The organism is Agromyces capsici, assembly GCF_058349965.1.
Genome location: NZ_JBYRET010000002.1, coordinates 854,195 through 969,537, shown reverse-complemented (window position 1 = coordinate 969,537; position 115,343 = coordinate 854,195). Strand labels below are relative to the sequence as shown.

The following is a 115,343-nucleotide window of genomic DNA, read 5'->3' as shown; positions in this document are numbered from 1 at the left end:
GCGCGTGCTGGAGCGGCTCGCGGTGCGCGCCACCGAGACGCGCCACTCCGAGCGGGTCCGCACCGCCCTCGAGGGTCCGCAGTCGGCCGTCGTGCTCGTCGACGACCTCGAGCAGGCCGCCGACTTCGCCAACGCGTTCGGCGCCGAGCACCTCGAGATCCAGGTGCGCGACGCCGACGCGACACTGGCGCGCATCGAGAACGCCGGCGCGATCTTCATCGGCCCGTACTCGCCCGTGAGCCTCGGCGACTACGCTGCCGGCTCCAACCACGTGCTCCCGACGGGCGGCCAGTCGCGGCACGCGGCGGGGCTCTCGGCGGCGACGTTCCTCCGCCCGCAGCAGGTCGTGCGGTACGACGAGGCGGCGCTGCGCGAGGTCGCGCCCGTGATCGCGACGCTCTCGGCCGAGGAGGACCTCCCCGCGCACGGCGAGGCCGTGACCGCGCGGTTCGGCGAGTGACGCCGCACCCGCCGGTACGCTGAGAGCACCATGTACTGCCCCTTCTGCCGTCACCCCGATTCGCGCGTCATCGACTCCCGCACGAGCGACGACGGGCTGTCGATCCGCCGTCGGCGCCAGTGCCCGGAGTGCGGGCGCCGGTTCTCGACCACCGAGACGGCGAGCCTGGCGGTGATCAAGCGGTCGGGCGTCATCGAGCCGTTCAGCCGCGAGAAGGTCGTGCTCGGCGTCAAGAAGGCGTGCCAGGGGCGCCCGGTCACCGACTCCGACCTCGCCGTGCTCGCGCAGAAGGTCGAGGAGACGATCCGTTCGACGGGCGCGTCGCAGATCGAGGCGAACGACATCGGCCTGGCGATCCTGCCGCCGCTCCGCGAGCTCGACGAGGTCGCCTACCTGCGCTTCGCGAGCGTCTACCAGGCGTTCGAGTCGCTCGACGACTTCGAGGCCGCGATCGAGGCGCTCCGCGAGGAGCACGGGCGCCTGCCGGCGCGCCCCGTCGAGTAGCCTGATCGACGGCATGTATCGACTCCTCTTCTCCCTGGTCTTCTCCCGCATGGAGCCGGAGCGCGCGCACCACTTCGCGTTCGGCTTCATCCGCGCCCTGCCCACCCTCGGGCTCGGCCGCCTCGTCGAGCGCACGACCGCACCGTCGCCCGAACTCGCGGTCGAGGCGCTCGGCCTGCGCTTCCCGTCGCCGTTCGGCCTCGCCGCCGGGTTCGACAAGGACGCCCTCGCGGTCGTCGGGCTCGGCAACCTCGGCTTCGGCCACGTCGAGGTCGGCACGATCACGGCGCTGCCGCAGCCGGGCAACGAGCGGCCCCGCCTGTTCCGGCTCGTCGCCGACCGCGCGCTCGTCAATCGCATGGGCTTCAACAACGGCGGGGCGGATGCCGCGGCCGGCCGCATCTCGCGGCTGTCTCGTCGCACGCACCGTCCGGTCCTCGGCGTGAACATCGGCAAGAGCCGGGTCACGCCCGTCGAGCAGGCCACCGACGACTACGTGCGGAGTGCGAAGGTGCTCGCACCGCACGCCGACTACCTCGTGGTCAACGTCAGCTCGCCGAACACGCCGGGGCTTCGCGGCCTGCAGGAGCTCGATGCGCTCGCGCCGTTGCTCGAGGCAGTGCGGCAGGCCGCCGGATCGACGCCGCTGCTCGTGAAGATCGCCCCCGACCTCGAGGACGCCGAGGTCGTGCGGATCTGCGAGCTCGTGACCCGGCTCGGCCTCGACGGCATCATCGCGACCAACACGACGATCTCGCGCGCGGGCCTCGTGACGTCGTCGGCGGAGGTCGAGGCGATCGGTGCGGGCGGGCTCTCCGGTGCACCGCTCGCCGCGCGGTCGCTCGCCGTGCTTCGGCTCATCCGCGAGCACGTGCCGGCCTCGCTGTGCGTGATCTCGGTCGGCGGCGTCGAGACGGCCGACGACGTCCAGGAGCGGCTCGACTCCGGCGCCACCCTCGTGCAGGGCTACACCGCGTTCGTCTACCGCGGGCCGCTGTGGGCGAGGCAGGTCAACCGGGGGCTCGACCGCATCCGGCGCGGGCGGCTCGCCGCGGCATCCGTCGCCTGAGGACCAGTTCCGCCCGCCGAGGCGGGCGACAGGTCGTCATGCGTCAGAGCATGCCGACGTCGCCGAGCCGGTCGGCCAGCGTCGCCCCGTCGCTCGCCGACACCCACGGGACGTCGGCGCCGTGCTGCTCGGCCTTGGCGCGGCCGCCGGCGAGGACCGCCTCGCCGACGGAGAGCTCGCGGATGGCGATCGCGGCGACCTGGCCGGGATGCTGCTTCGCGAAGTCGGCGTAGAGCTCCTCATCGTGCTGCCCGTCGTCGCCGATGAGCAACCAGCGCATGTGCGGGAACTCCTCGGCCAGCCGGTGGAGGTTCTCGGTCTTGTGCGCCCTGCCGCTGCGGAACCAGCGGTCGTGCGTGGGACCCCAGTCGGTGAGTAGGATGGGGCCCGCGGGGTAGAGGTTGCGCGAGAGGAACCGCGTGAGGGTCGGCGCCACGTTCCACGCGCCGGTCGAGAGGTAGATGACGGGCGAGCCGGGGTGCGCCCGCACGAGCCGCTCGTAGAGGACGGCCATGCCCGGAGTGGGGCTGCGTGCGTGCTCGTCGAGCACGAAGGTGTTCCAGAACGCGACGAACGGGCGGGGGAGCGCCGTGACCATCACGGTGTCGTCGATGTCGGAGACGATGCCGAAGTCGACGTCGGGGCCGACCACCCAGACGGGCGCCTCGACGTCCTCCGAGCCCTCCACGCGCAGCACGGCCCGGTTCCAGCCGGACTCGAGGCGAACGGGGATCTTCGTGTCGACGACGCCGCCGCGATCGGCGAGCACCTCGATGCGTTCGCCGCCGACCTCGATCACCACGGGAACGTCGCCCACCGGCACGCTCGTGAAGCTGCGCCATCCGCGGATGCCCTGCTCACGGCGACGGCGACGCCGCTTGGAGGTGTCGTCGGCGCGGACGGGCTTGGACAGCAGCACGCGGCAGAACACGCGGACCCACTCCGTCGAGCCGTAGCCGGTGTAGGGCACGACGGTCGGAACATGACCGCGGCGGCGGGCCCAGCGTTCGCGCACATCGTGGATCCAGTCCTCGACACGCGCGGCACCGTGCCGGACCGGCCGTTGCCGGGGACCGGCCGGGATGGGGGAACTCACCGGCATCCACTCAGTCTGTCATGCACCCCCGCCGGGATGCGAAACCCCGCCGTCATGGTCGGCACCGTTCCGAGGCCCGGGTAGAGTGGACCGGCAAGTGAGGAGATTTCCGTGCCAAACATCGACCTGATCCTCGGGACCGATCACGGACGGAGGCGCTCGGTACGCACCGAGCCGACGCAGCGTCGCAGCACCCAGCGGCTCGACGCCCTGCTGGATGCCGCCGCCGAGATCGTCGACGAGCTCGGATTCGAGCGGCTGACGACCCAGATGGTCGCCGAGCGCGCCGGAGCCTCGATCGGCACGGTCTACCGCTACTTCCCCGATCGTGTCGCGGTGCTGCACGCGCTCCGCGAGCGGAGCGTGCGCCGGTATCGCGAGCGTCTCGCCGAGACCATGGAGCGCGCCGAGCTCGCCCAGTGGTGGGACGTCGTCGGCCACGCCCTCGACGTGTGCGCCGACCTCTACCGCGAGGAGCCGGGGTTCAGCGTGATCCACGCGGCGCCGCGCGAGGCGTCCGAGCACGACGGCGAGCCCGAGCTCGCGCACCGCGTGGCCCGCCTCATGGAGCACGAGTTCGGCATCGCCGACGAGCAGGAGGTCCGCTTCCGACTCGGCGTGTCGCTCGAGATCGGCGGGGCGCTCATCCACCGTGCGTTCGAGCGCGATCCCGCGGGCGACCAGCGCTACCTCGACGAGGCGCGCCGCGTCGTGCGCGAGTACCTCGACGAGCATCTCGCGGCCCGCGCATCCGCCACGTCGGCCGCCTGAGAACCTGCCGGGCGCGCGGCGAACCGCCGCGCCATCCGTTGCCCCCGGCGCCCCCGAGGTGTTTGGCTTGACCGTGCGCCGCACGGCGTCCCGCACCGGGGGAGAGGCAGCATGATCGAGTTCCGCGGCGTCACCAAGGAGTTCCCCGACGGCACGGTCGCCGTGCACGACGTCGACATCGTGATCCCGCCGCACAAGACCACGGTCTTCGTGGGGTCGTCGGGTTCGGGCAAGACGACGCTGCTGCGGATGATCAACCGCATGGTCGACCCGACCGCGGGCCAGGTGCTCATCGACGGCACGGATGTCGCGACGCGCGATCCCGTGAAGCTGCGGCGCGGCATCGGCTACGTGATGCAGAACTCGGGCCTGCTCCCGCACCGCAAGGTGATCGACAACGTCGCGACCGTGCCGATGCTGCGCGGCGAGCCCAAGCGCGAGGCGCGCCGCCGCGCCCTCGAGCTGCTCGACACCGTCGGGCTCGACCGTTCGCTCGCCGACCGGTATCCGAGCCAGCTCTCCGGGGGCCAGCAGCAGCGCGTCGGCGTGGCGCGCGGACTCGCGGTCGACCCGAACATCCTGCTGATGGACGAGCCGTTCGGCGCGGTCGATCCCATCGTGCGCGCCGAGCTGCAGCAGGAACTGCTGCGGCTGCAGGGGGAGCTCGGCAAGACCGTGGTGTTCGTCACCCACGACATCGACGAGGCCTTCCTGCTCGGCGACCAGGTCGTGATCATGCAGCAGGGCGGCAAGATCTCGCAGGCGGCCTCGCCCGCCGAGATCCTGGCCCACCCGGCCGACGAGTTCGTCGCGGACTTCGTCGGCGCCGATCGCGGCAAGCGCGCGCTCCACCTCGCCGAGGTGGACGGGCGGAGCATCGTGGTCGACGGCGACGGCCGGCCTGCGGGGGTCCTGGTCTCGTGAACTGGCTCTGGTCGAACCTCGACCGGGTCGGCGAGCTCGTGCTCGTGCACCTCGCACTGTCGGTGCCCGCGATCATACTGAGTTTCGTGGTGTCGGTCCCGATCGGATGGCTCGCTCACCGTTACCGGTGGTCGCGCGGCGTGCTGCTCTCCCTCTGCGCGCTGCTCTACGCCGTCCCGTCGCTCGCCCTGTTCATCGCGCTGCCCGCGATCACCGGGCTCAGCCTGAGGTCGCCGCTGAACCTCGTGATCGCGCTCACCCTCTACGGCATCGCGGTGATCGTGCGCACGGCCGCCGACGCGTTCGACGCGGTGGAGCGCGACGTGCTGCAGTCGGCGACCGCGGTGGGCTACTCCGAGGCCGGCCGCTTCTGGGGCGTCGAGCTGCCGCTCGCCGGCCCGGTGCTGCTGTCCGGCCTGCGGGTCGTCATCGTCAGCACCGTGAGCCTCGCCACGGTGGGCGCGGTGATCGGCGTGCAGAGCCTCGGCAGCCTCTTCACCGACGGGTTCCAGCGCGGCATCCAGGTCGAGATCGTGACAGGCATCGTGGCGACCATCGCGCTCGCGCTCCTCCTCGACTGGCTGGCGGTGCTCGCCGGACGCCTGCTCATGCCGTGGACCAGGGTGCGCGCGTCGCGCGTCGGGTCGGCGCGGCGCGCCCCGGCTCCGGCGGAGGCATCGTGAACCTCCTCGCCGACGCGCTCGCCTGGCTCACCGATCCCGCGAACTGGAGCGGGGTGGGCAGCATCCCCCAGCGGCTGCTCGAGCACCTCTGGATCTCGGCGGTCGTGCTCGCCATCTCGGCGCTGGTCGCGCTGCCGCTCGGCGGGCTCGTCGGGCACACCGGTCGCGGCCGGGAACCCGCGGTCATGGTCTCCGGCGGGCTCCGCGCCCTCCCCACCCTCGGCGTGCTCACGCTGTTCGCGCTCTGGCTCGGCATCGGGCTCCAGGCCCCGATCATCGCCCTCGTGATCCTCGCGATCCCGCCGCTGCTCGCCGGGGCGTACGCCGGGTTCGAGTCCGTCGATCGCCGCACCATCGACGCCGCACGGGCGATGGGCATGCGCGAGACCCAGATCGTGGGCAAGGTTGAGCTGCCGCTCAGCATGCCGATCGTCGTCGGCGGCATCCGCTCGGCGACGCTGCAGATCATCGCGACCGCGACCCTCGCCGCCTATGTCGCCGACTTCGGCCTCGGCCGGTTCATCTTCGCCGGCCTCAAGACCCGCGACTACGGCGAGATGCTCGGCGGATCGATCCTCGTCATCGTCCTCGCGCTCGTCGTCGACGGAGCCTTCGCACTCACCCAGCGCCTCGTCGTGCCCGCCGGCGTGCGGGCCGCGCGCACCGCAGAGCCTCGCCCGGAGCCGACCCGGTCCCGGGCGATCGTGGGGCAACCCATCACCGAAGGGAATCAGGAATGACCACAGCAGGAAAAGGCCGGCTCGTTGCACTGGCAGCGGTCGCGGTCGGGGCGACAGTGGCCCTGGCAGGGTGCGCGTCGGGTGATCCGCTCGACAGCGGATCGGATGGCGGCGACGGCGCGTCCGAGACGATCGTCGTCGGCTCGCAGGACTACTACTCGAACGAGATCATCGCCGAGCTCTACGCGCAGGCCCTCGAGGCGAACGGCTTCACGGTCGACCGGCAGTTCCGGATCGGCCAGCGCGAGGTGTACATCCCCGAGATCGAGAGCGGCGCGATCGACGTCTTCCCCGAGTACACGGGCAATCTTCTCCAGTACTACGTGCCCGACACGACCGCGACGACGAGCGACGACGTCTACGCCGAGCTCGAGGGCGCGCTGCCCGACGGGCTGCGTGTGCTCGACCAGTCGCCCGCGACCGACCAGGACTCGTACAACGTGACCAAGGCGTTCTCCGAGGAGAACGGCGTCACGAGCCTCGCCGACCTCGCGGACGTCACGACGCCGATCACGCTCGGCGGCAACTCCGAGCTGGCGACGCGCCCCTACGGGCCGGAGGGCCTGAAGTCCGTCTACGGCGTCGACGTCGCGTTCACTCCGATCGAGGACAGCGGCGGACCGCTGACGCTGAAGGCGCTCGTCGACGACCAGGTGCAGATGGTGAACATCTACAGCGCCGACCCGAACATCGCCGCGAACGACCTCGTCACGCTCGAAGACCCTGAAGGGCTCTTCCTCGCCTCGAACGTTGTCCCGGTCGTGAGCGAGAAGGTCACCGACGAGATGGCCGAGGTCATCAACACGGTGAGCGCGGCGCTCTCCGCGGCCGACCTCGTCGAGCTCAACTCGCTGAGCGTCAACGACCAGGAGTCCGCCGATCAGATCGCCGCGGACTGGCTCGCCGAGCAGGACCTGTTCTAGCCCGACGCGTCCCGTTCGGAGGGGTCGGTCGCTTCGGCGGCCGGCCCCTCGTGCGTCGTCGTGCGGCCGCGGTGCGGGCGCGCCGAGTCCTCGGCCATGTGCCGCGCCTCGAGCTTGAAGAGCACCTTCTTGCCGGCCCACACGAGCAGGAGGAAGACCACGATGGCGCCGACGAAGAGGTAGCCGGCCCAGTGCAGTTCATCGCTCAGCTCGCGGTAGCCGCCGGCCGCCGCGGAGCCCACGCTCACGTAGCCGAACGACCAGATCACGCATGCGGGCGCGGTCCAGGCGAGGAACCGGCGATAGCTCATGTCGCTCATCCCGACCGTCAGCGGCACGAGCGAATGCAGCACCGGCAGGAATCGGGAGATGAACACCGCCGGGCCGCCGCGGCGTGCGAGGTAGCGCTGCGCGCGATGCCAGTTGTGCTCGCCGATGCGCCGGCCGAGGCGCGAGTGCTGGATGTGCGGCCCGAACCAGCGGCCGAGTGCGAAGCCGATGCTCTCGCCGATCAGCGCACCGACGATCACGGCGAGGGCGAGCGCGAAGTACTCGACGGTGCCGTCGACCGCCGTGGCGGCGACGAGGACGATGGTGTCGCCGGGGACGATCAGGCCGACGAGCACCGAGGTCTCCAGCATGATGCCGAGTGCGGCGAGGAGCGTGCGCAGCACCGGGTCGACCGCGGCCACGGTCTCGAGGATGCCGTCGAGCAGCTCGTTCACGGTTCGAGCCTAGGGTGTCCGCCTTCGCGCCCGCCGTGCGCGCCCTGCCTCAGTATGCGATCGCGGCGAGCACCCCGACGGGGACCGCGACGATCCCCGCGGTCGCGGCCCAGCACGCGGCGCGCGCTCCCGGGTCGAGCGGATGGCGCGGCGCCTCGAGGCGTTCGAGGCGCTGTTCGAGCATGCCCGCGTCGGGGTTCACGCCCCCGGTGTCGGCGTACGGTCCGGGTTCGCCGGAGGCGCCGACGCGCACCAGCGCGTCCCGGAGCGGGTCGGCGCCGACCTCGGTGCGCGCCCGGTCGTCGGCGAGCATCTCGGTGAGCAGCGCCACCGCTCGTTCGGCGCGGTTCGCGATGGGGAACCACGGGAGTGCGCCGTGCCAGGCGCGGAACGCCAGGAGCACGAGGTGATGGAGCTGGTCGAGGTGCGCGCGTTCGTGCGCGATGACGGCGCGGAGTTCGTCGGCGTCGAGCAGGTCGACGAGTCCTGCCGTGATGACCGTGGCGGTGCGGATTCCCGGGACGCAGTAGGCGAGGGGGATCGGGTGGGACAGCACCCGCGCGCCCGACGACTCGTCGGCGGGATCGGCGAGCAGGTCGACCATGCGATGCAGGCGACGGCGGGCGCGCTCGGCTCGCACCGCGGTGGTGGCGACGTTGAGCGCGAGGTGCACGGCGAGCCCGACGGCGAGCGTGAGGGCGGCGATGTGCACGATGCCGAAGGGCGGGGGGATCGGACCGGTGAAGAGCGCCGGCAACAGGAGCTGGACGGCGGCCGTGAGGGAACCGGCCGGTGAGGCGCCGAAGGCGAGCAGCGAGCCGATCATCGCGAGCGCGCCCCCGAGCGCGATGCCCTGCCAGAGCGCCAGCGCCGCCGCCGGCGAGCGGCTGGGCCATCGGGCGGTGGAGAGCGCCATCGGCACGGGCCACGCGAGCGCGAGCGCGAGCACGCCGAGCAGCACGGCGGCGGCGATCACGTCAGTGTCGCACGAGCTCGTCGAGCAGTTTGCGCAGCGTGTTCGCCTCGCCGGCGCTGACCGTGCCGACGAACCGGGCGAGTGCGGCGTCGCGATCGGACGACGACGAGAGCACCTCGTGCATGAGCTCGGCCGTGTGCTCGGCACGCGTCAGGAGCGCGTGGTAGCGGTGCGGGCGGGTCTCGCGGGCTCGGGCGACGAATCCCTTGCGCTCGAGGCGGGAGAGCACCGTCAGCACGGTGGTGGTCGCGGGGCCCCGCGACGGTGCGCCGGACTCGGCCAGGCGGTCGCGGATCTCGTTCGCGGTGAGCGGCGCGTCGCTCATCCAGAGCTGCTCCATGATCGAGCGCTCCAGCTCTCCGAGACCTGCCATATCTCGAGGATAGCGCGCAAGGGCCCAATGGTTCTACATGGCGTAGAAAAAGTGCTCTACGCTGTGTAGAAGTATCGCGTCGCCAGTTCACTCCCATGAAAGGGGCCCTCCAGTGAACGACCTCCTCGATCCGCTCCTGCTCGCGCGGTGGCAGTTCGGCCTGACCACGGTCTACCACTTCCTCTTCGTCCCCATCACGATCGGCCTGGCGACCACCACGGCCGTCTTCCAGACCGCGTGGGTGCGGACGGGCAAGGTCGAGTACCTGCGGATCACCCGGTTCTTCGGCACGATCTTCCTCATCAACTTCGCCATGGGCGTCGTCACGGGCATCGTGCAGGAGTTCCAGTTCGGCATGAACTGGTCGGAGTACTCGCGCTTCGTCGGCGACGTGTTCGGCGCTCCGCTCGCACTCGAGGGCCTCCTGGCGTTCTTCCTCGAGGCGACCTTCATCGGACTGTGGATCTTCGGCTGGAACCGCCTGCCGCAGAAGGTGCACCTCGCCACGATCTGGGCGACGGCGATCGGCACCATCCTCTCGGCGTACTTCATCATCGCGGCGAACGCGTTCATGCAGAACCCGGTCGGCTACGAGATGAACGCCGAGCGGGGCCGCGCCGAGCTCGTCGACATCTGGGCGCTCCTGACCAACCCCGTTGCCCTCGCGGCGTTCCCGCACACGATCGCCGCGTCGTTCATGGTGAGCTCCGGGCTGATCATCAGCGCCGCCGCCTGGCACCTCGCACGCAACCAGCACCTCGACACCATGCGCCCGGCCCTGAAGTTCGGGCTCTGGACGATGGTCGGCGCCGGCGCCCTCACGACGTTCTTCGGCGACCAGCTGAGCCTCGCGATGGTCGCGACGCAGCCCATGAAGATGGCGGCGGCCGAGGCCACGTACGACACCGTCTGCGGTGCGGATGCCTCGTTCTCGCTGTTCACGCTCGGCACGCCCGACGGCAGCACCGAGCTGTTCTCCATCCGAGTGCCCTACCTGCTCTCGCTGCTCTCGACCCACACGCTCGACGGGTGCGTCGAGGGCATCAACGACCTCCAGGCGCTGTACACCGACCTGTACGGGCCCGGCGACTACGCCCCGATCATCTGGGTGACCTACTGGTCGTTCCGCTGGATGATCGGGCTCGGGCTGCTCCACGTGCTCATCGCGGTCGTCGGCCTCTGGCTCACCCGCAAGGGCCGCATGCCCCGGCAGCGCTGGGTGTGGGCGATCGCCATCTGGAGCTTCCCGCTCTCGCTCGGCGCGATGATCGTCGGCTGGATCTTCACCGAGATGGGCCGCCAGCCCTGGATCGTGTTCAGCCTGCTGCCCACCGAGTCGGCCGTGTCGCCGAACGTCACCGGGCTCGACGTGCTCATCTCGCTCGTGGTGTTCACCCTCGTCTACGGCGCGCTCGCGGTCGTCGAGGTCAAGCTCATCCTCCGTGCCATCCGGAAGGGCCCGCCCGAGATCGCCCCGCCCGACCCGGAGACGGGCAAGGTCGAACACGCCGCAACGGTCTACTAGGAGGACAACGACATGGATCTCGCAGTGCTCTGGTTCTGGATCGTCGCCTTCCTCTTCGTCGGCTACTTCGTGCTCGACGGGTTCGACTTCGGCGTCGGGATGTCGCTGCCCTTCCTCGCGAAGGACGACACCGACCGTCGCGTGCTGATCAACACCATCGGCCCGGTCTGGGACCTCAACGAGACCTGGGTGATCGTCGCGGGCGCCTCCCTGTTCGCGGCGTTCCCCGAGTGGTACGCCACGCTGTTCTCGGGCTTCTACCTCGCCCTGCTGCTCATCCTCGTCGCGCTCATCGCGCGCGGCGTCTCGTTCGAGTACCGCCACCAGCGGCCCGAAGCCGAGTGGAAGCGGCGCTTCGACTGGATGATCATCATCGGCTCGGCCGTGCCTTCGCTGCTCTGGGGCGTCGCGTTCGCGAACATCGTGCAGGGCGTGCCGCTCGACGCGGACCACAACTACACCGGCACGCTGTTCGACCTGCTGAACCCGTACGCGCTGCTCGGCGGGCTGACGACCCTGCTGCTGTTCTTCACGCACGGCGTCGTGTTCGCCGCGCTGAAGACCGACGGCGAGATCCGCGAGCGCGCCCGGAAGCTCGCGGCGCGTGCGGGCGTCATCACGATCGTGGTCGCGGCGTCGTTCCTCGTGTGGACGGGGTTCGCGCACGGCACGGCGTGGTTCTGGGGGCTCGCCGCGGTCGCGGCGCTCGCGCTCATCGGCGGGTGGCTCGCCAACGGTCGCGGCGCCGAGCGGACCGCGTTCGCGCTCATGGCCGTCACGATCGGCGCAGCGGTGTTCGCGCTGTTCGCGGCGCTCTTCCCCGACGTCATGCCCGCCTCGAACGACCCGGCCAACAGCCTGACCATCGCGAACGCGTCGAGCACGCCCTACACCCTCACGGTCATGAGCTGGACGGCGCTGATCTTCCTGCCGCTGATCCTCGCCTACCAGGGCTGGACGTACTGGGTGTTCCGCAAGCGGGTCACGCGGCAGACGATCGACGCCGCCGCCGTGCACTGACGTGCGTCCGCTCGATCCGAGGCTGCTCCGCCGGTCACGCGCCGCGCGGGGCTTCCTCGTCGCCGGGGGAGCGCTCGCACTCCTGCAGGCGGGCGCGACGGTCGCGTTCGCATGGGCGCTCGCTTCGCTCGTCGTCGGCCTGATCGAGGGCGGCGAGCCCGGCGGCGTCGGCGTGCAGCCGGTCGTGGCTGTGCTCCTCGTCGCGGCATCCGTCCGCGCCCTCGCGGGCTGGTCGTGGGAGTCGCTCGGCTCGGCCGGCGCCATGCGGGTCAAGTCCGAGCTCCGCGACGAGCTGCTCGCGAGCCTCGAGAACCGCCCGGGCGCGCGCGACGTGACGACCGCGCGTGCCGCGACGCTGCTCGGCCCCGGCCTGGACGCGCTCGACGACTACTTCGGCCGCTACCTGCCGCAGCTCGTGCTCACGGCGGTCGCGACGCCCGTGCTCATCGTCGCCGCGTGGGCGGCCGACTGGGTCTCAGGGCTCATCCTCGTGATCGTGCTCCCGCTCATCCCCGTGTTCATGGCCCTCATCGGCATGGCCACCGAAGCCGTGCAGCGACGGCAGTGGCAGCGGCTGCAGTCACTCTCGCGCGGGTTCCTCGAGGTCGTGGGCGGGCTCTCGACGCTCATGGTGTTCGGCCGAGCCGAGCGACAGGTCGGCCGCATCCGCGCGGTGACCGACGAGTACCGGTCGAGCACCATGAAGGTGCTGCGCGTGACGTTCCTCTCCGGCTTCACGCTGGAGCTCGCGGCGAGCCTGTCGGTCGCGCTCGTCGCCGTCGCGATCGGACTGCGGCTCGTGGCGGGCGACATGTCGTTCGCGCCCGGGTTGTTCGTGCTGATCCTCGCTCCCGAGGTGTTCCTCCCGATCCGCAACGTCGGCGCCGCGTTCCACGCGTCGACGGCCGGGCTCGAGGCGTCGCGCGACGCGCTGGACCTGCTCGACGGCGGGGTCGACGAGCGGGCGGGAGCCGTGGCATCCGCTCGGCCCTCGACGGGTCGTGCTGAGACGGGCGAGCCGGCGACGGATGCCGCGGGGCTGCGCGCCCGCGGCCTGACCGTGCTCCGCGACGGCCGCCCCGTGGTGGAGGGACTCGACCTCGACGTCGCGCCGGGCGAGGTCGTCGCGATCACGGGTGCGAGCGGATCGGGGAAGTCGTCGATCGTCGCCGCCGTGCTCGGGTTCGCGGACTGGACCGGCGACCTGCGGCTCGACGGCGCCGACGCCGGCGCGGCGACCCGCGCCGGCGTAGCGTGGGCCGGTCAGGCGCCGCAGCTGCTCGAGGGCACCGTCGCCGAGAACGTCCGGCTCGGGTGCGCCGACGCGCCGCTCGCCGCGCTCGACCGCGCGCTCGCGATCGCCGCGGTCGACGTGCCGCCGGATCTCCCGCTCGGCCCGGGCGGCACCGGGCTCTCGGGCGGCCAGGCCCAGCGCGTCGCGATCGCTCGCGCGGTGCACCGCGCGCTCGCGACCGGCGCGCGGTTGCTCGTGCTCGACGAGCCCACGTCGGCGCTCGACGCCGGACGCGAGGCGGAGCTCGGCGCGGCGCTGCGCGAGTTCGCCCGCGAGGGACGCGCCGTGCTCGTGACCACGCATCGCGACGCGCTCTCGCAGGCCGCGGACCGCGTCGTGAGGATCCCGGAGGGCGCCCGTGTCTGACCGCTCCCGTTCCGTGCTCCGCCAGGCCGTGCCGCCCGTGCGACGGCTGCTGCCCTCGGTGCTCCTCGGCATCCTCGCAGGGCTCTCGAGCGTGGCGCTGCTCGCCGCGAGCGCGTGGCTCATCGCGCGCGCCGCCGAGCAGCCGCCCGTGCTCTACCTCTCGCTCGGCGTGGTCGGCGTCCGGGCGTTCGCGCTCGGCCGCGCGGTCTTCCGCTACCTCGAACGGCTCGCGGGTCACGACGCCGCCTTCCGGCAGCTCGCGGAGATCCGCGCGGGGGTCTTCGCGCGGATGCTGCCGCTCGCGCCCGACGGACTGGCGGCGTCGCGGCGTGGTGACCTCCTGGCCCGCTTCGTCGGCGACGTCGACGACCTGCAGAACGTGTCGCTGCGCATCGTGCAGCCCGTCGCGAGCGCCGCGGTGGTGCTCGTGGCCGCGATCGCCGGCGTCGCGTGGCTCGCCCCGGCGGCCGCGGCGGCGGTGGCGACCTGTCTCGTCGTCGGCATCGGGGTCGCCGTGCTCGCGCAGGCCGTGCTGGCCGCGCGCGCCGACGACCGGCTCGGGCCGCTCCGCGGCGAGCTGCAGGGCGCGATCGTCGAGCACGTGCAGGCGCTCGACGTGCTCGTCGCGTTCGACGCGGCCGAGGCGGGCCGGGCTCGGATCCGGCGGCTCGGTGCGCGGCTCGAGCGCGCGACGCGCGCGCGGGCCTCGGCCGTCGGGCTCGCGGCGGCGGCCATGAGCGCGGTGGGCGTGTTCGCCGCGGCCGCGAGCCTCGGTGCGTCGCAACCGCTGCTCGCCGACGGCCGCATCGACGGGCCGACCTTCGCGGTGCTCTGCCTCGTGCCGCTTGCGATCGCCGAGGTCGCGGCCGCGCTGCCGATCGCGATCGGCTCGCTGCGCGTCGTCCGTGCCAGCGCCCGGCGCGTCGCCGAGGCGGTGCCCGAGCGTGTTCCGCCGGAGCTGCCCGTCCAGGTCGCCGGCCACGCCGACTCGGCGGAGATCGAGGACGGTGCGCTCGTTCCTGCCATTCGCCTGCGCGGCGTGCGGGCCGACTGGCCCGGCGGCCGCGACGCCGCGACATCCGGGGCCCCCGCGCTCGACGGCATCGACCTCGATCTCGAACCAGGGGAGCGGCTGCTCGTCGAAGGGCCGTCGGGTTCGGGCAAGACGACCCTGGCCCACGTGCTCGTGCGGTTCCTCGAGTACGGCGGCTCGTACCGGCTCGGCGAGACGGAGGCGCGCGACCTGGATCCGCGCGCGGTGCGCCGGATCGTCGGGCTCGTCGAACAGCGTCCCTGGCTCTTCGACGAGGACGTACGGCAGAACCTCCTGTTCGCGCGCGACACGGCGTCGGACGACGAGCTCCTCGCGGTGCTCGACCGGGTCGGCCTGCGCGAGTGGGTCGAGGAGCGCGGCGGGCTCGACGCCCCCGTCGGCGAACGCGGAGCCCTCGTCTCCGGCGGGCAGGCGCAGCGGATCGCGCTCGCGCGCGCGATGCTCGCCGACTTCCCGGTGCTCGTGCTCGACGAGCCGACCGCGAGCGTCGACCCCGAGCGCGCGGACGCGCTCCTGCGCGACCTGCTCGAGGCGGCCGGGCGCGACCGGTCGGTCGTGCTCATCTCGCACACGGGGGCGCCGAACGGCCTCGTGGAGCGGCGGGTGCGGCTGGGCTAGGCACACGCCCGATCGACCTGACCGGGGAGGACTCCCGCCGCTTCGCGCACGATTCCGCCGTTGCGCGCAACTCGCTTGCGCGTTCCGGAGACGATCTTCCGAATGAACCGGTTCGTGGGCTAGGTTCGCGCCAACGGTGTCCGATCCGCTCGCGACGCCGTGAGATCACACCATCTCCACGAAGGAGCATTCGTGAACCATCGAACCAAGTCCCGACTCCAGATCGGCGCCATCGCGGCCTCCACCGCCGTCGCCGGGTCGTTGATCCTCGCGGGCACGGCCCAGGCCGCGCCGAGGATCGACACCTCGGCCCTGAGAGGAGCCGTCACCGTCGAGGGCGTGATGGCGCATCTCGACGCGCTGCAGGCGATCGCGGATGCCAACGGCGGCACCCGCGCGGCCGGCACGCCGGGCCACGAGGCGTCGGTCGCGTACATGGCGGGGCTGCTCGACGACGCGGGCTACGAGATCTCGCTCCAGGAGTTCTCGTACGAGAACGTCACGATCCTGGGCTCGTCGCTCGAGCAGACCGCGCCCACACCGACCGCGTACGTCGAGAACGTCGACTACGTCCCGATGGAGTTCACGGGCGCAGGGGACGTCACGGCGGCCGTCACGGCGGTCGACATCAATCTCGTCGGCGACCGCGCCTCGACGAGCGGGTGCGAGGACGCGGACTTCGCCGGCTTCCCGGACGGGAACATCGCCCTCATCCAGCGCGGCACCTGCACGTTCGGCGAGAAGGCCGACAACGCCGCGGAGGCGGGGGCCTCCGGCGCGATCATCTTCAACCAGGGCAACGGCGGGCCGGACCGCACCGACCTGTTCGGCGGCACGCTCGGCGATTTCGCTCGCGACATCCCTGTCGTGAGCGTGTCGTTCCCGCAGGGCGAGGTATGGGCGAACACCGCGGGCCTCACGCTGCACCTCGCGATCCAGACCGAGGTCGATGAGATCACCACCAACAACCTGCTCGCCGACACGAAGACCGGCCGCACAGACCGCACCGTCGTCGTCGGTGGACACCTCGACTCGGTCGAGGAAGGGCCCGGCATCAACGACAACGGCTCGGGCACCGCCACGATCCTCGAGGTCGCGTTGCAGATGCACGAGCTCGGCATCGAGCCCGAGAACCGGGTGCGCTTCGCATTCTGGAGCGGTGAGGAGGATGGCCTGATCGGCTCGAGCTACTACGTCTCGCAACTGTCGCCGCGTGAGATCAAGCAGCACGCGCTGAACCTCAACTTCGACATGATCGGCTCGCCGAACTACGCCAACTTCGTCTACGACGGCGACGGCGGCGCGTTCGGCACCGCGGGTCCGAACGGCTCGGACATCATCGAAGGGGTCTTCACCGAGTTCTTCGCGTCGGAGGGCGAGTACACCGAACCCACCGAGTTCGACGGCCGGAGCGACTACTTCGGGTTCATCGAGGCAGGCATCCCCGCGGGCGGTCTCTTCACGGGCGCCGAAGGCATCAAGACGGTGGAGGAGGCCGCGCGGTACGGCGGCACCGCCGGGCAAGCGTACGACCCGTGCTACCACCAGGCGTGCGACGACATCGACAACCTGAACGAGGACGCGCTCGACGTCATGTCGGACGCCGTCGCGCACGCGACGCTCACGTTCGCCGAGACCGAATCGGCCGTGAACGGCACGGCGAAGGGCAACGCGAAGGGCCAGCTGGAGCTCGAGTTCAAGGGCAGCCACGCCATCCGCTGATCGTCTGATCGAGCGAACCGGACCTCCGCACAAGCGGAGGTCCGGTTCCGTTTCGGCGCCGATTCCGAGCGTTGCGCGCAGGCTCGTTGCGTCGTACCGCGATACCCCTATCCCTACTGGGCCGGCTGGTGGTTGAATCCCCCCGTCGAAGACGCACTGCCCTTCCAGTAGAGGAGCTCTCATGAGGAGACGAGCAGTATTCGCAGGCACCGCGTTCATCGCCGCCGGAGCACTGGTGCTCAGCGGCGGGCCGGTGCTCGCCCACGACGACGTCGACTGGGTCGACGACGGCGTGCTGGATTCCGGAAAGGAGACGCATTACCACCATTCGCACGACCAGCAGCACGGTGAGGGGGAGGGCCACCTCCCGCCGACGAGCGCGAACGTCGACGTGATCGGCCAGCTCGACCTCTTCGAGGGCGACGAGGAGCCGGGCCGGATCGCCGACGTGTCGGCGTTCGGGGACTACGCGTACCTCACCGCCTTCTGGGAACCCGAGTGCGACCGCGGCGGCGTGTACATCGTCGACATCTCCGACCCGACGGAGCCGGAGGTGGTGAGCCTGATCCCGAGCCATCGCGGCACGTTCAGCGGTGAGGGATCGCAGGTGATGACCCTCGATACGCCGTTCTTCTCGGGACAGGTGCTCGCCTACCAGAACGAGATCTGCCCGGGTGAGACGCACGGGGTCGGCGGCATCACGCTCGTCGACGTGACGAACCCGCACAATCCGAAGAAGCTCGTCGAGGGCGCGGGCGACTTCACGCTCCCGGGCACGGCGCAGGGCAAGGCGCAGACCAAGGCGAACGAGACGCACTCGGTGCGGATGTGGACGGACGACGAGACCGGCAAGGCGTACGCGGTGCTCGTGGACGACCTCGAGGAGACCGACATCGACATCCTCGACATCACGAACCCGTCCAAGCCCAAGCTGATCTCGGAGACCTCGCTCGACGACGACACCGAGCAGCCGCTCGGCGACGTGCACGGCGACGCGGTGTTCCTCCACGACATGGTGGTCGAGGAGATCGGCGGCCGGCAGATCATGCTGGTCTCCTACTGGGACGGCGGCTACGCGAAGCTCGACGTGACCGACCCGGCGAACCCGGTGTTCCTGGCCGACACCGACTTCGCGGCGGTCGACCCGGTCCGGGCGCAGTTCGGCCAGAGCATCACGCCCGAGGGCAACGCGCACCAGGCGGAGTTCACGCGGGACCGCGGGATGTTCATCGCCACCGACGAGGACTTCAACCCGTATCGCGTCGTCGCCACGATGGAGGACGGCACGGAGTTCACCGCGATCCAGGGCTCCGACGTGCCGCAGGTCGAACCGGGCACCGACCTGTCCGGCGACACCAGGTACGTGGGGCTCGCGTGCGATGCGGCGCTGCCGGCACCCGACGGGGCCACCATCGCGGTGATCGAACGCGGCGTGTGCGACTTCACCGTCAAGGTGCAGAACGCCGAGAACGCCGGCTACAAGGGCGCCATCGTGTTCAACCGCACCGGCGTGGACGGCTGCGAGACCCTCGTGTCGATGCTCGTCGAGGCGGGGATCCCAGCGGTGTTCGTCTCCCGGACGGACGGCTTCCGCATCCTCACCGGCGGCGTGCCCGCCGGCTACACCTGCGAGGACTCGGGCGTCGGCACCGCCGTGCCGACCGCGATCGGCGACACGGGCCAGTCCGTCGACATCGCCGCCGTGTTCGACGGTTGGGGCTACGTGCACCTGTACGACGCGAACTCCATGCAGGAGCTCGACCAGTACTGGGTCCCCGAGAGCCAGGATCCGGATTTCGCATCCGGCTACGGCGACCTGTCGGTGCACGAGGTCGCGACCGACCCCGACCAGGACCTCGCCTACATCTCGTACTACGCCGCGGGCTTCCGCGTGCTGAGCTACGCGGGCGGGCAGCTCCAGGAGGTCGGCCGCTTCATCGACGATGGCGGGAACAACTTCTGGGGCGTCGAGGTGCACAAGCACCCCAACGGCCAGAAGTACGTGCTCGCCTCCGACCGCGACAGCGGGCTGTACATCTTCCAGTACGCCCCGTGAGCCGGTGAGCCGCTGACGGGCGGGCGGGCGCCTCGAGCGCCCGCCCGCCTGCCGTGTCCGGCGGTCGTAGGCTGAGGGGATGCCGCGACGCATCCGGAGCCTCACGCTGCCCGAGTGGCGCGACCCCGAGCTCGTGTTCCTCGCCGTCGCGGCCGACGCGGCACGGGTCGCCTGGCTCGACGGCGGTCGCGACGCGACTGACGGCCGCAGTGTGATCGCCGTGGCGCGCGGGGGAGCGCCCTCGGTGCTCGCCGCGGACGACGCGGATCCCGACGAGGTCTACGACGCGCTCGGGGCGCACCTGGGCGCGGCGGTGCACGGTGATGACCTCGACCCGGTCCGCCGCGCGGCCGTCGGATGGCACGGCTGGTTCGGCTACGAGTTCGGCGCCCGCACGCTCGGGGTGCCGGCAGCGGCCTCCGACGCGCCCGGTGTCGCGTTCTTCTTCGCCGACCGGGTGATCGTCTTCGAGCACGCGGCGCGCGCGGTGCGGCTCGAGTGGATCGAGGACGACGCGGCCGACGCGACCTCCGCCCGCCGCTGGGTCGACGAGACGGCGACCGCGATCGAGCGGGTGACGACGGATGGCGCGGACCCCGCGGCGCGTCACGAGCGATCCACGGGGCCCGCGACATCCGGCACCGCACCGGCCCCCACGCACTGGCGACACGACGCCGACGCGTACCGGCGCATGATCGCGGAGTGCCGGGCGGCCATCGTGCGCGGCGACGCCTACCAGCTCTGCCTCACCAACCGCGTCGACGTCGATGCCGCGCCCGACCCGGTCGCCGCCTACCTGCGCCTGCGTCGCAGCAGCCCGAGCCATCACGGCGGATTCCTGCGCTTCGGCGACGTCGCGCTGCTCAGTGCCTCGCCCGAGCAGTTCCTGCTCGTCGAGCGCGACGGGACGGTGGCGACCAAGCCCATGAAGGGCACCCGGCCGCGCTCGGACGATCCGGCGACGGATGTCGCGCTGCGCGCCGAGCTCAGCACGAGCGAGAAGGAACGCGCCGAGAACCTCATGATCGTCGACCTCATGCGCAACGACCTCGGCCGGATCGCCGAGCTCGGCAGCCTCCGGGTGCCGAGCCTGCTCGAGGTCGAGGAGTACCCCCACGTGCACCAGCTCGTCTCGACGGTCACGGCGCGGCTGCGCCATCCGCTCACCGCACTCGACGCGGTGCGCTCGGCCTTTCCCGCGGGTTCGATGACCGGGGCGCCGAAGCTGTCGGCCATGACGATCCTGCACGGGCTCGAGCGGGGTCCGCGGGGCGTGTACTCGGGGGCGTTCGGATGCCTCGGGGCCGACGGCACCGCCGACCTCGCCATGGTCATCCGCTCGATCGTGCTCACGCCGTCGGGCGCATCGATCGGCACGGGCGGCGGGATCACCGCACTGTCCGACCCCGACGACGAGGTCGAGGAGACGCGCGTCAAGGCGCGCGCGCTCATCGCGGTGCTCGGCGGCGACGTGCCGGCGCCGCCCCGTGCGCCCGATGCGAACGGCCCGCGGCCGGCGCACGCGATCGAATAGGCTTGACCCTCGGGCGCCGCCTCGGCGTGCCCGCTTCCGGGCATGCGCCCAGCCCCTCCCGCGCTTCACGATTGAGAGTCACGTGGCACACGAGCAGGACACCCCGCAGGCCGCCGACGCCGGCACCTACGACTTCGCCGCCATCCAGGCGAAGTGGCTTCCGGTGTGGGAGGAGCTCGCGCCGTTCCGCGCGGCGCAGCCCGGTGACACGCGGCCGCGCAAGTACATCCTCGACATGTTCCCGTACCCGTCGGGCGACCTGCACATGGGCCACGCCGAGGCGTTCGGCTTCGGCGACGCGGCCGCGCGTTACTGGCGCCACCAGGGCTTCGACGTGCTCCACCCCATCGGCTGGGACTCGTTCGGCCTGCCCGCCGAGAACGCCGCCATCAAGCGCGGCGCCGACCCGCGCGCGTGGACCTACGCCAACATCGACCAGCAGAAGCGCTCGTTCAAGCAGTACGCGCCGTCGTTCGACTGGTCGCGCGAGCTCCACACGAGCGACCCCGAGTACTACAAGTGGAACCAGTGGCTGTTCCTCAAGCTGTACGAGAAGGGCATCGCGTACCGCAAGGCCGGCCTCGTGAACTGGTGCCCCGTCGACCAGACCGTGCTCGCCAACGAGCAGGTCATCGACGGGCACTGCGAGCGCTGCGGCGCCGTCGTGACGAAGAAGGCGCTGACGCAGTGGTACTTCCGCGTCACCGACTATGCCGACCGCCTGCTCGACGACCTGAACCAGCTCGAGGGCAAGTGGCCCTCGAAGGTGCTCACGATGCAGCGCAACTGGATCGGCCGTTCCGCTGGCGCCGACGTCGACTTCGCGATCGAGGGACGCGACGAGCCGGTCTCGGTCTTCACGACCCGCCCCGACACGCTCTACGGCGCGACCTTCATGGTCGTGGCGCCCGATTCCGAGCTTGCCGCCGAGCTGGCCGCCGGCGCATCGGAGGACGTGCAGGCGCGCTTCGGGCAGTACCTCGAGTCCGTCCGCGCCGAGAGCGACATCGACCGCCTCGCGACCGACCGGCCCAAGACCGGCGTGTTCCTCGAGCGGTACGCGACCAACCCGCTGAACGGCGAGCGCCTGCCGATCTGGGCCGCCGACTACGTGCTCGCCGACTACGGCCACGGTGCGATCATGGCGGTGCCGGCGCACGACCAGCGCGACCTCGACTTCGCGCGGGCGTTCGAGCTCCCGGTGCGCGTGGTCGTCGACACCAATGCGCCGATCACGGGCGTCATCCCGGTGATCCCCGTCGACGAGCACGGCGTTCCGCTGCCGCTCGAGGAGCTGCCCGAGCTGGACCCGGCGAACACGGGCGTCGCGCTCGCGGGCGATGGCCGGCTCATGAACTCCGGGCCGCTCAACGGCCTCAGCAAGTCCAACGCCATCCGACGCGCGATCGAACTGCTCGACGAGAAGGGGGTCGGCCGCGCCGCGAAGAACTACCGCCTGCGCGACTGGCTGATCTCGCGCCAGCGGTACTGGGGCACGCCCATCCCGATCATCCACTGCGACGAGTGCGGCGAGGTGCCCGTGCCCGAGGCCGACCTGCCGGTTCGGCTGCCGGATGCCGCGGGGCTCGACCTCAGCCCGAAGGGCGCGAGCCCGCTCGGCGCGGCTGAAGAGTGGTCGCGGGTCGCGTGCCCGGACTGCGGCGGCGAGGCGCGCCGCGACTCCGACACGATGGACACCTTCGTCGACAGCTCGTGGTACTTCCTGCGCTACCTCGACCCGAACGACGACTCGCGCGCGTTCGACCCGGCCGAGGCCGAGAAGTGGCTGCCCGTCGACCAGTACGTCGGGGGCGTCGAGCACGCCATCCTGCACCTGCTCTACGCGCGGTTCTTCACCAAGGTGCTCTTCGACCTCGGCTACCTGGGCTTCACCGAGCCGTTCACCTCGCTGCTCAACCAGGGCATGGTGATCATGGACGGCACGAAGATGTCGAAGTCGAAGGGCAATCTCGTCGAGTTCGCGTCCGAGCTGTCGGCCCACGGCGCCGACGCGCTGCGGGTCACGATGGCGTTCGCCGGCCCGCCCGAGGACGACATCGACTGGGCCGACGTGTCGCCGGTCGGCGCGGCGAAGTTCCTCGCACGTGCCTGGCGCATCTCGGGCGAGGTGACCTCGAGCCCCGACGTCGAGTGGAAGACGGGCGACCCCGCCCTTCGCCGTGTGACGCACCGCCTGCTCGCCGACGCGCCCGGACTCGCCGAGTCGTTCAAGTTCAACGTCATCGTCGCGCGCCTCATGGAGCTCGTGAACGCGACCCGCAAGGCGATCGACTCCGGCCCGGGCGCGGGGGATGCGGCGGTGCGCGAGGCGGCCGAGGTCACCGCGATGATCCTCGACCTGTTCGCGCCGTTCACCGCGGAGGACATGTGGCAGCGGCTCGGCTACGAGCCCACCGTCGCGAACGTCGTGTGGCGCAAGGCCGACCCGGCCCTGCTCGTCGAGGAGTCGGTGACCGCGATCGTGCAGGTCGACGGCAAGGTGCGCGACCGGATCGAGGTCTCGCCGAAGATCGGCGCCGACGAGCTCGAGGCGCTCGCGCGCGCGTCGGCCGCCGTCGCGCGCTCGGTCGGCGAGCGCGAGATCGCGAACGTGATCGTGCGTGCGCCGAGGCTCGTCAACATCGCGACGCGGGCCTGACGACCGGTCCTCCACAGGCGGCCGCTCGGGCGCGTTGCGCACCCGAGTCGGCGAGTGACGGGCCGGGGCCGGCCGCGGACGTAGCGTTCGGGGCATGCCCGAATCCGCCGTCGATCCGCTGGCCGCGCTCGAGGGCGCCCGTGCGCGGCCACGTGCGCGGATCGCGGTCGGCGCCGCGGTCGTGCTGTTCGTCGTCGCCGTGGCGGTCTCGGCCGTGGTGTCGTTCGCCTCGGGCGGCGGCGGGGAACAGGGCGAGATCGCCGCGCCGGCGGTGTCGGTCGACGGCGCCGGAGACACCGGTTCTGGTTCCGGTTCAGCTTCGGCGGGCGCGGCCGACGGCACGGGGGCGACGCCCATCCTCGTGCACGTGCTCGGCGCCGTGGTCGAGCCCGGCATCGTCGAACTCGCGCCGGGCTCCCGCGTGCTCGACGCGGTCGCCGGTGCGGGAGGGCTCGCGGCCGATGCCGACCCCGCCGGGGTGAACCTCGCGCGGGCACTCGTCGACGGCGAGCAACTCGTCGTGCCTCGGGTCGGCGAGGTGCCGGCGCCGGCAGCCAGCGGCGACCAGGTCGGTGCGGGAGGGCCCGGTGCGGCGGCGTCGGGTCGCGTGAGCCTCAACCAGGCGGACGTCGCGGCGCTCGACACGCTTCCGCGCATCGGGCCCGCGCTCGCCCAGCGCATCGTCGACTGGCGCGAGGCGAACGGCCCCTTCACCGACGTGGCTCAGCTGCTCGAGGTCGCCGGGATCGGCGACGCGGTGTACTCGGGGCTCGTCGGCCTCGTGAGCCTCTGACGTGCGCGCGCACGACCTGCGACTGCTCGGCCCGGCCGCGTCGACCTGGGCAGCCGCGTGGCTCGCCACCGGCGCGACGGATGCCGCGGTGCCCGCCTGGGTGGCGCCGGTCGCCCTCTGGTCGCTCGCCGGGATCGCCCTGGTCGCGGTGATCGGCGGTCGTGTGCGATCCACCGAGCCCGTCGGCGTGCGGGATCGCCGCGACGTTCGTGCCATGCTCCGCAGGGTCGGCGCGCCCTTCCTGGTCGCGACCGCCTGCGCAGCCCTCGCGGCAACCGTCGCCGGCGCCGCCCTGGCGTCGAGGGAGGGGAGCGCTCTCGCGGGCGCGGCGGAGACGCGCGCGCCGACGGACCTTGCGGCACGACTCGAGTCGTCGCTCCGGCCGGAGCGCGCGGCCCCGTGGGGCGGCGGCGCGTCGATGCGCGCGCGGGCCGCGCTCGTCGAGGTCGCCGGTCGGGCGGTGCCATCCGTGCCGCTCGAGATCGTCCTGCCGGCGGATGCCGCGGGCGGCGCGCCGCCGGGCTTCGGCTCCGTCGTCACGGTCGTCGGTCGTGTCGCCGAGTCGCCCGGATCCGAGCGCGCCGCGTTCCTGGTGCGCGCCTCGGAGGTGGTCGCGGTCGGACCGCCGCCGTGGGTCGTCGCCTGGACGCATCCGCTTCGCGCCGGGCTCGCCGATCGGGCCGAACGGCTCGGCGGCGACGGCGGGTCGCTCGTGCCCGGGCTCGCGATCGGCGACACGTCGCGGATCTCCGCCGACCTCGATGCCGCGATGACGGCGGCGTCGCTCACGCACCTGACGGCGGTGTCGGGCGCCAACTGCGCGCTCGTCACGGCGGCCGCGTTCTGGTTCGCCGGACTGCTCGGGGCGCCCCGGGTGGGCCGCGTGGTCGCGGCCCTGGTCGCGCTCGTCGGGTTCGTGCTGCTCGTCACGCCCGAGTCGAGCGTCGTGCGCGCGGCCGCGATGGCCGTCGTCGTACTCGCCGCGTGCGCGACCGGCCGGGCGGGCGGCGGTGCGTCCGCCCTGTCCGTCGCCGCGATCGTGCTCCTGGTGGCCGACCCCTGGTACGCGCGCGACTTCGGGTTCGCACTCTCGGTGTGCGCCACCGCCGGACTCGTGCTGGGCTCGGGGCCGCTCGCGACGACGCTGGCCCGATGGATGCCGCACCCCGTGGCCGTCGTCCTCGCGGTTCCGCTCGCCGCTCAGCTCGCGTGCCAGCCTGTGCTCGTGCTGCTCGACCCGGTCGTCGCGACCTACGGCGTGCCCGCGAACCTGCTCGCCGCGCCGGCCGCCCCGATCGCCACGATGGCGGGGCTCGCGGGATGCCTCCTGCTGCCCGTGCTGCCGTCGGCGGGATTCGCCGCGCTCCAGCTCGCGTGGTTGCCCGCCTCGTGGATCGCGCTGCTCGCCCGCGGCGTCGGCGCCATGCCGTTCACCGGGCTGCCGTGGATCGCCGACGCGCCCGGCGCCGTGCTCTGCGCGGTCGCGATCGCGGCCGCCGCAGTGCTCGCGGCGACGCGCTCGGGCGTTCGGGCACGGTCGGTGCACCCGAGGCGTGTCGTCGCGGTGCGGGCCGGTGCGGTGATCGTGCTCGGGTTGAGCCTCGCCGTGCCGCTCGGCGCCGCGGTCGGGCGTCCTGCGATCGCGCAGGCCTCCCGGCCCGACGACTGGAGCGTGCTGCAGTGCGACATCGGCCAGGGCGATGCCGTGCTGATCCGCGAGGGCGGCGCGACCCTGCTCGTCGACACGGGAGCCGATCCCGAGCCGCTCGCCGCCTGCCTCACGCTCGCCGGCGTCGACCGGATCGACCTCGCGGTGATCACGCACTGGGATGCCGACCACGCGGGCGGAGTGGAGGCCATCGCCGGCCGCGTCGACGTGGTGCTCCACGGCCCGCTCGACGGCGCCCGATCCGATCGCGCGCTCGGGCCGCTCGCCCGCGGCGGTGCCGAGCTCGTCCAAGTCGGCGACGGGGCGACCGGCCGGCTCGGCGAGGGCCGCTGGCGGGTCCTCTGGCCACCCGCACGCGCCGAACCCGGGAACGACGCCAGTGTCGTGCTCGAACTCCGAGCCGACGACTACCGTGCCGTCTTCCTCGGCGACCTCGGCGCGGACGCGCAGGCCGCACTGCTCCGCCGGCACGAGATCGGCCGTGTCGATCTCGTCAAGGTCGCCCATCACGGCAGCGGCGACCAGGACCCGGCGCTGTATCGCGAGCTCGCGGCATCCGTCGGCCTCATCGGCGTGGGTGCCGACAACGGGTACGGGCACCCCACGACGAGCCTGATCGAACTCCTCGCCGAGGCAGGCACGGTCCCCATCCGCAGCGACCGCTCCGGCACCGCGGCGCTGACCGTCGTGGACGGACGGTTCCAGCTCTGGGCGGAGCGTGGCGAGGACCCCTCCGACGCTGTCGTCGGCCCTCCGTAGACTGGTGCGGGCCCCGCTCCTCGTTTGCGGGCGGAGGGAGACACGTGGCGGCACGAACGGGCACGGCGAGGTCGAAGGTCGCGATTCCGCAACTCGCGTGGACGGCGGTGCGGCCCGCGCCGGTGGTCCTCGTCTCCGGGGGAGAGGACGTGCTCGCCGAGCGCGCGATGACGATGCTGCGCGACGCGCTCCGCGCCGACGACCCGTCACTCGAGGTGAGCGACCTCGAGGCTGACGGCTACGCGCGCGGCACGCTGCTCACGCTCGCCAGCCCGTCGCTCTTCGGCGAGCCGAGGCTCATCCGCATCACGGGCGTCGAGAAGGCGAGCGACGAGCTCATCGTCGACGCGCTGGAGTACCTCGCTGCTCCGGCCGAGGGCACCACGCTCGTGCTCCGGCACCGGTCGGGCGTGCGCGGCAAGAAGCTCCTCGATGCGATCCGCTCGGGCCAAGGCGGCGGCGTCGAGGTCGTGTGCGCCGAGCTCCGCAGAGATTCGGAGAAGCAGGACTTCGCCGCCGCCGAGTTCCGGCTGGCCGGCAGACGCATCGCACCGGCGGCACTGCGCGCCCTGGTCGGGGCGTTCAGCGACGACCTCGGCGAGCTCGCCGCGGCCTGCCGTCAGCTCATCGCCGACGTCCCCGGCGACATCGACGAGGCCACCGTCGCCAAGTACTACGGCGGTCGCGTCGAGACGACCGCGTTCGAGGTCGCCGACGCGGCGATCGCCGGCCGTCACGGCGAGGCGCTCATCGCGCTGCGGCACGCCCTCGAATCCGGTGCCGACCCGGTGCCCATGGTCGCCGCCTTCGCCATGAAGATTCGGACCATGGCGAAGGTCGCCGGCGCGCGCGGCGCCTCAGCCGGCTCGCTCGGCCTCGCGCCCTGGCAGGTCGACCGGGCACGTCGCGACCTGATCGGCTGGACCGACGAGGGCCTGGGCGCCGCCATCCAGGCGCTCGCGGCGACCGATGCCGCGGTCAAGGGCGCCGAACGCGACCCGGTGTTCGCGCTCGAGCGACTCGTCGGCGTCATCGCGGCACGCGGCCGCGTCGAGGCCTGAGGCATACCCGCCGCACCGCGAGCGACGTCCCCGGCGGCGCGCCGCCCCGATGCCGCCCCGACAACGACGAAGGCCCCGCACCGGACGGTGCGAGGCCTTCGTGCGGAAGTGCTCGGATCAGAGCGCGGCGACCTGCTTCGCGATGGACGACTTGCGGTTCGCGGCCTGGTTCTTGTGGATGACGCCCTTGCTCACGGCCTTGTCGAGCTTGCGGGTCGCGACGCGGAGGGCGGCGGTGGCCTTCTCCTTGTCACCCTCGGCGATCGCCTTGCGGGTCGCGGTGATGACGGTCTTGAGCTCGCTCTTCACGGCCTTGTTGCGCTCCTGCGCCTTCAGGTTGGTGCGGATGCGCTTGATCTGCGACTTGATGTTTGCCACGTGGTTCGTCTTTCGTGTGTTCTGCGGGTACCGGAGTTGCCGCAATCGGTAGAGGGGCCGTCGCGGCGCATCGTGCGGGGGTGGGACCCACACGCAAGCCAACAGGCAACGATACCAGCAACGCCGGGACGACACCAATGCGCCCGGGTGTGCCGCGCGCGTCAGCGCGTCCGATCGTGGCGGACCCGTCGAGCCGCCCGCGCCTCCAGCTCGGCGACGGCACCGAGCACGGCCGCGGCGAACTCATCGGGGCGCGCGAGGCTCACGAGATGGGTCGCTCGGTCGATGAGCACGAGCCGTCCGTCGCGGGCGGCCCGCACCATCCGGCGCTCCTCGATGCGGAAGTGGTCGTACCGGCCGTTGACGAACCAAACGGGCACCTCGATCGCGGCGATCGAGCGCTCGACGTCGAGTTCGGCCACGGCCGTGAGTGCGGGTTGCATCACGTCGAGCGCGACGCCGCCGGCGACGATGTCGTCGACCGCGGCGGCCGGGAGGAACAGCCGCGCCATGGCGTCGTTGAGGCCACGCCCGCGGTCGGGAAGCCGGTTGATGGCCCGCGCGAGCGCCAGGTAGCCGCGCAGCCCGGGCCCGCGCGGACGCGTGCCGCACGACGCCGCGACGAGGCCGTCGATCCGATCCGGATGGCGCGCCGCGTACTCGATCGCGAGGTACCCCCCGAGGCTCAGCCCCACGAGCAGTCGCGGCACGCCGTCGGCGGCGCCGTCGGCTCGGGAGACCGCACGGTCGATCGCGTCGACCGCGGCCTCGATCGTGAAGGCCTCGTCCAGGCGGGCGCCATGACCGGGCAGGTCGACGGGGAGCACCTCGAGGTCGTGCCGCGAGAGGCGCGCGACCTGGCCCCGCCACATCGTCGACGACGTGCGGATGCCGTGGACGAGCACGACACGGGCCCGGGGCACCGGTCAGCCCGCCCGGATCGCGCCCAGCTCACGGGCCTTCGCGACGGCGGCCGTGCGCGAGCCCACGCCGAGCTTGGTGAAGATGTGCACGAGGTGCGACTTGACGGTCGCCTCGCTGAGGAAGAGCGCCTGCCCGATCTCGCGGTTGGTGCTGCCGCCGGCCACGAGCTGGAGCACCTCGGCCTCGCGGACCGTGAGTCGCTGGTCGGCGCTGCGCTGCGACGCGTCGAGCCGCGACGCGACCGCGGGCGCGAGTGCCGACTCACCGGCGGCGGCCGCGTGGATCGCGGCGATCAGCTCGCCGGGCGGGGCATCCTTCAGCAGGTACCCGCTGGCGCCGGCCTCGATCGCGCCGAGGATGTCGGCGTCGGTGTCGTAGTTGGTGAGGACCAGCACCCTCGGCGCGCCCGCCGCCGCCCGGATGCGCCGCGTCGCCTCGACGCCCTGGAGCCGCCCGGGGAACTGCAGGTCCATGAGCACGAGATCGATCCCGGGCGCCGCCGCGAGGCGCACGGCCTCCTCGGCGGAACTCGCCTCGCCGGCCACCTGGAGGTCGGGCTCGGCCTCCAGCAGGGCGCGCATGCCGGCACGGACCACGGGATGGTCGTCGCTGAGCAGGAGCCGGATCACGCGGTCACCGCCGGGATCCGCACGGACAGGGCCGCGCCGCCGCCGGGACTCGACTCGACGTCGGCGGTGCCGCCGAGGTTCTCGGCACGCTGCCGGATGGCGCGCAGCCCGAACGAGACGCCCTCGGCGGCCTGCGCGTCGAGGCTCGCGGGATCGAACCCGATGCCGTCGTCGACGACGTCGAGCGCGACCTCGTCGCCGAGGTAGCTCAGCGTGAGCTCGGCCCGTGCCGCATCGGCGTGCTTGACCACGTTCGAGAGCGACCCCTGCGCGATGCGCAGCAGTGTCGCTTCGATCGACATCGGCAGCGGCACCGGCTCGCCGCTCATCGAGAACGACACGCGCGTGCGCGTGCCCGCCTGTGACGCCTGCTCGTTCGTCGCGTCGGCGAGCCGCCGGAGCGCCGCGGGCAGCGTCCGCTCGTCGAGCGCCGGCGGCGTGAGCTCGCGGATGAACCGACGCGTCTCCTGGAGGTTGTCGGCCGCCGTCTCGCGCGCGAGCCGCAGCTTCTCGCGGGTCGCCTCGTCGGCGACGTCGCGTTCGGCCGCGTGGAGCAGCATCTGGATGCTCGAGAGCCCCTGCGCGACGGTGTCGTGGATCTCCCGCGCGATGCGCTCCCGCTCGGCGAGCGTGCCGGCCTCGCGGCTGGCCGCGGCGAGCTCCTCGCGCGTGGCGAGCAGGTCGAGGATGAGCGACTGCCGTTCGCGGGACTCCACGGCCATGGCCCGATAGCCGAGTCCGATGATCACCGCGACGCCGGCGGAGATGAACGGACCCAGCACGCTGCCCACCTCGAATCCGAGGTGGGTGGTCGTGCCCCAGACGCTGAGCGTGAACGTCACGGCCACGAGCGGCACCGCCCAGCGCGCCGGGAGCACGTGCAACTCGATGAAGAACAGCGGGAACGCCAGGAACGCGGCATCGGGTGTGAGCGCACTCAGCCCGAGCCACAGCCCCAGCAGCATGACGAGCCAGCCGGCCCGCATCCAGGGCGCGACGACCTGGTGCGCGGTGACCACGCCGACCGCGTAGGTGCCGAGGAACGCGATCGACAGGATGGCGATCGCCACGAGGTCGGAGCTGCCGACGACGATCGCGCGCGCGAGCACGAACACCGTGAGCCCGACGACGAGCACGTGGAGTCCGATGCGCAGCGAGGTGAAGACGGGCCGCAGCGCCGATGGCTGCACCCGTCCGACGAGGGGGGCATCGAGCACGGTCATGGTGGGATTCAGCCTAGTGACCGGCCCCTTCCGCGGCATCCGTCGAAAGTGGGATCGCCCGCATGGGAGAATCGTCGGGATGTCTCCGAGAGCCGCCCACCCGCCGGTGCCCGCCGCCACCGACCCCGCGCTGATCCGCAACTTCTGCATCATCGCGCACATCGACCACGGCAAGTCGACCCTCGCCGACCGCATGCTCGGCATCACGGGGGTGGTCGCCGACCGCGACATGCGGGCGCAGTACCTCGACCGCATGGACATCGAGCGCGAGCGCGGCATCACCATCAAGAGCCAGGCCGTGCGCATGCCCTGGCAGGTCGGCGACACGTCCTACGCGCTCAACATGATCGACACGCCCGGCCACGTCGACTTCAGCTACGAGGTCTCGCGCTCGCTCGCGGCGTGCGAGGGCGCCATCCTGCTGGTGGATGCCGCGCAGGGCATCGAGGCGCAGACGCTCGCGAACCTCTACCTGGCGCTCGAGAACGACCTCGAGATCATCCCGGTGCTGAACAAGATCGACCTGCCCGCCGCCGAGCCCGAGAAGTACGCGAGGGAGCTCGCCGACCTCATCGGCGGGTCGCCCGACGACGTGCTGCGCGTCTCGGGCAAGACCGGCCTGGGCGTGGAAGACCTGCTCGATCGGGTCGTCGAGCGCATTCCCGCCCCGGTGGGCGACGCGGATGCCCCAGCCCGCGCAATGATCTTCGACTCCGTCTACGACAGCTACCGCGGCGTGGTCACGTACGTCCGCATGGTCGACGGCCGGCTGAACCCGCGCGAGCGCATCCAGATGATGTCGACGAAGGCGACGCACGAGATCCTCGAGATCGGCGTGAGCGCACCCGAGCCGACGCCCACGAAGGGCCTGAGCGTCGGCGAGGTGGGCTACCTCATCACCGGCGTGAAGGACGTGCGCCAGTCCAAGGTCGGCGACACCGTGACCACCGCGGTGAAGCCGGCCGCCGAGGCGCTGGCCGGCTACACCGAGCCGCTGCCCATGGTGTTCTCGGGGCTGTACCCGATCGACGGCAGCGACTACCCCGAACTGCGCGAGGCCCTCGACAAGCTCAAGCTCTCCGATGCCGCGCTCGTCTACGAGCCCGAGACCTCGGTCGCCCTCGGGTTCGGGTTCCGTGCCGGATTCCTGGGCCTGCTGCACATGGAGATCGTCACCGAGCGACTCCGCCGCGAGTTCGGCCTCGACATCATCAACACCGCGCCGTCGGTGGTCTACGAGGTGACGACCGAGGACAAGAAGAGCGTCACGGTCACCAACCCGAGCGAGTTCCCGACCGGCGGCAAGATCGCCGAGGTGCGCGAGCCCGTCGTGCGCGCCGCGATCCTCGCGCCGAAGGACTACGTCGGCACCATCATGGAACTCTGCCAGTCCCGCCGCGGCACGCTGCTCGGCATGGAGTACCTCGGCGAAGACAGGGTCGAGATCCGCTACAACATGCCGCTCGGCGAGATCGTCTTCGACTTCTTCGACAACCTCAAGTCGAAGACGGCCGGCTATGCCTCGCTCGACTACGAGCCCGCGGGCGACCAGGCCGCCGACCTCGTCAAGGTCGACATCCTGCTGCAGGGCGAGCAGGTCGACGCGTTCAGCGCGATCGTGCACCGTGACAAGGCGTACGCGTACGGCGTGCTCATGACGGGGCGCCTGCGCGAGCTCATCCCTCGGCAGCAGTTCGAGGTGCCCATCCAGGCCGCGATCGGCGCGCGCATCATCGCGCGCGAGTCCATCCGCGCGATGCGCAAGGACGTGCTCGCCAAGTGCTACGGCGGCGACATCACCCGCAAGCGCAAGCTGCTCGAGAAGCAGAAGGAGGGCAAGAAGCGCATGAAGATGGTCGGGCGCGTCGAGGTCCCCCAGGAGGCGTTCATCGCCGCGCTCTCGGGCGAGACCGAGAAGAAGGACGCCAAGAAGTAGGCCGGGCCGTCGCGATCCCGCCCGTTCCGTAGAATTGACGGATGACTCGCCGGAGCACGTTCACCGACCAGTCCGTCACGTACGGCGCGATCGGCGCCACGCTCGACCCCGACCTGCTGCGCTACCCGCCCGCGGGCTTCCGCCCCGCCGAGGACTCGGTGAAGCTGGGCTCCGGCAAGGACCGGTTCGACCGCGCCGCCGAGGAACTCATGACCTGGGGGATCCAGAAGGGCGCCGGCTTCGAGGTCCTCGAGATCTCGCCCGGAACCGGTGCGCAGTACACGGGCATCTCGTACGGCCCGGATGGCGCCCCCCGCGCCGACCAGCCTGCGCCACGGACCGAGCAGCGCTTCGGACCCGACGGCACCCCGTACGTCAGCGCGGGCATGACCGCGACGCTGAAGCCCCGCGGTCGCAAGGGTTCGCGCGGCAGCATCCCGGTGCTCGTCGTGTACGTCGTCGACGAACCCGAGCGGATCGGCTTCGCGTACGGCACGACCGGCGACGCGGCCGAGAGCGGTGAGGAGTCGTTCCTCCTCGAGCACCGCGACGACGACTCGGTCTGGCTGACCATCCGCTCCGTCCTCCAGCCGAACGGCGGTCTCCGCCGCATGTTCGCGCCCGCGGTGCGCAGGCGCCGACGCGACCTCACGACGCGGGAGTTGCGCGCACTGCATCCCGCGTACGCCTGACGATGGCGGGTCCGCTTCCCCTCGGCGATCCGGCTCCGGCCGACGGCCTGCTGCCGCCGGCAGCGGTCGAGCGGGCCGACGAGCGCGCGTTCGGCGTGTACCTGCACGTGCCGTTCTGTCGCGTCCGCTGCGGGTACTGCGACTTCAACACATACACCGCGGGGGAGCTCCGCGGCGTCTCGCAGTCGCAGTACGCCGACCAGGCGATCGACGAGATCCGGTTCGCACGGGTCGCGCTCGCGGCATCCGGTGCCCCGGAGCGCGCCGCGCAGACCGTCTTCCTCGGCGGCGGCACCCCGACGCTGCTCCCGGCCGCCGACCTCGTCCGAATGCTCGACGCGGTCCGCCACGAGTTCGGCCTCGCGCCGGGCGCCGAGGTGACGACGGAGGCCAACCCCGACTCGGTCGACGCCGACGACCTCAGGCGACTGGCCGATGGGGGATTCACCCGGGTGTCGTTCGGCATGCAGTCCGCGGTGCCGCATGTGCTCGCAGCGCTCGACCGCACCCACGATCCCGCGCGCGTGCCGCTCGTGGTGCGGTGGGCCCGCGAGGCCGGCCTCGACGTCAGCCTCGACCTGATCTACGGGACGCCGGGGGAGTCGATCGACGACTGGCGCACGAGCCTCGAGGCCGTGCTTTCGGAGCGGCCCGACCATGTCAGCGCCTACGCGCTCATCGTCGAGGACGGCACGAAGCTCGCGCGGCAGATCCGGCGCGGCGAGCTGGCGGCACCCGACGACGACCTCTCCGCCGACATGTACGAGCTCGCCGACGACCTGCTCAACGCAGGCGGCTACGAGTGGTACGAGGTGTCGAACTGGGCGACGGATGCCTCGCACCGCTCGCGCCACAACCTCGGCTACTGGCGCGGGGACGACTGGTGGGGCGTCGGGCCCGGCGCGCACAGCCACGTCGGCGGCGTGCGGTGGTGGAACGCGAAGCACCCTGCCGCCTACGCCGACCGGATCGCCGCGGGCGTCTCGCCGGCCGTCGGGCGGGAGACGCTCGATGCACCCGCCCGTGAGACGGAGCGCGTGCTGCTGGCCACGCGCATCCGCGAGGGCATCGAGGTGGGATCCCTCCACGCCGGCGGGCGTCACGCGGTGGCGGGGCTCATCGCCGACGGGCTCGTGGACGCACGAACCGCCCTCGCCGGTCGGCTGACGCTGACGCGGCGAGGGCGGTTGCTGGCCGACGCCGTCGTGCGGCGCCTGGTCGAGGACTGAGTCCTAGCTCACGAACTTGATCGCGACCGGGTAGACGTAGTACTCGCCGTTGTTGGCCTTGATCGCGGCGATGATGCCGAACACGATCGCGGCGATCCAGGCGGCGATCAGGATGAAGATGCCGATGATCACGAACGTGAGGATCGAGCCCACGACGTATGCGATCAGCAGCGTGATCTGGAAGTTCAGCGCGGTCGCGGTGTGCTCGCGGATGAACGGGCCCTTGTCCTTGAGGATCAGGTAGCCGATCAGCGCGGGCAGGAAGCCGAACAGGATGCCGCCGATGTGGATCAGCGTCGCCCAGAGCTTCTCGTCGGCGGGGCTGAGCGGCTGGCTCTGCTGGTAGGCCCCTCCACCGGGAGGCGGAGGCGTGGGGCCGCCCGGAGGCGGCGGCGGCGTGCCGCCGGGAGGCGGCGGAGGCGTGGTCCCGCCGGGCGGGGGCGTCGGGGGCGTGGGAGGTGGTGCGTCGGACATGATGCTGCTCCTTGAGGGTCGCGCCCGGATCGCGGGTCGGTGTTTTCATGCTGGCACAGCGCGACGCGCCGGTCGAGGCATCCTCGCCCGGCGCGTCGCGTGACGAGATGCGGCGCCTTACTTGATGAGGCGCACCGCGAAGGGGTAGCGGTAGTGGCGACCCTCCTTGGCCTGGAGGAAGGCGATGATCGAGAAGACCACTCCGAGCACCCACGGGACCCAGGTCAGGAAGGAGAGGAACGCGCCGAAGCCGAACGTCACGATCGTGAGGACGGTGACGACGATCCAGAGCGCGATGGTCGCGAACAGCAGGGTGATCTGGAAGTTCAGGGCCTCCTTGGCCTCGGTGTTCGTGAAGGAGCCGCGGTCCTTGAACACGAGCCAGATGATCAGCGACGGGAGGATGCCGAGGATGCCGCCGAGGTGCGCGAACGACCCCCACTGCACGTCCTGCTCGTGCGAGAGCGGGGCGGCGGGAGCCGACTGCGGGGCGGCGTTGGGATCGTGCGGAGGGACGTTGGGGTCGGTCATGTGCATGCCTTTCGGATCGGGACGCGGGCACCTCGAACGGGGAGGGGTGGATCGGGTGGGTGCGCGCGACGTTGCACACGCTACTGCGGCGCCGTTCCGGCGGGCAACGGTGCGAGCCCTGAATGTCGCGATAGGATTGGCAGTCATGCGAACCGAGTGCTAAGCGCCGGTCCGCCGCCGTCACGCCGGTCGAGGGAAGCGAGGGCCATGGTCTCCGAACGCAGTCTCGCCGTGCTCCGCGCGATCGTGCAGGACTACGTCGCGTCGCGCGAGCCGGTCGGCTCGAAGACGATCGTCGAGCGTCACCACTTCGGCGTGTCGGCGGCCACCATCCGCAACGACATGGCCCTGCTCGAGGAGGAGGAGCTCATCGCGGCTCCGCACACCTCGTCGGGCCGCATCCCCACCGACAAGGGCTACCGGGTGTTCGTCGACCAGCTCGCCGACATCCGCCCGCTGACGACCGCGCAGCGGCAGGCGATCGAGACCTTCCTCGGCGAGTCGAACGACCTCGACGAGCTGCTCTCACGCACCGTGCGGCTCGTCGCGCAGCTCACCCGCCAGCTCGCGGTCGTGCAGTACCCCAGCTTCCAGCGCGCTCGCGTTCGCCACGTCGAACTGGTCTCGCTCGCGCCCACGCGCGTGCTCTGCATCCTCATCTCCGACACCGGACAGGTCGAGCAGCGGCTCGCCGAGCTCGCAGAGCCGGCCGACGAGGAGACGCTGGGCCGGCTCCGCAACCGCCTGAACGAGGTGGCCGCGGGCCTGACGATGACGGATGCCGCGGCGGCACTCTCCGCCGAGACCGCGAACGCCGACCGGGCCCATGCCGAGGTGCTGCGCACCCTCGCGGCCACGCTCGCCGACCAGGCGAAGTTCACCCGCAGCGACCGGCTCGTCGTCGCGGGCGCTGCGAACCTCGTGCGCACCGAGCAGGACTTCGCCGGCAACATCCTCGGCGTCATCGAGGCGATCGAGGAGCAGGTCGTGATCCTGCGCCTCTTCGGCGAGATGACCTCGGAGGAGGGGCTGGCGGTGCGCATCGGACGCGAGAACGCCGCGTACGGCCTCGGCGAGACCTCGGTCGTGTCGAGCTCGTTCGAGATCCCGGGCCGCGACGTGTCGCGCCTCGGCATCGTCGGCCCGACCCGCATGGACTACTCCCAGAGCATGGCCGCCGTGCGCGCCGTGGCTCGCTACCTCTCCCGGACGCTCGGCGAGAGCTGAACCGCGCGGAGCCGCCCGTCGCGGCATCCGCCACCGGCAATCGAAAGGAACCCGCCTGCAGTGGCCGACCACTACGAGGTCCTCGGCGTCTCCCGCGACGCCACCCCCGACGAGATCAAGAAGGCGTACCGCCGCCTCGCCCGCGAGCTCCACCCCGACGTGAACCCGGGCGCCGACGCGTCCGAGCGGTTCAAGCAGGTCACGCACGCGTACGACGTGCTCTCCGACCCCAAGCAGCGCCAGCAGTACGACCTCGGCGGCGGGCAGGGCGGCTTCTCGGGCGCCGGCTTCGGCGGGTTCGGCGACATCTTCGAGACGTTCTTCGGCGCCGGGCAGGCCAGCCGCGGGCCGAGGTCGCGGCGCGAGCGCGGCCAGGACGCGCTGATCCGGCTCGACGTGAGCCTCGACGAGGTCATCTTCGGCACGCATCGCGACCTCGAGGTCGATACGGCGGTGACCTGCGAGACGTGCCACGGCTCGTGCTGCCAGCCCGGCACCTCGCCCGTGACGTGCGACATCTGCGGCGGCACCGGGCACATCCAGCGTTCGGTGCGGTCGCTGCTCGGCAATGTCATGACCTCGAGCCCGTGCGGTTCCTGCCGCGGCTACGGCACGATCATCGCGACGCCGTGCGTCACGTGCCAGGGCCAGGGCCGCGTGCGCGCGCGGCGCACGGTGCCGGTCGACGTGCCCGCCGGGGTCGACACCGGCGTGCGGCTGCAGATGCCGGGCTCGGGCGAGGCCGGCCCCGCCGGCGGGCCGAACGGCGACCTCTACCTCGAGGTCAAGGTGAAGAACCACGAGGTGTTCAGCCGCAACGGCGACGACCTGCTCTGCACACTCGAGGTGCAGATGACCGACGCCGTGCTCGGCACGAACGCGAAGGTCGAGGCCCTCGACGGCGACGTCGACCTCGAGCTCAAGCCCGGGGTGCAGAGCGGCGAGATCCTGACGGTCAAGGACCGCGGCATCACGCACCTTCGCGGCGGCGGGCGCGGCGACCTCAAGGTCGCGGTGCACGTCGTGACGCCGACCAAGCTCAGTCACAAGGAGCGCGAGCTCGTGCAGCAGCTCGCGAAGGCACGCAAGGCGCAGCCGCCGCAGCTCGGGCACTTCCAGCAGGGGCTGTTCGCGCGGCTGCGCGACCGGTTCCTGGGCTGACGGCGACGAGCCGGCGGATGGCGCGATGAGCAGCCTCTACCTCGACGAGACGCTCGACCTCGCCGCGGTCGGCCGCGGCGACGCGGTCGTGCTCGCGGGCGACGAGGCGCGGCACGCGGTCACGGTCGCGCGCGTGCGCGTCGGCGAGCGGATCTCGGTCGGCGACGGCCGCGGCCGGATTCTGACGGGCGCGGTCATCGCGGCCGAGGGGCGCCGACTCGAGCTCGAGGTCGACGACGTGCGCGACGACGCGGAACCGGCACCCCGGCTCACGCTCGTGCAGGCGCTCGCGAAGGGCGACCGCGACGAGCTCGCGGTGCAGGCGGCGACCGAGCTCGGCGTCGACCGCATCGTGCCGTGGGCGGCCGGCAGGTCGGTCTCACGCTGGGAGGGCCCCAAGGCCGAGAAGGGCCGCGCGCGCTGGGCGAGCATCGTCCGCGAGGCCGTGAAGCAGTCCATCCGCGCGCGGATCCCCTCGGTCGAGCCGGTGGCGTCGACGCGCGAGCTGCCGGCGCGGCTCGAGGGCGAGCGGATGCTGCTGCTCGTGCCCGGCGCGGTGACGCCGCTGTCGGCCATCCGCTCCGACGGGCGCGACCTGGCGCTGATCGTCGGACCCGAGGGCGGGATGGATCCGGCCGAGATCGAGCGCCTGCGCGACGCGGGCGGCGAGCCCGTGCGCCTCGGCGACGGGGTGCTGCGCACCTCGACGGCCGGGCCGGCCGCGATCGCCGTGCTCTCGGTCGCGCTCGGGCGGTGGTGAGCCATCCGTCGCTACGATGGAGGGATGAGCGGAACGGCTGAGCCCACGGTCTTCGAGCGCATCGCCGCGGGCGAGATCCCCGCGCGGATGGTCGTCGAGACCGACCGCGTGATCGCGTTCCACGACATCGCGCCGCAGGCGCCCGTGCACGTCATCGTGACGCCGCGCGAGGGCCGCCACCGCGACGTGGTCGAGCTGGCCGCGGCCGATCCCGAACTGCTCGCCGAGCTCGTCTCGGTCGCCAAGCGCATCGCCGACGACCTCACCGACGGCGAGTTCCGGCTCATTTTCAACACCGGTCCCGCCGCCGGCCAGACGGTGTTCCACGTGCACGCCCACCTCCTCGGCGGCGGCCTCAAGGAGGGATCGCTTGCCGGCTGACGACGCGCGCGAGAACCCGCTGCCCGCACCCGACGTGCAGCCCGACGAGGATCGGCTCCACATCGACGGCATCGCAATGGTGCGGCTCCTCGGCCCGCAGGATCGCCTGCTCACGAGCATCGAGCGCGAGTACCCCGGCGTCGACGTGCACGTGCGCGGCAACGAGATCGCCATCCGCGGCGAGCCGGCAGACCGCGTGCGCGTGCGCCGTCTCATCGAGGAGCTCCTCGAGCTCGTCCGCGGCGGCGAGGACCCGACCCCCATCGAAGTGAGGAGCTCCGCCCGAATGCTCGACGCCGATCCGTCCGCCCGTCCGTCCGACACGCTCGGGCAGGTCATCGTCTCCAGCCGCGGCAAGTCGATCCGGCCGAAGACCGAGGGGCAGCGCTCGTACGTCGACGCGATCGACGAGCACACCATCGTGTTCGGCATCGGCCCGGCGGGCACCGGCAAGACCTACCTCGCGATGGCGAAGGCCGTGCAGGCGCTGCAGCGCAAGGAGGTCAACCGCATCATCCTGACGCGCCCGGCCGTCGAGGCGGGGGAGCGGCTCGGGTTCCTCCCCGGCACGCTCACCGAGAAGATCGACCCGTACCTGCGGCCGCTCTACGACGCGCTCAACGAGATGATGGATCCCGAGCTCGTCCCCAAGCTCCTCGCATCCGGCACGGTCGAGGTCGCCCCGCTCGCGTACATGCGCGGAAGAACGCTCAATGACTCGTTCGTGGTGCTCGACGAGGCGCAGAACACGACGCCCGAGCAGATGAAGATGTTCCTGACACGACTCGGGTTCGGCTCGAAGATGGTCGTCACGGGCGACATCACGCAGGTCGACCTGCCGGGCGGATCGTCGGGGCTGCGGCTCGTCACGCGCATCCTCGACGACGTCGACGACATCCACTTCTCCCGGCTCACGAGCGACGACGTCGTGCGCCACTCGCTCGTCGGCCGCATCGTCGACGCCTACACCGAGTACGACCAGCGTCAGCAGGCCGCGCGCTACGAGCGGGAGCAGGCGCGCGAGTTCGCCAATCGCGCCGAGCGACGCAGCGCCGAGCGCCGAACCGCGCCCGGCCCGCGCGACCACCTTCCCAGGAAGAGACAGCCGTGAGCATCGAGATCAACAACGAGTCGGCGATCACGGTCGACGAGGCCGCGCTGCAGCGACTCGCGGTGTACGCGCTCGACGCGATGCACGTGCACCCCGACGCCGAGCTGGCGATCGTGCTCGTCGACGAGGGAGCGATGGAGCAGCTGCACGTCCAGTGGATGGACGAGCCGGGTCCGACCGACGTGCTCAGCTTCCCGATGGACGAGCTCCGCCCGGGCACCGAGGACCAGCCTGCGCCGCCCGGACTCCTCGGCGACGTCGTGCTCTGCCCGCAGGTCGCGGAGTCGCAGGCGAAGACGGCCGGCCACGGGCTGCTCGACGAGCTGCTGCTGCTGACGACGCACGGCATCCTGCACCTGCTCGGCTTCGATCACGCCGAGCCCGATGAGGAGAAGGAGATGTTCGGCATCCAGCGCGACATCCTCGTCGGGTTCTCGATGCAGGAGCGCCGCCGCTGACCATGCTGCCCTGGCTCTTCCTCGCGGCCGCGTTCGTGCTCGTCGCGTTCGGCGGCCTGATGGCCGCGGTCGACGCGGCAATCGGAGTGACCTCGCGGGCCGACATCGTCGACCTGTCGATGGGCGCGCGCGCCGCGCGGTCGCTGCGTGCCATCGCCGACGACACGGGCGCGCACGTGAACGCCGTCAACTTCATGCGCATCCTCGCGGAGACGACCGCGGCGGTGCTGGTGACGCTCGCGTTCACGTTCTTCCTCGACGACGTGTGGCTCGTGCTCCTCGTCTCCGCGCTCGTGATGACCGCCGTGTCGTTCGTGCTCGTGGGCGCGAGCCCGCGCAGCGTGGGCCGCGCGCACCCCGACGCGGTGCTGCGGCTGTCGGCACCGCTCGTGCGGTTCGTCCGCGTGCTGCTCGGCCCGTTCGCGAACGCGCTGGTGTCGCTCGGCAACCGCGTGACGCCGGGCCGGATCCGGTTCGCGGGCGTCTCGAGCGAGGAGCAGCTGCTCAGCATGGTCGACGAGGCCACCGAGCTCGAGGTGCTCGAGCAGGGCGACCGCGAGCTCATCCACTCGATCTTCGAGTTCAACGACACGCTCGTGCGCGAGGTCATGGTGCCGCGCACCGACATGGTGACCATCGAGACGACCGCGCACCTGCCGCAGGCGATGGCGCTGTTCCTCAAGGAGGGCTACTCGCGGATCCCGGTCGTGGACCGCGAGGCCGACGACGTGGTCGGCATCCTGTACCTTCGCGACCTCGCCCGGCTCGGCTTCGAGCGGCCGCTCGACGCGGAGACGCTCACGGTCGGCGAACTCGCCCGGCCCGCGGCGTTCGTGCCCGAGTCGATGAAGGCCGACCGGCTGCTGCGGCAGATGCAGCTCGAGTCGAACCACCTCGCCATGGTGGTCGACGAGTACGGCGGCATCGCCGGGCTGGCCACGATGGAGGACCTCATCGAGGAGCTCGTCGGCGACATCGCCGACGAGTACGACCGCGAGGCGGCACAGGTCGAGCAGCTCGCCGAGGGCCGCTACCGCGTGAACGCGCGTCTGCCAGTCGACGAGCTCGGCGAACTGTTCGGGCTCGACCTCGACGACGAGGACGTCGACTCGGCCGGCGGCCTGCTCGCGAAGGAGCTCGGACACCTGCCGCAGCGCGGCGACCGCGCCTTGGTCAGCGGGCTCGTGCTCGAGGCCGAGCGCACCGAGGGGCGCCGCAAGCGCATCGCCACGATTCTCGTCGAGGCCGACCAGGCCCTCATCGACGTGCGCGCCGCCTTCGCCGGCGACGAGGCCACCGCAGACCAGGGGGAACGGGCATGACCGACTACCGCGCAGGATTCGTCTCGTTCGTCGGGCGCCCGAACGTCGGCAAGTCGACGCTCACCAACGCGCTCGTCGGCGAGAAGGTCGCCATCACGAGCTCGAAGCCGCAGACGACGCGCCGTGCCATCCGGGGCATCGTGCACCGCGAGTACGGCCAGCTGATCGTGGTCGACACGCCGGGCCTGCACCGCCCGCGCACGCTCCTCGGCGAGCGCCTGAACTCGCTCGTGCAGTCCACGCTCGGCGACGTCGACGTGATCGGGTTCTGCGTGCCGGCGAACGAGGCGATCGGCCCCGGCGACCGGTTCATCAACGAGCAGCTCGACCAGTACCCGCGCGCGAAGAAGGTCGCGATCGTGACCAAGACGGATGCCACGGGCAGGGCGAAGGTCGCCGAGCAGCTGCTCGCCGTGTCGCAGCTGCGCGAGTGGGACGCGATCATCCCGGTCTCCGCTCCGAAGGGGGAGCAGCTCGACGTGCTCGTCGACGAGCTGCTGGAGCTCATGCCGCAGTCGGAGCATCCGCTCTACCCCGCCGAGACGACGACCGACGAGGAGACGACCGAGCGCATCGCCGAGTTCGTGCGCGAGGCGGCGCTCGAGGGCGTCTCCGACGAGCTGCCGCACTCGATCGCCGTCACGGTCGACGACATGGTCGAGCGGGAGGACAAGGACCTGCTCGAGATCTACGCCAACCTGTACGTCGAGCGCGACAGCCAGAAGGGCATCATCATCGGCAAGGGCGGGTCGCGCCTGCGCGAGGTCGGCGAGCGCGCCCGCGCGCAGATCGAGCAGCTGCTCGGGCGGAAGGTCTACCTGGCGCTGCACGTCAAGGTCGCGAAGGACTGGCAGCGGGACCCGAAGCAGCTCGGCCGACTGGGGTTCTGACGCCGCCGGTCTCGCGCGGCGCCGGAGACCGTACCCGGCCTCGGCGTCGGCACCTCCGGAATCGCCGCGCGACGACCGTCCTTCTTTCGGTTGCGGTATCCGAGTATCCCGCGGATACCTTTCTCCCTCGTTCGAACAGGAACGCTCGTGCGGTCGATCGGTGGATGACCCGGTTCTCGGCATGGAGGCACCGGCGATCATGCGCGGTCGATCGAGGACGGCTGAGCAGCGAGCGCCTCGCGTGCGTCGAGGCGCCACCGCGCACGAGTTGCGAACGCGAGCGCGGAGTACGGGGTCCACCGAGAGGATGATTCCGCCGACCATACGGCCTGCGGGCCGCCTCACGACGTAGCGTGGGGCGGTGAGCTCCTCATCCCAGCGTGCGACCCTCGTCATCGACGGCGTCTTCGCGGCGGTGTTCTTCGCGGTGTGCGCGCTCTACGCGTTCGTCGGCGGGCCGCCCGACCTGGTGGTCGTCGTGCTGTTCTCCGCCGCGCTCGTGCTGCGGCGCGTCGCGCCAGGTGCGGCGCTCGTGGTCGCCTGGGTCGCGGCGTGCGCGCAGATGCTCATGCTGCGAGACCTGCAGCCGGCGGATGCCGCGGTGTTCGTCATCGTCTACTCGACCTCCGCGTACGGCTCGCGGGCCGTGCGGTGGTGGGGCCTCGGTTCGGCTGGGGCAGGAGCGCTGCTCGCCACCATCTACCTGGGCGTCGTGGTCCCGCTCGCCGGTGGTGCGGGCGCCGCGCCCCCGGCCGACCTCGCCGGGCGGCTCATGTGGGGCGCGGTGCTGTTCGGCGCCGCGCTCGCCGGCCTCGTGCTCGCGTGGACGATCGGGTTGCTGACCCGCACGGTCCGCGACTCGCGGGAGCAGCGCCGGCGGGCCGAACTTGATCGGCGCGAGCGCGAGCACGCCGAGTACCGGGTCGTGGTCGAGCAGGAGCGCACGCGCATCGCCCGCGACATGCACGACGTCGTCGCGCACTCGCTCGCCGTCGTCATCGCGCAGGCCGACGGCGCGCGGTTCGCCGCGCGCACGAGTCCGGAGGCCGCGGTCGAGGCGCTCTCCACGATCGCGGGCGTCGCCCGCGGGGCGCTCGGCGACGTCCGGCTCCTGCTCGGCGAACTGCGACACCGCGAGGGCTCGGCCCCGCAGCCCGAGCTCGACGACCTCGACGACCTCGTCGCGCAGCTGCGCGGAGCCGGCCTCGACGTGCGTCGGACCGACCGCGGCGAGCGCGTGCCGCTCGGCGCCGGGCACCAGATCGCCGTGTACCGCATCGTGCAGGAGGGGCTGACGAACGCGCTCCGGCACGGCGACACGAGCGCGCCGGTCGACCTCGAGCTCGACTGGGACCCGCACGGCGTCGCGGTCCGGGTCGAGAACGCGATCGCGACGACCCCCGATGCATCGCTCGCGGATCGCGGCGAGTCCGCGGTCGGCCCGCGGCACGGCATCCCCGGCATGCGCGAGCGCGCCGAGCTGGCCGGCGGCACGTTCGCCGCGGAGGCGAGCACAGACGGGCGGTTCCGCGTCACGGCGCGCATTCCCGCCGGGGCGGCCTCGTGAGCGCCATCCGCGTCGCGCTGGTCGACGACCAGGCCCTGTTCCGCGCGGGCGTGCGCATGCTCGTCGAATCGCAGCCCGACCTCGAGTTCGCCGGCGATGCGGCCGACGGGCGCGCGGCGATCGCGCTGGCCGAGCGCAGCCGGCCCGACGTGATCCTGATGGACGTGCGGATGCCCCAGCTCGACGGGATCGCCGCGACCGAGCGGATCCTCGCCGACGCCGACCGTGAGGGCCGTGAGCCGCCACGCATCCTCGTGCTCACCACGTTCGACCTCGACGAGAACGCGGCCCGTGCGATCCGCGCCGGCGCGAGCGGATTCGTGCTGAAGGACGCCGACCCCGAGTTCCTCCTCGCTGCGATCCGCACGGTGCACCGCGGGAACGCGGTGATCGCGGCGAACGCGACGCTCGGCCTCATCGCCAGCGCACCGCGGGGGAGCGGGCGAAGGTCCGCGCCGTCGGCGTGGGGCGACCTCACCGCGCGCGAGCGCGAGATCTTCGCGCTGGCCGCGAGGGGCCTCTCGAACGCCGAGATCGCGGCATCCGAGTTCCTCGGCGAGGCGACGGTGAAGACGCACGTGAGCCGCGTGCTCGCCAAGCTCGGCCTGCGCGACCGCGTGCAGCTGGTGGTGTTCGCGTACGAGCACGACCTGACCTCGAGCTGACCCGCGATCGCGCGAGGTCATCCGATCGGATGACACGAGCGCGACCCGCGGCGGACGCGACGACCGGCGGCCCGTTCCTAGCGTCGAGGACATGCAGATCCAACCTTCGGACCTCGGTCTCGTCGCCCGCGTCGCCGGGCTCGGCAAGCAGTACGGCACGGGCGCGGGTGGCGTCACCGCGCTCCAGGACGTCTCGCTCGGCCTGCGCCGCGGCGAGTTCACCGCGATCATGGGCCCATCCGGTTCGGGCAAGTCCACGCTCATGCACATCATGGCCGGCCTCGACACGCCGACGTCTGGCCGCGTGTGGCTCGGCGACACCGACATCACCGAACTCCCCGACAGCGCGCTCACCGTGTTGCGGCGCCGCCGCGTCGGCTTCGTGTTCCAGTCGTTCAACCTCGTGCCCACGCTCGACGTCGAGGGCAACGTGCTGCTGCCGTTCGAGCTCGACGGCCGCCGGCCGAGCCGCGAGGAGCGTGCGCGCATCGACGCGCTCATCGAGCGACTCGGGCTCGGCCCGCGCCTGCGGCACCGCCCGCACGAGCTCTCGGGCGGTCAGCAGCAGCGCGTGGCGATCGCCCGCGCCCTCGCTGCGAGGCCCGACCTCGTCTTCGCCGACGAGCCGACCGGCAACCTCGACTCGCGGACCGGCCGCGAGGTGCTCGCGATCCTCGCCGACGCGAGCCGCGAGCAGGGCCAGTCGATCGCGATGGTCACGCACGACCCGATCGCCGCGAGCCACGCCGACCGCATCCTGTTCCTCGCCGACGGTCGGATCGTGCGCGACGCCGCGCGCACGACGCCGGAGGAGATTGCGACGTACATGCTCGCGATGGAGCGTGCCGCATGATCCGGCGGCTCCTCGCCGAGCACGGCCCGACCCTGCTCGTCGCGACGCTCGCGTCGTCGTTCGGCGTCGCACTGCTGCAGGTCACGGGCTACCTCGGCTCGGCGATCCGCGCCGACGACGTCACCGGCGAGAGCGGCACGGCGGCGCTCATGGTGCAGATCGCGGCGTGGGTGTTCATCGTCATCGCGATCTACGTCAGTGCGATCGTGACCTCGAACACCGTCGCGACCGTCGTCGCGGGTCGCACGCGCCTCATCGCGCTGCTCAGGCTCATCGGGTCGAGCGCACGGGCGCAGCGCGCCACGATCGCGCGCGAGGGGCTCGTCGTCGGCACGATCGGCGCGGTCGCGGGCGTGCTCATCGGCACGGGCACCGCGATGCTCCTCGCCGAGCTCGCGGCGTCCACCGACGTGCTGCCGAGGGTCGAACACCAGTGGGCGGATGTCGCGGTGCTCGCGCCCGCGGTCGTAGCCGCGCTCACCACGTGGCTCGCGGCCTGGGTCGGCTCCCGCCGCGTGCTCGCGGTGCGCCCGGCCGAGGCGCTCGGCAACGCGGCGGAGCTCTCGCAGGGCGAGCTCGCCTCCCGACGCGGACGCACCGCGGCGGCCGGCGTGCTCGCCATCGTCGGGCTGTTCCTGCTGCTCGGCGGCGTCGCGCTCGGCCTCGTGACGCCACTCGGCGTGCTGGTCGGCCTCCTCGGCGGCATCCTGTCGTTCACCGGAATCGTGCTCGGTGCGCACCTCGTCATGCCGCCCGTGCTGCGGCTCGTCGGACGGGCGCTCGGCGCCTCGGCGCCCGCGCGCCTGGCCGCGGAGAACGCGGTACGCCATCCGGAGCGCAGCTCGCGCATGACGATCGGCCTCGTCATCGGCGTCACGCTCGTGACGATGTTCGCCGTCGCCATGGAGTCGTATCGCACGCTGCTGCTCGCGGCGACGGAGGACCGGCCCGAGATGCGCGCCGCGATCGAGCAGATGGTCGCCGCGACCGTCACGGTGTTCAGCATCCTCGTTGGCTTCAGCGCGCTGATCGCCGCGATCGGGCTGGTCAACACGCTCTCGCTCAGCGTGCTGCAGCGCACCCGCGAGCTCGGCCTGCTGCGCGCGCTCGGCTTCGAGCGTCGGCAGCTCCGGGCGATGGTCGTCGCTGAGGCCGCCGCGCTCACGGCCGCCGCCACGGCCGTCGGACTCGTGCTCGGCGTCTTCTACGGCTGGGCGGGCGCGCAGTCGATGCTCGGCAGCGTGCAGGGCGAGCCGCTCGTGATCCTCCCGTCGATCCCGTGGGGCATCGTCGCGGTCCTCGTCGGCGCGGCCGCCGTGCTCGCCGTGGTGGCCTCGCTCGCGCCGGCCCGCCGGGCGACGCGCGTGTCGCCGGTCACGGCGCTCGCGATCGAGTGAGCGCGGGCGGATGACGCGTGGCGGGTGCCGGTCGCTGGGGGGCGGCACCCGCCACGGCCCGTGCCTCGCCGCGGCCCGCGGCATCCGCTCGCCGTCATCGTTGCGCAGGCACCGGATCCCGGTGTTAGCCTTGGTTCGTGCTTCACGGCCTGCTTCTCCTTAGCTGCCGCAGCGAGTCCTAGTTCACAGGCCTCCCTCGCTGCGGAGTTCGTCGTCGGCTGAAACCCCCGAATAGCGAGAAGAGCACCCAATGCAGAACCACCAGAAGCCGTCGTCGATGCCCGTCCACCGGTATCGCCCGTTCCATGAGCAGATCCGGGTCGACCTGCCCGACCGCACGTGGCCGTCCAAGCGCATCGAGGTCGCCCCGCGCTGGTGCGCGGTCGACCTCCGCGACGGCAACCAAGCGCTCATCGACCCGATGAGCCCCGAGCGCAAGCGCATCATGTTCGACCTGCTCGTCAAGATGGGCTACAAGGAGATCGAGGTCGGGTTCCCGAGCGCGAGCCAGACCGACTTCGACTTCGTGCGCAGCCTCATCGACGAGGGCGCGATCCCCGACGACGTGACGATCCAGGTGCTGACCCAGGCCCGCGACCACCTGATCGAGCGCACGTACGAGTCGATCCGCGGCGCGAAGCAGGCCATCGTGCACCTCTACAACTCGACGAGCGTGCTCCAGCGCGAGGTGGTGTTCCGCACCGACAAGCAGGGCATCATCGACATCGCGCTGCACGGCGCCCGCAAGTGCCGCGAGATGGAGGCGACCGTGCCCGGCACGACCGTCTACTACGAGTACTCGCCCGAGAGCTACACGGGTACCGAGCTCGAGTACGCGGTCGACGTCTGCAACCAGGTCATCGAGGTCTTCGAGCCGACGCCCGAGCGCAAGGTGATCATCAACCTGCCCGCGACCGTCGAGATGGCGACGCCGAACGTCTACGCCGATTCGATCGAGTGGATGTCGCGGCACCTCGCACACCGCGAGAACGTCATCCTCTCGCTGCACCCGCACAACGACCGCGGCACCGCGGTCGCGGCCGCCGAGCTCGGCTACATGGCCGGCGCCGACCGGATCGAGGGGTGCCTGTTCGGCAACGGGGAGCGCACCGGCAACGTCGACCTCGTCGCGCTCGGCATCAACCTGTTCACGCAGGGCGTCGACCCGCAGATCGACTTCTCGAACCTCGACGAGGTCAAGCGCACGGCGGAGTACTGCAACCAGCTGCCGGTGCACGAGCGCAGCCCCTGGGCCGGCGACCTGGTCTACACGGCGTTCTCCGGCTCGCACCAGGACGCCATCAAGAAGGGCTTCGAGGCCATGGAGGCGCGCGCCGATGAGCGCGGCGTCTCGGTCGACGACCTGCAGTGGGCCGTGCCCTACCTGCCGGTCGACCCGAAGGACCTGGGCCGGAGCTACGAGGCCGTGATCCGCGTCAACTCGCAGTCGGGCAAGGGCGGCGTCGCCTACCTGCTGAAGACCGACCACGCCCTCGACCTGCCGCGGCGGCTCCAGATCGAGTTCTCGGGCGTCGTGCAGGCCAAGACCGACGCCGAGGGCGGCGAGGTCACGAGCGAGCAGATCTGGTCGATCTTCAACGACGAGTACCTGCCCGCACCCCAGGAGCGCCCCGACGAGAAGTGGGGCCGGTTCGAGCTGCTGTCGCTGCGCACCGAGAGCGACCTCACGGGCGACGTCCGCGTGCGCGTCGGCCTGCGCGACGGTGACGAGCGCGTCGACGCCGATGGGTCGGGCAACGGCCCGGTCGCCGCGTTCCTCTCGGTGCTGGCCGCAGAGGGCGTCGACGTCCGGGTGCTCGACTACAGCGAGCACGCGCTCTCGGCCGGGGGCGACGCCCTTGCCGCGGCATACGTCGAGTGCCAGGTCGACGGTCGCACCCTGTGGGGCGTGGGTATCGACGCCGACATCTCGACCGCGTCGTTGAAAGCCGTCGTGTCGGCGGTCAACCGGGCGCTGCGCGCGGCCCGCGTGCGCGAGGAGGCCCAGGCGCCGGCGCTGGCCTGAGCTGCGAGCTTCCGACGTCCGAACGGGCGGGTGCGACATCCGTCGCCCCGCCCGTTTTCGCGTGCCGGCGGGACGAGTGCCGGCGGGTGCGCTCCGGCTCAGGCGCGGCGCCAGACCCGCCAGCTCGCGATCGCGCGCTGCTCGGGCAGGCTCCAGCCGAAGCGCACCGAGCCGAGGCGGATCACCGTGGTCACGACCACGCACACCGTCGCGGCGACGGTGATGTTCGCACCGAGCGCGACGAGCACGACGATGAGCACGGTGCCGGCGCCTGCGGCCACGGCGTAGAGCGAGCCGACGTGCATGAGCGCGATCGGCAGGTTGAGCGAGACGTCGCGCAGGATCGATCCGCCGACCGCCGAGACCACGCCCACGAACACCGCCGGCACCTCGGGTACGCCGTACGCGAGCGCCTTCGTCGTGCCGATCGCGGCGAACAGCCCGATGGTCACGGCGTCGAGCGCGATGATGAGCGGGTTCAGGCGCGTGAAGAGGCGCAGCAGCGCCATCCCGAGCAGCGCCGCGAGCGTCGCCACGACCAAGTACCAGTTGCTCTTCATGGCCGCCGGCAACTGGTTCAGCAGGAGGTCGCGGAGGAGGCCGCCGCCGAGCCCGACCAGGATGCCGATCAGCGCGACGCCGAGCAGGTCGAGCCGGCGCTCCTTGAGACGGCCGGCGAACATCGCCCCCTGCAGCGCGCCGATCCCGACGGCCGCGAGGTCGACCGGGAGCGGGATCTCGAACGGCGCGAGCGTCATGGCTCGGTTGTCCCACGCGGGTCGCGGGCGTCCGCGGCGGCGGCGCGCGACGCGAGGAACTGCTCGAACGTGATCCGGCCGTACGGCTCGCCGGGCACGAGGTTGGCTCCGGACGAGAACGCGGCGAAGCGGGTGCCGGGGAGTCGGAACTGCAGCGTGGGCCGGCGGGAGCCGCGCGCCGCGAGATAGGTGCGTGCCAGGTCGCGGGCGGTGCGCACCTCGGGGCCGCCGATGTCGGGGGCCATGCCCGCGGCATCCTCATCGAGCAGTTCGAGGAGGCGGCGCGCGACGTCGTCGACCGCGATCGGCTGGAACGAGAAGGCCGGCGCGAGCACGACGGGGGAGAAGCGCTGGATGTCGACCAGGGTCGCGATGAAGTCGTGGAACTGCGTCGCACGCAGCACCGTCCAGCGAAGCCGCGACTCCCGGATGATGCCCTCGGAATTGCGCTTGCCCGCGTAGTACGCGAGCGGGATGCGGTCGATGCCGACGATCGAGGAATACAGGATGCGGGGCCGGCCCGCGCGTTCGGCCGCCTGCACGAGCGTGCGGGTGATCTCGGTGTCGTCGCGGAGGTTGGTCGCGAGGTGCAGCACCGCGCGCACGCCCTCGAGTGCCGCCTCGACGCCCTCGCCGGTCGCGAGGTCGCCGCGCACGGTGCCGGGCGCGCCGCTTCGGCTGAGGATGCGGACGTCGTCGCCCCGGGCGACGAGCGCGCGGACGACCGATCGGCCGAGGGTGCCGGTACCTCCCGTGACGAGGACGGGTGCGGACGCAGTGGTCACCGCACCATTCTGCCGTGTCATCCGCCCGCCCGGCCGCCGCGATCGGACGGCGTGGGGGTGGACGGTGGGAGAATCGACGGGTGCCCGTGTACCGAGATGACGCCGTCGTGCTGCGCACCCACAAGCTGGGCGAGGCCGACCGCATCGTCACGCTGCTCACGCGCCGCCACGGCAAGATCCGGGCGGTCGCGCGCGGCGTCCGGCGCACCGCGTCGAAGTTCGGCTCGCGGCTCGAGCCGTTCATGGTCGCCGACCTGCAGCTCTACGAGGGCCGCACGCTCGACGTGATCACCCAGGCTGAGACGATCGGCGCGTACGGCGCCGAGATCAGCCAGGACTACGCCGCCTACACGGCCGCGAACGCCATGGTCGAGGCCGCCGACCGGCTCACCGAGGCCGAGGGGTCGCTGCAGCAGTACCTGCTCCTCGTGGGTGCGCTCAGGTCGCTCTCGCGGAGCGAGCACGGCCCGGCACTCACGCTCGACTCGTACCTGCTCCGCGCGCTCGCGATCGCCGGCTGGGCGCCGACGTTCGCCGACTGCGCGCGGTGCGGCCGCGAGGGGCCGCACACCGCGGTCGTCGTGCAGCTCGGCGGGGTGGTGTGCAACGAGTGCGCGCCGCCCGGAACGCCGCGGATCGCGCCGTCCACCGTCGACCTGCTCGGCGCGCTGCTCGCCGGCGACTGGGATGTCGCCGAGGCGGCCCCCGAACGCGACCGGGCGCAGGCGAGCGGTATCGTCGCCGCGTACGCCCAGTGGCACCTCGAGCGCGGCCTCCGCTCGCTCTCCCACGTCTCCCGAGAAACGGCCCAGCAGTGACCCCGAAGCCCTACACCCACAAGGATGCGGTGCCCTATCGCCCGATCGACTGGACCGGCCTCTATCCGCCGGCGCTGCCCAAGGGTGCGGTGCCCGAGCACGTCGCGATCGTCATGGACGGCAACGGCCGCTGGGCGAACCGGCAGGGGCTGACGCGCATCGAGGGTCACAAGGCCGGTGAGGCGGCGCTGCTCGACGTGGTGGCGGGCGCGGTGCAGATCGGCGTGAAGCACCTGTCGGTCTACGCGTTCTCGACCGAGAACTGGAAGCGCTCGCCCGACGAGGTGCGCTTCCTCATGGGCTACAACCGCGACGTGCTGCATCGGCGTCGCGACCAGCTCAACGAGTGGGGCGTGCGCATCCGCTGGGCGGGGCGCAGGCCGCGGCTGTGGCGCTCGGTGATCGACGAGCTGCAGTTCGCCGAGAAGCTCACCGCCGGAAACGACACGCTGACGCTCACGATGTGCGTCAACTACGGCGGGCGGAACGAGATCACCGATGCGGTGCGCTCGATCGCCGACGACGTGGCGTCAGGTCGCCTCCGCCCCTCGGCCGTGTCCGAGAGACTCATCCAGAAACGCCTCTACGTGCCCGACCTGCCCGACGTCGACCTGTTCGTGCGCAGCTCGGGCGAGCAGCGCACCTCGAACTTCCTGCTCTGGCAGTCGGCGTACGCCGAGATGGTGTTCCTCGACACGCTGTGGCCCGACTTCGACCGCACCGAGCTGTGGCGCGCGATCGAGCTCTACGCCTCGCGCAACCGCCGCTTCGGCGGCGCGATCGACGCGCCCGACGCGGCGACCGGGTAGGGGCGGCCGAGCGGATGTCGCCCCGACGCGTGCGTCGTCGGGAATACGTCGGCGGTTCCATTGGTTCGCATACGACGTGACGTCCCCCATCAAGATCGACATCTGGTCCGACATCGCGTGCCCGTGGTGCTACATCGGCAAGCGCCACCTCGAAGGCGGCATCGCCGCGCTCGGCGCCGACGCGCCCGAGGTCGAGATCGAGTACCACTCGTTCGAGCTCGCGCCCGACACGCCCGTCGACTTCGAGGGGAGCGAGGTCGACTTCCTGGCGGGTCACAAGGGCCTGCCGACCGAGCGCGTGCAGCAGATGCTGGAGCACGTGACCGACGTCGCCGCGAACGCCGGGCTCGACTACGACTTCGACGCGCTGCAGCACACCAAGACGCTGAAGGCGCACGAGTTGCTGCACTTCGCCAAGGAGCAGGGCCGCCAGCTGGAGCTGTCGGAGCGGCTGTTCCGGGCGTACTTCACCGAGGGACGCCATGTCGGACGCATCGACGAGCTCGTCTCGCTCGCCGCCGAGGTGGGGCTCGACGCCGACGCCGCGCGCGAGGCGCTCGAGTCGGGCCGCTACGGCGCCGCCGTGCAGGCCGACATCGCGCAGGCCGGTGCCTACGGCATCCAGGGCGTGCCGTTCTTCGTGTTCGAGGGCAAGTACGGCATCTCGGGGGCGCAGCCCGCAGAGGTCTTCGCGAACGTGCTCACGCAGGTCGCCGGCGAGCAGGAGCAGGTGGCATGACCACGCCGGAGCGCGTGCCGGATGCCGCGCCGTCGCCGCCCGCGTTCACGATGATCCAAGGCGATCCGAACGCCCTCGTCTGCGAGGGCGACGCCTGCGTCCTTCCCTCGTCGATCGGGTAGAGGCGCAATCCGGCCTCAGCGACCGGGTCCACAGCGCGTCCTCACCCGAGGAACCGCCGTGCCCTCGACATCAGGGCCGGCGATCGTTGCGGAACTGCACGCCTCCTGAATCGAAGGACGCGACGGCCCCCAACGGAGGTGGCGGCCGCCGAAGTCGGAACTCCTGAATCGAAGGACATGACGATCGGCACGGACGGGCTGCTCCCGAAGGTGCAGGGTCGGCCCCATGTGTCCTGGGGCTCGCGAGGAGCGTCCTTGGATTCAGGAGTTCCGGAGCGAGGGTCGATTCCGAGACACGCCGTGTCGGCCGAGCCGATGAATGCGTCCGCCGCATGCGCAGATCGTGTGCCCGCGGTCAGGCGGGAGGCCGCGGGGTGAGCGGATCACGCCGGGCAGCGCTGACGCGCGAACCCCGCTACTCCGGGTCGCTGATGTCGGCGACGGTGGCGTCGAGCGCGCGCACGAGCGCGTCGGCGTCGACGAAGAGGCTGCGGCCGTGCTCGCCTGCGCCCATCGAGACGCGTCGGCCCGGGATCGTGGCGTCGACGACGACGGGCCATTCGTGCGCCGATCCGAGCGGGGTGATGGTGCCGCGCTCGTAGCCGGTCGCGGCGAGGGCCAGCGCGGCATCCGGCAGCTGCAGCTTGTTGACCGAGAGCAGCGCACGCAGCTTCGGCCAGCTGATCTTGCGGCCGCCCGGCACGAGCGCGAAGACGTAGGTGTCGTCGCTCCGCTTCACGACGAGCGACTTGACGATGTCGCCGGGCTCGATGCCGAGCAACGCGGCGGCCTCCTCGAGGCTGCGCGCAGCGGGGCGCTCGATCACGTCGATCTCGAGCCCGCGCGCCGAGGCGTCGGCCTCGACCCGCTCGACCCCGGTGAGTCCCTCGAACCGCGCCATCCCGTCCTCCCCAACCTCCGACCTGCCCGAATCCTATGCGCCCCTGCGGCGGGCTCGGGCGGATTCCCGTCTGGGTCTGGGAGAATCGAGAGCGATGCCAACGACCACCACGCCCGCCCGCCCGCTCACGATCGGCGGCCTCGAACTCGAGGTGCCGGTCGTGCTCGCACCCATGGCGGGCATCACCAACACCGCGTTCCGGCGGCTGTGCCGCGAGTTCGGCGCCGGACTGTACGTCAGCGAGATGATCACCAGCCGCGCGCTCGTCGAGCGCACGCCCGAGTCGATGCGGCTCATCACGCACCACGAGTCGGAGACGCCCCGGTCGATCCAGCTGTACGGCGTCGACCCCAAGACGGTGTCCGAGGCCGTCACGATGCTCGTCGCCGAAGACCGTGCCGACCACATCGACCTCAACTTCGGCTGCCCCGTGCCCAAGGTCACGCGCAAGGGCGGGGGAGCGGCGCTGCCCTGGAAGTCGGGGCTGTTCCGCGACATCGTCGAGGGCGCCGTGAAGGCCGCCGGCGATGTGCCGCTCACGATCAAGATGCGCAAGGGCATCGACGCCGACCACCTCACCTACCTCGAGGCCGGTCGCATCGCCGAGGGCGCGGGCGTCGCGTCGATCGCCCTGCACGCGCGCACGGCCGCCGAGTTCTACTCCGGGCATGCCGACTGGTCGGCGATCGCCAGGTTGAAAGAGGCCGTGACGAGCGTGCCCGTGCTCGGCAACGGCGACATCTGGTCGGCCGACGACGCGCTGCGCATGGTCGACGAGACCGGATGCGACGGGGTCGTCGTGGGCCGCGGCTGCCTCGGCCGTCCGTGGCTGTTCGGCGACCTCGCGGCGGCGTTCCGCGGCGACCCTGCGACGGGCTCGGGGCTCACCAAGGCCGAGCCGTCGCTCGGCGACGTCGCCCGCACGTTCCGCCGGCACGCCGAGCTGCTCACCGAGTTCTTCGACAGCGAGGAACGCGGATGCCGCGACATCCGCAAGCACGTCGCCTGGTACTTCAAGGGCTACCCGGTGGGCGGCGACCTGCGGGCACGGCTCGCGACCGTCGAGTCGCTGGCCCAACTCGACGACCTGCTCGGCACCCTCGACTGGTCGATGCCGTATCCGGGCGAAGGTGCCGAGGGTCCGCGCGGCCGCGCGGGCACGCCCAAGAACCCGTCCCTTCCCGACGGGTGGCTCGAGTCGCAGGAGCTCGCCGGACACGATCGCACCACGCTCGTCGACGCCGAACTCGACACGAGCGGCGGCTGAGCGCGTGCGCGACCGACTCTTCGGCGGCTACCACGAGGCCGACGCCGAACGCTTCCTGCCCGAGCAGCACGAGAACCGGCGCCGCAGCGACTTCGCACGCGACCGCGCACGCCTGCTGCACTCGAGCGCGCTCCGGCGCCTCGCCGCGAAGACGCAGGTGCTCAGCCCGACGTCGGGGCTCGACTTCGCGCGAAACCGACTCACGCACTCACTCGAGGTCGCGCAGGTCGGGCGCGAGCTCGCGAGCAGCATCGGCCTCGACCCCGACGTCGTCGACACCGCGTGCCTCGCGCACGACCTCGGGCATCCGCCGTTCGGGCACAACGGCGAGCGGGCGCTGAATACCTGGGCCGCCGGCATCGGCGGGTTCGAGGGCAACGCGCAGACCCTGCGGATCCTCACCCGGCTCGAACCGAAGGTCTTCTCGCCCGAGGGTCGCTCGCTGGGGCTCAACCTCACGCGCGCGAGCCTCGACGCCAGCTGCAAGTACCCCTGGCCAGAGGCGTCCGGCGTGGGCGACCCGAGCGGGCGCAACAAGTTCGGCTTCTACGCCGACGACCTCGACGTGTTCGCGTGGATGCGGCGCGGCGCGCCCGAACGGCGGCTCTGCATCGAGGCGCAGGTCATGGACCTCTCCGACGACATCGCCTACTCGGTGCACGACTTCGAGGATGCGATCGTCGGCGGCTACATCGACGTCGCCGCCCTCGGGCGGCGCGTCGACCACGACGAGCTCGTCTCGTCGATGTACGAGTGGATCGGCGGTGCGATCGGCCACGACGAGCTCATCGCCGCGTTCGACCGGCTCGACTCGCTCGACGTGTGGATCTCGTCGTGGACCGGCAGCCGTCGCGACCAGGCCGCGCTGAAGAACCTCACGAGCCAGCTCATCGGCCGGTTCGCGCACGCCGCGACCGAGGCGACGCGCGCCCACCACCCCGTCGCGAGCCTCATCCGGTTCGACGCCGACGTCGTCGTGCCGCGCGACGTGCAGGCCGAGATCGCCGTGCTGAAGGGCATCGTGGCGGCCTTCGTGATGTCGAGGAACACCCGGCAGCCGATCTACAGCCAGCAGCGGGAGGTGCTCGCGACGCTCGCCGACGCGCTCCTCGAGACCGGCGCGACGCACCTCGACGCCGGCTTCGCCGAGGACTGGCGGGCGGCCGCCGACGACGCGGGGCGCAAGCGCGTCGTCGTCGACCAGGTCGCGAGCCTCACCGACCAGTCGGCGCTGGCCTGGCACGAACGACTGGTGCAGCGGTGACGGGCGCGACCGTGACGCGCGCGACGAGCGCGACGGGCCGCGTCGCGCCATCCGCGGAATAGGATGAGGACCATGCCGGGCCGAATTCGACAGAGCGATGTCGACGAGGTCAAGGCCCGCACCAACATCGCCGACATCATCGGCGAGCACGTCTCGCTGAAGTCGGCCGGCGTCGGCTCGCTCAAGGGGCTCTGCCCCTTCCACGACGAGCGCAGCCCGAGCTTCCACGTCACCCCGCAGCGTGGCTTCTACCACTGCTTCGGTTGCGGCGAATCGGGCGACGCCTACACGTTCCTGCAGCGCATCGACCACGTCTCGTTCACCGAGGCCGTCGAGCGCCTCGCCGGCCGGATCGGGTACGAGCTCCACTACGAGGACGGCGGACCGGCCGCCGACCACGGCAACCGCGCCCGGCTGCTCGCGGCCAACCAGGCGGCCGCCGAGTTCTTCGTCGAACGGCTCACCTCGCCCGAGGCCGAGGTCGGCCGGCGGTTCCTCGGCGAGCGCGGCTTCGACGCCGCCGCCGCGGCGCACTTCGGCGTCGGCTTCGCCCCCAAGAGCTGGGACGCGCTCACCGACCACCTGAGGGCGCGCGGGTTCACCGCCGAGGAGCTCGCGGCGGCCGGACTCGTCTCGCAGGGCGATCGCGGCGTCTACGACCGGTTCCGCGGTCGGCTCATCTGGCCGATCCGCGACGTCACCGGGCAGACCGTGGGTTTCGGCGCCCGGAAGCTGCTCGACGACGACTCGGGCCCCAAGTACCTCAACACCCCCGAGACCGCGGTCTACCACAAGGCCCAGGTGCTCTACGGGCTCGACATCGCCAAGCGCGACATCGCGCGCACCCACCGGGTCGTGGTCGTCGAGGGGTACACCGACGTGATGGCCTGCCACCTCGCCGGGGTCACGACCGCGATCGCGACGTGCGGCACGTCGTTCGGCGTCGACCACATCAAGGTGCTCCGGCGGGTGCTCGGCGACGACTCGGGCGTGGGCGAGGTCGTCTTCACGTTCGACGGCGATGCGGCCGGGCAGAAGGCCGCGATGCGCGCGTTCGCCGAGGAGCGGCGGTTCGCGGCGCAGACCTTCGTCGCGGTCGCACCCGACGGGCTCGACCCGTGCGACCTGCGCCTGGCGCGCGGCGACGGGGCGGTGCGTTCGCTCGTCGAGTCGAAGACCCCGATGTTCGAGTTCGTGATCCGCCACACGCTGTCGCGCTTCGACCTCGAGACCGTCGAGGGCCGCGTCGCCGCACTGCGAGCCACCGCGCCGATCGTGGCCGACCTCCGCGACCCCGCGCTCCGGCCCGGGTACACGCGTGAGCTCGCCCGCATGCTCGGGATGGAGCTCGCCGAGGTGACGCGCGCGGTGCGCAGCGCCGGGGCGCGCGAGCGAGCCGGGGACGCGCCGCCGCAGCGCGGCGCAGACGGCGATCGGGAGCGGGCGGGCGAGGCGCGCGGCGTCCGCCGCGATGACCGCCCGGCGCCCGGCGGCCGTGACGGCGGGGGAGCGGCCGTACCACCCGGCGATCCGCGCGAGGGCGGCGCCGTGCCATCCGACCGGCCGTTCTCGATCGTGCACCTGCCGAACGACCCGGCGACGCGACTCGAACGCGACGCGCTCCAGGCGATCATGCAGTACCCGGATGCCGCGTCGCCCGACTTGCTCACCAAGGCGCTGGAGTCGCGGTTCGACAACCCCACGCTGGCCGTGGTCATGAACGGCATCATCTCGGCCCTCGACGACGAGCGACGGCTGACGGTCGAGGACGTGATCGCGCAGGTGCCCGCCCCGTACGCGCTGCTCGTCGGCCAGCTTGCGACCGCGCCGATCCCGTTCGGCCGGGCCGACGAGATCGGCCGCTACGTCGACGCCCTGATGAAATCGGTCATCGATCGCGAGCTCCTGCGGCAGAAGGCCGAACTGCGGAGCCGTCAGATGCGGGTGGAGCAGGGGTCCGAGCTCTGGCGGACGCTGAGCCGGGCGATCGTCGACATCGACACGGAGCGCGTGCAGCTGCAGGACTGACCCCAGGAGCCGAGTACCGCTCGGGTCCGTCGTGCGCAGATGAGCGCAACGTTGCAGATCGGTCACATTCGCGCCTCCTTGACCGTCCGGCCCCGAATGGGGGAGGCCGCGTGTGCTACGCCTGAGAGATACACGATCGCGATGCGGCGACCCCGCGCGCGATCTCCGACAGGAAGAGGTAGACGGATATGGCATCCGCATCCATGCACCGCGGGCGCGGCATCGCTCTCGCCGCGGGCTTCTCGGCCGCGGCACTCGTGCTCGCCGGCTGCGCCGCCGGCGGCGGCGACGAGGACTCGGCCGGCGCAGACACGCTCACGATCGGCACGACCGAGCAGATCACGGCGCTCGACCCCGCCGGCTCGTACGACAACGGCTCGTTCGCGGTGATGAACCAGGTGTACCCGTTCCTCATGAACACCCCGTACGGCAGCCCCGACGTCGAGCCCGACATCGCGGAGTCGGCCGAGTTCACCTCCGACACCGAGTACACGGTCACCCTCAAGGAGGGCCTGACCTTCGCCAACGGCAACGAGCTCACCTCGTCCGACGTGAAGTTCACGTTCGACCGCCAGCTCGCGATCGCCGACCCGAACGGCCCGTCGTCGCTGCTCTACAACCTCGACAGCGTCGAGGCGCCCGACGACCTCACCGTGGTCTTCAAGCTCAAGTCGCCGAACGATCAGATCTTCCCGCAGATCCTCTCCAGCCCGGTGGGTCCCATCGTCGACGAGGACGTCTTCTCGCCCGACGAGCTCACCTCCGACGACGAGATCGTCGAGGGCGAGGCGTTCGCCGGCCAGTACACGATCACCAGCTACCGCTTCAACGAGCTGGTCTCCTACGAGGCGAACCCCGACTACGCCGGTATCCTCGGCGAGGCGAAGACCCCGACGGTCAACGTCAGCTACTACACCGACGCGTCGAACCTGAAGCTCGACGTGCAGGAGGGCAACGTCGACGTCGCGCACCGCACCCTCAGCGCGACCGACATCGAGGACCTCCGCGGCAACGACAACGTCAAGGTCATCGACGGCCCCGGCGGCGAGATCCGCTACCTCGTGTTCAACTTCAACACGATGCCGTTCGGTGCCGAGACCGCCGAGGCCGACGAGGCCAAGGCGCTCGCCGTCCGCCAGGCGATCGCGCACCTCATCGACCGCGACGCGATCTCGGAGGACGTGTACAAGGGCACCTTCACGCCGCTGTACTCGTACGTGCCCGAGGGCCTGACCGGCGCCAACGAGGCGCTCAAGGGCCTCTACGGCGACGGCAACGGTGCGCCCGACGCCGACAAGGCCGCCGAGGTGCTCGAGGCCGCCGGCGTCACGACGCCGCTGGACATCAGCATCCAGTACGTCGCCGAGCGCTACGGCCCGTCCTCGTCCGACGAGTACGCCATCATCAAGGACAACCTCGAGGCGAGCGGGCTCTTCACGGTCAACCTGCAGTCGACCGAGTGGGTCCAGTACTCCGAGGACCGCGTCGCCGACCTGTACCCGGCCTACCAGCTCGGCTGGTTCCCGGACTACTCGGACGCCGACAACTACCTCACGCCGTTCTTCCTCACGGAGAACTTCCTCGCGAACCACTACGACAACCCCGAGGTCAACGACCTCATCCTGCAGCAGGCCGTGACGGCCGACCCCGCCGAGCGCGAGGCGCTCATCGGCGAGATCCAGGACAAGGTCGCGGCCGACCTGTCCACGATCCCGTACATGCAGGGTGCGCAGATCGCGGTCGTCGGAGCCGACGTCGAGGGCGCCGAGGAGACGCTCGACGCGTCGTTCAAGTTCCGCTACGCGGCACTCTCGAAGGGCTGATGACGGACTAGAGTCGTTGAAGCTCGACGACGGGGGCGACCTGCTACCGCGGGTCGCCCCCGTTCCCCTGTACCCCTGAGGAATCCATGAGCACTGCTGACACCATCTCCACGGCGGAGGGTCCGGCCGCCGGCCGACCCAAGCCGAAATCCCAGGGAGGCGGCTTCGGCCGGTACCTCCTCATCCGCTTCCTGCTGATCTTCCCGACGATCTTCATCCTCGTCACCGTCGTGTTCTTCCTGGCGCGCACGACGGGCGACCCCATCACCGCCGCCCAGGGCGGCCGCCTCGGGCCCGAGCAGCTCGCCGAGCTCCGCGCCGCCGCCGGATACGACCGGCCGCTCATCATCCAGTACCTCGAGTACCTGGGCCAGCTCGCGACGGGGAACTTCGGGTCGACGATGACCTCGAACCGCCCCGTGATCGAGGTGCTGCTCACGTACGGCCCGGCGACTTTCGAGCTGGTGTTCTACTCCCTCATCGTCGCGTTCGCCGTCGGAATCCCGCTCGGCCTGCTCGCGGCGTACCACCGCGAGAAGGTGCAGGACGCGATCTTCCGGGTCCTCGCGATCGTCTGGTACGCCGTGCCGATCTTCTTCGCCGGCCTGCTGCTCAAGCTCGTGTTCGGCGTGTGGCTCGGATGGTTCCCGATCGCCGGTCGCGCGAGCGTCCGCTCCGAGATCGAGATGGAGTCGCTGCCGAACGCGACCGGGTTCTACACGATCGACGCGCTCCTCACCGGCGACCCCGAGGTGCTGCTGGACGTGCTCTCGCACGCGGTGCTGCCCGCGATCGCCTTGGGCCTGCTGACGGCAGGTGTCTTCCTCCGGCTCGTGCGCACGAACGTGATCGGCACCCTCGCGACCGACTACGTCGACGCGGCTCGCTCGCGGGGCGTCGCCGAGTCGCGGTTGCTGCGCAAGCACGCGTACCGGCCCGCCCTGATCCCGATCATCACCGTCATCGGCCTGCAGATCGCACTGCTGCTCGCGGGCGCCGTTCTCACCGAGACCACCTTCGAGTGGCGCGGGCTGGGCTTCATCCTCGCCGAGTTCCTCGAGTCGCGCGACTTCGTCGCCGTGCAGGGCATCGTGGTCCTGCTCGCCGTGATCGTCGCGCTGACCAACTTCATCGTCGACATCATCGCGGCGTTCATCGACCCGAGGGTGAGGTACTGACATGACCGCCGCAACCGTCGCAACCCAGGCTGCCCCGCGCCGCCGCTGGCGCGACCGCATCCCGGTCGTGCACCAGCTGCGCCAGAGCGTGGGCCTGCAGCGCGGCATGCTCGTCGCGGGCCTGCTCATCCTGCTGGTCTTCATCCTCTGCGCGGTCTTCGCACCGCTGCTGGCGCCGTACGGCTTCGCACAGCGCGCCGACGCCGAGGGCTCCTTCGGCACGCAGCAGCCGCCATCGGCCGAGCACTGGTTCGGCACGACCGTCGGCGGCTACGACGTGCTCTCCCGCGTGATCTGGGGTACGCAGACCGCCATCCTCGTGATCATCGTCGCGGTGCTGCTGTCGATCTTCATCGGCGTCGCCCTCGGCCTCTACTCCGGCTACTTCGGCGGATGGCTCGACCGCGTGCTCGTGGTGATCTGCGACGCGATCTACGCGTTCCCCTCGCTGCTGCTCGCGATCGTGCTCTCGATCGTGATCTCGCAGGGGCAGTCCAACCTGTGGGGCGGCGTGCTCGCGGCCGCGGGGTCGATCACCGTGGTGTTCATCCCGCAGTACTTCCGCGTGATCCGCGCCGAGACCGTGCGCATCAAGGCCGAGGCGTTCGTCGAGTCGGCCAAGGTGCTCGGCGCGTCGAACTCGCGGATCGTGTTCAAGCACGTGTTCCGGAACGCCACCCGCACGCTCCCGCTGATCATCACGCTGAACTCGTCCGAGGCGATCCTCACGCTCGCGGGGCTCGGATTCCTCGGCTTCGGCATCGAGCCGACCGCAGCAGCGGAGTGGGGCTACGACCTGAACAAGGCGCAGTCCGACGTGACGAGCGGCATCTGGTGGACGGCGATGTTCCCGGGGCTCGCGATCGTGTTCACGGTGCTCGGCATCACGCTCGTCGGCGAGAGCCTCAACGACCTCGCCGACCCGCGCCTGCGCGGTCGCCGCCGCGTCGCGCAGGCGGCGGGCGAGGTCGCGCAGACCTCGGTCGTGCCGGGCGGCACGCTCACGGCCGGACCGGGAGGACTTGCGGGCCTCGAGGACGGGGAGACATTCGGCGAGCAGGGGATCGAGGTCAAGCGATGAGCACGGTGGTCAACATCGAACGGCTCGGCGTGTCGTTCGCGACCGACGCCGGCGCCGTGAAGGCCGTCGACGACGTGAGCCTGTCGGTCGAGCGCGGCGAGGTGCTCGCCATCGTCGGCGAGTCCGGCAGCGGCAAGACCGTGACGGCCAAGACGATCCTCGGCCTCCTGCCGGAGACCGCGACGACCAGCGGCGCCGTGGTCCTCTCCAACCGGGCGGGCACCGCCGAGAACGACGTCGTCAGCCTCTCGGGCGACCGCCTCCGCGCCATCCGCGGAACCGATGTCGCCATGGTGTTCCAGGAACCGTCGACCGCGCTGAACCCGGTCTACACGGTGGGCTGGCAGATCATGGAGGGCCTGCTCGCGCACGGCAAGCTCTCGAACAAGGAGGCGCGCGCCAAGGCGATCGAGATCCTCGGCAAGGTCGGCATCCCCGACCCGGAGCATCGCATCGACCACTTCCCGCACCAGTTCTCGGGCGGGCAGAAGCAGCGCATCGTGATCGCGATGGCGCTCGTGCTCGAGCCGGGGCTCATCGTCGCCGACGAGCCGACGACGGCGCTCGACGTGACCGTGCAGGCCGAGATCCTCGACCTGCTCCGCCGCGTCCGCGACGAGTTCGGCACGGCGATCGTGCTGATCACGCACAACATGGGCGTCGTCGCCGACCTGGCCGACCGCGTCGCGGTCATGTACCAGGGTCGCGTGGTCGAGGAGGCCAGCGCCGCCGAGCTCTTCGCCTCGCCGAAGGACGACTACACCAAGTCCCTGCTCGCGGCCGTGCCGTACGTCGGTCACGGGGTCGCGCGCGCCGCCGAGCGTGCCGCGGCGCGACCGGCCGACTGGGCCCAGCAGGCGCCCGTGGTCGAGGCCCGGGGGCTCGAGATCGAGTATCCGGGACGCTTCGGACGCGCCGGGTTCCGCGCGGTCCAGGGTGTCGACCTCGTGATCCGGCCCGGCGAGGTGCTCGGCCTCGTCGGCGAGAGCGGATCGGGCAAGACCACGATCGGCCGCGCCATCGCGGGCCTCACGAGGGTGACCGGCGGATCGCTGAAGGTGCTCGGTCACGAGATGCTCGGCATCCGCGAGCGCGAGTTCCGGCCGTCGCGCAGCCGCATCGGCTTCGTCTTCCAGGACCCGGCGTCGAGCTTCAACCCGCTGCTCACGATCGCGGAGTGCGTCGCCGAGCCGCTCGTGATCCACGACCGCGCGGTCGACGCCCGCGACGCGCGCCCGCGCGTGAACGAGCTCCTGGAGGCGGTGCAGTTGCCCGCCGCGTACGGCGACCGGTATCCGCACGAGCTCTCGGGCGGCCAGCGGCAGCGCGCGAGCCTCGCGCGGGCCATCGCCCTGGAGCCTGAGCTGCTGATCGCCGACGAACCGACGTCGGCGCTCGACGTCTCGGTGCAGGCGCGCGTGCTCGAGCTCTTCGCCGAGCTGCAGCGCGACTTCGGCTTCGCCTGCCTGTTCATCAGCCACGACCTCGCGGTCGTCGACCTGCTCGCCGACCGCATCGCGGTGCTCTACCACGGACGTCTCGTGGAGGAGGGCACGGGTGCCGAGGTGCTCGGTGCGCCGACCGACCCGTACACCCAGCGGCTGCTCGCGTCGTTGCCCGTGCCCGACCCGGTCGCCCAGGCGGAGCGACGGGAGGAGCTGCGGCGCATCCGGGAGGCCGGCCGATGAACCGGGGCGCGACGCACGGCTACCCTGTGGTGGTGAGCGACCTGTCGGTCGAGTACCCCGCGCACGGCGCGAGCGCGGCGCATGTCGCGGTGCACGGCGTGAGCCTGCGGCTCGCGCCGGGCGAGGTGCTCGGACTGCTCGGTTCGGCGGGGAGCGGCAAGTCGACCCTGGCCCGGGTGCTCGCCGGCGTCGCGTTCGAGCCGTCGGGTCCCGGCGGCGAGGTGCGGCCCGTGATCACCGGCGGCGAGGCGCTCGTGCTGGGCACGCCCCTGCGCGGGGTCACCCGCCGACGGCTGAACGAACTGCGCTTCCACGTCGGCTACCTCGCGCAGGATGCCGCGGCGACCCTGCCGCCCGACCGCACCGTCTCCGAGATCATCGGCGAGCCCATCCTCGAACGCGACCACCGCTACAACACCAAGGCGCTCGCGACCCGGGTGGCGACGATGGTCGATGCGGTCCGGCTCCCGCTCGGCATGCTGCAGAAGTTCCCGTACGAGCTGAGCGGCGGCCAGCGGCAGCGCGTGGCGTTCGCGCGGGCGCTCGTGCTCGGGCCGAAGCTGCTCATCGCCGACGAGCCGACCGCGGGCATCGACCTGACCGTCCGCGACGCGGTCGCGCAGCTGATCGGCGAGCTGCGCGACGGCCACACCTTCTCGGCGATCGTCATCACGCACGACCTGCCGGTGCTGCGTCGCGTGGCCGACCGGGTAGCGGTGCTCGACCGGGGCGAGCTCGTCGCGATCGGCACCATGGACGACGTGCTCCACGACCCGTCGCACCCGTACGTGAAGGCGCTCGCGGGGGCGCTCGACGACGGCCATGCGGTCACCGACGAACTGATGCCGGAGCCGCCCGGGTGAGTGACGCGACCCCGTCGCGGCACCGTGCCGTCGACGGTGCGTCCGAGGTCGAGGCGCTCGACGGCGCAAGCGGCGTCAGCGGCATCGACGCGGTCGGCGGGCGAGCGGATGACGCGGCGCCGGCCGCGCGCCCGGAGGCCGGCCCGATCGCCATCGTGCCCGATACCGAGCCGCAGTTCGCCGCCGCGGTCGCGCGGGCCGGCGGAGAGGTCGCACCCCTGTCGGCGGAGACCCGCGGACTCGTCTGGACGAGTTCCGACGGCGAGGAGCGGCTCGACGCCCTGCTCGCCGCGCATCCGTCGATCTCGTGGGTGCAGCTGCCGTGGGCCGGCGTCGACGCGTTCGCCGGCCTGCTGGCCCGCCACCGCGGCGACGGACGTGTCTGGACGAGCGCGAAGGGCGCGTACGCGCAGCCCGTCGCCGAGCACGCGCTCATGCTGGCGCTCGCGGTGCTCCGCGAGCTCCCGTCGCGCGTGCGCGCGGGGGAGTGGCAGGCCGACGAGCGGGGCCGAAGCCTGTACGGCGCCGACGTGGTGATCGTGGGCGCCGGCGGAATCGCGGTCGAACTCCTCCGGCTCCTGGCGCCGTTCGGGGTGCGGGCGACGGTCGTCCGGCGATCGGATACCACGGTGCCGGGCGCCGCGCGCACGCTCACGACCGACCGGCTCGCCGAGGCCCTCGCGACGACCGAGGTCGTGTTCGTCGTCGCCGCGCTGACCGACGGGACGCGCGGGCTCATCGGCCGAGCCGAGCTCGCGATGCTGCCCGCGGGCGCCATCCTCGTGAACGTCGCGCGCGGCGCGCTCGTCGACACGGCGGCCCTCGTCGAGGCGCTCGAGTCGGGGCATCTGGGCGGGGCGGGCCTCGACGTCACGGATCCGGAGCCGCTGCCGCCGCGGCATCCGCTCTGGCATGCCCCGAACTGTATCGTCACGCCGCACGTCGCCGATACCGACGCGATGACGGTGCCGCTCTTCGCCGAACGCGTCGCCGTGAACACGGCGGCGTTCGTGGGCGGCACCCGGTTCGTCGGGCTCGTCGACCTCCACGTCGGGTACTGACGGCGGCCGCTGTGAGGCGCGGAGCTGAGCCCGGCTCGGATTGGGAGTCCGGCCCGCGCTTTGCTAGAGTGTCTACGCGCGATACGCGATCCTCCATAGCTCAATTGGCAGAGCAATCGGCTGTTAACCGATAGGTTCTTGGTTCGAGTCCAAGTGGGGGAGCTTCGAACCCCGGTCCTCCCACGAGGCCGGGGTTCTTCCGTTCCCGCCGCACGCCCGACGTCCGAGGAGGCCGCCCTGTCCGAGGACCGCGTCCCGCTCGAGGGCGCCGCTTCGGCGGAGGCCGCCGAGGTCCGGACCGCTCGCCGCGACGGGCTCGCGGTCGGGCTCGCGACGGCCGCGTACGGCATCTCGTTCGGGGCGCTCTCGGTCGCATCCGGGCTCGACCCCTGGCAGACGTGCTTCCTCAGCCTCATCATGTTCACGGGCGGGTCGCAGTTCGCGCTCGTCGGCGTGCTCGGCGCCGGCGGCGTCGCGGCGGGCGGATCGGCGATCGCCGCCGCCGCCCTGCTCGGCGTGCGCAACGTCGTCTACGGCATGCGGATGCGACCGGTCGTCGGCGAGCACGGGCTCGCCCACCGCATCGCGGCCGCCTGGCTCACGATCGACGAGTCCACCGCGGTCGCGCTGGCGCAGTCGTCCGAGCGTGCCGCGAGGGTGGGCTTCTGGGTCACCGGCATCGCGATCTTCGTCGGCTGGAACCTCACCACGCTCGCCGGCGCCCTGATCGGCGACGCACTCGGCGACACGCGCGCGTACGGCCTCGACGCGGCCGCCGCGGCCGCGTTCCTCGGGCTGCTCTGGCCGCGCCTGAAGAAGGTGCAGGCCGGCGCGACGGCGGTCGTCGCGGCCGTCGTCGCGACGATCGCCACGCCCGTGCTCACCCCGGGCGTTCCGGTGCTGGTCGCCGCGGTCGTCGCGGTGGTCATCGGATGGTTCGACCTCTTCCGCCGCCGGGAGGACCGATGACCCTCTGGCACGTGATCCTGCTCGCGAGCGCCGCGACGCTCGCCCTGAAGCTCGCCGGCCACCTCGTGCCGGCCGGCTTCCTCGAGCGCGAACGCCCCGCGCGGATCGCCGACCTGCTCACCGTCGCGCTGCTCGCCGCGCTGATCGCCGTGCAGACGCTCGCTGCGGGCCAGGCGCTCGTCGTCGACGCGCGCGTGCCCGCCGTGATCGTCGCCGCCGCCCTCTACGCGGTGCGCACGCCGTTCATCGTCGTCGTGGCGGTGGCGGCGCTCGTCGCCGCAGGCATCCGCTTCGTCGCCTGACCGGCACGAGAGCTCAGTGCGACGGATGTCGCGGCGTCAGCCCTCGAGCCGTTCGACGCCCGGTGTCCAACTCGAGCCGGGCCGGCCCCATCCGCGCTTCTTCGCGATCTTCTGAACGATGCGCTGGTCGTGGTCGTCGAGCCGGTCCATGTAGAGGATGCCGTCGAGGTGGTCGTACTCGTGCTGGAAGATGCGCGCGAGCCATCCCTCGGCGACGATCTCGTACGCCTCGCCCTCGAGGTCGGTCGCCCGCAGGATGGCACGCTCGGCCCGGCGCAGCGCGAACCGCTCGCCCGGGAACGACAGGCACCCCTCGGACTCGTCCTCATCATCGGGCATGCCGGGGATCGGCGGCGAGATCCACAACTCGGGATTGATCGCCACCCCGCGCCGCTCGACCTCCTCCTCGTCGGTCCATCCGTAGGTGAACACCCGGAGCGGGACCCCGACCTGCGGCGCGGCGAGGCCGACGCCGGGCGCGGCATCCATCGTCTCGAACATGTCGCGCACCAGGGTGCGGAGCTCGTCGTCGATGCGGTCGACCGGCGACGCCGGCGAGTGGAGCACGGGGTCGCCCGTGATTCGGATCGGGAGCACGGCCATTCGCCAAGGATATCGAGAGGGGATTGGGTAGGGTCGAGGTCGTGGATCCCGACCTCAACGAACTGACCGAGCTCATCCCGCTCGATCCCACACAGTTCATCGGGATCCCCCTGGCGCTGATCGGCGCAGTCTTCCTCTCGCTCGGCGCGCAGTTCCAGCACCGCGGCGTCGTCAAGGTCGAGGCGCAGACGGTCGACACGCTCGGCAAGGGTCTCAACGGCCGGCAGCTCGCGCTGCTGCTCGCGCGCCCCTCGTGGGTGCTCGGCACGCTCATGCTCGGGCTCGCCATCGTGTTCCAGCTCTCGAGCCTCTACTTCGCCCCGATCATCGTCGTGCAGCCGCTCGGGGCGCTCGCGCTCGTGATCACGTCGATCCTGAACTCCCGCATCAACCACGTCGAGCTGAAGCGCAAGTCGATCATCGCCATCGTCATGTGCGTCGGGGGCGTGCTGCTGTTCGTCGGCGTGGCCGCGTTCACCGCCGTGGACCGTCCGGTGACGGCCCGCCAGCTCGTGATCATCCTCGTCGTGCTCGCCGTCGTGCTCGCGGTCGCGGCGGTGACGTTCGCACTGTTCCGTCGCCGCATCCGCGCCCTCTTCTACGTGATCATGGCCGGCGTGCTCTACGGCTTCGTCGCGACGCTCGCGAAGGTGGTCCTGGGGCGGCTCCAGCAGGGCGAGTTCGAATGGCTCACGTTCACGTGCGTGCTCGCGCTGATCCTCGCCACGGCACTCGGGGCCTACTTCGTGCAGAACGCCTACGCCAGTGGTCCGCCCGACCTCGTGATCGCCGGCCTCACGGTGGTCGACCCGATGGTCGCGGTGCTCATCGGCATCATCGTCCTCGGCGAGGCGTCGCAGGCGCCGATGTGGGCCAACATCGTGTTCGCCGTGTCGGGTGCGATCGCCGTCTGGGGGGTATTCCTGCTCGCGAGGAACCACCCGCAGACGAGGCTCTGAACCGGGGCGCATCGCGCGTTCGGGCCCGCCGCCGCACCATCCACAGACCCTTCGGATGGGGCTCTCGTAGACTATGTTCGGAGAAACCCGCCCCTTCGGCCTCGCCACATCCCGGCGAGGGCCTGCCATCCGTTCCACGAACAGCGAGGTACAGCACCACGTGTCCGACTCACCGCGCGTGTCCGCCGACGACGACACCGAGCGACCGCTCCGTATCCTGATCGGTGCCGACACGTTCGCGCCCGACGTCAACGGCGCCGCTCGATTCGCCGAGCGCCTCGCGGCCGGGCTCGTCGAGCGAGGCCACGAGGTCCACGTCATGGCGCCCGCCGCGAGCCGCAAGCATGGCACGTGGAAGGAAGTGCACGAGGGCCAGGAGCTGACGGCGCACCGGCTCTACAGCTGGCGCTGGTACCCGCACGACTGGCTGCGGTTCGCGCTGCCGTGGCGGATCAAGCAGAACTCCGCCCGCGTGATCGACCAGGTCCGGCCCGACGTGGTGCACTTCCAGTCCCACTTCGTCGTGGGGCGAGGGCTCTCGGTCGAAGCGCAGAAGCGCGGCATCCGCATCATCGGAACGAACCACATGATGCCCGAGAACATGCTCGAGTTCTCGCTCATCCCGAACGCCTGGCGCGAGTGGGCGGTCGGACTCGCGTGGAAGGCCGCGCGTCGGAGCTTCGTCAGGGCCGAGTCGGTCACGACGCCGACGCGACGCGCCGCCGACTTCCTCGAGCGGGCCACCGGCCTGCGCGGCGTCCACGCGATCTCGTGCGGCATCGATGCGCACAAGTACTCGCCGAACTGGGAACCCCGCACCGAGAACCGGATCCTCTTCGTCGGGCGCGTGACTGGCGAGAAGCACATCGACGTGCTGCTGCGCGCGGTCACGCTGCTGCCGTACGAACTCGACGTGAAGGTCGAGATCGTCGGCGGCGGCGACCAGAAGCGCAACCTCGAGCACCTCGCGGCCGAGCTCGGCATCGCCGACCGCGTGACCTTCACGGGCTACGTCACCGACGAGGAGCTGCGTGAGGCGTACCACCGCGCCTCGGTACTCGCCATGCCCTCGATCGCCGAACTCCAGAGCATCGTGACCATGGAGGCCATGGCCTCGGCGCTGCCGGTCGTGGCGGCCAACGCGATGGCGCTGCCGCACCTGGTGCACGACGGCGAGAACGGCTACCTATTCGCGCCGGGCAGCCCCGACGACCTCGCGGTCAAGCTCCGCCAGGTGCTCGAGGCCTCGCCCGAGGACTACCGCGTGCTGAAGGAGGGGTCGCTGCGGCTCATCGCCGCGCACGACATCCAGCGCACCATCACGACGTTCGAGAATCTGTATCGTGGGAAGTCGGTGACCGACCCGGTCACCGACATCGCGCCGGCCGCACTCCCCGAGTGATCCGGCGCGCGGGGCGGTAGCTCAGCCGGTCAGAGCAGTGGACTCATAATCCATCGGTCACGGGTTCAAGTCCCGTCCGCCCTACCTCAGGCCTGATCTGGGATTTCTTGCGCCATCACGGTCATTGCGGCATGGGTATGTGCCTTCGAACGGAGTTCGTCCGTGCTCGCGCGCGAGCTCCGGCACACCCTCCTCGGACCTCCAGTTTCGTGAGAAGCCGACAGGGCCGGCGTTCATCCAGCCACGGGCTCGCGCGGCGCAGAACGGGCTGGCCGTCACTCGTCGGGTCCGACGAACACGATGGAGTCGAAGATGGCGCGCGCCTCCTCGATCAGCGCGGGATCGATTGATTCGTGGGATTGGCTCACCGAGATCACAGCGCGCTCGCCGTTCAGGTCGACCACTAGGTAGGTTTCGCGCTCGCCTGCATTTGAGTACTGGCGCCCGGTGCAGTCCTGTGCCTGATCCGAGTAGATGCATATTTTGCCGATGTCGCAGTCGGTGATGTCGACGTCGCTCTCGACGGCGTGGTCGAACTCGAAGCCGGAGTAGTCGCCCACCACAACCTCGACGGGAGGGGTGCTTACCGTTGACGCCTGTGCCGTCATCGCATCGACGAACGCCTCTGCGGTCGGATCGATCTGGACGAGCGCGCCCTTCCAGGCGCATGCGTCCGTCGGGACATCGGTGACTGGGTCGGGGTAGAACCACAGGAAGGCATTCCACTCATCCGGTAGATCCGGGTCGTCCCTGCCCAGTTCCCGGCCGTTGTAGGTCCTCCAGCCGTCTGGGACGGTGATCTCGAAGGGCAGCGGGTAGCCGGTCACGAGGTATGTGCCGGCGTCGAGGACGCCGCGCTCCGGGAACGGTGCGATCGTGTCGGCCTCCGTGGTCGATGCGGGGGACGGCGGTTCGGTCGCGGTGCACGCGGCGAGGCCGACGCACGCCAGTAACGCGACGGCGACACCCGCCAGCTGCGAGCGAGTCGAGTGAGCGGAGCGGGTTCGCGGAGTTGAAGTCCACATGTCACGTCCTTTCCTTCGATCCATACAGCGCCCTGGCTGCTCGATCAGTGAAGGACTGACGTGTATCAGCGGGATAACGGCGCCTATCGGGTGTGTATCGGTCCGATATCAGCCGTCTTGACGGATGTCGGAGCCGGGCGCACAGTGGCCCCATGGAGGTTCGCGTTCTTGGAGCGCTGACGCTCGATGACGGTGGGATTGCACTGGCTCCGCGCGATCGTGCGGTGATGGCAGCGCTCACGATCCGCCTGGGTGCGCCATTGTCGGCGGCGTCCCTCGCGGCGGCGCTGTGGGGTGGTAACCCGCCCCCGTCCTGGTCGCATGTCGTTCCAGGGTGCATCATGCGGTTGCGGCGGCTTATCGCGCCGGCCCAGATCGAAACCACGCCGCACGGGTACCGACTGGTCCCGGAACACGTCGAGGTCGACGCGGAGCGGTTCGAACGACTCGTCGAGCGGGGTACGCAGCAGTTGGAGCTGGGTGAACCCGATCGCGCCGCGCACACGTTCTCGGAGGCGCTCGCGCTGTGGCGGGGCGAGCCGTTCGTCGAGCTCCCCGACTGGGAACCGGCTCAGATCGCGGCGGGTCGCCTGGAGGAGGTGCGACTCGGCGTTGAGGAACTGCTCCTGGACGCACGGCTGCAGGCGGGTGAGGTGCAGGAGGTGGCCGCGCTGTCGCGCGCCCGCGTCGCCGAGGCACCGCTGCGCGAGCGGCGTTGGGTTGTGCTGAGCGTTGCGCAATACCGATCGGGTCGGCAGGCGGATGCGCTCGACACCGTGCGCCGCGCCCGGGGGCTGCTCGCCGCCGAGCTCGGTTTAGATCCCTGCATCGAGCTCGCCGAACTGGAGCAGGCGATCCTCCGGCAGGATCCCTCGCTGCTGTCGGAGCGGGTGTTCCGGGCGGCTAGCCCTGAGTGTCCGTACTTCGGCCTGCCGCCCGCGGGCGCCGGCGACGCCGAGCGGTACTTCGGTCGCGAGCAAGAGTTGGCCGGAGCTATTCGGGCGCTCGACGAGCACGGTGTTCTCCTCGTCGCCGGATCATCGGGCGTCGGCAAGTCCTCATTCGTTCGAGCAGGGATCGGTGCGCACTACATCGCGCAAGGCAGGGAGGTCGCCATCGTCACGCCCGGCGAGCACCCGATCGATGCCCTTCGCAACATCGATCTCACCGCCGGAGCGTCACTGCTCATCGTCGATCAATGCGAGCAGGCGTTCGCCGCAGACGATCCCGCCGAGATCCGGGAGTTCTTCGACGCCCTGTCGCAGATGGCCTTCCGCGGCATCCTCGTCGTCGCGATCCGGGCCGACCGCCTCGGAGACCTCGCCGATCACCGAGGATTCGCCCAGATCATCCAGTCGCACCTGCTCATGCTCACCGCGCTCAGCCCCGACGGACTCCGAACCGTGATCGAAGAGCCCGCAGAGCAAGCCGGGCTCATCCTGGAGCCGGGCCTCGTGGAGATCCTGGTCCGCGACGCCGATGGGCGGGCCCTTCCACTGCTGTCCCACGCCCTGCGTCAGGTGTGGTCACGTCGTGAGGGCCGCGTTCTGACCGTCGAGGCGTATCGGGCATCCGGTGAGATCGACGGTGCCGTCGCGAAGACCGCCGAAGAGGTCTACGCGACGCTCTCGGAGGGGGGCGTACGCCTGCTGCGCGACATCCTCCTCCGTCTCGTCGAAACATCCCCGGACGGCGCGGTGATCTCGCGCCGCGTCGAGCGCACCCGGATCGCGATCGACAACGCCCACGCGAAGATCATCGACCGGCTGGCCGATGCACGCCTGCTCACTACCGATGAAGAGTCCGTACAGCTGTCGCACGAAGCGCTCGCACGTGAATGGCCACGGCTGAAGGAATGGCTCGCCGACGATGTCGAGGGCCAACGCATCATGCGGCACCTCGGCTCCGCCGCCGCCGCTTGGGACGCGATGGGACGACCGGACAGTGAGCTCTATCGCGGCAGCCGGCTCACCACCGCCGAACACTGGCGGGATGCGGTCGATCCCGCACTCACTGCGGTCGAGCGCGAGTTCCTGGACTCCGCTGCGGCGAATGAGACCGCAGGACTGGCCGCCGCGGAACGACAACTGCGCAAAGAGCGCCGGATGGTGCGCCGACTGTCCTGGGTGTCGGCGGGCGCCGCTGGTCTCGCGATCGTCGCTGTCACGGCCGGCATCCTCGCGGGGCTCCAGGCGAATCTCGCCGCGACGGCCGCTGAGGCACGGCACGTCGCCGCACGCGCGCTCGACGAGCCCGACCTCGACCGCGCACTCCTGCTCGCCGTGGAGGCCACCCGGCTCTGGGACAGCTCCGAGACACGTCTCAACCTCGTACGCGTCATCTCCCGCGCACCCCGCCTGACGAGCATCATCCACATACCCGAAGACGAGGTGGCCGCCTTGAGCATGTCACTCTCGGAGGACGGGACCCGAGCATCCGTGATCGACAGCGACCAGGGTGTGCGCCTGTTCGATCTCGACGACCGCACGCAGCTCGGTGAGTACTCGCCGCCGGGCGAGATCGTGGACCCCGGCAGGATCGTTGTGACCTCGGCGATCGACCCCGTCACTGGGGCGGTCGTGTTCAGCAAGATATCCGACCCTGTCCTGCGAACGGGAAGGCTCGATCTCGCAGACGCCGGCCGATCGCGGGTGACCACCTACGAGGGGGTGGATCGGACGGCCGCAGACGTCGAGTTCTCGGTCGACGGATCCCTATTTGCAGCGGTTGCGCCGACAGGGCAGACCGGTGGCGTCGCCCTCTGGTGGGGCGCCAAGGGGAACCTGACCGGGCCGGTTTTCCTGGACCTGGACGTGAGGTTCCCCGATCCTCCGTCCGGGCAGGTCTTCACCTTCAGTGCCGTGAAGTTCTCTCCGGACGGCTCGCGGATGTATGTCAGCGGATCCAGAACGACACTTGTTCTTGAGACGGCAACGGGCGAAGAGCTCCATCGGATCCCCGGCAACGGAATTCTCGCCATCAGTCCGGATGGCAGCCGGATCGCGGTCCGAGATGGCGCACGCGCCGTTCGGATCGTGGATCCCTCCGGGGTCGCAGCCCCCATCACCGTCTCGCTGTCATCCTTTCCGTGGGCGGCCGACTTCGACCCCGACAGCCCTCAACTCGCCATCGCAGGTGCAGGGGTCGTGGTGGCCAGCACCAGGACCGGCGAGATCACCGAGACACTCGTCGGTCATGACGGCTGGGTCAGCGCGGCCGAATTTCGACCGAACGGCGAGTTGGTCACGGCCGGAATCGACGGTGCGATCATCACATGGAATCTCGGGGACTGGTCGGCGGACCTTCCCGGCAGTGTTGTCCAACGGCACCAAATGGGGATCGAACCCAATGAGCGCACCGTCAAGCTCAAGGAGACCCTCGGGGGTTGGCAGCATGTCGTCGCCGAGCCGGCGGCATGGGAGGAACACGCCTGTCGGATCGCGGGACGGGTACTGACCGAGGAGGAGTGGGCGGAGCTCCTGGGGGCTCGGCCGTACGCCCCCGCATGCGGGGAATGAGCGCGCGGCTGTAGCTTGAAGACGCCCTAGGCTCGCGTGGCTCGCGCCGGCGTATCCGGAGGCGGACTTGCGCGCGAAGGCGAGTTCTCCGCCAAACCTACCTGGGGTAGGTCGCCCGCGGTCGGGAGCTCGACAGAGACGGCGAGCGCCATGCCGGCGGTATGTGCCAACGCTCGGCAGCCGCGGATATCAGCGTGATTCCGCGAACCTCAAGGCAAAGGTCGGTTCGACAGGCTCAACACGGCTCATCCCTTACAGATGGAGGAGAAGTGTCACCACCAACGACCCCGGAAGCGTCACCGATGTCCTGATACAGAAACGTCACCGATGTCCTGAGACATCACAACCCGGTCGATGACTTGATCCGCGCACGTTTATCCAGCACTTTTGACCCGAGACGTCTCGAGTACTGTCGAGGCCAACGGGTAGCATCGAGAACCAACAACCGCGATCCCGGCAAGGAACTCCTGATCACGTCAAGATTGTTCGAGCTATCCCGGCTCATGCCGAGACGGCGGCTACGGCCCGCGTAGTTCCATCGGTCACGGGTCCAAGTCCCGTCCGCCCTACCTCGAAGCTGTACGACTTCGGTTGATGCTGGACATCTGGTCGTCGGATGACGCGCGAAGCCGTGGTCTTCGACCTCCCAGCGTCTGTGGACGGCCGCCCGGCCTCACGTGAATTCGAGCTCGAGATTTGCTGCCTCGGTGAAGAGCCGGGTGGTCTGCTCGATCGTGATCGGGCGCTGTGTGCGCCCGCGATCAATGAGCGTATCGCCATGATTGCCGATCGCGATGCCGGTGTCCGCGGTGAGCTCGAGGACGGTGAGCGGAGCCATTGGCCTGACGAGTCCTGCAAGCGTGAACTCGTTGCCGGTCAGAACCGCGTGTTGTGCGAGCACGAGGCTGCCGGCGCCGTCGAAGACATTGTCGGTCACGAGGAATGACTCGTACACCGTGGTCAACTGCTCGCGACGGTCCGCAACCGCGAACGGATGCAGAACATCGAGGATCCCGAATGAGAGACGCAACCGGCCGAAGCGATTGCCGCTCAGGTGCACCGTGCCGGCGAGGCCGCCGAATCGCCCGCCTCCCTTGAGCAGGCCGGCCAATCGCTCGCGCTCGTCCGCGTTGAGCGGTTCCCCGCCCGCCAGTCCGTAGAAGCTGATGTTGCCGGAGATCTCGTTGTCGCGGACGACGATCTCGGCCGTCGTCGTCGAGCTCGGATCGGCCATCTGCCGCTGCTGCTCGTCGCCCGAGCCGATCTCGAGCGCCACCAGATCCGACTGCGCCGCCAGGAGTGCGGCCAGCTTCCTGATGTCGTCACCGAGTTTCGCCGGCGGTCGCTCGGCTGCGAGGCTGGCTGCGAGCTGCTCGAGTCCGACGAGGAACCCTGCTGCGAGCCTTCGCCGCCCGTCCCGTGCGCGTTCGAGCATGTTGGCGACGCCGGAGCGCCGCTCATCCGGGTCCATGTCCGCGAGGTCCGGCGTGATCGCCCGGACGATGTGGTCGAAGTCAGGCTCGTCGAGCCGCTCCCAGATCGCCTCGAGTGGCGCCAGGTCGGCGAACAGATCACGCAGTCGCTCGCCGCCCCCGGCCGGCCGCGCCTCGATGACATTGCGTGCGACGTGAACGCGGGCGGAATCGTGGATCCGGATGAGTCCCTGTTCCTCCGCACCCCCGCGCACCCGGACGTTCTCGACGCGAGTCTCCGAGACTCCTCGGGTGTGGATCACCGCGTGTCGGCCGAGCGTGATGTCGAGGTCGAGCAGGCGGAAGGATCCCCATCCGTCGATCAGCATGCCCTCGGGGATCCGGAGGCGAGTCAGGCGCCCGCAGCCTTTGACCGAGAGGTGGAACGGGGGGCCTCCGCGGTCTGGCACGCGAAGGTCCAGGCCGCTGCTCTCGTGGTCCCCTGGCATCAGGCAGATGCAGAGGTCGCGCTCGCCACGCTTGAGGAGCGCCCGGATCGCCTCCTCGATGGTGGCGAAGTCCCCGCCGGGTCCGACGCAGACGCAACAGCTCGCGCCCGCTGCCGCATCGGCGTCGATCGTGGCGTGGAAGCGGACGACCTGGTGCTGGACCGGCGTTCCGCCGGCGTCGAGGAGGTGCGCCTCGGTGGTCTGCGCCGGAATCCCCGGATCGAGTCGCCAGGTGCAGGTCGCCAGCCCGTTCGCGTCGGTCACCGCCTCGGGCGGCGTCTGCTGCCCCTGGCCCGTGAACGCGACCCGCGCGCCGGCCACCGGATGCGACCCGTTCGTGACGCGCAGGGTGAGGGGTGCCGGCAACCGGGGGAACCCCGGCGCCTGCGGGCGTGCCTCCTGGCCGTCGCCGCCGACGTACAGCAGGGTGGTCAGTTCGGTGACGGGCGGGAAGAGCTTCCGACAGTCGCCGATCACGCGAAGCGTCCGCACGCCCGCAGCTTCGGAGACCTGGACGACCGCGAGCGGACAGAAGTGGTGCCGGACTCCGAAGGGCGGCAGCGCGGCCGCTGCGGCGGCGTCCTGCGGCCATTCGATGTTGCCGGATTTCGCGTCGATGACCGCTGCTCGGGCCGGGAAGTGCCAATAGTCGCCGCTCACGTACGCACCGGCGATGAAGCGGACCTGGATGCCGTTCTCCACGTGGATCCATCCGCTGCCGTCGGGCTGGAACGCGATGGCCCGTGCGCCGTCCCATCGACGCAGCTGGGGATGGCGGTCCGGTTCGACTCCGTTCGCGGCCTGGGCGAGGGGCTCGGCCGCGGTGCGCAGCGTCACGACGAGCCGGTCGGTGTCGATGGCCTCGATCTGGCGGAGCTGCCGCGTGCGGTGTTCGAGCTCGATCGCTTCGTCGGTGAGCTCGACCCACTGGCCGGGAGCGAACCCGAGGACGTCGTCGGGCCCGAGATCATCGACCGTGACCTCGAGTCCGTCGATCCTGCTGATGCCGGTGACCACCGAGCCGTTCTCGCGCGAGATGACGACACTCGCCTCGGCGGTGCGGAGCTCCGCCGTCTCACCGTCCTCGAGCACCGGCAGTCGGGCGGTGAGGGTGACGACGGAGCCGGCGACCTCCGCGACCTGTGCGAAGGTCGCCTCCATCGGGTCGGACGCACCGGTGCGCACGACCTCGACGACGTCGCCGACGGCCAGGGAGCCGGCGTCGGCCGCGGACAGCTCGACCTGGTTCACGGTTCCGGCCGGGAAGTCCAGCACCGGCAGCACTGCCGCCGCCGTCAGGTCGAGGGCCGGCCCGGGGGAGAGGACCTCCACCCGGTAGAGCTGGTTCTCGAGGCCGGTGTACCCGGCGAGCGGGGGCACGAGGCATGGTGTGGTCGAGGCGGTCTCCGGCTCGGCGCGTGCGGCCATCGCCCCGGTCGTGACGGGCGGCGCCGGAAGGTCGTCCGCGCACGTCCAGTCGACGGGGACCGCGCGGTGCCGCGCCTGCCAGACGGTCTGCTCCCGTACGGCGGTGGTCGGTCCGCCCAAGGCGGCCTCGCGGATGGCGGGATCGTCGATCGCGGTGATCAGCCGGTGCCACGCGTCGAGGACGATCGCGTATCGACCCGGCGGCGGCGGCCACTCGACGTCCTCCATGCAGCGGTCGGGCTGGCGGGTGAAGTCGACGACCTCCTCGTTGACGACGAGCTTGCCCGCGACGTAGTAGCGACCCGCCGACAGCTCGAGTCGCACGCCGGCGGCGGAGACCTCGAATCCGGCCGAACCCAGCGGCCCCCCGCACCCGCCGATGAGGTCGGCGGCCGCGCGCTCGTGCGCGTGCGAGAGGATCCGGTGCTCCTCCTCCAGGTCGGCGTCGGTGAGGAGCCGTCCCTGCTGCTGGAGCACGGCGCTGTAGTGCTTCCGCGGGTCGTGGGTGCGACGGCTGAAATCGCCCTTCATTCGTGGCTCCTGTCTGTGCGTGACGTCATCGTGGTCAGGTGGCGAAGAAGAGCCCGGCCTCGAGACCGAAGCGGAGGTAGTCGGCGAGGCGTGCGCGGAGGTACGCCTCGCGAAGGGGTTGATTCAGGTGGTGGAGGGCGCCGAGCTCGGACTCGTCATCGGCCCCGCGCCACACCGCCTCGGGGGTGCGCGGGTCGAGCTGGATGTAGCCGGGCCGGCCATACCGACTCGACGTGAACACGGGTCGCAGTTCGGCGGCCTCGTTGTCGGTCGTCGGGACGCACCGGTACCGGCGGGGCGTGCGCGACCCGGCCGGCAGGTAGCAGAACCGGACACAGCCCTGCTGGCGGCGGTCCACCAGCACCGGACCGGGCCACCGTGCTTCCTCCCCGTCCGGCACTGAGGACACGAAGATGCTGTTCGAGGCGCGTCGGACCACGCGCGCGTGCACTCGACCCAGCACCGTGCATTCGTCGAACCTCACAGGACCCCCGGCTCCGGAGGCATCCGGTGCCGACGCGTACGCTATGCCGTGCTCACCCGCGTCGACCACCGTGTCGGTGCCGGAGACGTCGCTGTCGAGATGGCTGCGAATGCCCCCGAGGATGCTCCGCTCGAGGCTCACCGTGATGGCCGGCGACTCCACGATCAGGCTCGGCGCGCCGGGATCCACGGGCGCGCCGTCGGCGTCGAGCCCGAGTCCGGGTACGAGGGTGCAGTGCCGGACGTCGAGACGTCCCTCACCGGTGACCCGCAGGGCACCGCCGGCCAGGACCAGGCCGTTGAACGAGACCTCGGCGTCCTCGGCGAGCGTGACCACGAGCTCACCGCCGAGCTGCACGACCGGGCGACGCCGGTCGGCCGCGCGCACTTCGACGGAGGCCGCAGTGGCGGTGATCGCGATCACCTCCTCATAACGGTTGCTGTCGCGCACCTCGACGGCTCCGCCGTCGGGACCGAGGGCGGCGATCGCGTCGGCGATCGAGGTATGTCCCGCGCTTCCGTCCCGGGCGACCGTCTCCAGGTGATCGGTGGTCGTGGCGAACGAGTCGACTCGGTCGTACTCGCCGCCGCCCAGGTCGGCGCTGAACCCGTAGTGGAAGGAGACGAGCGGAGCCGTCGCCTGGTCGTCGCCGAAGGCGAGCCGACCGAGGACCGGGTCGAGTCGGATCCCGCCCGCCGGCACGGGCGTGTGCGCCCAGTCGCCGCCTCCGCCGGGGATGTCGCTGAGATCGCTCACCTCCACGTCCTCAACGTCGAAGCCGGCGATGTCGACCGACAGGCCGGGTCCGTAGGCCGAGCCCAGTCCGTCGCTCATGAGGAGTCGCGTGAACGGCAGCGGCACGTTCGCCGGCTCAGCGGAGTGAGTGATCTCGGTCTCGCTGACGGGTGAGGAGAACAACTGCATGGGGCCCCCGAGCGGATCCACCAGGAAGCGCGTCGTGTCGCCCGCGAGGGCCGGCTGAGCCGCGCATCCGGTGACGGGGTAGGCCCGCAGGCGCCAGAGGAAGACCCCGACGTTCGGAAGGTTGTACCGCCCTCGACGCGACCCGATGCGCCTCACGTCGGGCAGGTGCGCGATGTCGGCGCTCGTTCCCCGTTCGAAGGGCGTCTCCACGAACTGGAGACGACTGGGATTCCGCACGCTCACCGTCGCCTGAGCGCGCGGCCGGACATGGTTCACGTGCTGGCATGCGGTGAGCAGCTCGAAGTACTCCACCGCGCGAGCCGGCCAGCCGGTGGTGTCGCGCGCGACCTGCTCGAGGATGGTCGCCGTGCCCTTGCGGCGTCGGTAGGCGATCGTGTTCGCCACCTCGGCGCGCGAAGTGAGACCGGCGATGGATCGCCCGGGCAGCCCACGCAGCCCGATGAGCTCAGCCAGGTACGGCAGCACCCACGGCGCGGCGGTCTCGACGAACAGGTCGTCGTACAGCTGGTCGATCCCGTCGGCGGCGACTGCGAGCTCGTCGGTCAGGACCTCGAGGAACTGCCGGAGCGGTTCGCCAGTCACCGCGTCGCGCTCGCGATACAGCGCCGGGAGGAGGTCGTAGAGATGGTCGACCGAGATGCTCACCAGTCCACCTCCAGTGCGACGCCCTCCACCGGGAGGGTGAGGATCTCGGCGCCCGGGACATCCGGCGGCCCGCCCGCCCGTGGGGCCGCGGCGACCAGGAACGTCCCGAGCCGCACCGGCTCGTCGACGCGATGCAGTCGCTCGACGTGCACCGCATCGAGCCCGTCGATGCCGTGGATGGCCTGCACGACCCCGCTGAGCGAGACGCCCTCGCCGAAGGTCCGCTCGGCGAACGAGTACCGGTCGACCAGTCGCGCAGCGACGGCGCGGCGAACCGACTCGGGATCGTGGTCGGCGGCGATCCGCAGGGATGCGAGGAGCGCGAACGCTGCCGGCACGAAGTCGCGGACCTCGATGCGGACACGGCGGTCGCTGGCGGCGAGGATGCCCGCCCGGAGGTTGTCGAGCAGGGCGGCTCCGGGCGCGAGGCGCTCACCGTTCGCCGCGGCGACGGTGATCAGCACGCCGCGGCGCGTGCCGTCCCAGGTCCAGGTCGCTGCGGCCTTGCCCACGCCGGCGAACTCCGCCGCGAAGTCCGCGTAGTCCTGCAGCGCGACGACGCGGCCGAGCGTGAGCACCGAGCGGGGGGCGTTGAGCCGGGCATCCTCGGTGGACTGGCCGTCCTGGGCACCGCCGGCCGGCAGTGGGTTGGTCGCGGACTTGAGTCCCAGCGGCCTGGTGAGCGGGAGCGAGATCTGCTCGGCCCGCGCGGCGCCGGCCAGCCCGTGTCCGGCCCGGTATGTCGCGACCACGTTGTCGACGCCGGTCGGCAGCCGCGCACCGGTCACGCCGTCCCCGAAGGTGATCGTGGTGGCACCCGCGTCGTCGGATGCCGTGGTGTAGACCCGATCACGCGGGCCTGCGCCGAACAGGATCGGCACCTCGTGCCACAGGATGCCGTTGACCCGCACCTCGAGCGTGGACTCGCCGCCGGTCGGCGTCGCAGCCTGCACGTGCGTGACCGGCTTCTTGCGGAGGGTGAAGCGCTGGAAGGCCCGGGCGCCGTCGCCGCTGCCGAGGACCTCGCCGTGCACCCGCTCGCCATGGGTGGCGTCCGCGACGTTGCCGAACAGGTCGAGCGGCGCCCCGCCCTGCAGGTCGTAGACGTTCGTGAGCGGCTCGGCGAGGACCAGCGTGTCGACCTGCCCGGCGGGGCCGGGCTCGACCGTCACCACCTCTCCGACGATCCCATCGTCCTCGAACGCGGGGATGTAGCGCACGGCGCGAGGCGGCCCCAGGATCGTGACATCCTCACCGGAGCTCGGCCGGAGGACCCATCGGTGCAGCCCGGACTGGCCGATCTCGGTGTCGACCGACACGACCATGGGCAGGAGGTCGCCGACCGGGAAGCCGCCCTCGACGGGGTTCTCGGGTCCCGGCGCCACGCGGGCCCGCGCACCGCGCACGAGCAGCCGTCGGGGTTCGGGCATGGCGGGAATCGCCTCCGCCAGCGGGATGACGCTCCCGGCGAGCGGGTCGGTGACCGGCACCTCGGCCAGGGGGAGTTCCTCGCTCCGGAACGACACGATGGTCGTGCGGGTCGCGGGACCGCCGACTCCCGCGAGTGCCACGTCGGTCCGCTCGAGGTGGAGCGCGCTCACGCGGGCACTCAGCGCGTAGGCGGAGGCCGCCGTCTCCCGAATGGCGTCGACCGGCGCGAGGATCGTGCCGGCACCCGACGACAGTACCGCCCAGCCCGCGGGCTCGACGCCGTCGTACAGGCCGTCCAGCAGGACCTCTTGGCCGGTGACCGGGGCGAAGACCCACTCGCCATCGGTGTTCACGACCTCCGCGAGCTTGAGCGCCTCCAGGATCGTGGGCTCGAAAAGCAGGAGATTGGGTGCGTTGTAGCCGAAGAGCGCTGCCTGCGCCCGCAGGACGTGCACCGAGACGCCCGATCCGGCCAGGTCGAGTCCCGTGAGCTTGGGTGCGAAGGCCGCCGTCGTGGTGTCCGCTGCCGGATCGGACGTGACCTCCGTCACCCGCACGACCCGCCAGCGCGTGCTCAGCTCCGTCCAGTCGTCTGCGACGAACAGGAGCCGATCCCCGCGACGAACGGGAGCCCCCGCGCCGGCCAGCACCACCTCGACGTCGCCCGACCGCGGGATGCGCGGCTCGAGCAGGAGGACCCTCGGCCGGTTCCACGCGCCCACCGCCGTCACGGCCCCGGTCGTCTCGAAGATCTGCGGCAGCTCCTCGGGGCCGGGCACGGTCTGCACCCGGGTGCCGGCCGGGATCACCGACTCCGGCGGGGCGCCCGGTGCCGTCTCGAGGTCGACCGCGAGCCAGGCTCCCGCGGCGACACCGGGATGGAGTCGGTAGCCGATGAGTGCGGCCAGGTCGCCGACGGAACGTCGCTCGGTGGCTGTGCCGAGATAGTGCTCGTTCGCGATGCGCTCGGTGTAGAAGGTGAGCACGTCCGCGGCGACGGACCACGCGTCGACCAGCGCGATCGAGAAGTCGTCGGGCTCACGGGTCATCAGCTCGGCCAGCGCGGGCCGGTCGGGATGGCTCAGCCCGGCGAGCATGCTCGCGCGGAACCGGCTGTACGTCCCCGTGCGGTACGCGATCGCGGCCAGCCCGGGGCGATTCGTCACCTCGATTGGCGTGCGGTCGGCGACCCCGCCGCAGCCGGAGCATCCTGCCTGACCGTCGATGGTCATCGCCCTCCCTCCATCGCGAGCTCGATCGTCCCGCGCTCGACGAAGCTGGGGTCGTTGTCGACTCGCGCGATCTCCAGCCTCCCGATCCCGATCTCGGTCTTGCGGAGCGCCTCGGAACCCGTGTCACCGCGGCGGCGGAACACCAACGGCTCGACGAAGTGCACGCCCTCGACCTCCTGCGCGGCGGAGAGGACGGAGCTCAGGGTCACGGGCTGGGCGAACGTGAAGTTGTCCGGGTGGAAGAATCCCGGCCGGCCGTCGGGCGACCGCCCGCGTCCGAGACGTTCGAGGACGGCCTGCGCGACATCCGACCGGTAGTGGTCGGGCGACGCGCACACGCGGAGTGCGAGTTCGAGCGCGACGAATCGCGGGCCGTCGATCTCGAGATCGTGCCCGGCCATCCGGAATCGCTCGAGGAACGCCCGCAGCTCGGCTTCGAAGGCGGCGTCGACCGGCCGACCCGCCCGGCGATCCACCGTGAGGAACATCGTGTACCAGCTCCCGGTGAACCGCTCGGTGGCGACCGCACGCTGCACCTGGGGATGCCGCCCCGCGACGGTCGCGTAGTCCTCCGCGGTCACCGCGCGCTCCTGCACGAAGAACGCGGCCGGGGCGTCCTGCCTCGTGCGATCGATGCGCTCCGACCGCGTCCCGCCGCGTGCCGGCAGCGGATTGGACACGCCCTCGATGCGGGGGTCGGCCGAGACGAGGTGCGCGATGGCGCCCGCGCCGACATTGCCTCCGGGGCCGTTGCCTCGACGGTAGGTCAGGTCGAACACGGTGCCCGCTCGCGGTCGCATGCCGTACTCGCCATCGCCGAACCGCACCCGGGTCCGGCCATCGGCCTCGGTCTCGGCGACGAACTCGGCCTGGAACGGCCCGCTGCCGAGGAGGTCGCGCACCGGTCGCCACCGCCGGCCGTCCAGGTCCTGGAGGTACACCTCGGGCAGGACGTGCCGGGATTGCCACTCCAGGGCGGCGGTCGCCGACGCCGTGGGATCGAAGGACGCCCACGCCCGCGGATCCTCGCCGGGCAGCGACCGGCCGATCGTGCCGGCCATGGTCAGGTCCGGCTCCGGCACGGTCAGCGTGAAGCGGGCGGGGTGCTGCCTCGGCTCGGCCGCCTCGCACCCCGGCCCGCCTGTCGGCGGGAGCGCGAGTCGCGGGTCGGGGCCGGGAACCGTCGCCACGGCGGGTGCCGGCGTCGTGCGGCCGTGATCGGCCAGCACGATGTTGCCGAGGGCCACGCTCACGTCCGTGACCAGGCGGTCGTCGGCCCGGGACGAGATGCAGAGCGCGAAGGGCAGCGCATCGTCGGGATGCCACGTGACCTCGGTGACCGGTACCGCCCCGGCCTGCGCCGGGTCGGTGAACCTGCCGCCGAGCGGATCCTCGGTGGGGTCGACGCGGGTCAGGCGGACGGCGTGGCGGTGCTCCGGGTCCGCGTCGGCCGGATGCCCGCTCCTGGGCCCGACGCGCTCGACGAGGACGAGCACGTCGCCCTGCTCGAGCGGCGGATGCCCGAGCAGGGTCGCCGAGGTCGCGCCGGCGGGCAGGGCGCACTCCTCGTCGCCCCAGGCGTAGAGGCGTAGGTCGTTGAGCGCGTCGACGATCACGACGGGGTGCATCGTCTCGAACACGGTCGGACCTGCCGCCATCGCCTCACGGAACGCGGGCGTGTGCGGCGGAACGAGCGGACCGAGGCCTGATCGCCGCGTGAGCAACTGGCTTCCCTTCGGCAGCTCGACGCCCGACTGTCCGACGGCGGCGCGCACCTGGACCCAAGTGCGCGCGTTGCTGCCGTCGTGCGTGCGGTAATCCACGAGCCGCGCGTGCCGCCTGGCCGACGTCCGCCGGCGCGACGACGCGAGGGTCGACTCCATCCCGACGGCATCGAGTCGGTAGCTGAGGTGGTCGGCCGAGTACGCCAGCAGCTCGACCAATGCGATGCCGAGGTCGGCGGGGCTGCGTTCGGTCCACTCGGGGGCCAGCACGGCCAGCCGGTCGAGCATGAGCCGGCGGAATCCCGCGTAATCGCGCGTGAGGTAATCGATCTCGGGCGCATCCTCGGGCGGTGCGGAGCAGACCTCGCGCGTCGCGCAGTCGAATTCGGCGGGGCATTCGACCTTGAACGAGAAGTCCACCTGCGAGAGCCGGGCATCCATGCCGACGATCGTCCCGTCGGAGGAGGTGGTCATCCGCAGGGTGTAGATCGAGAAGTCACCGGGCCGGTCGACGCGCACCGAGAGCATGAGTCCGCTCCAGGCGACCGCGACCGCGCGGATCCCGAGGACGCGCATGCCGCCCTCGATGACGACGTTGCGCGGCTCGATCGCGAGGAGCTCCGGTGACGGCGGGTTGATGAGGTGGACCTCGAGGATCCGCTGGCGGTCGGCGACGGGGACCTCGGGACCGTCGACCACCTCGATGAAGTCGATCCCGTTCGACACCCCGCTCGCGCGGATCTGCTCCGCCCGGGAGTGCGTGCAGCAGGCGTACGTGGTCATGCCGTCACCGGCCCGCGGATCGTCTCGGTGCGGCGCTCGTGGGAGACGCGCACGACGTACTGCACGGTGATCTCGAGCGTCGCATCCCTCGCGCGGACGATCACCGCCTCGACCTCGATGACGTCGGCGAGCCACTGGTGCAGCGAGCCCTCGACCCTGGATCGCGTCGCCGCCGCGATCGCCTCGCCGTTCGGTTCGAAGAGCAGCCCGAGCAGCCCCGATCCGAAGTCGGGCCGGTTCACTCGCTCGCCCGGCGCCGTGAACAGGACCTGCTCGATGAGATCGCGGACGTGGTCTGCGAGGCCGGCGGTCGCGGTGCGGCCGTCCGACCCGAACCCGAACGGGTGATCGACGTGACTCATGGACTCACGTCCCCTTCACTCGCACCTGGGTGACGGTGATCGTCACGGGTGTGCCGTTCGGCATGCACACGGCCTGGCTGTCCTGCAGCAGCAACGGCGCACCGAGTGATCGCACCCGGGTCGCGCCGCTCGTCCACTGGGCGACGACGCACGGCATCGGCGAACCCGACACGTTGAAGGGACATCCGCTCACCGTGTGGGGGACGCTCGCCGTGGTGATCGGCTGGCCGCCCGCCTTGACCCGCGGGCTCGGCATCGCCGAGGACGCCTGCCCGCCGTGGGAGCACAGCACGGTCGCCCCGGCATCGAGGAGATAGCCGGGCATCACGTCACCTCCAGCGCGCCGCCGTTGACGGACACCTGCGGGCCTTGCATCTTGAGGCTCGCGCCCGAGCCGTTGTCGATCTCGATGCCGGTGGCAGAGATGACGACTTTCTGTCCGGCCGCCGTCGCGAGCGTGATGCCGCCGACCCCCGGCGTGTCGTCGATGAGGATGCTGCTGCCCCCGTCGGTGCGCAGCAGGACCTTCCCCGTCTGCGGCGGGGTCAGCACCTGGCTCGGCACCTCGGTCGCGTCGCCCCACCAGCATCCGGTCCAGATCGGATAGTCGGGGTCGCCGTGCTCGAACTCGATCCAGACGCCCGAACCGTCGGCGGGCAGCGCGAACCAGCCCATGCCCGTGCCGGCGAACGGCACGCACGGCATCGCCCAGCCGCTCGCGTCGTCTCCCATGACGTCGGGCACACGCGCCTGGATGCGCCCGATCATGAGCGGGTCCTTCGTGCTCGTGACCACGCCGCGATACTTTCCGTAGAAGGGTCCACTCATACCCGCACCACCGGTGTCGTCGTGCCCAGGCCTTCGCGGCTCAGGCGGAACTTCTGCGTGTACTCGCCTCGCGCGAGCTTGTGGGTGACGGCGTCGACGAGGTAGAGGCCGTCCAGTGAGAGGCCCGCGCCGCGCACGCCGACGAGTCCGCGGGGGCGGAGGATGTGCCCGTACGCTGCCGTGTCGACCTCCCCGTCGCCGCTGATGGCGTTGGGGGCGTTCGTCGCGGCGGCGAGCAGGGCGGTGGCCGCGTTCGCCGCGTTGCGGTTGGCGGTGTCCCGCACCCGTTCGGTGCGCAGTGCCGGTGCCGGGCTCGTGGCCAGCGGAGGAACCTTCAGCGAGGGCAGCGCCGGGATGGGAACGCTGAGCTTGAAGATCGGATCGACGAAGACTCCCCGCGGCGCGACCGGTCCGAGCGCGTCGAACGCGAAGGAGAGCGATCTCACGTTCGTCATGGCGCCCATGTCGGTGGTGAGCGCCGGCTGTGGCAGCCCGAGCCGGTTCTCCGGCCCCCAGTACGCGCTGTTCACGCCCAGCGATACGGGTTCGATGTAGAAGACGAACCCGTTCCGCTCGGCCATCCGCTCGAGATAGGCGAGATCGGTCTCATGCTGGCGAGGCGTCCGCTCGACCTGCAGCGGGACATCCGTCGTCGGCGTCACTGCCGGCACGAGACCCAGTTGCGGATAGCCGCCGATGATCCGGGTCGCGATGACTGAATCGGGCTGGTTCTCGAACGGCTCGTCCTTCTCCTCGAGGTTCAGCGCCGACGAGATCGCCTGCCCCGTGATGCTGAAGGTTCCGTCACCCCCCGCTGAAACCTCCTGGTGCGTGATGAGCCCGTCGATGAGGATCTGCGGCACGATGCCCATGGCGACCCCGACCACGATGCGGTTGCCGGGCGTCAGGAGGGGCTCGCGCAGCAGCGGGTAGTCGAGCGCCTGCGACTTCAGCAGGCTGAGGACCAGCTGCAGCCCATCGCCCTTCTCTCGGTCGGAGGTGACCTCGACCGACTGCAGCGCCTGGAGCACAGCCGGGGGAGCCGGGCGCGGCACCGTCGCGCCCATCCAGACAATGAGCCGGATACCCAGGTCGCCGCCGAGTGACATCCCTACCCCCGCGTCATCGCGATGCGGATGACCTGCCCCACGACCTCGAGCTCGGCTGGGCTGAGCACCGTGTTCGCGTCGCAGAGCATCCAGAATCGCTCCGGATCGCCGGCGTTGCGCGCGGTGATCACGTCGAGTCGCTCGCCCTCGGCGACGCGATGCTCGGCGAGCACGGGCTGGTCGGCGTAGTCGGGTATGACCCGCCGGACCGAGTAGGCGATCGTGCGAGTCTCCCCGGATGCGTCGACCACGGCGAACTGCGCCGTCGGCACATCGGAGTAGCGGCTCGTCGGTTCGTATGTCATCAGCGTCCTCCGAGTCCAGCGGCGGAGCGGACGGCGCTCGCCGCCGCATCCGCCGTGTTGAGGGTCGCGAGCACCTCGCTCGCGACGTGGGCGGCGATCGAGAGCGCCCCGGCGGCGCTCGTCATCCCGGTGTCGTAGTAACTCACGACCCGGAGCCCGAGGTCCACCTTCGCGCGAATCGGATTGAGTGCGGGATCGAACGCCTCCTCCGTGACCGAGAACTCGGTCACCCGCACCGGCAGGATGCGGCGCGCACCCCACACCAGCAGGGTGAGGGGGGCCGCCATGGGCAAGATCTCGACCACCCCGATCCGGGCGAGCGCCTCGTTCGCGATCACCGTGGCCGAGCCCGGGTAGAGCAGGGTCTCCAGAGCCGCGAGGGATGGCGCGACGCCGAGTGTCTCGGCGATGGGTTCGCCGGTCTCGAGCCGATCCGTGGCGTCGATATCGACGGTGAACTTGATCGTCTCCTCGGGCGGGCCGCTCAGGCGGAGCGGGCCCGACCCGGCCTCGCCGCCTGTGGTCCTCGCCTGGAGCGTGCGCGTGATGGTGTCGGGGTTGTACTGGAACACGATCACGCCGGTGGTGGGTCGCAGCGGATCGACCGCGACGAGCGCCCCCTTGAACACAGGCGGGGAGATCGGGCTGGATGTCATCTGCACTCCTCGTTCACGCGCATGGCTCGAGCCGGCAGGGGAGGTCGTCGGTGTAGCGGATCGTCATCCGGGTGTCGGGATCGGCGAGCGCCGCGTCGACCCCGAGCGTGCCGCTGCCCGGCACCGTCAGGCTGAGGACGTCGCCGAAGCGGGTGCCGAGCCACATGCCCGGACCGGCGTAGGCGGGCGCGGGATCGACGACCTTCCGCTCCGCCGACGGTGCGCTGCGGCCCTGGGGTGTGAAGGCGAGGCTCGCCGACACCGTCGGCGGGGTGAACGGCGCGGGCCTGGGGAGCCCTTCCGCGTCGACGTAGAAGCGCACCCGCAACGGATAGCGCGCGGGCGTCTCGCAGAACGAGGCGAGCGAGCCGCTCGCGCTCATCCTCCTGACCGAGCCGCGGGACGCCTCACCGAACGAGCCTGCCGGAACGCTCTTCGCGCTGCTCACATGGATGCTGATCGGATCGAGGTCGGGCGACCAGCGGGCGGTCGGCGCCGGTGGCGCAAGCAGACTGGACGGCTGCGAGCTACGGTGTGCGGTCAGCTGGCGGTTGACTCGGTCTGTCATCAGCTGTGCCATAGCACGTCCACGTCCAGGTGTGTCGGGACCGGTCCGCCGGTATGGATCGGGAAGCGCGTGCGAGCATCCGCGGGTTCTTGCAGTACTTCGACACTGGCGACTACCTCGGTGGGATGGAAGTAGTAAGCGGTCCGGCGCCGGAGATTGTCGGGGAGAGCGGCAAGCATCCCGGAATCAAGTGGCTCGGGGGGTTCACCGACAGCTGCTAACAGCGATGGGGGAGGCGGAGCCTTCTTCTTGGCCCCCTGCGCCAGTGCGAAGAGGTTCTCGCCGGCCTTGGAGCCCTCCTTCGTCACTCGCCTGGCGACAAGTTCACTCTGCAGATCCGAGGGCTCGTAGTACCTTCGCACCGAAACCACGTAACGGAAGACGTATTGAGGATTATCCGGCGGGAACTGCGCGGGGTTCTTCGCAATGAATCGCAGCGCCGTCCGAAGGCTGTTCTCGACGGCTTGGATCCCGATCCGCTTCGTGTTCGCGGACTTGGACATGGGGACCAGGTTCTCCGGGGTTCCCGGGCCTCCAAGGGACTTCGCCACGAGATGTCCCTTGTCGTAGCCGGGCCACACGGCAACGCCGGGAACGCCCGGCTCTGCAGCGCCTCCTTTGTCGAGCGAGTCGACGCTGAGCGGATCCACCGTAAACGAACTCGCTCGTCCGAAGGAGTCGACGCCTCCCGCCTTCGGTCCGTGACCCGGATGCAGGATCTCTGAGGTCGCCTCGGGGAGCTTCAGCTCATCGAACAGCACCCGCATCGCGGTGAACCCATCGCGGACGATCTTGCGTTCATTCCGTGCGGCCTTAGCTCGTACTCTCACATCCGCGCCCGCGGGTGCCTTGGCGGCATCGAGGTCCGCCACTAGGGACGTCGCCTTCGCACGAATTGCGTCGAACTTCACGGTGAGGGCCGTGGCGGCATCGGCGCCAACGAACTTCGCGGCCCGGGGATTCAGATAGGTCTGCGTCAGGGCCCTGAGGAGTGCGTTCACGCGAGAGACCATCGGGCCGAACGAGCCACTCGCCATATCCGTCGTGGCCTGGTCTCCGACAACGATCGATCGCAGTGTGTGGTCCTCTCCAGCTACCTTGAACGCCTCCGAGACAGTCTCGCTCTCCAAGGCTGCGGCCTCGCCGCCGCCGACGGGCGCCGCCGGGGCCGCGTTTTGTACGGCACCGCCCTTGAACGCGCTGGCGACGCGCTGCAGCATCGCGTCGATGCCCGAATCGATCATCGCCCGCACCTTCTCGATGATCTCCTTGACCCTCGCACCCACGTTCCCGAGACCGATCACGCGGGCGAGCAGGTCGATCGCGAGCGGCAGGAGTCGCGCGAGGACGCCCTCGACGGCGGCCTTGGCGTTGTCCAGGACACCGCGGGCGATGTCCCCGATCGCGTTCGTGACGGTCTGCACGACCTCGGCGATGCGGGCGAGCTGGTCTCGCAGGAACGTGTAGACGTTCCACGCCGTGAGGACGAGCTGGACGACGGCGCCGACCGGGCTGAAGAGGCTCGCCAGCTTCGTGATCGCCGAGATGATGACTCGGTCGCGTACGAAGCTCGCAATCCCCTCGAACACGATGTCGTACACGGTCGACACCGATTCCATGATCTTCGCCCAGAGGCCGCCCCACCCCTCGGTGACGAGGGTTTCGATGAAGCCGAAGACGATCTCGAGCCGTTCGACGTTCTTCTCGCCGATGAGCTTCCGCGCCTTCGCGCGCAGCAGTTCCCAGGTCAGGCCGAGGATCTGGCGCGCGAGATCGAGGACGCCGAGCAGGTCGAACGACTGCGGCAGCACGATCCCCGCGCCGCCGAGCGCGCCCGTCAGCCAACCGATGACGCCGGCCTGCAGGTGGGTGATGATCCGGTCGGCGAATCCCTGGATGCCACCGGTGACGGCCGCGAGGAGGTTGCCGAGGAATCCGACCGGGTTGTCGATGATCAGCTGGAGGGTCTCCTGGGCACGCCCGACGAACGCGTAGAACGCCTCCGGGTCCACGCCGATGAGCCGGAGCACCGCCTCGAGCACGCGCATCGCGAGCGCACCCCAGTCGCCCGTTATCGCCGCCGCGGCGACGCTGAGCGCGAGGGTCACCGCCGCCTGGTAGGCGTCGATGATCTTCATGAGCCCCGCACGAAGGCCCTCGACGAGGGCCGACACGCCGGCCTTGAGGCCGTCGGCGACGACGTCCACCGCGCGCTGTGCGGCCGCCACCGCGGTGTCGATCGCCTCGTTCAGCGCCGCGGCGAGCTCGGGGAAGACCTCCCCGATGAGCCCGGTGATCGCCGCCTTGAGGAACTCGCCGTAGGCCGCGATGGCGTCCTTGATGAATCCGGCGACCGCGTCGATCGCCGCCAGCGCGGCGGCCTTCACGGCGTCGAGGATGCCGTTGACCGCGCTGCGCACCGCGTCGAAGACGGCGCCGATCGCGTCGACGAGCGCGTTGAATGCGTCCCTGACGAAGCTGACCGCGCGGTCCCACCAGCTTTCGTCCTCGGAAGCGCGCTCGGCCTGTTCCTTCTTCGCCGCGGCCTGGCGCTCGCCCTCCGCGACCTCGTCGCCGATGTCGCGCTCTGCGGTCGCGTAGGAGGCGTCGATCTTCTCCTGGTCATCGGCGACGCGCGTGCGTATCGATTCCTCGTCGATCCTGCGCTGGTCGGCGGCCTCGCCCTCGACGCGTTCGACCGCTCGCTGCTGCGCATCGACCGTGTCCTGCCTCGCGGCCTGGATGTCGGTGCGCGCGTCGAGCACCGCCGTCGCCTGCTCGCCGTCGGCCCGCTCGTTGAGCCTGGCCGCCCCCGCCTCCGCCTCGGCGACGGCCGTCGCCTTCGCGGTGTCGCGGTCGGTCGCCGCCTGCTCGGCCTGCGTGACCGAGTCGGTCATGGACTGCTCCATCGCGGCGTGCTGCTGCTCGTCGAAGGCCACCTGGACCTCGGGCGGCAGACCCATGGCGACGTACGCCTCGGGCCCCTCGGGCGCCGCGGGCGCCTCGATCACGGGCGCGGGCAGTTCGCCGACGGCGTAGGCGTCGTCCAGTGACGACGGCTGGACGACCTCAGGTCCGGGTCCGGCGACGACCGCATGCGCGGCCTCGTCGCGGGCGCCCGCCGCCTCGGCGCGACCGGCGCCCTCCACCTCCGCGACGCGGGCGGGATCGGTCTCGCCGCCGAGCGGGATCATCGGTGGTGGACCGGGTGAGCGTGGAACCCCGGGATCGATCGTCTGCACGGCATCGAGCGAGTCGCCGATCTGCTCCGCGAGCACGGCGGGGTCGGGCTCGTGCAACCGGTCGAGGGGACTCACCGCGCCAGCGTCCGGTTCGAACGATCCGGTCACGGCGACATCGGGAATCTCCGGCTCCGGGGTCGGAGCGACGACGGATCCCTCCAGTTCCACCGGTCGCTGCGGCGGCGAGAGCACGGGGACCGGCGTCCCCGGGGGTTCGCCCCCGGAGAGCGCGGCGTGCAGGTCCGGCACGTCCGCCTGCCACTGGACCGACTCGGTCGCGGCGACGTCCGCCACCTCGGTGCCGAGCGTGCTCGCCCGCCGGGCCTTGACGGTCGGCGGCGCCGTCGCGTACGCCGTGAGCAGCGCCTCCGGCGTGTCCGCGGCGGCGATCGCCGCCTCCGCCTCGGCGATCACGGCCTGCCTCGCAGCGACCTCCTCCGCGCTCACCGTGAGCTCGGGCACCGCCGGGAGCTGGAATCCCGTCGAAGTCTCCTCCTGGGCTTCCGCGCCGGTCGGGGTCGCCGACGGCGTCGCTTCAGGCGCGCCGGTGATCGCCGGTTCCGCGGATGCCGCGGCGGCCGGGATGATGTCCCGGCGGGCGATCGAACTCGTGGGCGGACCGAGGGTGAGCTCGTCGCCGGTCCGATGCGAGGGCACCCGGAGGAGCGCCAGGGTGTCGGGATGGATGCCCTCGCTCACCGAGACGCGGCCGACGCCGCCGTGTGGGCGGCTCGCCGCGGCGGCAACCGACGACGCCTCGCGCTCGGCCGCACTCTCCGACGGCTCTACCGCGCGGGCCGGCGCGGCGCCGTTCGAGGCCTGCACGGCATGCGCGACCTCGTGCGCGACGACGTGCAGGGGTGCGGCGGGGCTGGCCAGGTACACGACGTCCCCGCGCGCGGCCGACACGGCGTGGAATCGGCCGAGGGCTGCGGCGACACGGGGACCGGAGTACACGGCGATGTCGTCGAGCGGCCTGCCGAATCGCTCTTCGAGCAGCGCACGGTGAGGCAGGGCGATGCGCTCGCTCTCCGCTGGGCCGAGATCCGGCTTCGCGTGCACCACCGCGACGGCCCGTGCGGGCGCCGCTCGACGGCGCGCTGGCCGCTCGAGGACGGTGCCCGCCCGCGCGCTCACGGCGCGAACCCCCGATAGATCCGATCCGCCAGCGCCGCCGAGAGCCCGTTCGTGCCGCCGCGGCCGTCCCAGTCGAGTTCGGCACCGAGTTCGGCCCGGGCGCCCGACGCCAGCCAGGCGGACGGGATCCCGCGTTCCTCGATGAGCCTGGCCAGGTGCCCTTCGAGCGCATCGCGGAGTGCGAGCCGGTCGAGCTCATCGAGACCCTCCACCGTCACCTCATCGATCGCGATATCCACGATCGTCATCGCCTCGGTCAGGTCCACCCGCGCACCTGCGCTTCCGGGAGCGGCCGCTCGAGCTTGGCGAACTCCGATCTCGCAGCCCGCAGGACATGCTGCATCTGCACGCCGGAGTCCGCCGCTGCGGCGTGGAAAGCGGCATTGAGCGCCATCGTCCGGATGTTCCCCCCGGCCACGTTGAGCTGGGCGAGCAGGTCGACGTCGAGATCCAGGGTCGGCACCGCGGGCGGGAACACGCGCCGCCAGATCTCGGCCCGGCTCGCCGCGTCGGGGAACGGGAACTGCACGGCGAATCGGAGCCGCCGCAGGAACGCAGGATCGAGCGCGCTGCGCAGGTTCGTCGTGAGGATCGCCAGCCCGTCGTACGCCTCCATCCGCTGCAGCAGGTAGCTCACCTCCAGGTTCGCGTAGCGGTCGTGGCTGTCCCTGACCTCGCTCCGTCGTCCGAACAGGGCGTCCGCCTCGTCGAACAGGAGCACGGCACCGGCGCCCTCGGCCTCGTCGAACACCGTGCCGAGGTTCTTCTCGGTCTCGCCGATGTACTTGCTCACGACGCGACTCAGGTCGATGCGATAGAGGTCGAGGTCGAGGTCATCGGCGATCACGCCCGCGGCCATGCTCTTGCCCGTGCCGCTCGGCCCGTAGAAGAGCGCCGTGATGCCGCGGCCGGGACCGCCGTCGACGCCGAATCCCCACTCGCGGTGCACCTTCCCGCGCCACCGGGCCTGGGAGGCGATCTCGCGGATGGTCTCCTTCTGGGCGTCAGGCAGCACGAGCTCGTCCCAGGTCGCCGACGGCGGCACGCGCTCGGTGAGGTGCTCGAGCCGGGGTCGAGCGCGTCCGCGGGCGAGGTCCCAGAACGTCCCGGCCGGGTCGGATGGCTCGTCGCCGCCCGCGGCCGTGAGCGCCGAGTACTCGAGCGCGGTCGCCCGGATCGATGTCGGATCCAGGTCGAACAGCTCCGCCGCGCGGGTCACCTGCCCGTTGAGCGATTCGCTCGCCGGTCCCAGCGCGGCGATCCACGCCTCACGCCGCTCCTCAGGGGTCGCGACGGGGACGTTCAGGCGCACGTCGTCGCGCTCCAGGTCGACGGGGTCCCTGGCGACCAGGACGACGGGTCCGCCGATCTCCTCGGCCAACCGGGCGGCGGCCGCGTGCGCGTCACGGTCGCCGTCGACCGCGTCGATCGTCGGGAGCAGCCCTGCGAGCACGGCCTCGCGCTCCATGAGCCGCGAGAGGTCGCGACGGTCCGATCCGGTCGGCGGGATGTCCTCGGCGCGGACCACGCCGGCGGAGAGGCCGAGCCGCGCAGCCGCGGACTCGGCGATCGCGCGACCCGTGCTCCGGCGGCGGACGAGCACCTGGACGACGGGGGCCGAGCCGCCGATCGCCGCGGAGATCGCCATGGCCGCGCGCTCCGACACGACCGCATGGCTGCGCGCGAGTTCCTGCGACGGGGCCGACTGGCTCAGGCCGGATGCGTCGTCGACGTAGTGCACGCCCGCGAGGTAGTGGAGGACACGCTCTCCGACGTGCAGCGGGCATTCGGTCAGCACGGGTCCCGTGCCGACGTCGAGCAGCCGCCAGCGCCGGAGGGTCGACGACGGGGTCAAGGCGCTCCAGTGCGGCTCGGGAAGCTCGGCGAGCGCGAGGCCGAACGTCGGCGCGGGCCGGCGGCCCGCTTCGGGCCCGTCGCCGTCGTGTCGGGAGAGGGCCGACCGCACGCCTTCGTCGAGTTCGACGCCGGCGCACATCACCAGCACGTCGGACTCGAACGGGCTCAGTCCGAACGCCTCGACGAGCGAGGTGAGGGCAGGTGGTCGGGCCATCGAATCGGCGATCCTCGCGAGCCGCTCGTCGATCCGCGGAACCGCCTCGCTGCGGCCGTCGAGCAGGGCGGCCACGCGCGACATCGCTGCGGCGGTGTACCGCTGGTTGTCCTTCGCCCAGGACGCGCTCATGGCACGCTCACCCTCGGCGCGACGAAGGTGTCGTGCGTCGGACCGGCCGCCGTCTCCACCTCGAGCGGGCTCTCCGCGCCTGAGACGACGACTCGCGCCAGGTAGTGGCCTCCCGGCAGCCCTGCGAACGGGATGTCGAGGTCGCTCGTGACCTCCGGTGCGCCGGGCACGTCGCGGCGTTCATCCATGAAGGTGAACGCCTCACCGGTGCCGTCGACCGCGTTGAGCACCACTGAGACGTCCTGGCGCTTGCCGACGGGGGGCTCGACCGCGAGCTCCAGGGTCCCGGCGAAGACGTTCGCGGGGTGCTCGACGGCGCCGGGCCGGACGCCGATCCGGTGGCCGCCCGCGCCGTCGTCCTGGATCCGCGGATGCACGACGATCGGGACGAGGTTCGACCGCCCCGCCGGGCGCAGCTCGGGCGGGTCGCCCATCGTCCGCTGGTGTTCGACGACCAGCCCGACGGCACCCGCCCGGACGTCGTCGGGGACCACGACCTCGATGCGCCTGCCGGTGGCCGTCGTCGTCGGCACCCGCGTGTCGCCGAGCACGACGAGCGTGGCCTCCTCGCCCCGCAGGTCGCCGCCCTCGATGACGAGGGGCGTGCCGGGGAGGGTCGGGACGTCCGGTCCGTCGACCGGGACGGCCCTGCGGATGACCGGACGGAGGATGCTCGACGCGAAGAGCCTGCGCTCCATCACCGGGAGCGGCCGGGACGGCGACGCCGGTGGGGTCAGCATGACGACCTCGGCCCTGAACGCGACCGACAGCCGGTACTCGACCTGGAAGAACGACGACCAGAGGGTCGCGAGCTCATCGAGGCTCAAGGGCAGCGGGGTGAGTCGGATCACGTCGGGTTGCTCGGCGAGGTCGACGAGGGCGAGCGGATCGTCGGCGTCGACCGCGAGGATCATCCGCTCGATCTCGCCCCGCGTGAGGATGGGATGGACGTGGATCGTCCCGACGCTGATGCCGAGCAGCCGCTGGGGGACGTAGTCCGTCTCGCTGCCGATGAAGGTCAGGAGGTAGTCCAGGTTCAGGGCGGCCTGCGGTCGCTGCACCAGCGTCTCGTCGCCGGAGCGGGTCGGCAGGTCGTCGTTGCGGCGGGCCGGGTTGGGCTCGACGCGGTAGAGGTAGACCCGCACCTCTGGATCGGCCTCGGACGCCCCGGGGAGATCGGGCCTTCCCGCGCTCGCCCGAGCACCGGTGAAGTCGCGCGCGACCGCTTCGTCCAGGAGCTGGACGAGGGTCGCCGTGACTCCGGCGACAGCCAGGTGGTTGCTCATCGCCGGCGTCTCTGATTCGCGCGCTCGAGGTAGGCGTCCAAGGTGAGCCGCGGCCCTGCCGGGGCAGCGGGCGAGGGCTGGGGCCGCGTTCGCTCGGGCGTGGGGGCACGGACCTCCACCCGGCCGATCGAGACCCGCACCACCGTCTGCGGCGGCGGGGGAGGAGCGCCGGTCTCCGACGGCGGCAGTGCCGGCGATGGAGGCGGGAACAGGCCCGTGGCGGGTCGGATCCGCGATCGGGGGTCGATCGGCCCCGCCGGCTCGGGCTTCGCCTCCCACCGGGCGGCGGGGACGACCTGATCAGCCCGAGCGGTCTCGACTGCCGCGGGCAGCGGGCGGGCGTCGAGCGGACCCCGCGCTGTGCTCGGCACCGGGGCGCGGCTGCGAGCCGACGTCGGCGCGCGCGGCGTCTCTCGGTGATCCGGATCGACCGATCCGATGGTCGCCCTCGCCGGAGTGGGTGGCCGTTCCTCCGACGGCGCCGGGACGAACGGAGGTGGATCCGCGGCGGCGGCAGAGGCGCTCGGGGCATCTGCGGCCCGCGATCGGGCCGACGGGCCGTCCGCCTGACGTTCGGCGCTCACCGGATCGGCCGGCGCCGCGACGGTGGGAGGCGCGACTCCGGCGGACGTCCGCGGCTCGAGCGATTCCCACTCGGCACCCGCGCCGGACTCCACGAAGTCCTCGCGTGCGGGGACCACGGGGTCCGCTCCGGGCTGGTACGGGTCGAAGATCGCGCGAGCCGGCGGGCGGGCCGCGATGGCCGCGATGCCCTCGTCTCGCGCTCGCTCGACGAGCCGGTCGAAGTAGTCAGCCACCGAGCACCAGCCCGAGGTATGCGGTGCGCCGGCGAGGGGGCACGGCGAGGATCTCGTGCTCCGGCCAGCCGTACGCCGCCGCGAGGATGTGCACCTCCCACAGCAGGCGACGGCTCCAGTCATGGAGCTCACGCCACACGAAGTCGCCCGGCTCGAGCGAGGTGTCCCAAGAGCCACCGCAGGCCTCGCACCTGACGGCGAGCGAGATCTCGGCGAGCGGGTCGGCGTCCGCGACACGGCGGCCGACCTCAGCCGCGAGGGAGGGCGGGAGCGCGCTCGCTGCGATCGGCACGCCGGCCTTCGTCGCCCGAACGATCGTTGCGGCGAGCAGTGCCTCGCGCGCCGCCTGTCGGTCGACCGCGCCGGCGGCCGCCACCAGGTCGGCACCGGTCGGCGGCCTCGCGGTCAGCTCGTACTCGCCGATCGCGAGGTCGACGTCGGAGGTGGACGCGGCGCCGGCCCGCTCCAGCGCCTCGACGTCGAGCTCGATGCTCGTCTCCTCACCGCAGTGGGGGCAGGTGTCTTGGGCTTCGATCGTCGGCCCGAAGAGCTGGGTCCTGAGCCGGAGGATGAGCCGATCCCTCGCGCCCAACGGCAGCGCGCCGGGATCGACTCCGCCGTCGGCTGCGCGCGCGAGCAGGATGGCGCGCTCGGGCTTCGACAACGACTCGCCGCTGTCGAGCAGGTCGAGGAGTTCCGTGTCGCTCGCGATCCGCGGCGTGGCCACTACGTGCTCGGTTCGGTGAACTTCGGTTCGGTGGGCTCGACGACGTCGTAGTCGCGCTCCCAGCCCTCGTTCTCGAGCTTGAGGGTCGCGATCTGGACGGCGTTGGCGTTGGCATCCCAGTCGCCGAACGGCTGGTACTCGGAGGGCCAGCAACGGAAGACCTTGTACGCGATCACGAGCTGGCCCGCCTCGTTGTAGGCCTCGAGCACGATGTCCTTGCGGAAGTCCTCGAGCGAGACCTCGGCGCCGAGCCCCGATCCGAGGTTCCAGACCTTGTTCGCCCACTTCTCGAACTCGGTGTCGTGGGTGACACCGCGTTCGAGCGTGATCGCCTCGTACTCGCTCCGGCCCGGCGACTTGCGGCTCGTGCTCGGATCGCCCCCGGCGCGATGGCTGACGACCTCGGTCGTGCGCTTGAACGGGCTGACCTTGCTCACGCCGGCGACGTACCTGCCATCCCAGCGAACCCGGAACTTGAAGTTCTTGTACGGGTCGAAGCGTTGCGCGTTGACGCTGAACTGAGCCATGGCTACACCACCGGTCGGAATTGCTGGATGCTGATGAAGACGAACTCGGCGGGCTTGAGCGGTGCGAAGCCCACGAGGATGTTCACGATCCCGCGGTCGATGTCCTCCTGCGGGTTCGACTCCCGGTCGCACTTCACGAAGTAGGCGTCGGCCGGTGTCACGCCCTGGAAGGCGCCCTGCCGGAACAGGCCGTTCATGAACGCGCCGACGTTCAGTCGGATCTGCGACCACAGCGGCTCGTCATTCGGCTCGAAGACCACCCACTGCGTGCCGCGGAAGAGACTCTCCTCGATGAAGAGGGCGGTGCGCCTCACCGGGACGTACGCCCACTGGTCAGCGAGGTCGTCCGCGCCGCGCAGGGTGCGCGCGCCCCACACCACCCGGCCGGCCCGGGGGAAGGTGCGCAGGCAATTCACGCCGAACGGATTGAGGCGCCCGTTCTCCCCATCGGTGAGGCGCACCGTCAGTTCCGGAACGCCGTTCAGGGTCGCGTCGATCCCGGCCGGCGCCTTCCAGACCCCGCGCTGGGCATCCGTCCGGGCGATGGCGCCGGCGATCGCCCCGCTCGGGGCGAAAGCCTCGAGCCGGTTCTCCTTGAGCGGATCGGGCACACGGATGCGCGGGAAGTAGATCGAGGCGTTCGCGGAGCGGGTCACGAGGGTCGTCAGCCCGTTGAGGACGTCGTCGGGCTCATCCCAGGCTGCCGGGGGGTCCACGATGAGCATCGCGCGTCTCGTGGCGCAGTAGGCGGCTGCGGCATCCCAGGTCGCGATGTCCGGCTCGACGTCGGGCGCGAACGGCGGGATCACGAGCAGGTTGAACAGGTCGGCGTCCTCGAGGGCGAAGATGCCCCGCCGATTCGCGGCGAGCGCATCGTCCGATACATCCGAGGCCTCCACATCGAGGCCGTCGTCGCCGTCCGCGAACGCGATCGGGGAGTCCACGACGGTGACCTGCGGACGCCCGTCCGGAAGGGTCTCGACGTCGACGAGCTGCGATGACGCAGCGAGCACGTCCGTCACGAATCTCGGGTCGTCAGCGGTCAGCGTGAGGTTGAGGAACCGCTCCTCGGTGAGGACCAGGTCCTCGTCGTCGGCGGAGACCTCCCGGACAGTGAGGTGGAATCGAGTCGGATCGTCCGGCAGCGTGATCGAGGCCCGGAGTCGGTTGCCCCACGTTCCCGGGTTCGATGCCCTGAGCGTCAGTGGTGTGCCGCCATCCGCCGGGATGTCCGCGACCGCACGGTCGTCAGCGCCCGGCGCGCTCGGATGGTGCACCCTGACGATCTCGGCGTCCGACCCCCCGTTGCGGAAGAAGTGCGAGACGGAGTGACCCATCGGGGCCTCCTCCCACAGCTCGCCGAAGCGGCGCACGTACTCGCCGAAGCCCTGCACGCGGGTCGGGGAGTCGGTGGGCCCCCGCCGCGCTCGGCCGACGAATGCGGTGATCGAGGTCGGAACTCCGGGGATGACCCGGACTCCGGAGTCGAGTTCCCGGATATAGACACCCGGATATGAGACGGTGATGGCCACGGCCTATCCCTTCGACTGCGCCACAGCGCGCTCTACGGAGCGGGATCCCGCCCGACCAGGATGTCGACCGTGACGGCGAGCGCTGTGGCGTTGCTGAACCGCAGGGCCTGGGGAGCGTCGGCGAGCAGTTCGACGGCTCCATTGCCGATCAACACGAGCGGGCCGAGGAGGCCGAAGGACGTCGTGCCCCCGTCCGCGCTGAACGTGAGGTCCTCGTCATACGAACTGGCCTGGAGGACGAGGATGTGCACCTTCCCTGCGGCCGTCGCCGGCTGCACTTGGACGTCGATGTCCGTGGCGCCGGACTCGAGGACGGAACTCACCTTGTCGTAAGCCCCGACGTCGATGCTGTCAGAGCCCTTCAGATTGGGTCCACCGTCGACACCGACGGAGAATGACCATCTCATGGTTTCGGACACGTCAACCCCCCAGTCGCGCCGTCCCGCCCACTCGAACTGCTTCGGGCGCCATGACACTTCGCCGCCGAGCCAGTCCGTGATGGGGCACAGTAAACCGCATTTTCATCTCCGCGCCTAGACCCCAACATGTCTCGGAGCGAGGCTCCGTCACCGGCTGGCAGAAGTTCACCCGAACGGGGGTCACCGTTGCCGTCTGCCGTCCGGCGCGGGACCCTGGGCCGACATCGATGAAGTGTCGCTACGTACGCGCTGCGGCCGGGGCCGAGGACTGCGAACACGAGATACTGGACGCATGTCTTCCTCCGTCGAGCGCCGCTCCAATCCGACCGCCTGGGCCGCCTTCTGGTTCGCGCTCGCCGGCCTCGTACTCATGCCCATCCCGCTGTTCATCGGACTGATTCTCGGCGGCGGCCTCTCCATCGTCGCCGCGATTCTCACGGTGATCGCCCTCCTCAAGGGACTTGCGCGTGGCGGAAAGGGTATTGCGCCCGTCGTCTTCGCCGCGATCTTCATCGCGCTCACGTGGGGCGGCATCTCAGTCGGCGGCGGCACCGTCTGGTAGGTCAGCCGACCGGGCCGTTTTCGCCATCAGGGAACGTTCGGCGCACCGGCCGTCAGGGATGAGCTCGTTCCGGATGCGGACGTCGGGGCGCGACGAGCAGCGCGTCGCGTGACGCCGTCCGGTCGCAGCCGGTGCGCGACGAGAGCGGTCGGCACGGCGATGAGCGCGATGGCTGCGCCGAACACGACGAACGTCCGCGCCAGTCCGAGCGGGCCGACCAGGAGTCCCGCGAGCACAGCAGGCACCGAGATCGCGGCGTAGGCGACCGTGTAGTAGCCCGACATCACCGAGGCGCGCAGCTGCGGCGGGATGACCATGGCGAGCGCTCGGAGGCCGCCGAGGAAGCCGATGCCGAACCCTACGCCGGAGATCGCGGAACCGATGAGGTAGGCCCTGTGCGACGTAGCGCGCGTAGCCGAGGCGCGCCATCAGCTTCGCCCACGCGCTTGCGATGGGGCCGTTCTCCCAGCCGAGCTCGGTCGGTTCGGCGGAGAAGCCGTAGCCGGGCAGGGACGGCAGCACGACGTGGAACGCGTCCTCAGCGGAGCCGCCGTGCGCGGTCGGGTCGGTCAGCGGTCCGATGGTGTCCAGCAGCTCGATGACCGAACCCGGCCACCCGTGCGTCATGATCAGCGGCATCGCGTTCTCGTGCGGCGACTTCACGTGGATGAAATGGATCTCGACTCCGTCGATCTCCGTCGTGAACTGCGGCAGCGAGTTCAGCCTTCGCTCGACGCGGCGCCAGTCGTACTCGTCAGCCCAGTATCGCGCGAGCGCCTGCAGCGTTGCGAGCTGCACTCCCTGCGAACGGTCCTGGACGAGTTCGCGGCTGGGGAATCGCGTCGACGCGATGCGCCGCCGCGCGTCGTCGATCTGTTCCTGCGAGAACTCGACCGTGAACGGCCGGATGCCGGTGGTGCTGTCGATGATGGTGCTCATGATGTTGTCCTTTCGGTGACCGGGTGCGGTCGATGACAGCCACGAGCCTGCCTGTCGGAGCCCACTGCTCGCGCCCGTCGTCGCTACTGGTCGGAGGCACGGGGGCGGACCCCAGGGGCCGTGCGAACCCGACCCGGGACCGGCCTCGAGCTCATTCGTGTTCGGGCAGCAGCGGCGTCGACCAGCCCGGGTCGCGACCGAGCTGCGCGGCCCGCGCGACGGCCGCGGCGCCGAAGCGATCGCGTACCGCATCGAGCACCGTGTCGAGGCGCACGCCGTCGTCCCAGTCGATCGGCAGCTCAGGTTGGATGGTGTCGGCGTGCGCCAACTGGGAGAATGAGACGCCGATCAGGGTGATGCCGCGCTCGGCGACCTCGGGCTGCGCGGCGGCGAGCAGCCCTCGCGCGACGCCGAGCAGCACGGCGGTGCGGTCGGTCGCGGAGCGCAGGGTGCGCGACCGGGTGGCCTTCGCGAAATCGCCGTAGCGCAGGCGCAGCACGACGGTGCGGCACACCCGGTCCCGGTCGCGGAGGCGGCGAGCGAGCCGATCGATGATCTGGGTGAGGATGAGGTCCAGTTCCTCGGGCGGGCGCGGGCGGCTGCCGAGCGCCCGTTGAGAGCCGATGGAGCCGCGGCGACGCGTGCTGTCGACCGGGCGCGGGTCGCGAAGCCGGGCCAGCGCGTGCAGGTGGGCGCCGGTCGCTCTGCCGAGCAGCCTCTCCGCGGCGTCGGCCTCCAGCTCGGCGAGCTGCCCGACCGTGCGGATGCCGAGCCGGTGCAGCTTCTCAGCGGTCACCGCACCGACGCCCCACAACCGTTCGACCGGCAGCGGGAGCAGGAACTCCTGCTCACGCTCGGGCTCGACCACCAGCAGCCCGTCGGGCTTGCTGACCGCGCTGGCCACCTTCGCGAGGAACTTGGTCCGTGCGATCCCGACCGAGATGGGCAAGCCGACCTCCGCCCGGACCCGCTCGCGTAGTCGCACCGCGATCTGCTCGGGTGTGCCCGCGATGCGTCGGAGGCCCCCGACTTCGAGGAACGCCTCGTCGATGGACAACCCCTCCACGAGGGGCGTCGTGTCGCGGAAGATCGCGAACACGGCTCGACTGGCCTCCGAGTAGGCGTCCATCCGTGGCGGAACGACCACGGCATCGGGGCACAGGTCGCGGGCCTGCCGGCCGCCCATCGCGGTGCGCACGCCACGGGCCTTCGCCTCGTAGCTCGCCGCCAGCACGACACCGCCGCCGACGATGACCGGCCGGCCGCGCAACCCGGGCGCGTCACGCTGCTCGACCGAGGCGTAGAAGGCGTCGAGATCCGCGTGCAGCACCGTCGCCTCGCCCCGCATCCCACCCTCCCGCAGATCACCCGTCCTGCGGATCGTCGCACGGACCGGGGACACCGCCTGGTGCGTTCCCGGGCAGGCGACGAGGAGGGACGGAGCTGCGCTCCGCGCCGACCCTGGATCGCTTGGCCGGCTACTCCTCGGTCTTCCACAGGATCTGCCGTATCGGCCCGTCGCGCGACCTGGATTCGACGAACTCGTAGGAGTCCTGGATGATCTGCTCGAGCACCGAGAGGTCGACGTCGCTGAGCCGTCTGAGGTAGAGGCAGTAGCCGGTGGTCGAGTGCTTCCCCAAGCTCGCCAGAAGTGCCGAGTGGCGCGCCGTTCCATCCATCAGATAGATGGTCAGCTTTCCCTTCCTCGGGTAGAAGCCGATCACGTGGGCGTCGCCTCGGCGGCCGCTGTCGTACTCGTAGTGGTAGGTGCCGAACCCGATCGTGCCCACGTTCCACAGCGTCGGCTCGTGCCCACTGATCCGCCGCATCATCTCGATCAGCGTTTCGCTGTCATCCACCATCTGCGCGTCGTTCAGCGATGCGAGGTACCGGTCGACTGCACCATCGCTCAGGTCTGTCATTCCGTGACCGCGCTTCCATCGGGATGTCGATCCTTGGACGCTACTCCTTCGTCCACTCGGTCGTGCATTCGCGTTGGGCCCACTCATTCCGTCGGCGGCGAGGCTGGACAGGCTCCCGCGCGCACAGGCACCGGGAGGGCGTCGGGTTCGGACACCGACGCCCTCCCGTGGTGTCAGCCGGCCTTCGGGGAGACCGCGTCGTGCGCGGCCACGATGCGGCCGCCCGCGAGGCCCGCGAGGATCGAGCTCACGTCGAGGCCGGTGAGCGACTTGACGACCTCGGTGCCCTCGCCGAGCACCTGGCCGACGGTCTTCGTCATGGCGCTCGCACCGTCGGTCGAGACGACCGTGAGGGTGTCGATGCTCGCGATCGGCTCGGCCGCGGCCCGGACGATCTCGGGCAGGCGCGAGATGATCTCCTGCGCGAGGGCGGCCTCGCCGTACTTCTTCAGCGCCTCGGCCTTCGCGTCGGTCGCCGCGGCGTCGGCGACGCCCTCGGCCTGGATGGCGGCGGCGCGCGCCTCGCCCTCGGCGCGGATACCGGCCGCGAGCGCCACCTGACGGTCGCGCTCGGCTTCACCCGCGAAGCGGACGCTCGTCGCGGCGGCCTCGGCATCCTGCACCGCCGCGACCTTGTTCGCCTCGGCGATCTTGGTGCGCTTGTACGCGTCGGCCTCGGTCGCGGCGTTGGCGGCGTCGCGCTGTGCGTTCGCCCGCTGGACCTCGGCGTAGGCCTGCGCCTCGGCGGGCTTGCGGATCTCGATGTCGAGGCGCTCCTGCGTCACGAGCGCCTGCTCGGAGAGCGCGTCGCGTTCCTGCACGGCGACGAGCTTGTCCTGCTCGGCGCGGGCCAGGAGGCCTGCCGCCTCGGCCTCGGCGTTCGCCCGGTCGGTCTCGGCCTTGATCCCGGCCTGCTTGAGGCTCAGCGCCTTCTGGCGCTCGGCGACCTGCTCGGCCGCCTCGATGCGCGCGAACTCGCTGACCCGCGCGGCCTCGGCCTCGCTGACCTCGGCGACCTGGCGTGCGCGCGCGGCCTCGGCGCGGCCGAGGTTGGCGAGGTACTCGCTGCCGGGGGTCGAGATGTCGCTGATGTTCAGCAGGTCGACCTGGAGTCCCTGCTCGGCGAGGTCGGTCTTCGTCTCGGAGACGACGCGGTCGGAGAGCGACTTGCGATCGGAGATGATCTGCTCGATGGTCATGTCGCCGACGATCGATCGGAGCGAGCCCTCGAGCGACTCCTTGATGATCTCGGTGAGCAGGTCCTGCTGGGAGAGGAACCGCTGCGCGGCACGGCGGACACCCTCTTCCGTACCGCTGACCTTGAAGTTGATCGACGCCTTGATCGCGATCTTGATGCGGTGCTTGTCGACGCCCTCGACGGTGATGCCGATCTGGCGCTGCTCGAGCGAGATCGAGAAGCCCTGCTGGAGGACCGGCCAGACGAACGTGCGGCCGCCGATCACGACGCGCTGCCCGGTGCCGATCTCGGCGGGCGCGCGGCCGGCACCGCGGCCGACGATGATGAGCGCCTCGTTCGGCGGCACACGACGGATCCGCCCGGCGATGAAGCCGAGCAGCCCGAGGAACGCGACGGCGATCGCGACGATGGCGCCGATCTGGATGAGTGCGGGGGTGGTCATGGAGTCCTTCCGGTTCGGGTCTGGTGCGGGGGAGGTCTCGAGGGATCAGGCGCGCTCGGGAACGACCTTCACGCGGCCGCCGACATGCTCGACGACCGTGACGCGCGAGCCCTCGGCGATGGGCGCATCGGCGTACGCGAGGCGGCGCTCGAGCTCACCGGGACCGTCGAGGCTGACCTCGCCGCCGGCCTCGGTGATGGACGCGGTGGCGACGCCCGTGAGTCCGACCGCCGAGGCGGGCACGCCGTCGGAGCTGCGTGCGAGCGAGCGGACGAAGGCGACGGATGCCACGTAGGCGACGAGCGCGAGGACGGCGGCGAGCACGTACGCCCAGACGAGGTCGAGGCCGGCACTCACGGTGAGCGCGCCGGACGCGCCGAAGACCGTGAGCCCCACTGCGAGCGCCGTTCCCGAGATCATCCCGTCGCCGATCTCGAAGTGGTCGAGCACGTCGCCGATGACGAGCGAGATCACGAGCAGGGCGAGGCCGAGGCCCCCGACGATCAGGAACGGAAGGAGCAACGAGGGGCCTTTCTGCATGAGGAAGTCCCCGCTCGGGTCGACGGGGACGGACTCACCATAGTGGGCCGGAACCCCGCCGACCAGAGGGAAGGATGCCCATCCGGAGGAATCGCTCCGGAATCGGGCGCGGAGGGCTCCGATGCCCGCTCACGAGGCCACGGTGCCGGGTACTCGCAGGCGATCGACCGCGGCGTCGCCGCGGATGACGGCCATGAGGCGCACGACCTCGTCGACCACCTGGGCGTTCACGGTGCGGCAGGCGACGCTGTACGGGCCGATCGGCTCGAGCCCGCCCGCGCGGATGCGGATGACCTCCCAGCCGACCTCACGCAGCGCAGCATCCTTCTCGACGTCGGAGCCCTCCTTGAGCCCGCGGTGCGCGCGGCCGGAGCGGCCGGGATCGTCGTACTCGATCGCGATACGCAGCTCGGCGACCAGGATGTCGGGCCACACCTCCTGTCGCCCGTAGAACGTGCGCGCGGTGCGCACCGCGTTCGCGCGGTGGTGCAGTCGCACGCGTTCGCCGAGCAGCGCGCGCAGCCGCTGCTCGGTCATCGAGGTGCCGACGCGCAGGCCGGGCTTCATGAACGGCATGCCGGCCTCGCGGGCTGCGCCCGGGGCAGCCGCGTTCGCCCGGCACTTGACGCAGCCGGGACCGGTGAGCACGTCGATCACCGTCGCACGGTAGCGGTCGTGACCGCGGCGGCACTGCCAGTCGTACTCGGCGCCGACGCGGGTCTCGGCCGCGAGCGCGCGCCGCTGCGGGGGCGCCACCCGACCGAGGAGCTCGCGTCGCGTGCGCTGCGTCTCGTCGAGCAGCATGCACAGCGGGCACGGACGACGGATGCCCACCGCGGCCGGATCCTCCGGTGCCGCCCCATGGCCGCACCCGAACCTCACCGCGACCATGTCGCGCACTCGTCTCGCATGCCGACATCATCACGGATGCCGCCGACACCGGCGTCACGCGACCGGCTCCGTGCGGTCACGAACCGCGATGTCGCCGGCTCGGGGGAGAATCGTCGACGTGCGGATCGCGGTCGCGGCCACGCGCGGTGGGCGCGCGGAGCTCGTCGACCCCGAGGGCGATCTGCGCATCGAACTCGACCGAGACGCCCTGCCCGGCGAGGTCGCCCGTCTCGAGTCATCGCTGGCCCCGCGCTGGGTGTGGCGCGACACCACGGAGTGGGCGCCCGGGCTGCTGGCACAGGGCGTGCAGGTTGCGCGGTGCCACGACCTGCGGCTGTGCGGCGCGATCCTCGCGTCGTCGACGCGCGTCTCGGAGGGATCGGGGCGCGAACCGGCCCGGCCCGCGTGGCTGCCTCCCGGGCCTGCGGAGGCGGCGGCGATCGGCGCCCTGCCGACCGCGGTCTCCGTCGACCGGGGCCCGGCGCTGTTCGATCTCGATGCCGAGCCCGATCTCGGCGGCGGTCCACGGGCCGGCGCCCCAGGCCAGCCCACTGCCGACGACCTCGTCGCCGAGCACGACCGGCAACTTGCACTCGTCGACGGTTCGGAGCAGCCGGCGGCGCTCCGGCTCCTGCTCGCCGCGGAGTCGGCGGGCGCGCTCGTCGCAGCCGAGCTCCGGGCCGCGGGACTGCCGTGGGACCGGCGCGTGCACGAGCAGGTGCTGCACGACGCGCTCGGCGCCCGTCCCTCGCCCGGGCGGAAGCCGGCCCGGATGGAGGAGCTCGCCGAGGCCGTGCGCGCGGCGCTCGAGGCCCCGAAGCTGAACCTCGACTCGCAGGCCGACCTGCTGCGCGCGCTGCGCAGCGCGGGCATCGCCGTCGATTCGACGGCGCGTTGGGAGCTGCGGGAGCACGACCATCCGGCCATCCCGCCGCTCATCGCCTACAAGCGCCTCGCGCGGCTGCTCTCGGCGAACGGCTGGAGCTGGCTCGACGAGTGGATCGTCGACGGCCGGTTCCGCGCCGACTACGTGGCGGGCGGCACCGCGACCGGCCGCTGGGCGACCGCGGGCGGGGGAGCGCTGCAGCTGCCCAAGGCGGTCCGCGGCGCGGTCGCCGCCGACCCGGGGTGGACCCTCGTGGTCGCCGACGCCTCGCAGCTCGAACCCCGCGTGCTCGCGGCGCTCGCGCGCGACTCCGCGATGGCTGCGGCGGGGCGCGGCCGCGACATGTACCGATCGATCGTCGACGCGGGCGTCGTGGCCACGCGCGACGAGGCGAAGGTCGCGCTGCTCGGCGCGATGTACGGCGCGACCACGGGCGACAGCGGCCGGCTCGTGCCGCGGCTCGCGCGGGCGTACCCTCGCGCGATGGCGCTCGTCGACCGCGCGGCACGCGACGGCGAGGCGGGTCGGTCCGTCACCACGCTGCTCGGGCGGTCGTCGCCGGTCCCGCCCGAGCGGTGGCACGACCTCCAGGCCCGCGCCACCCAACCCGACGCCACCGAGGCCGACGAGCGACGCGCCCGCTCGGCGGCGCGCGAATGGGGGCGCTTCACGCGCAACTTCGTCGTACAGGGCACGGCCGCCGAGTGGGCCCTGTGCTGGCTCGCCGGGGTGCGCAATCGCCTCACCACCTTCGGCGTGCCCCCGACGGCGACGCCCGCGATCGCGTCCGGTCCGGCATTCGAGCGGATGCCGCACCTCGTGTACTTCCTCCATGACGAGCTGATCGTGCACACGCCCGTCGAGCTCGCCGACGAGGTCGCCGCCGCCGTGCGCGAGGCCGCCGTCGAGGCGGGCCGGATGCTGTTCGGGCACGCGCCCGTCGAGTTCCCGCTCGACCTCGTCACGACGCGGAGCTACGCGTCGACCGGCTGAGGCTCGGGCGAGGGGCGCGCGGGGCGGCGGCCGCGGCGTGGTCGCTCGGCGCTCGGTGCGAACTCGAGCGCGGCGCCATCCGCTCGGCCCACCGCCTCGAGCCACGCGATCGCCGCGTCAGCCCTCGCGAGATCGGCGCGGTCGGCGAGCGCGGCGAGGGACGCAGGACCGGCGCCCGCGGGCGATGCCGCACGGTCGTCGGCGAGTCGCTCGGCGTCGGCGCGACGCCCCGCCCACCGCGCGCGCTCGCCGGCGACGATGGGGGTCGCATCGACCGCGGGCAGGGAGAGCGCGATCAGCACACGGTCGATCGTCTCGTGCCAGGGATCGGCGCCGGCGGCATCGGCCCCGGCGAGCCAGGCCGCCGCCGCAGCGCGCCCCGACGAGGTCGTCCGGTACAGCGGCAGGCCGTCGTCGGTCGTGCCGGCCGGCTCGATCAAGCCCTGCGCGGTCAGGCGATCGAGCGTGGCGTACGTCTGGCCGACGTTGATCTCGCGCCGGCCCCCGGTGCGCGCGGCCAGCCCGCCGTGCAACTGGAAGCCGTACGCCGGCCCGTCGAGCAGCAGCACCAGCAGTGCGTCGCGTACGGCCACCCAGGTCTCCTTCGCCCGCGGGCGATCAACTCACCCGGTGAGCAGTTTAGCGGCGTTCACCGGCCTGTCCCTTGTGATTCCAGCGCAGTTGCGGGCATACTCGACCTGACGACTCGTCGTCGCCAATCGAATACTCGCGCTCACGCCGAGCCCGCACGTTTCCGAGGTCGTAGGGGAAGACGCACCTCACGAGAACGGAGCAGGAGATGGCGGAGCAGGTCACGCGGGCCGTACGCGCCGCGCGAGGAATGCTGTTCGTGCATTCGTCGCAGCGGGCGCTCTGCCCGCATGTCGAGTGGGCGGCAGGCCGTGCGATCGGCACGGCCGTCAACTTCGACTGGGCCGAGCAGCCCGTGCTGCCCGGAACCATGCGCGCCGAGTTCTCCTGGACGGGGGAGCCCGGAACCGGGGCCCGGATCGCGTCGGCCCTGCGAGGTTGGGAGCAGCTCCGGTTCGAGGTGAGCGAGGACCCGGGCGCGGGCTCCGACGGCGCGCGCTGGATGCACACCCCCGAGCTCGGCGTCTTCTACGCGCAGACCGACGCCGCCGGCAACATGGTCGTCCCCGAAGATCGCATCCGCTACGCGATGGAGGTCGCCGCGTTCGACGCGGCCGAGCTCCACCGCGAGCTGCGCCTCGCGCTCGGGCAGGCGTGGGACGACGAGCTCGAGCCGTTCCGGCACGCCAGCGACTTCGCGCCCGTGGTCTGGCTGCACCGCGTGGGATGAGACCCGCCGCCAGGTGGCGCGACGCGTTCGCCGGTCGACTCCGTCCCGGTAGCGCACGACCGTAACCGCCGCGGCGATGCATCGGGCCCCGGCGCCGTGAGGCGACCGGGGCCCGATGCACGTCCGGGTGACGGATGCCGCGGCATCCGCTCGCAGGTCAGACGCTGCGGAACGCGGCGACGGCGTTGTGACCGCCGAAGCCGAACGAGTTGCTGATCGCCACGAGGTCGCCGTCGCCCAGGGCGCGCGGCGAGGTCACCACGTCGAGCGCGATCTCGGCGTCCTGATCGGTGAGGTTGATCGTCGGCGGGACCGTGCGCTCGTGGAGCGCGAGGACCGTGAAGATCGCCTCGATCGCGCCGGCACCGCCGAGCAGGTGCCCGGTCGAGGCCTTCGTCGCGGTGACCGCGATCTCGTCGAGGTGGTCGCCGAAGACCCGGCGCAGCGCGTTGTACTCGGCGATGTCGCCGACGGGCGTGCTCGTGGCGTGCGCGTTGACGTGCACGACGTCGGTCAGGTTCGCACCGGCACCCTCGATCGCGGCCTTCATGGCACGGGCCGCCGCGGACCCCTCGGGGTCGGGCGCCGTGATGTGGTACGCGTCGCTCGTGATCGCGCCGCCGAGCAGCTCGGCGTAGATGCGCGCGCCGCGGGCCTTCGCGTGCTCCTCGGTCTCGAGGACGAGCGCGGCACCCCCCTCGCCCATCACGAAGCCGTCGCGGCCGACGTCGTACGGGCGCGACGCGATCGCCGGGTCGTCGTTGCGGCGCGACAGCGCCTGCATCGAGTTGAACGACGCGATGGTGATGGGGTGGATGGCCGACTCGGAACCGCCCGCGATGACGACGTCGGCGACGCCGTCCTGCAGGTGCTCCCAGGCGTTCACGAGCGACTCGGTGCTCGACGCGCACGCCGAGACGACGGTGCGGATGCCGGCTCGGGCGTGCAGGTCCATTCCGACGGCGGCGCCCGGCCCGTTCGGCATGAGCATCGGGACGGTCATGGGCAGCACTCGGCGCGGCCCGCGCTCGCGCAGGGTGTCCCACGCATCGAGCAGGGTCCACACGCCGCCGATGCCGGTCGCCCAGTCGACGGCCAGTCGCTCGGGCTCGACGTGGGGTGCCCCGGCGTCGGCCCAGGCCTCGCGGCCCGCGATCAGCGCGAACTGGCTCGACGGGTCGAGCCGCTTGACCTCGTGCCGTTCGAGCACGTCGGCCGCGGGAACCTTGGCGGTCGCGGCGAAGGTCACGGGCAGCTCGTACTTCGCCACCCAGTCCTGCTCGATGGTGCGCGCGCCGGACTCGCCAGCGAGCAGGGCCTTCCAGCTGTCACGGGCGGTGCCGCCGATCGGCGTGGTCGCACCGATGCCCGTGATCACGATCTTCTTGGTCATACGAAATCACTCCCGTGGGGGCGGGACGACAGACGGGTCGGCTCGCGCCGACCCGTCCGTTCGTCTCTAGGCCTGGGCGCCGACGATGAAGTCGACGGCGTCGCCGACGGTCTTGAGGTTCTTGACCTCTTCGTCGGGGATCTTCACGTCGAACTTCTCCTCGGCGTTGACGACGATCGTCATCATCGAGATGGAGTCGATGTCGAGGTCGTCGGTGAACGACTTGTCCGCCTCGACCGTGTCGGTCGCGATACCGGTCTCGTCGTTGATCAGCTCGGCCAGGCCGGCAAGCACTTCGTCGCGGGACAATGCCATGGTTCTTCTCCTTGCAGGGGTGTCTCGTCGTATGACCGAGACACAGTCTAGATGGACGGGGATCGGCGGCTCAGGGCAGAACCACCACTTGGGCGCCGAACACGAGTCCGGCGCCGAAGCCGATCTGGAGGGCGAGGCCCCCGGAGAGCTCGGGGTTCTCCTCGAGCAGTCGGTGCATCGCGAGCGGGATGGAGGCCGCCGACGTGTTGCCGGTCGTCACGATGTCGCGTGCGATCACGACCGACTCGGGCAGCTTCAGCTGCTTGGCGAACTGGTCGATGATACGCATGTTCGCCTGGTGCGGGATGAACGCGGCGAGGTCGTCGGCGGTGATGCCCGCGGCATCCAGCGCCTCCTTGGCGACCTTGGCCATGTCCCAGACGGCCCAGCGGAAGACGGTCTGGCCCTCCTGCCGGAGCGTCGGCCACTCCGCCCCACCCTCGCGGTACTCGATGAGCGTGTGGTTCATGCCGACCGCGCCGGCCTTGGAGCCGTCGGAGCCCCAGACCGTGGCGCCGATGCCGGGCTCCTCGCTGGGCCCCACCACGACCGCGCCGGCGCCGTCGCCGAGCAGGAACGAGATCGTCCGGTCGGTCGGGTCGACCACGTCGGAGAGCTTCTCGGCGCCGATCACGAGCGCGTAGTGCGCGGCGCCGGCGCGGATGAGCGCGTCGGCCTGTGCGACGGCGTACGCGTAGCCGGCGCATGCCGCGTTCATGTCGTAGGCCGCCGCGGGGTTCGCCCCCACGCGGTCGGCGACGACCGCCGCGATCGACGGCGTCTGCTGCACGTTCGAGATGGTCGCGACGATCACGAGGTCGATCCGGTCGGCCGGGATGCCGGACCGCTCGATCGCCTCGCGCCCAGCGTCGGTCGCGAGGTCGACCGCGAGCACGTCGGCTCCCGCGCGGACCCTCGTGACGATGCCGGTGCGCTGGCGGATCCACTCGTCGGAGGAGTCGATCGGGCCGACCAGGTCGTCGTTCGGCACGGCGTTCTCGCCGCGGGCCGCACCCACGGAGTAGAGGCGGGTGAAGGCGGGTCCGTGCGACTGGGTGAGCGTGGGGTGCGTCATGCGTTCTCTCGTCGGGATCGGGGTGGGTTACGCGGCCTGCTCGAGCAGCTCGATCGCGGCGGGCAGGTCGTCGGGCGTCTTGACGGCGACGGTCGGCACGCCCTTGAGTGCGCGCTTGGCCAGCCCGACGAGCGCGCCGGCCGGCGCGAGCTCGATGAGGCCGGTGACGCCGGCCGCGGCGAACGAGTCCATGCAGCGGTCCCAGCGGACGGGCGAGGCGACCTGGCCCACGAGCAGGTCGAGGAACTCGGCGCCCGAGGCGACCTGCGAGCCGTCGCGGTTGGTCCAGAGGGTGATGCCGGGGTCGGAGACGTCGAACGAGGCCGCGACGTCGGCGAGGCGCTCGCGTGCGGGCTGCATGTACCGCGTGTGGAACGCGCCGGCGACCTGCAGCGGAATGACGCGCGCCCCAGCGGGGGGCTCGGCCTTGAGCTGCTCGAGCGCCTCGACGGCTCCGGCGACGACGACCTGGCCGCCGCCGTTGAAGTTCGCGGGCTCGAGGCCGAGCGCCTCGAGGCGGGCGAGCAGGTCGGCCTCGTCGGCGCCGATCACCGCGCTCATGCCCGTGGGCGCGAGCGCAGCGGCATCGGCCATGGCACGGCCGCGCGCGGCGACGAAGCGCATCGCATCGGCGTCGGCGAGGACGCCGGTCGCGGCGGCCGCCGTGATCTCGCCGACCGAGTGACCGGCCACGCCGCCGAGCCGCGCGGCACGGCCGCCGTCGATCAGCGCGCCGAAGGTCAGGATCCCGGCGGCGACGATGAGCGGCTGGGCGATCGCGGTGTCGCGGATGGTGTCGGCGTCGCTCTCGGTCCCGTGCAGCGCCAGGTCGATGCCCGCGGCGTCGGAGAG

General features: G+C 71.4%; 101 protein-coding genes, 2 tRNA genes and 1 pseudogene (2 of these 104 running past the window's edge). 58 read left to right on the top strand and 46 right to left on the bottom strand.

Annotated features, from left to right (window positions below):
- The 3 genes in view from hisD to AC3RKB_RS18245 are tightly spaced (at most 30 nt apart) and all read left to right on the top strand, a layout consistent with a single transcriptional unit that may run on beyond the window.
- Positions 1-460, top strand: partial view of a histidinol dehydrogenase gene (hisD, locus tag AC3RKB_RS18255; protein WP_491437744.1) — the end only. Its footprint begins 848 nt before the window's first position; 460 of the gene's 1,308 nt are visible here — the last part of the coding sequence; its start codon lies off the left edge, out of view; its stop codon occupies positions 458-460.
- A gap of 30 nt (positions 461-490) precedes the next feature.
- Complete coding sequence (nrdR, locus tag AC3RKB_RS18250; RefSeq protein ID WP_204394001.1) at positions 491-964, top strand: transcriptional regulator NrdR; 474 nt, start codon at positions 491-493, stop codon at positions 962-964.
- Positions 965-977: 13 nt separating this feature from the next.
- Positions 978-2,033, top strand: coding sequence for a quinone-dependent dihydroorotate dehydrogenase (locus AC3RKB_RS18245; RefSeq protein ID WP_491437743.1), 1,056 nt, complete (start codon positions 978-980; stop codon positions 2,031-2,033).
- A gap of 43 nt (positions 2,034-2,076) precedes the next feature.
- Here the strand turns inward: AC3RKB_RS18245 and AC3RKB_RS18240 are convergent, their stop codons facing one another.
- Complete coding sequence (locus tag AC3RKB_RS18240; RefSeq protein WP_491437742.1) at positions 2,077-3,135, bottom strand: App1 family protein phosphatidate phosphatase; 1,059 nt, start codon at positions 3,133-3,135, stop codon at positions 2,077-2,079.
- A gap of 105 nt (positions 3,136-3,240) precedes the next feature.
- On the opposite strand from AC3RKB_RS18240, the gene AC3RKB_RS18235 reads away from it, so the two are divergent.
- From AC3RKB_RS18235 to AC3RKB_RS18215, 5 genes are all read left to right on the top strand, one after another.
- Positions 3,241-3,900 (top strand): TetR/AcrR family transcriptional regulator, encoded by a 660-nt coding sequence (locus tag AC3RKB_RS18235; RefSeq protein ID WP_491437741.1) that lies wholly within the window; start codon positions 3,241-3,243, stop codon positions 3,898-3,900.
- A gap of 111 nt (positions 3,901-4,011) precedes the next feature.
- The gene (locus tag AC3RKB_RS18230; RefSeq protein WP_491437740.1) at positions 4,012-4,824 is read left to right on the top strand and encodes an ABC transporter ATP-binding protein; all 813 of its coding nucleotides are present in this window, start codon (positions 4,012-4,014) and stop codon (positions 4,822-4,824) included.
- Positions 4,821-5,507 carry an ABC transporter permease gene (locus tag AC3RKB_RS18225; protein WP_491437739.1) on the top strand — a complete coding sequence of 229 codons (687 nt, stop codon included), beginning with the start codon at positions 4,821-4,823 and terminating at the stop codon, positions 5,505-5,507. Before AC3RKB_RS18230 ends, AC3RKB_RS18225 begins: the two co-directional genes overlap by 4 nt.
- Complete coding sequence (locus AC3RKB_RS18220; RefSeq protein ID WP_491437738.1) at positions 5,504-6,247, top strand: ABC transporter permease; 744 nt, start codon at positions 5,504-5,506, stop codon at positions 6,245-6,247. Before AC3RKB_RS18225 ends, AC3RKB_RS18220 begins: the two co-directional genes overlap by 4 nt.
- Positions 6,244-7,170: an ABC transporter substrate-binding protein gene (locus AC3RKB_RS18215; protein WP_491437737.1), complete on the top strand. Its 927-nt coding sequence runs from the start codon at positions 6,244-6,246 to the stop codon at positions 7,168-7,170. The genes AC3RKB_RS18220 and AC3RKB_RS18215 overlap by 4 nt, the downstream gene beginning before the upstream one ends.
- On the opposite strand, the gene AC3RKB_RS18210 is transcribed toward AC3RKB_RS18215, so the two are convergent.
- The 3 genes from AC3RKB_RS18210 to AC3RKB_RS18200 are packed head-to-tail and all read right to left on the bottom strand — an operon-like array spanning position 7,167 to position 9,244.
- Positions 7,167-7,895 carry a DedA family protein gene (locus AC3RKB_RS18210; RefSeq protein ID WP_491437736.1) on the bottom strand — a complete coding sequence of 243 codons (729 nt, stop codon included), beginning with the start codon at positions 7,893-7,895 and terminating at the stop codon, positions 7,167-7,169. The genes AC3RKB_RS18215 and AC3RKB_RS18210 overlap by 4 nt on opposite strands.
- A gap of 49 nt (positions 7,896-7,944) precedes the next feature.
- A complete protein-coding gene (locus tag AC3RKB_RS18205) occupies positions 7,945-8,871 on the bottom strand; it encodes a M56 family metallopeptidase (RefSeq protein WP_491437735.1) in 927 nt (308 codons plus the stop codon).
- A gap of 1 nt (position 8,872) precedes the next feature.
- Entirely contained in the window at positions 8,873-9,244 is a 372-nt protein-coding gene (locus AC3RKB_RS18200; RefSeq protein ID WP_491437734.1) for a BlaI/MecI/CopY family transcriptional regulator, read from the bottom strand.
- A gap of 112 nt (positions 9,245-9,356) precedes the next feature.
- On the opposite strand from AC3RKB_RS18200, the gene AC3RKB_RS18195 reads away from it, so the two are divergent.
- The 11 genes from AC3RKB_RS18195 to holA all read left to right on the top strand — a co-directional run bounded on the left by AC3RKB_RS18195 (position 9,357) and on the right by holA (position 27,374).
- Complete coding sequence (locus tag AC3RKB_RS18195; RefSeq protein WP_491437733.1) at positions 9,357-10,769, top strand: cytochrome ubiquinol oxidase subunit I; 1,413 nt, start codon at positions 9,357-9,359, stop codon at positions 10,767-10,769.
- A 12-nt stretch (positions 10,770-10,781) separates the two neighbouring features.
- Positions 10,782-11,789 (top strand): cytochrome d ubiquinol oxidase subunit II, encoded by a 1,008-nt coding sequence (gene cydB / locus AC3RKB_RS18190; protein ID WP_491437732.1) that lies wholly within the window; start codon positions 10,782-10,784, stop codon positions 11,787-11,789.
- Position 11,790: 1 nt separating this feature from the next.
- Entirely contained in the window at positions 11,791-13,449 is a 1,659-nt protein-coding gene (gene cydD, locus AC3RKB_RS18185; RefSeq protein WP_491437730.1) for a thiol reductant ABC exporter subunit CydD, read from the top strand.
- Positions 13,442-15,121 (top strand): thiol reductant ABC exporter subunit CydC, encoded by a 1,680-nt coding sequence (gene cydC, locus AC3RKB_RS18180; protein WP_491437729.1) that lies wholly within the window; start codon positions 13,442-13,444, stop codon positions 15,119-15,121. The genes cydD and cydC overlap by 8 nt, the downstream gene beginning before the upstream one ends.
- Before the next feature lie 192 nt (positions 15,122-15,313).
- Entirely contained in the window at positions 15,314-16,843 is a 1,530-nt protein-coding gene (locus AC3RKB_RS18175) for a M20/M25/M40 family metallo-hydrolase (protein WP_491437727.1), read from the top strand.
- Positions 16,844-17,024: 181 nt separating this feature from the next.
- Positions 17,025-18,899 (top strand): PA domain-containing protein, encoded by a 1,875-nt coding sequence (locus tag AC3RKB_RS18170; RefSeq protein WP_491437726.1) that lies wholly within the window; start codon positions 17,025-17,027, stop codon positions 18,897-18,899.
- Positions 18,900-18,978: 79 nt separating this feature from the next.
- Positions 18,979-20,433, top strand: a complete 1,455-nt coding sequence (gene pabB / locus AC3RKB_RS18165) for an aminodeoxychorismate synthase component I (RefSeq protein WP_491437725.1) — start codon at positions 18,979-18,981, stop codon at positions 20,431-20,433.
- Positions 20,434-20,515: 82 nt separating this feature from the next.
- Positions 20,516-23,092: a leucine--tRNA ligase gene (gene leuS, locus AC3RKB_RS18160; RefSeq protein ID WP_491437724.1), complete on the top strand. Its 2,577-nt coding sequence runs from the start codon at positions 20,516-20,518 to the stop codon at positions 23,090-23,092.
- A gap of 94 nt (positions 23,093-23,186) precedes the next feature.
- The gene (locus AC3RKB_RS18155) at positions 23,187-23,885 is read left to right on the top strand and encodes a ComEA family DNA-binding protein (protein ID WP_491437722.1); all 699 of its coding nucleotides are present in this window, start codon (positions 23,187-23,189) and stop codon (positions 23,883-23,885) included.
- Between the two features lies 1 nt (position 23,886).
- A complete protein-coding gene (locus AC3RKB_RS18150) occupies positions 23,887-26,313 on the top strand; it encodes a ComEC/Rec2 family competence protein (RefSeq protein ID WP_491437721.1) in 2,427 nt (808 codons plus the stop codon).
- A gap of 44 nt (positions 26,314-26,357) precedes the next feature.
- On the top strand, positions 26,358-27,374 hold the full coding sequence (gene holA / locus AC3RKB_RS18145) for a DNA polymerase III subunit delta (RefSeq protein WP_491437720.1): 1,017 nt from the start codon (positions 26,358-26,360) through the stop codon (positions 27,372-27,374).
- Between the two features lie 117 nt (positions 27,375-27,491).
- On the opposite strand, the gene rpsT is transcribed toward holA, so the two are convergent.
- The 4 genes from rpsT to AC3RKB_RS18125 all read right to left on the bottom strand — a co-directional run bounded on the left by rpsT (position 27,492) and on the right by AC3RKB_RS18125 (position 30,528).
- Entirely contained in the window at positions 27,492-27,752 is a 261-nt protein-coding gene (rpsT, locus tag AC3RKB_RS18140; protein WP_491437719.1) for a 30S ribosomal protein S20, read from the bottom strand.
- Between the two features lie 161 nt (positions 27,753-27,913).
- Positions 27,914-28,675, bottom strand: a complete 762-nt coding sequence (locus AC3RKB_RS18135) for an alpha/beta fold hydrolase (protein WP_491437717.1) — start codon at positions 28,673-28,675, stop codon at positions 27,914-27,916.
- A 3-nt stretch (positions 28,676-28,678) separates the two neighbouring features.
- Positions 28,679-29,305 (bottom strand): response regulator, encoded by a 627-nt coding sequence (locus AC3RKB_RS18130; protein WP_491437716.1) that lies wholly within the window; start codon positions 29,303-29,305, stop codon positions 28,679-28,681.
- Positions 29,302-30,528 (bottom strand): sensor histidine kinase, encoded by a 1,227-nt coding sequence (locus AC3RKB_RS18125; protein ID WP_491437715.1) that lies wholly within the window; start codon positions 30,526-30,528, stop codon positions 29,302-29,304. The genes AC3RKB_RS18130 and AC3RKB_RS18125 overlap by 4 nt, the downstream gene beginning before the upstream one ends.
- Positions 30,529-30,607: 79 nt before the next feature.
- Between AC3RKB_RS18125 and lepA the strand changes: the two genes are divergently transcribed.
- From lepA to hemW, 3 genes are read left to right on the top strand one after another with little or no spacing between them, the layout of a single operon-like run.
- Positions 30,608-32,464 (top strand): translation elongation factor 4, encoded by a 1,857-nt coding sequence (lepA, locus tag AC3RKB_RS18120; RefSeq protein WP_491437714.1) that lies wholly within the window; start codon positions 30,608-30,610, stop codon positions 32,462-32,464.
- A 41-nt stretch (positions 32,465-32,505) separates the two neighbouring features.
- A complete protein-coding gene (locus tag AC3RKB_RS18115; protein WP_491437713.1) occupies positions 32,506-33,156 on the top strand; it encodes a DUF1990 domain-containing protein in 651 nt (216 codons plus the stop codon).
- A 2-nt stretch (positions 33,157-33,158) separates the two neighbouring features.
- Positions 33,159-34,385: a radical SAM family heme chaperone HemW gene (gene hemW / locus AC3RKB_RS18110; protein ID WP_491437712.1), complete on the top strand. Its 1,227-nt coding sequence runs from the start codon at positions 33,159-33,161 to the stop codon at positions 34,383-34,385.
- A 3-nt stretch (positions 34,386-34,388) separates the two neighbouring features.
- On the opposite strand, the gene AC3RKB_RS18105 is transcribed toward hemW, so the two are convergent.
- Together AC3RKB_RS18105 and AC3RKB_RS18100 are read right to left on the bottom strand one after the other, a co-directional pair.
- Positions 34,389-34,859 carry a DUF4870 domain-containing protein gene (locus AC3RKB_RS18105; protein ID WP_491437710.1) on the bottom strand — a complete coding sequence of 157 codons (471 nt, stop codon included), beginning with the start codon at positions 34,857-34,859 and terminating at the stop codon, positions 34,389-34,391.
- A gap of 117 nt (positions 34,860-34,976) precedes the next feature.
- Entirely contained in the window at positions 34,977-35,390 is a 414-nt protein-coding gene (locus tag AC3RKB_RS18100) for a DUF4870 domain-containing protein (protein ID WP_491437709.1), read from the bottom strand.
- Between the two features lie 207 nt (positions 35,391-35,597).
- Between AC3RKB_RS18100 and hrcA the strand changes: the two genes are divergently transcribed.
- The 13 genes from hrcA (at position 35,598) to leuA (ending at position 49,208) form a co-directional block, all read left to right on the top strand.
- On the top strand, positions 35,598-36,617 hold the full coding sequence (gene hrcA / locus AC3RKB_RS18095; RefSeq protein WP_491437708.1) for a heat-inducible transcriptional repressor HrcA: 1,020 nt from the start codon (positions 35,598-35,600) through the stop codon (positions 36,615-36,617).
- Positions 36,618-36,677: 60 nt separating this feature from the next.
- Positions 36,678-37,778, top strand: a complete 1,101-nt coding sequence (gene dnaJ / locus AC3RKB_RS18090) for a molecular chaperone DnaJ (RefSeq protein ID WP_491437707.1) — start codon at positions 36,678-36,680, stop codon at positions 37,776-37,778.
- Positions 37,779-37,803: 25 nt separating this feature from the next.
- Positions 37,804-38,538: a 16S rRNA (uracil(1498)-N(3))-methyltransferase gene (locus tag AC3RKB_RS18085; protein ID WP_491437706.1), complete on the top strand. Its 735-nt coding sequence runs from the start codon at positions 37,804-37,806 to the stop codon at positions 38,536-38,538.
- A 24-nt stretch (positions 38,539-38,562) separates the two neighbouring features.
- Positions 38,563-38,919, top strand: a complete 357-nt coding sequence (locus AC3RKB_RS18080) for a histidine triad nucleotide-binding protein (RefSeq protein ID WP_491437705.1) — start codon at positions 38,563-38,565, stop codon at positions 38,917-38,919.
- 76 nt (positions 38,920-38,995) lie between these two features.
- The gene (locus AC3RKB_RS18075; protein WP_491437886.1) at positions 38,996-40,030 is read left to right on the top strand and encodes a PhoH family protein; all 1,035 of its coding nucleotides are present in this window, start codon (positions 38,996-38,998) and stop codon (positions 40,028-40,030) included.
- Positions 40,027-40,488 carry an rRNA maturation RNase YbeY gene (ybeY, locus tag AC3RKB_RS18070; RefSeq protein ID WP_491437704.1) on the top strand — a complete coding sequence of 154 codons (462 nt, stop codon included), beginning with the start codon at positions 40,027-40,029 and terminating at the stop codon, positions 40,486-40,488. Before AC3RKB_RS18075 ends, ybeY begins: the two co-directional genes overlap by 4 nt.
- A gap of 2 nt (positions 40,489-40,490) precedes the next feature.
- Entirely contained in the window at positions 40,491-41,810 is a 1,320-nt protein-coding gene (locus AC3RKB_RS18065) for a hemolysin family protein (protein ID WP_491437703.1), read from the top strand.
- Complete coding sequence (gene era / locus AC3RKB_RS18060; RefSeq protein ID WP_491437701.1) at positions 41,807-42,700, top strand: GTPase Era; 894 nt, start codon at positions 41,807-41,809, stop codon at positions 42,698-42,700. The genes AC3RKB_RS18065 and era overlap by 4 nt, the downstream gene beginning before the upstream one ends.
- A gap of 361 nt (positions 42,701-43,061) precedes the next feature.
- Entirely contained in the window at positions 43,062-44,267 is a 1,206-nt protein-coding gene (locus AC3RKB_RS18055; protein ID WP_491437700.1) for a sensor histidine kinase, read from the top strand.
- A complete protein-coding gene (locus AC3RKB_RS18050) occupies positions 44,264-44,932 on the top strand; it encodes a response regulator (protein WP_491437699.1) in 669 nt (222 codons plus the stop codon). The genes AC3RKB_RS18055 and AC3RKB_RS18050 overlap by 4 nt, the downstream gene beginning before the upstream one ends.
- 91 nt (positions 44,933-45,023) lie before the next feature.
- Complete coding sequence (locus AC3RKB_RS18045; RefSeq protein WP_491437697.1) at positions 45,024-45,785, top strand: ABC transporter ATP-binding protein; 762 nt, start codon at positions 45,024-45,026, stop codon at positions 45,783-45,785.
- Positions 45,782-47,182, top strand: coding sequence for an ABC transporter permease (locus tag AC3RKB_RS18040; protein ID WP_491437696.1), 1,401 nt, complete (start codon positions 45,782-45,784; stop codon positions 47,180-47,182). The genes AC3RKB_RS18045 and AC3RKB_RS18040 overlap by 4 nt, the downstream gene beginning before the upstream one ends.
- Before the next feature lie 250 nt (positions 47,183-47,432).
- Positions 47,433-49,208 carry a 2-isopropylmalate synthase gene (gene leuA / locus AC3RKB_RS18035; protein ID WP_491437695.1) on the top strand — a complete coding sequence of 592 codons (1,776 nt, stop codon included), beginning with the start codon at positions 47,433-47,435 and terminating at the stop codon, positions 49,206-49,208.
- 98 nt (positions 49,209-49,306) lie between these two features.
- Here the strand turns inward: leuA and AC3RKB_RS18030 are convergent, their stop codons facing one another.
- Both AC3RKB_RS18030 and AC3RKB_RS18025 read right to left on the bottom strand, forming a co-directional pair.
- Positions 49,307-49,966, bottom strand: coding sequence for a trimeric intracellular cation channel family protein (locus AC3RKB_RS18030; protein WP_491437694.1), 660 nt, complete (start codon positions 49,964-49,966; stop codon positions 49,307-49,309).
- Positions 49,963-50,751, bottom strand: coding sequence for an SDR family oxidoreductase (locus tag AC3RKB_RS18025; RefSeq protein ID WP_491437693.1), 789 nt, complete (start codon positions 50,749-50,751; stop codon positions 49,963-49,965). Before AC3RKB_RS18025 ends, AC3RKB_RS18030 begins: the two co-directional genes overlap by 4 nt.
- A gap of 80 nt (positions 50,752-50,831) precedes the next feature.
- On the opposite strand from AC3RKB_RS18025, the gene recO reads away from it, so the two are divergent.
- From recO to AC3RKB_RS18005, 4 genes are all read left to right on the top strand, one after another.
- On the top strand, positions 50,832-51,569 hold the full coding sequence (recO, locus tag AC3RKB_RS18020) for a DNA repair protein RecO (RefSeq protein WP_491437691.1): 738 nt from the start codon (positions 50,832-50,834) through the stop codon (positions 51,567-51,569).
- On the top strand, positions 51,566-52,378 hold the full coding sequence (locus AC3RKB_RS18015) for an isoprenyl transferase (RefSeq protein ID WP_491437690.1): 813 nt from the start codon (positions 51,566-51,568) through the stop codon (positions 52,376-52,378). Before recO ends, AC3RKB_RS18015 begins: the two co-directional genes overlap by 4 nt.
- A 76-nt stretch (positions 52,379-52,454) precedes the next feature.
- Complete coding sequence (locus tag AC3RKB_RS18010) at positions 52,455-53,117, top strand: DsbA family oxidoreductase (RefSeq protein ID WP_491437688.1); 663 nt, start codon at positions 52,455-52,457, stop codon at positions 53,115-53,117.
- Positions 53,114-53,239, top strand: a complete 126-nt coding sequence (locus AC3RKB_RS18005) for a hypothetical protein (protein WP_491437686.1) — start codon at positions 53,114-53,116, stop codon at positions 53,237-53,239. The genes AC3RKB_RS18010 and AC3RKB_RS18005 overlap by 4 nt, the downstream gene beginning before the upstream one ends.
- Positions 53,240-53,654: 415 nt before the next feature.
- Here AC3RKB_RS18005 and AC3RKB_RS18000 read toward each other — a convergent pair whose 3' ends face one another.
- Positions 53,655-54,140: an aminoacyl-tRNA deacylase gene (locus tag AC3RKB_RS18000; RefSeq protein ID WP_491437685.1), complete on the bottom strand. Its 486-nt coding sequence runs from the start codon at positions 54,138-54,140 to the stop codon at positions 53,655-53,657.
- A gap of 94 nt (positions 54,141-54,234) precedes the next feature.
- Here AC3RKB_RS18000 and dusB point away from each other — a divergent pair, with 94 nt between their 5' ends.
- From dusB to AC3RKB_RS17940, 12 genes are all read left to right on the top strand, one after another.
- Entirely contained in the window at positions 54,235-55,407 is a 1,173-nt protein-coding gene (gene dusB, locus AC3RKB_RS17995) for a tRNA dihydrouridine synthase DusB (protein ID WP_491437684.1), read from the top strand.
- 4 nt (positions 55,408-55,411) lie between these two features.
- Positions 55,412-56,671, top strand: a complete 1,260-nt coding sequence (locus AC3RKB_RS17990; RefSeq protein WP_491437683.1) for a deoxyguanosinetriphosphate triphosphohydrolase — start codon at positions 55,412-55,414, stop codon at positions 56,669-56,671.
- A 72-nt stretch (positions 56,672-56,743) separates the two neighbouring features.
- Entirely contained in the window at positions 56,744-58,699 is a 1,956-nt protein-coding gene (dnaG, locus tag AC3RKB_RS17985; protein WP_491437681.1) for a DNA primase, read from the top strand.
- Positions 58,700-58,887: 188 nt separating this feature from the next.
- On the top strand, positions 58,888-60,522 hold the full coding sequence (locus AC3RKB_RS17980; protein ID WP_491437679.1) for an ABC transporter substrate-binding protein: 1,635 nt from the start codon (positions 58,888-58,890) through the stop codon (positions 60,520-60,522).
- A gap of 86 nt (positions 60,523-60,608) precedes the next feature.
- Positions 60,609-61,700: an ABC transporter permease gene (locus AC3RKB_RS17975; protein ID WP_491437678.1), complete on the top strand. Its 1,092-nt coding sequence runs from the start codon at positions 60,609-60,611 to the stop codon at positions 61,698-61,700.
- A 1-nt stretch (position 61,701) separates the two neighbouring features.
- Positions 61,702-62,781, top strand: coding sequence for an ABC transporter permease (locus tag AC3RKB_RS17970; RefSeq protein WP_491437677.1), 1,080 nt, complete (start codon positions 61,702-61,704; stop codon positions 62,779-62,781).
- Entirely contained in the window at positions 62,778-64,469 is a 1,692-nt protein-coding gene (locus AC3RKB_RS17965; protein ID WP_491437676.1) for an ABC transporter ATP-binding protein, read from the top strand. The genes AC3RKB_RS17970 and AC3RKB_RS17965 overlap by 4 nt, the downstream gene beginning before the upstream one ends.
- Before the next feature lie 32 nt (positions 64,470-64,501).
- Positions 64,502-65,332, top strand: coding sequence for an ABC transporter ATP-binding protein (locus tag AC3RKB_RS17960; protein ID WP_491437674.1), 831 nt, complete (start codon positions 64,502-64,504; stop codon positions 65,330-65,332).
- Complete coding sequence (locus AC3RKB_RS17955; RefSeq protein WP_491437672.1) at positions 65,329-66,393, top strand: D-isomer specific 2-hydroxyacid dehydrogenase family protein; 1,065 nt, start codon at positions 65,329-65,331, stop codon at positions 66,391-66,393. Before AC3RKB_RS17960 ends, AC3RKB_RS17955 begins: the two co-directional genes overlap by 4 nt.
- Before the next feature lie 89 nt (positions 66,394-66,482).
- A tRNA-Asn gene (locus AC3RKB_RS17950) sits at positions 66,483-66,555 on the top strand.
- Positions 66,556-66,630: 75 nt separating this feature from the next.
- Complete coding sequence (locus AC3RKB_RS17945; protein WP_491437884.1) at positions 66,631-67,362, top strand: AzlC family ABC transporter permease; 732 nt, start codon at positions 66,631-66,633, stop codon at positions 67,360-67,362.
- On the top strand, positions 67,359-67,664 hold the full coding sequence (locus AC3RKB_RS17940) for an AzlD domain-containing protein (protein WP_491437671.1): 306 nt from the start codon (positions 67,359-67,361) through the stop codon (positions 67,662-67,664). The genes AC3RKB_RS17945 and AC3RKB_RS17940 overlap by 4 nt, the downstream gene beginning before the upstream one ends.
- Positions 67,665-67,700: 36 nt before the next feature.
- Here the strand turns inward: AC3RKB_RS17940 and def are convergent, their stop codons facing one another.
- Positions 67,701-68,267 (bottom strand): peptide deformylase, encoded by a 567-nt coding sequence (def, locus tag AC3RKB_RS17935; RefSeq protein WP_491437670.1) that lies wholly within the window; start codon positions 68,265-68,267, stop codon positions 67,701-67,703.
- A 41-nt stretch (positions 68,268-68,308) separates the two neighbouring features.
- Between def and AC3RKB_RS17930 the strand changes: the two genes are divergently transcribed.
- The 3 genes from AC3RKB_RS17930 to AC3RKB_RS17920 all read left to right on the top strand — a co-directional run bounded on the left by AC3RKB_RS17930 (position 68,309) and on the right by AC3RKB_RS17920 (position 70,712).
- Positions 68,309-69,226, top strand: a complete 918-nt coding sequence (locus AC3RKB_RS17930) for a DMT family transporter (protein WP_491437669.1) — start codon at positions 68,309-68,311, stop codon at positions 69,224-69,226.
- Between the two features lie 160 nt (positions 69,227-69,386).
- A complete protein-coding gene (locus tag AC3RKB_RS17925) occupies positions 69,387-70,628 on the top strand; it encodes a glycosyltransferase (protein WP_491437667.1) in 1,242 nt (413 codons plus the stop codon).
- Between the two features lie 10 nt (positions 70,629-70,638).
- A tRNA-Ile gene (locus AC3RKB_RS17920) sits at positions 70,639-70,712 on the top strand.
- 191 nt (positions 70,713-70,903) lie between these two features.
- Here the strand turns inward: AC3RKB_RS17920 and AC3RKB_RS17915 are convergent.
- Positions 70,904-71,653 (bottom strand): hypothetical protein, encoded by a 750-nt coding sequence (locus AC3RKB_RS17915; protein WP_491437665.1) that lies wholly within the window; start codon positions 71,651-71,653, stop codon positions 70,904-70,906.
- 152 nt (positions 71,654-71,805) lie between these two features.
- On the opposite strand from AC3RKB_RS17915, the gene AC3RKB_RS17910 reads away from it, so the two are divergent.
- Positions 71,806-75,171, top strand: a complete 3,366-nt coding sequence (locus tag AC3RKB_RS17910; protein WP_491437664.1) for an nSTAND1 domain-containing NTPase — start codon at positions 71,806-71,808, stop codon at positions 75,169-75,171.
- A gap of 673 nt (positions 75,172-75,844) precedes the next feature.
- Here AC3RKB_RS17910 and AC3RKB_RS17905 read toward each other — a convergent pair.
- The 20 genes and pseudogenes from AC3RKB_RS17905 to AC3RKB_RS17810 form a co-directional block, all read right to left on the bottom strand.
- Positions 75,845-79,051, bottom strand: a complete 3,207-nt coding sequence (locus tag AC3RKB_RS17905; protein ID WP_491437663.1) for an Ig-like domain-containing protein — start codon at positions 79,049-79,051, stop codon at positions 75,845-75,847.
- Positions 79,052-79,085: 34 nt separating this feature from the next.
- A complete protein-coding gene (locus tag AC3RKB_RS17900; RefSeq protein WP_491437662.1) occupies positions 79,086-81,125 on the bottom strand; it encodes a hypothetical protein in 2,040 nt (679 codons plus the stop codon).
- A complete protein-coding gene (locus AC3RKB_RS17895; protein ID WP_491437661.1) occupies positions 81,122-83,788 on the bottom strand; it encodes a putative baseplate assembly protein in 2,667 nt (888 codons plus the stop codon). The genes AC3RKB_RS17900 and AC3RKB_RS17895 overlap by 4 nt, the downstream gene beginning before the upstream one ends.
- Positions 83,785-86,295 (bottom strand): baseplate J/gp47 family protein, encoded by a 2,511-nt coding sequence (locus AC3RKB_RS17890; protein WP_491437660.1) that lies wholly within the window; start codon positions 86,293-86,295, stop codon positions 83,785-83,787. Before AC3RKB_RS17890 ends, AC3RKB_RS17895 begins: the two co-directional genes overlap by 4 nt.
- The gene (locus AC3RKB_RS17885) at positions 86,292-86,657 is read right to left on the bottom strand and encodes a GPW/gp25 family protein (RefSeq protein ID WP_491437659.1); all 366 of its coding nucleotides are present in this window, start codon (positions 86,655-86,657) and stop codon (positions 86,292-86,294) included. The genes AC3RKB_RS17890 and AC3RKB_RS17885 overlap by 4 nt, the downstream gene beginning before the upstream one ends.
- Before the next feature lie 4 nt (positions 86,658-86,661).
- Positions 86,662-86,982: a hypothetical protein gene (locus AC3RKB_RS17880; protein ID WP_491437658.1), complete on the bottom strand. Its 321-nt coding sequence runs from the start codon at positions 86,980-86,982 to the stop codon at positions 86,662-86,664.
- Positions 86,982-87,452 (bottom strand): phage baseplate assembly protein V, encoded by a 471-nt coding sequence (locus AC3RKB_RS17875; protein WP_491437657.1) that lies wholly within the window; start codon positions 87,450-87,452, stop codon positions 86,982-86,984. Before AC3RKB_RS17875 ends, AC3RKB_RS17880 begins: the two co-directional genes overlap by 1 nt.
- 29 nt (positions 87,453-87,481) lie before the next feature.
- Positions 87,482-88,594 (bottom strand): hypothetical protein, encoded by a 1,113-nt coding sequence (locus tag AC3RKB_RS17870; RefSeq protein ID WP_491437656.1) that lies wholly within the window; start codon positions 88,592-88,594, stop codon positions 87,482-87,484.
- Positions 88,595-88,596: 2 nt separating this feature from the next.
- Complete coding sequence (locus AC3RKB_RS17865; protein ID WP_491437654.1) at positions 88,597-88,899, bottom strand: hypothetical protein; 303 nt, start codon at positions 88,897-88,899, stop codon at positions 88,597-88,599.
- Positions 88,899-89,555 carry a hypothetical protein gene (locus AC3RKB_RS17860; RefSeq protein ID WP_491437652.1) on the bottom strand — a complete coding sequence of 219 codons (657 nt, stop codon included), beginning with the start codon at positions 89,553-89,555 and terminating at the stop codon, positions 88,899-88,901. The genes AC3RKB_RS17865 and AC3RKB_RS17860 overlap by 1 nt, the downstream gene beginning before the upstream one ends.
- Positions 89,556-89,568: 13 nt before the next feature.
- A complete protein-coding gene (locus AC3RKB_RS17855; protein ID WP_491437650.1) occupies positions 89,569-90,135 on the bottom strand; it encodes a hypothetical protein in 567 nt (188 codons plus the stop codon).
- Entirely contained in the window at positions 90,123-93,086 is a 2,964-nt protein-coding gene (locus tag AC3RKB_RS17850) for a DNA/RNA non-specific endonuclease (RefSeq protein WP_491437883.1), read from the bottom strand. The genes AC3RKB_RS17855 and AC3RKB_RS17850 overlap by 13 nt, the downstream gene beginning before the upstream one ends.
- Before the next feature lie 1,146 nt (positions 93,087-94,232).
- Positions 94,233-94,322, bottom strand: a pseudogene (locus tag AC3RKB_RS17845) (hypothetical protein); the annotation flags it as partial.
- A gap of 176 nt (positions 94,323-94,498) precedes the next feature.
- Positions 94,499-94,768 carry a hypothetical protein gene (locus AC3RKB_RS17840; protein ID WP_491437649.1) on the bottom strand — a complete coding sequence of 90 codons (270 nt, stop codon included), beginning with the start codon at positions 94,766-94,768 and terminating at the stop codon, positions 94,499-94,501.
- On the bottom strand, positions 94,759-96,705 hold the full coding sequence (locus AC3RKB_RS17835; protein WP_491437648.1) for an ATP-binding protein: 1,947 nt from the start codon (positions 96,703-96,705) through the stop codon (positions 94,759-94,761). The genes AC3RKB_RS17840 and AC3RKB_RS17835 overlap by 10 nt, the downstream gene beginning before the upstream one ends.
- Positions 96,702-97,991, bottom strand: a complete 1,290-nt coding sequence (locus AC3RKB_RS17830) for a Pvc16 family protein (RefSeq protein ID WP_491437647.1) — start codon at positions 97,989-97,991, stop codon at positions 96,702-96,704. The genes AC3RKB_RS17835 and AC3RKB_RS17830 overlap by 4 nt, the downstream gene beginning before the upstream one ends.
- A gap of 810 nt (positions 97,992-98,801) precedes the next feature.
- On the bottom strand, positions 98,802-99,536 hold the full coding sequence (locus AC3RKB_RS17825; RefSeq protein WP_491437646.1) for a T4 family baseplate hub assembly chaperone: 735 nt from the start codon (positions 99,534-99,536) through the stop codon (positions 98,802-98,804).
- Complete coding sequence (locus AC3RKB_RS17820; protein ID WP_491437644.1) at positions 99,536-100,063, bottom strand: phage tail protein; 528 nt, start codon at positions 100,061-100,063, stop codon at positions 99,536-99,538. Before AC3RKB_RS17820 ends, AC3RKB_RS17825 begins: the two co-directional genes overlap by 1 nt.
- A gap of 2 nt (positions 100,064-100,065) precedes the next feature.
- Positions 100,066-101,595, bottom strand: coding sequence for a phage tail sheath family protein (locus AC3RKB_RS17815; RefSeq protein WP_491437643.1), 1,530 nt, complete (start codon positions 101,593-101,595; stop codon positions 100,066-100,068).
- A 32-nt stretch (positions 101,596-101,627) separates the two neighbouring features.
- Entirely contained in the window at positions 101,628-102,014 is a 387-nt protein-coding gene (locus AC3RKB_RS17810) for a hypothetical protein (RefSeq protein WP_491437641.1), read from the bottom strand.
- 292 nt (positions 102,015-102,306) lie between these two features.
- Here AC3RKB_RS17810 and AC3RKB_RS17805 point away from each other — a divergent pair, with 292 nt between their 5' ends.
- Positions 102,307-102,576, top strand: coding sequence for a hypothetical protein (locus AC3RKB_RS17805; RefSeq protein ID WP_491437640.1), 270 nt, complete (start codon positions 102,307-102,309; stop codon positions 102,574-102,576).
- Here AC3RKB_RS17805 and AC3RKB_RS17800 read toward each other — a convergent pair.
- From AC3RKB_RS17800 to AC3RKB_RS17775, 6 genes are all read right to left on the bottom strand, one after another.
- Entirely contained in the window at positions 102,550-103,515 is a 966-nt protein-coding gene (locus AC3RKB_RS17800; protein ID WP_491437638.1) for an epoxide hydrolase family protein, read from the bottom strand. The two genes, AC3RKB_RS17805 and AC3RKB_RS17800, sit on opposite strands and share 27 nt — an antisense overlap.
- Positions 103,516-103,666: 151 nt before the next feature.
- A complete protein-coding gene (dinB, locus tag AC3RKB_RS17795; RefSeq protein WP_491437637.1) occupies positions 103,667-104,863 on the bottom strand; it encodes a DNA polymerase IV in 1,197 nt (398 codons plus the stop codon).
- A gap of 130 nt (positions 104,864-104,993) precedes the next feature.
- Entirely contained in the window at positions 104,994-105,437 is a 444-nt protein-coding gene (locus AC3RKB_RS17790; RefSeq protein WP_491437636.1) for a DUF1801 domain-containing protein, read from the bottom strand.
- A gap of 173 nt (positions 105,438-105,610) precedes the next feature.
- On the bottom strand, positions 105,611-107,077 hold the full coding sequence (locus AC3RKB_RS17785; protein ID WP_491437635.1) for a flotillin family protein: 1,467 nt from the start codon (positions 107,075-107,077) through the stop codon (positions 105,611-105,613).
- Between the two features lie 45 nt (positions 107,078-107,122).
- The gene (locus AC3RKB_RS17780; protein ID WP_491437634.1) at positions 107,123-107,617 is read right to left on the bottom strand and encodes an NfeD family protein; all 495 of its coding nucleotides are present in this window, start codon (positions 107,615-107,617) and stop codon (positions 107,123-107,125) included.
- Positions 107,618-107,746: 129 nt separating this feature from the next.
- A complete protein-coding gene (locus AC3RKB_RS17775) occupies positions 107,747-108,451 on the bottom strand; it encodes a hypothetical protein (RefSeq protein ID WP_491437633.1) in 705 nt (234 codons plus the stop codon).
- Between the two features lie 175 nt (positions 108,452-108,626).
- On the opposite strand from AC3RKB_RS17775, the gene AC3RKB_RS17770 reads away from it, so the two are divergent.
- Positions 108,627-110,387 (top strand): bifunctional 3'-5' exonuclease/DNA polymerase, encoded by a 1,761-nt coding sequence (locus AC3RKB_RS17770; protein ID WP_491437632.1) that lies wholly within the window; start codon positions 108,627-108,629, stop codon positions 110,385-110,387.
- Here AC3RKB_RS17770 and AC3RKB_RS17765 read toward each other — a convergent pair.
- Entirely contained in the window at positions 110,369-110,980 is a 612-nt protein-coding gene (locus AC3RKB_RS17765) for a PadR family transcriptional regulator (protein WP_491437630.1), read from the bottom strand. The genes AC3RKB_RS17770 and AC3RKB_RS17765 overlap by 19 nt on opposite strands.
- A 206-nt stretch (positions 110,981-111,186) precedes the next feature.
- Between AC3RKB_RS17765 and AC3RKB_RS17760 the strand changes: the two genes are divergently transcribed.
- Positions 111,187-111,708, top strand: a complete 522-nt coding sequence (locus AC3RKB_RS17760) for a DUF3145 domain-containing protein (protein WP_491437629.1) — start codon at positions 111,187-111,189, stop codon at positions 111,706-111,708.
- Positions 111,709-111,865: 157 nt separating this feature from the next.
- On the opposite strand, the gene AC3RKB_RS17755 is transcribed toward AC3RKB_RS17760, so the two are convergent.
- The 4 genes from AC3RKB_RS17755 to AC3RKB_RS17740 form a co-directional block, all read right to left on the bottom strand.
- The gene (locus AC3RKB_RS17755; RefSeq protein WP_491437628.1) at positions 111,866-113,101 is read right to left on the bottom strand and encodes a beta-ketoacyl-[acyl-carrier-protein] synthase family protein; all 1,236 of its coding nucleotides are present in this window, start codon (positions 113,099-113,101) and stop codon (positions 111,866-111,868) included.
- 66 nt (positions 113,102-113,167) lie between these two features.
- Positions 113,168-113,416, bottom strand: coding sequence for an acyl carrier protein (locus AC3RKB_RS17750; RefSeq protein ID WP_491437627.1), 249 nt, complete (start codon positions 113,414-113,416; stop codon positions 113,168-113,170).
- 70 nt (positions 113,417-113,486) lie between these two features.
- Positions 113,487-114,491: a beta-ketoacyl-ACP synthase III gene (locus AC3RKB_RS17745; RefSeq protein ID WP_491437626.1), complete on the bottom strand. Its 1,005-nt coding sequence runs from the start codon at positions 114,489-114,491 to the stop codon at positions 113,487-113,489.
- A 27-nt stretch (positions 114,492-114,518) separates the two neighbouring features.
- Positions 114,519-115,343, bottom strand: partial view of an ACP S-malonyltransferase gene (locus AC3RKB_RS17740; RefSeq protein WP_491437625.1) — the 3' portion only. It continues 96 nt past the right edge of the window; only the last 825 of its 921 coding nucleotides appear in the window; its start codon lies off the right edge, out of view; its stop codon occupies positions 114,519-114,521.

Coding starts and splice junctions, on each gene's coding strand:
- nrdR (WP_204394001.1), top strand. CDS start 491: ATGTACTGCCCCTTCTGCCGTCACCCCGATTCGCGCGTCATCGACTCC.
- AC3RKB_RS18245 (WP_491437743.1), top strand. CDS start 978: ATGTATCGACTCCTCTTCTCCCTGGTCTTCTCCCGCATGGAGCCGGAG.
- AC3RKB_RS18240 (WP_491437742.1), bottom strand. CDS start 3,135: ATGCCGGTGAGTTCCCCCATCCCGGCCGGTCCCCGGCAACGGCCGGTC.
- AC3RKB_RS18230 (WP_491437740.1), top strand. CDS start 4,012: ATGATCGAGTTCCGCGGCGTCACCAAGGAGTTCCCCGACGGCACGGTC.
- AC3RKB_RS18215 (WP_491437737.1), top strand. CDS start 6,244: ATGACCACAGCAGGAAAAGGCCGGCTCGTTGCACTGGCAGCGGTCGCG.
- AC3RKB_RS18200 (WP_491437734.1), bottom strand. CDS start 9,244: ATGGCAGGTCTCGGAGAGCTGGAGCGCTCGATCATGGAGCAGCTCTGG.
- cydB (WP_491437732.1), top strand. CDS start 10,782: ATGGATCTCGCAGTGCTCTGGTTCTGGATCGTCGCCTTCCTCTTCGTC.
- AC3RKB_RS18170 (WP_491437726.1), top strand. CDS start 17,025: ATGAGGAGACGAGCAGTATTCGCAGGCACCGCGTTCATCGCCGCCGGA.
- pabB (WP_491437725.1), top strand. CDS start 18,979: ATGCCGCGACGCATCCGGAGCCTCACGCTGCCCGAGTGGCGCGACCCC.
- AC3RKB_RS18155 (WP_491437722.1), top strand. CDS start 23,187: ATGCCCGAATCCGCCGTCGATCCGCTGGCCGCGCTCGAGGGCGCCCGT.
- AC3RKB_RS18125 (WP_491437715.1), bottom strand. CDS start 30,528: ATGACCGTGCTCGATGCCCCCCTCGTCGGACGGGTGCAGCCATCGGCG.
- lepA (WP_491437714.1), top strand. CDS start 30,608: ATGTCTCCGAGAGCCGCCCACCCGCCGGTGCCCGCCGCCACCGACCCC.
- AC3RKB_RS18115 (WP_491437713.1), top strand. CDS start 32,506: ATGACTCGCCGGAGCACGTTCACCGACCAGTCCGTCACGTACGGCGCG.
- hemW (WP_491437712.1), top strand. CDS start 33,159: ATGGCGGGTCCGCTTCCCCTCGGCGATCCGGCTCCGGCCGACGGCCTG.
- AC3RKB_RS18105 (WP_491437710.1), bottom strand. CDS start 34,859: ATGTCCGACGCACCACCTCCCACGCCCCCGACGCCCCCGCCCGGCGGG.
- AC3RKB_RS18100 (WP_491437709.1), bottom strand. CDS start 35,390: ATGACCGACCCCAACGTCCCTCCGCACGATCCCAACGCCGCCCCGCAG.
- hrcA (WP_491437708.1), top strand. CDS start 35,598: ATGGTCTCCGAACGCAGTCTCGCCGTGCTCCGCGCGATCGTGCAGGAC.
- AC3RKB_RS18085 (WP_491437706.1), top strand. CDS start 37,804: ATGAGCAGCCTCTACCTCGACGAGACGCTCGACCTCGCCGCGGTCGGC.
- AC3RKB_RS18080 (WP_491437705.1), top strand. CDS start 38,563: ATGAGCGGAACGGCTGAGCCCACGGTCTTCGAGCGCATCGCCGCGGGC.
- AC3RKB_RS18075 (WP_491437886.1), top strand. CDS start 38,996: ATGGTGCGGCTCCTCGGCCCGCAGGATCGCCTGCTCACGAGCATCGAG.
- AC3RKB_RS18065 (WP_491437703.1), top strand. CDS start 40,491: ATGCTGCCCTGGCTCTTCCTCGCGGCCGCGTTCGTGCTCGTCGCGTTC.
- era (WP_491437701.1), top strand. CDS start 41,807: ATGACCGACTACCGCGCAGGATTCGTCTCGTTCGTCGGGCGCCCGAAC.
- AC3RKB_RS18045 (WP_491437697.1), top strand. CDS start 45,024: ATGCAGATCCAACCTTCGGACCTCGGTCTCGTCGCCCGCGTCGCCGGG.
- AC3RKB_RS18040 (WP_491437696.1), top strand. CDS start 45,782: ATGATCCGGCGGCTCCTCGCCGAGCACGGCCCGACCCTGCTCGTCGCG.
- leuA (WP_491437695.1), top strand. CDS start 47,433: ATGCAGAACCACCAGAAGCCGTCGTCGATGCCCGTCCACCGGTATCGC.
- AC3RKB_RS18030 (WP_491437694.1), bottom strand. CDS start 49,966: ATGACGCTCGCGCCGTTCGAGATCCCGCTCCCGGTCGACCTCGCGGCC.
- AC3RKB_RS18005 (WP_491437686.1), top strand. CDS start 53,114: ATGACCACGCCGGAGCGCGTGCCGGATGCCGCGCCGTCGCCGCCCGCG.
- AC3RKB_RS18000 (WP_491437685.1), bottom strand. CDS start 54,140: ATGGCGCGGTTCGAGGGACTCACCGGGGTCGAGCGGGTCGAGGCCGAC.
- dusB (WP_491437684.1), top strand. CDS start 54,235: ATGCCAACGACCACCACGCCCGCCCGCCCGCTCACGATCGGCGGCCTC.
- dnaG (WP_491437681.1), top strand. CDS start 56,744: ATGCCGGGCCGAATTCGACAGAGCGATGTCGACGAGGTCAAGGCCCGC.
- AC3RKB_RS17980 (WP_491437679.1), top strand. CDS start 58,888: ATGGCATCCGCATCCATGCACCGCGGGCGCGGCATCGCTCTCGCCGCG.
- AC3RKB_RS17975 (WP_491437678.1), top strand. CDS start 60,609: ATGAGCACTGCTGACACCATCTCCACGGCGGAGGGTCCGGCCGCCGGC.
- AC3RKB_RS17970 (WP_491437677.1), top strand. CDS start 61,702: ATGACCGCCGCAACCGTCGCAACCCAGGCTGCCCCGCGCCGCCGCTGG.
- AC3RKB_RS17965 (WP_491437676.1), top strand. CDS start 62,778: ATGAGCACGGTGGTCAACATCGAACGGCTCGGCGTGTCGTTCGCGACC.
- AC3RKB_RS17940 (WP_491437671.1), top strand. CDS start 67,359: ATGACCCTCTGGCACGTGATCCTGCTCGCGAGCGCCGCGACGCTCGCC.
- def (WP_491437670.1), bottom strand. CDS start 68,267: ATGGCCGTGCTCCCGATCCGAATCACGGGCGACCCCGTGCTCCACTCG.
- AC3RKB_RS17915 (WP_491437665.1), bottom strand. CDS start 71,653: ATGTGGACTTCAACTCCGCGAACCCGCTCCGCTCACTCGACTCGCTCG.
- AC3RKB_RS17910 (WP_491437664.1), top strand. CDS start 71,806: ATGGAGGTTCGCGTTCTTGGAGCGCTGACGCTCGATGACGGTGGGATT.
- AC3RKB_RS17905 (WP_491437663.1), bottom strand. CDS start 79,051: ATGAAGGGCGATTTCAGCCGTCGCACCCACGACCCGCGGAAGCACTAC.
- AC3RKB_RS17895 (WP_491437661.1), bottom strand. CDS start 83,788: ATGACCATCGACGGTCAGGCAGGATGCTCCGGCTGCGGCGGGGTCGCC.
- AC3RKB_RS17890 (WP_491437660.1), bottom strand. CDS start 86,295: ATGACCACGTACGCCTGCTGCACGCACTCCCGGGCGGAGCAGATCCGC.
- AC3RKB_RS17885 (WP_491437659.1), bottom strand. CDS start 86,657: ATGAGTCACGTCGATCACCCGTTCGGGTTCGGGTCGGACGGCCGCACC.
- AC3RKB_RS17880 (WP_491437658.1), bottom strand. CDS start 86,982: ATGCCCGGCTATCTCCTCGATGCCGGGGCGACCGTGCTGTGCTCCCAC.
- AC3RKB_RS17870 (WP_491437656.1), bottom strand. CDS start 88,594: ATGTCACTCGGCGGCGACCTGGGTATCCGGCTCATTGTCTGGATGGGC.
- AC3RKB_RS17865 (WP_491437654.1), bottom strand. CDS start 88,899: ATGACATACGAACCGACGAGCCGCTACTCCGATGTGCCGACGGCGCAG.
- AC3RKB_RS17860 (WP_491437652.1), bottom strand. CDS start 89,555: ATGACATCCAGCCCGATCTCCCCGCCTGTGTTCAAGGGGGCGCTCGTC.
- AC3RKB_RS17855 (WP_491437650.1), bottom strand. CDS start 90,135: ATGGCACAGCTGATGACAGACCGAGTCAACCGCCAGCTGACCGCACAC.
- AC3RKB_RS17850 (WP_491437883.1), bottom strand. CDS start 93,086: ATGGGTCTGCCGCCCGAGGTCCAGGTGGCCTTCGACGAGCAGCAGCAC.
- AC3RKB_RS17835 (WP_491437648.1), bottom strand. CDS start 96,705: ATGAGCGCGTCCTGGGCGAAGGACAACCAGCGGTACACCGCCGCAGCG.
- AC3RKB_RS17830 (WP_491437647.1), bottom strand. CDS start 97,991: ATGAGCAACCACCTGGCTGTCGCCGGAGTCACGGCGACCCTCGTCCAG.
- AC3RKB_RS17820 (WP_491437644.1), bottom strand. CDS start 100,063: ATGGCTCAGTTCAGCGTCAACGCGCAACGCTTCGACCCGTACAAGAAC.
- AC3RKB_RS17805 (WP_491437640.1), top strand. CDS start 102,307: ATGTCTTCCTCCGTCGAGCGCCGCTCCAATCCGACCGCCTGGGCCGCC.
- AC3RKB_RS17800 (WP_491437638.1), bottom strand. CDS start 103,515: ATGAGCACCATCATCGACAGCACCACCGGCATCCGGCCGTTCACGGTC.
- dinB (WP_491437637.1), bottom strand. CDS start 104,863: ATGCGGGGCGAGGCGACGGTGCTGCACGCGGATCTCGACGCCTTCTAC.
- AC3RKB_RS17790 (WP_491437636.1), bottom strand. CDS start 105,437: ATGACAGACCTGAGCGATGGTGCAGTCGACCGGTACCTCGCATCGCTG.
- AC3RKB_RS17785 (WP_491437635.1), bottom strand. CDS start 107,077: ATGACCACCCCCGCACTCATCCAGATCGGCGCCATCGTCGCGATCGCC.
- AC3RKB_RS17780 (WP_491437634.1), bottom strand. CDS start 107,617: ATGCAGAAAGGCCCCTCGTTGCTCCTTCCGTTCCTGATCGTCGGGGGC.
- AC3RKB_RS17760 (WP_491437629.1), top strand. CDS start 111,187: ATGGCGGAGCAGGTCACGCGGGCCGTACGCGCCGCGCGAGGAATGCTG.
- AC3RKB_RS17755 (WP_491437628.1), bottom strand. CDS start 113,101: ATGACCAAGAAGATCGTGATCACGGGCATCGGTGCGACCACGCCGATC.
- AC3RKB_RS17750 (WP_491437627.1), bottom strand. CDS start 113,416: ATGGCATTGTCCCGCGACGAAGTGCTTGCCGGCCTGGCCGAGCTGATC.
- AC3RKB_RS17745 (WP_491437626.1), bottom strand. CDS start 114,491: ATGACGCACCCCACGCTCACCCAGTCGCACGGACCCGCCTTCACCCGC.